The sequence below is a fragment of the Streptomyces sp. NPDC049837 genome, from assembly GCF_040674455.1.
GTDB lineage: Bacteria > Actinomycetota > Actinomycetes > Streptomycetales > Streptomycetaceae > Streptomyces.
Window position 1 is genome coordinate 506959 of the sequence record NZ_JBFAMP010000002.1, and the last position, 110180, is coordinate 617138.

Genomic DNA, 110180 nt, shown 5'->3' on the forward strand with positions numbered 1-110180 from the left:
GCTGATCCTCAGCGAGCTGATCACCAACGCCATCCGCTACGGCGCCGCCCCCGTCCGCGTACGCCTGATCCACGACCGCGGCCTGACCTGCGAGGTCGCCGACCACAACAGCACCTCGCCCCACCTGCGGTACGCCGCCACCACCGACGAGGGCGGCCGCGGCCTCTTCCTCGTCGCCCAGCTCGCCGAACGCTGGGGCACCCGGTACACCGCCCAGGGCAAGGTCATCTGGGCGGAACTCCCGCTCCCCGGCGCCGGCTCCACACCGGGGGACGGCAGCGGGACCCTGCCGTTCGACGTCCTCAACGCCGGCCTGATCTAAGAGGCGACCATGTTCACCCCGCACGGCCCGACGTTGCGCGAACTCGCCACCCAGGCGCTCTCCTCCACCCAACGCGGCTACGACCTGCTGGCCCCGAAGTTCGACCACACCCCGTACCGCACCTCCGACCGGGTGCTGGACGCGGTCGCCGGCGCCCTGCGGCCGCTCGGACCGTTCCGGGCGGGCCTCGACGTGTGCTGCGGCACCGGAGCGGGGGTCGGGGTGCTGCGCGAGCTGTGCCGGGAGCGCGTGACGGGCGTCGACTTCAGCGCCGGCATGCTCGACCGGGCCCGTGCCGCCCACGCACCCGGCGGCTCATCACCTGAGCTCCACTGGGTGCGCGCCGACGCCCGCGCCCTGCCGTTCGTCCCGTCCTTCGACCTGGCCGTGAGCTTCGGGGCGTTCGGGCACTTCCTGCCGGCAGAACGGCCCGCCCTGTTCGCCGGGGTGCACCGGGCGCTGCGGCCCGGCGGCCGGTTCGTCTTCCCCATCCCGGCCCCGCCCCCGGTCGGCTCGCCCCCCTACTGGGAGCTGTGGGCGTTCGACACCGCCATGCGGGTGCGCAACCTGCTGTGGCGGCCGCGCTTCATCATGTACTACCGCACCTTCCGCCTCACCGACGTGGTCGCGGAACTGACCCGCACCGGCTTCACGGTGGAGCTGTCCCCGCTGGAGGAGTTCGGCCGGCAGCCCGGCGGGGCTCCCCGGTGCCGCCTGGTGACCGCCCTTCGGCCGTGAGCCACATGGGCGGCGGCCGGTTGCGGAGGACCTGAACAGCTTGTCCAGTGGGAAACCGGTCCGCGACGCGCCGAATCCGCTGCGGCGCGCGGACAACGGCACCGGCCCGTTTCACCTCTTCGGTGTCGTACCAGTGGTTTCCCGAGAGGCAGTGAAGAAGACATGGCCGTCGGCGCATCGAGTGTCACCGTCCCACCGGAGCCGGGGGACGGCCCCGGACGCGGGCGTGAGCGGGGCGGCGGCGACCCGCGCGCGTCACGGGCCGTCCCGTGGGCGGCCCTCCTGGCCGCGCTGCCGCTCGGCCTGCTCGCCGCCGCGTCGTACCTCGGCCGGTACGTCCGTCCCAGCGCCGACGAGTGGTGCTTCCTGCCCGTCGTGCGCGACGGCGGCATCTCCCGCCTGGTCGGGAAGTTCTACGTCACCGACAACGGGCGCGTCGGCAATGGGCTGCTCGTCGGGCTGTACGCCAAGTTCCCGGTCGCCGGGCACCAGTGGTACGCCCTCGTCAGCGGCGTCCTCATGCTCGGGCTGCTGTGGGCGCTCACCACGCACGTGCTGCGCCGCGCCGGGCAGAGCGTGCCGCGCGGGGTGCCCCTGCTCGTCGCGTCCATGATCACGGCGGTGTTCCTCTTCGCCACCCAGAACACGTACAAGACGTTCTTCTGGCCCGCCGCCTCCGTCTCGCATACCCTCGCCCCGGTCCTCGCCTGCGCGGCCGCCATCCCGCTGCTGCGGGCCCGCGGCCGGGGCGGGCGGATCGCCGCGCTCGTCGTCGTGCTGCTCGCGGGCGTGTTCATGGGCACGCTCTCCGAAGAGGCGTCCGTGGTGGCCCTGGTGGTGCTCTCGGGCGTCGTCCTGTTCGCCGGGTGGATCTTCACCGAACGGGTCAGGGCCTTCGCCCGGGCCTGGTCCCTCCTCGGCATGGCCGGTGTCGCCATCGGCACGGTCGTGCTCGTGACGTCCCCCGGTTCGCGCAACCGGCGCGAGCGGTACGACGCCGAGACCGTCTCCATGATCGCCCCCGAATCGCTGCTCGCCTCGCTGCGGGCGTACGTCCGCATCCTGGAGACCATCCTGACGACATGGCAGTACGCGGGTGCCGTCGCCGCCGGTGTGCTGCTCGGCCTGCTGGCGCGCGGCACCGCCCGCCGGGAGCGGCGGGTCCTGCTGCCGTGCCGGCCGCTGCTGCTGGCCGGCCTCGGCGCGCTGGCGTTCCTCGTCTCCGGCTACCTGTGCACCGTCATCACGTACCCGGTCTTCGGCCCCCGCGTGGTGAGCGCGGAGCGCACCTGGAACGACTACCTGCTGCTGTACGTGCTGCTGCTGGTGGCCGCCGGTGCCTTCCTGGGGCGGGCGCTGCGGCTGCGCGGGGTCCGCACCGGAGCGGTCACCGGCCTCGCCGCGGCGGTCTGCGCGGTGACCGTCCTGGGGCTCGCCGCCCCGCTGTACGAGCTGGGCCACGACATGCGGGTACGGGCGCAGAAGTGGGACCGCCAGGACCGGTGGCTGCGGGAGCGGGCGGCCGAGGGCGCGAAGGTGCTGCCGTACAAGCCGGTGTCGGTGAGCGGGATGCTGGAGCCGTTCAGCGCCAACGGCACCAGGATCTGGCCCGCCCAGTGCGTCGCCGACTACTACCACCTGGACAAGGTCACTCGCGGGACGCGCCTTCCCTGACCCGCTCCTCCCCGGGCGGCTGCCGCGACGCGGAACGGCGGGTGGCGGCCGCCCCGGAGGTGATGGCCCAGCGGGCGAGGACGAAGGAGAGCGGGGTGACCAGGAGCCCGGCGGCGATGGCCGCCAGGTTCTCGTCCATCCCCAGCCGGCTCACCGCGAGGTGGAGCAGGATGCCGCTGCCCACCACGTTGGCCGCGCCCGACAGCGGATAGCGGGCGAAGGCCCGCCACGTGGGCCTGGTGCGGACGGTGACGTACGAGTTGAGCAGGAACGAGCCGACGACGCTCACCGCGTACCCGATGACGTGGGCGGCGAGGTACGGCAGCCAGACGTTGAGCGTGGCGTACACGCCGAAGTAGACGGCGGTGTTGGCCAGCCCGATGAGGCAGAAGGAGACGAACTGTCCGAGGACGGCGGGCTTCACGGCTTCGGCCGGGCCCGTCCCGCCGGCTCCAGGGGCGTCTCGCGCGTGTCCCGGCGGCGGGGGCGGGCCGCGGAGCTGTCCGTCTCCCGCACCACGTAGTGCGGGCGGCGCTTGGCCTCGTGGTAGATCCGGCCCACGTATTCGCCGATGACGCCGAGCGTGGCGAGCTGGATGCCGCTGAGGGCGACGATGGCGGTGATGAGCGTCGCGTAACCGGGCGTGTCGACGCCGTCGAGTATCACGTTGGCGACGATCCAGAGCGCGTAGACGAGCGCGGACAGGAACAGCCACAGGCCGGTGTGGATGGCCAGGCGCAGCGGCCGGCTGTTGAACGACAGCAGCCCGTCGATGCCGTAGTTGAGCAGCCGCCGGCCGCCCCACTTGGACCGGCCGGCGGCCCGCTCGACGTTCTCGTAGGTGAAGCTGACGGTGTCGAACCCGATCCAGGAGAACAGGCCCTTGGAGAACCGGTTGCTCTCCGGCAGGGAGAGCAGCGAGTCGACCGCGCGGCGCGACAGGAGCCGGAAGTCGCCCGCCCCGTCGATGACTTCGACGTCCATGAAGCGGCGCACGAGACGGTAGTAGGCGCGGCTCAGCGCGGTCCGGACGGTACCCTCGCCGGACCGGTCGCGCTGGGCGATCACCTGGTCGTAGCCGTGCCGGTGCAGCTCCAGCATGCGGGGGAGGAGCGCGGGAGGGTGCTGGAGGTCGGCGTCCATGAGCACGACCACCTCGCCCCGGGACATGCGCATACCGGCGAGCAGTGCGGACTCCTTGCCGAAGTTGCGGCTGAAGGAGGTGTAGCGCACGCGCCCGTCGGCCGCCGCCAGGTCCCGCAGCCGGTCCACGGTCCGGTCGCCGCTGCCGTCGTCGACGTAACACACCTCGAAGGTCACGCCGGTCGGTTCGAGAGCGGCTATGAGGGCGGTGTGGAAGGCGTCGATCACCTCGCTCTCGTCGAAGCACGGGACGACGACCGACATATGGACCATGGGCTGCTCACTCCATGCACTGGTGTGCGGGACGGCGGCCGGGAGTTCGGGGCCGCCGCATAGGGAGGATGGCCATGGGGCCACCGGGGTTGCCTGCACCGGGCGATGGACTTCGCCCGCTGCGGCACCCGTGCAGCCAGTGGAGCGCGGCGGCGGCGCCTCCACAGCCCCACGCCGTCCACTCGGGTGAGTGCGTGACGGTCCGTGTCCACGCACGCGTGCGTCCGCCCCGTCACCCGGGCTTGCGGGGACGGGGCGGATATGGGTGGGCGTGTGGCGCCGGGCGGGGCGGGTCCTGGATCAGGACTAGCCCTTCCCGACCTCCTTGTTGACGGCGGCCGGCGAGTCGTACTCCTTCTCGGGGAGGGACTTCAGGGCGTCCATGACCTTCTTGTCGGCCTTGTGCTTCTGTGCTTGGTCGACGATCTCCTTCTTGGAAGCCGGGTAGTTGACGCCGCCGAGGGCCTTCTGCATTTCGATGGGGTTCACAGCCATGGTCGAGGGGTACCCCCGCGCGCGAACCGGATACCGGGACCAAAGTCCATGTCACGACAATGGAGCACAAGCACCTTTTTCCCCACGCAGCGCGAATCCGTCACGGTTGCATCACAATGTCGTGTGAGAGCCGGAGAGTGCGGGCACATCCATGTGCGGGAGGGCGACCCGGTTCGGGGGCCGGCGCATCGCCCGGCCTCGGGGCGACCGGCCTGGAGCAGGCGCCGGCGTCCCTCTCTCCTTGCTTCGTGGCGTGGGAAAGGCAGGTACGTTCATGCTGTTGGCGCATCCCGCAGTGCTTCGTGAGCTCGTAGCCCGTTACGAATCCCTGTGCACCGCCTCCCAGGAGCTGGCCCTCGCGCCCGACCTGAAACGACGGCTCGACGATGTCACGTACACGCTGTGCGTGACCACCGGGACGCGGCACCTGGACCAAGCGCTGGCCGCCGCGCGGGCGAGGCTGGCGGCCACGGCCGCGGTCACCGCCACGGCCGCGGCCACGGTCACAGCCGCGGCCGGCGCGGCACCGGCGGCGGCGGGCACCGCCACCTGACGCGGGGAGAACTTTCGGCGGCCCCGGCCCAGGGGTTGACCGGGGCCGCCACGGGTGTCCGCGGGGAGTGCGGAGCGCCCGGTCGGAACACCAGGGGCGACGCGAGGAGGGAGCGTCGTCGCCGGTGTTCTGTCCCGTTCCCCGGGGCGTGTGTCACCGGGGTGTCCGAGCAGTAAATATATTTACCGTCCAGTAAGCAAGCGCATGAAAAATTTCATGCCTTGGTGACGCGTGAAAACGGCGGAAAACGCCCTTGCGGCAGGGCCCGTGAGCGGGATCGGCCGGTGCGGTTCAGTCGTCGAGGAAGAAGTTGTGCTGCTCGGCGGCCTGCTCGTACCCCTCCAGCCGCAACTGCGTCCGCTCCGGGTTCGCGTCCGCCATCGCCTGGAGCACGGAGGCCGCGAGGACGCCGGGCGCCGCGTACGAGTCGAATACCAGCCGTGACCCCGTCCCGGCCGTCAGCGTCACATCCGCCTCGTCCACCAGCGGCCCGAGCGTCAGGTCCGTGATCAGCGCGATGCGCAGGCCCGTCCGGCGCGCCGCCCGCATCGCGGCCAGGGTCTCGTGGGCGTGCCTCGGCATCGCGAAGGCCAGCACCCACGTCCCGCCCGCCTCCCGGGACTGCAACAGCGCGTCGTAGGCGACGCTGCCGCCACGGGTCACCAGCCGCACATCGGGGTGGATGCGGCGCGCCGCGTACGCGAAGTACTCCGCGAGCGACACCGAGATGCGCAGGCCCAGGATCGTCAAGGGCACCGAAGTGGCCAGCTCGCGACCGACGTCGAGGATCTGGCCCGGGTCGCCCAGCAGGCGGCGCAGATGCTCCAGGTTCTCGATCTCCGCGTCGATGGCGGCCTGGAGCTCGTTGCGGCGGATCTCCTCACGGGTGTCCGGCGCGCCGGCCACCGCGCTGAGCGCGATCGGCTGCAACGCCTCCCGGAGCGCGGGGAACCCGCTGTACCCCAGGGACGTCGCGAACCGCGTCACCGACGGCTGGCTGACGCCCACGCGCTCCGCGAGGTCGGTGATCGACAGGAACGCGGCCTCGGTGAGGTGGTCGATGATGTACTGGGCGATGCGGCGTTGGGCGGGCGACAGCCGGTGACCGCCGAAGAGCGCCATGACCCGGTCCATGGGAACGGCCGGGGCCGCCTCCGCCGCGGGGGACGGCTTGCCCGGCGTGATCGCGGCCGCCTGCGCGCGTGCCTGCTGCCCTGATGGCACCGGTGTGCCTCCTTCGTGTCCCGATCCCGCTCAACATAGCTCAACCGCCCCGGCCGCTCCCGGGCCCACCGATGTGCGTGACGCGGCCGCTCGGGAGCATGCTGGCTGTGTGCCCCGGCACCGCGCCGCCCCCGCCTGCGCGTCCCGCACACGCGCGTTCCGCACTCGTGCGCGTCCCGCCGCAGCGCGTACGGCGCCGCCGGGAACCGCCCGCTGAGTAAGGCTGCGACATGCCAGGGAAACCGCACAGCAACGGCAACGGCAACGGCAACGGCAACGGCAACGGGACCGGCACGGGCGCCGGCACCGGCACCCGGACCAAGGCCGCGACCGGCCTGCCGGGCGGGCCCGCGCTGGAGCTGGCGCGGGCCACGGTCGGCGCCGTCGAGGCCACCGGGGGGTTCGCGGGTGGGGTCTACCTCCGTACCGGCACCCCGGGGCTGCTGCGGCTGGCCGTACTCGCCGGGCTGCCCGCGACGCTGTTCCACCCCTGGTGGCGCATGCACATCAACCGGCCCTTCCCGGTGGCCGAGGCCTACCGCTCCGGCATGGCGGTCCACCTCGCCGACGCCGAGGACGCCATGCGCCGGTACCCCCAGCTCATGGCGGGCCTGCCGTTCCCCTTCGGATCGCTGTACGAACCGGTCGCGCACGGCCGCGAGACGTTCGGCGTACTCGTGGTGCTCCGCGCCGCCACCCCCGGCCGGCCCGTCGACCCCGGCGACCGGCGCCGGATGCGGCAGGCCGCCCAGGACCTCGGCACGCGCCTCGCCGGCCTCGCCGCCCGGGGCACCCCCGCGTCCTGGGACGGCCCGCCCGTCAACGTCCAGCTCCCCGCCCGTGCCACCCCGCCCGTACGGACCGGCCACCTGGACTGGGACACCGCGACCGGGGCCGTCACCACGGACGAGGACTTCCGTACGATGCTGGGCGCCGCCCCGGACACCCCCACGTCCACCATCGACGCCCTCGCCGCGCTGCTCGCCCCCGAGGACACGTACGGCCTGTGGACCGTCGCCCACCAGCTCGGCGACCCCGGCCGGCCCCGCATCCGCCGCATCTGGCTGCACGCCCTCGACGGCCGCCCCTGCCTCCTGGAGCTGACCGGGCACGACCGGCGGCTTCGCGGAACCCTCGTCGACCCCGGGACCGGGCCCGTCGTCGCCGCGGCGGCCGACCGGTTGCCGGGCGGGGTGTGCTCGCTGGACCGGCTCGGGCGGATCACGTTCGTCAGCCGCACCGCCGAGACCCTCCTCGGCCGCGGCCGGCCCGAACTGGTCGGGCGCCCGTTGTGGGAGGCGCTGCCCTGGCTCGGGAAGCCCGCCTACGAGGACAGCTTCCGCTCCGCCCTGCTCTCCGACGAGCCCGTCCACTTCCTGGCCCACCGCGACGGCGAGACCTGGCTTTCGGTCTCCCTCCACCCCGGCCACGAGGGCCTGACCATGACCCTCGCCACCGCCGAACAGCCCGCCTACACACCCGGATCGGTCGTCGCGCCCGGCGCCGGGCTCGGCTCCCCGGCCGACCGCGCGTCCATGCTGTACCGCCCCGTCGCCCTCGCCATCGCGCTCACCGAGGCCGTCACCGCCCGGCAGGTGTCCGCCGTCGTCACCGAGGAACTGCTCCCCGCGTTCGGCGGCCGCCAGCTCGCGATCTACCTCCTGGACGAGCGCCAGCTCCGCCTCGCCTGGGAGACCGGCTTCCCGCAGGGCTTCCTCGACCGCTTCGACGGCGTCGGGCTCGACGCCCGGCTGCCCGGCGTCGAAACCCTCACCACCGGCCGCCCCATCTTCTTCGAGTCCATGCAGCGGCTCGCCGCCGCCTACCCCGGCATCCCCCTGGACGCCAACGTCGGCGCCCGCGCCTTCCTGCCCCTCATCGCCTCCGGCCGCCCCGTCGGCTCCTGCATCCTCGGCTTCGACCAGCCCCGTGGCTTCAGCCCCGAGGAACGCACCGTCCTCACCGCCCTCGCCGGACTGATCGCCCAGGCCCTCGAACGCGCCCGGCGCTACGACTCCGAGGCCGCCCTCGCCCGTGGCCTCCAGGACGCCCTGCTGCCGCACCGGCTGCCCAGCCTCCGGGACGTCGACACCGCCGGCCGCTACCTCCCCGGCACCCAGGGCATGGAGGTCGGCGGCGACTGGTACGACGTCGTGGAAACCGGCCAGGGCATCGCCCTCGTCATCGGCGACGTCCAGGGACACGGTGTCTCCGCCGCCGCCACCATGGGCCAGTTGCGCAGCGCCGTACGCGCCTTCGCCCTCAGCGGCCACGACCCCGAGGAGGTGATGAGCGGGACGAACCGGCTGCTCATCGACCTCGACGCCGGACAGTTCGCCACCTGCTGCTACGTCGTCCTCGACGCGGCGACCGGCGCCATGCGGGCCGTGCGCGCCGGCCACCTCCAGCCCCTGCTGCGTCACCCGGACGGCACAACGGAGGTCCTCGACCTGCCCGGCGGCGTCGTCCTCGGCGTCGACCCCGAGGCGTCCTACCCGGTCACCGAAGCGCGGCTCGCGCCGGGCGGGGTCCTCGCCCTGTACACGGACGGACTCGTCGAACAGCCCGGGATCGACATCGACCTGGGCATCGAGCGGCTTCGCCGCGCCCTCGCCGGAGTCGGCGCGTCCCCGCTCGGCGACACCGCCGAGCGGCTCATCCGCGAGGCCACGTCCGCGGGCGACCGGCCCGACGACATCGCCCTGCTCCTCGCCGCCCGCCGCCCCGACGGCGACCCCGGCCGGAGCCGTCCGGCATGACCGCGGTTGTGCCCGGCGGAGCGCCGACCGACCATGGGGAGACGTAAGAAGGCAGGTGCCATGAGCGCGGTGTACGCGGCCGAGGGTGCCGACTTCCGCGGCCCCCTCGACGTCACGAAAGCGGCGACGGCCGTCCTGGACGCCGACGGCACGGTCGTCGGCTGGAACCCGGCGGCCCACGCCCTGCTGGGCTACCCCCCGCAGGAGGCGGTGGGCCGCCCCATCGGCACGTTCATCGTCGACCGCCCCGGCGAATACCACCTGGCCACACCCCTCCCCGGCGCGGCACAGGCCCGCCGCCAGGTGCTCCACATGCGCCACCGGGACGGCCACATCATCCGCGTGGCGACCGCGAGCCTCCCGCTCTCCCACGGCGGCACCGGGCCCGCCAAGCTGCTCGCGGTGGCCGACGCCGACGAGACGGAGCGCTGGGAGGCCCTCCAGTCGATGCTCCGGGGCCTGGCCACCCAGTCGCCCGTCGGCCTCGCCATCTACGACACCGATCTGCGGATCGTGTGGACCAACCACGCCCTCTACCAGGAGATGGGCACCTTCCAGTACGCCGGGCTCGGCCCCGACGAGATGGTCGCCCACGGCGAGATCCTCTCCGACGGCTACCCGGGCACGCTCGAGGAGGCCATGCGCCAGGTGATCGCCACCGGCGAGCCCGTCATCGAACTCCACTACAGCGGCCGCCCGCCCGCCGACCCCGAGCACGACCACGTCTGGTCCTGCTCGTACTACCGCCTCCAGGACGCCGACGGCCGTCCCCTGGGCGTCTGCGAGGAGACGGTGGACATCACCGACCGCTACCTCGCCCAGCAGCGCCTGGACCTCCTCGTACGGGCCGGCGCCCGGGTCGGCACGTCCCTGGACATGACCCGCACGGCGCAGGAGCTCTCGGCCGTCGCCGTCCCGCAGTTCGCCGACGGCATCACCGTCGACCTCATCGACGTCGTCCTGGAGGGCGAGCAGCCGACCCCCGGAACGGCGACCGCCCGGCGCGTCGTACGCGTGTGGGAAGGCCCCGCGTCCGCAGACCGCGACGCCCACCCCGCCCGGCGCCGGCCCGTCGACCACCCGGCCGACTCCCTCCAGGCGCGCTGCCTGGCCGCCGGGCGCCCCGTCCTCGACACCGGCACGGGCCCCGTCCACTCGCGGCTCGCCGTGCCGCTGCGCACCGAAGGCGCCTCCCTCGGCGTCGTGACGTTCTGCCGCGACCGCCACCCCGACCCGTTCGAGTCCGGCGACCTCCTGGTGGCCGACGAACTCGTCGCCCGCGCCGCCGTCAGCATCGACAACGCCCGCCGCTTCACCCGCGAGCACGCCGCCGCCCTCACCCTCCAGCGCAGCCTGCTGCCCCGGCGCCTGCCGAAGCTGACCGGCGTCGACGTCGCCCACCGCTACCTGCCGGCCGACAGCAGGGCCGGGGTGGGCGGCGACTGGTACGACGTGATCGCCCTGTCCGGCACCCGCGTCGGCCTCGTCGTCGGCGACGTGGTCGGCCACGGGGTGCGCGCCGCCGCCACCATGGGCCGCCTCCGCACCAGCGTGCGCGCGTTCGCCCGGCTCGACCTCCCGCCCGACGAACTCCTCACCCGCCTCGACGAACTCGTCACCCAGGACGCCCACGAACAGGCCGCCGTCCACGCCCCCGGCTCCGCGACCGAGGCCGACGACCCGGCGCTCGGCGTGACCTGCCTGTACGCCGTCTACGACCCGGTCGCCGGCCGGTGTAGCATGGCCCGCGCCGGAAGCCCCCTGCCATCCGTCGTCGACCCCGCCACCGGAGCCGTCAGCCACCCCGACGTCCCCGCCGGACCGCCGCTGGGGCTCGGCGGCCTGCCGTTCGAGAGCGCCGAGTTCGACCTCCCCGAAGGCAGCCTCATGGCGCTGTTCACCGACGGGCTCGTCCAGGGCCGCGACCGGGACCGCGACGCCGAACTCGACGCGCTGCACACCGTCCTCGCCGACCACGAGCGGCCCCTGGACGACCTGTGCGACCGGATCGTCGCCACGCTGCTGCCCGGCCCCGTCGACGACGACGCCGCGCTCCTCCTCGTACGCACCCGCACCCTCGACAGCCACGAGGTGGCCGCCTGGGACCTGGCCGACGACCCCGAAGTGGTCGGCCGGGCCCGCGCCCTGGCCACCGGTCAGGTCGACGCCTGGGGGCTCGACGGAGAGCTGTCCTTCACCACCGAACTGGTGGTCAGCGAACTCGTCACCAACGCCATCCGCTACGCCTCCGGCCCCATCCAGCTCCGGCTCATCCGCGACCGGAACCTGATCTGCGAGGTGTCCGACACCGGCCACACCTCACCGCACCTGCGGCGCGCCGGCAGCGAGGACGAAGGCGGCCGAGGCCTGTTCCTCATCGCGCAGATGACCCAGCAGTGGGGCACCCGCTACACCCCCACCGGCAAGACGATCTGGGCCGAGCAGCCGATCCCGCCGTGACGTCCCCCGTGTTTGCCGGGGCTCCGGCCCGGAAACCCGGGCATGGTCCGAACGCACAGGAGGCACGCCATGGCAGTGTCCGAACAGATCAGCGACGCCCTGTGGGACGAATTCCACACCGTCGTCAACATGACCTCGCGCGAACTCCAGGAATGGCTGAACGTCGAATCGGCCGGCGAGGAGACCGAAGAGGTCCCCGACCGCTCCGGGAAGCCCCTGGGCCGGCGCGTCCTCGGAATCCTCGGCAAGCGCCGCACCGACCTCACCGAGGACGACGTCGGCGTCATGCAGCGCGTCTGCGAGATCGTCCGCTCGCAGCGCGACCCGTCACTCGACCCCACAGCCGGGGGCACCGACTGGCGTCACGGCCTGATGGACATCGGCCACGACCCGCTCAAGCCGGCCTGACACCGGCCACACGGATTCTCCCCCGGCCATAGCGCCCCCACGAGGAGGATCCGTTGCGCCTGTACCACAGCCGCCCCACCGACCCCGGCTACCGCCGCAAGCGCCACGGGCGCGGCTTCAGCTACCTCGACCCCTCCGGGCGCCCGCTGCGCGACCCGGCGGAACTCGCCCGCATCAAGGCCCTGGTCATCCCGCCGGCCTGGCGGGACGTCTGGATCTGCACCCGCGCCAACGGGCACCTCCAGGCCGTCGGCACCGACGCCGCCGGGCGCCGCCAGTACCTCTACCACCCGCAGTTCCGCGCCGAGCAGGAGCAGGCCAAGCACGACCACGTCCTCGACGTCGCCGAGCGGCTGCCCGCCGTACGGGAGGCCGTCGAGGCGCACCTGGGCGACCGGGGACTCACCCGCCAGCGCGTCCTCGCCACCGCCGTACGCCTGCTCGACCTCGGCTTCTTCCGCATCGGCAGCGACCGCTACACCGACGAGAACAACAGCTACGGCCTGACCACCCTGCTGCGCGAACACTCCCGCTGCCAGGCCGGCGCGGTCGTCTTCACCTACCCCGCCAAGCACGGCAGGGAGCTCATCCAGACCGTCGCCGACCCCCCGACCTGCCGCACCCTCACCGCGCTGCTGCGCCGGCGCGGCGGCGGCGAGCGGCTCTTCGCCTACTGGGAGAGCCCCGCCTGGCACGACCTGAGCAGCGCCGACGTCAACGCGTACCTCAAGGACCTGGCCGGCCTCGACATCACCGCCAAGGACTTCCGCACCTGGCACGCCACCGTCATGGCCGCCGTCGCCCTCGCCGTCTCCCAGTCCGTCGCCCGCAGCGAGACCGCGCGCCGCCGAGCCATCGCCCGGGCGGCCCGCGAAGTCGCCGAATACCTCGGCAACACCCCGGCCGTCTGCCGCGCCTCCTACATCAACCCGCGCGTGATCGAACTGTACGAGGAGGGCATCACCGTCGCCGCGACCCTGCCCCGCCTCGGCACCGAGGGCGCCTACGGCATCCCCGCAACCCAGGGCCCCGCCGAACGGGCCGTCCTGCACATGCTGCGCACCGGACGCCCGCCCGCCCCCTGATCACGGCCAGGACGGCTCCTTGCGGGGCACCACCACCAGCTCCGACACCGCGCTGCCCGCCGGCACCGACAGCGCGTACAGCACCGTGTCGGCCACGATGTCCGGGCTCTGGAGCAGCGACACGTCGGCGTCCGGGAACCGCTCCAGGATGAACGGCGTCTCCATGCCGCCCGCGATGATCCCCGTCACCCCGATGCCCGGGCAGTCCCGCTGGGCCTCCTTGAACAGCGTGTGCGTGAAGGCCCGCAGCCCCGACTTGCCCGCCGAGTACGGACCGGCCTCCGTCCACGTCCGGTTCGACGCCGTCGACAGGATGTTCACGATGTGGCCGCCGCCCCGGGCGACCATGCGGCGGTAGGACTCCAGGCACAGGTACATCGGCCCCAGCAGGTTCGTGGTGACGACCCGGGTCACCTCCTCCGCCGTGAGGTGCTCGATCGGCTTGGAGACGTCCACGGCCGCGTTGTTGACCAGCACGTCCACCGCCTGGCCGTCCCCGTCCAGCTCCCGGAACACCTCCGCCACGGCCCGCGCGTCCCGCACGTCCAGCTCCACGAAACGCGCGTCCCGCCCGTCCTGGGCCAGCTCCTCGCACAGCTCCCGCGCCTGCTCCTTGCGCACGTCCGCCACCAGGACGGACGCGCCCGCGCCCGCCAGCCGCCGGGTGATCGAGGCGCCCAGTCCACGCGCCCCGCCGGTCACCAGCGCCTGCCTGCCCCGAAGATCGCCGCCCATGCCTGCCTCCTCCACTGCCGGTTGCTGACTCCCACTGTGGCCTGCGCCACTACGCACGGCACCCCGGACGATCACTGTGAGCAAGCACACCAGAAGTGCCGAAAGCCCAGGTCAGACCCGAAAACGCACCCCGGCGGGCCGCTGACCAGGCCACTTCTCCCGTTCGCGGCACCCGCCCTTCTGCCACCATGGTCGACGCTGCCGGACCGCCTCCGACGAGGCGCGCAGCAGCAGACAGATCCGGTGGACCGGCCGTGCGACGCAGCAGATGGCCCCACTTCCGCCGATTCCGCCATCCGAGTCCACCGGCTCGTCACCCCCGTAACTCACCGTGCCTTCTTCCTCCACGCCCTCCGCCCCCGCCCCTACGCGCGTCGACCACTCGCCGTGGCGCTCCCTCAAGTACCGCAGCATGCGCTGGTGGTCCCTCGCGAACCTGGTGTCCAACGCCGGTACGTGGATGCAGCTCACCGTGCAGAACCTGCTGGTGCTCCAGATCACCGGCTCCGCCGCCGCGACCGGCCTGTCCCTGTCCGTGCAGGCCGCGCCCGGGCTCCTGGTGAGCGTCGCGGGCGGTGCCGCCGTGGACCGCTGGCCCCGCAAGCTCACCGCCGCCGTCAGCCAGGCGCTGCTCGGCGCGGTCGCCTTCACCACGGCCCTGCTCGTCGCGTTCGACCAGCTCAACCTGGGCGTCCTGATGGCGCTCGCCGCGGTCACCGGCCTCATCGCCACCATCGACGGGCCCGCCTGCGCGCTGCTCGGCAACGACCTGGTCCGCGCCGAGGACGTCCCCTCCGCCATCGGCGTCGGGTCGCTCGTCAGCAACGCGGGGCGACTCGCGGGCGCCGGACTGGCGGGCCTCGCCGTCGGTGTCTTCGGCACGGCCGCCGCGTACGCCGCGAACGGCGTGTCGTTCCTCTTCGTCGCGGCCGTCATCCCCTTCCTCCGCCCGGTCGCGACCGCCGTCACCAAGGCCGCGCCGACGGCGCCGCGCGAGGACGACATGACCGTCCGGGAGGGCCTGGCCTTCTTCGCCCGCCGCCCCCGGCTCGTCGCCCTCGCCGGCATCAGCGGCATCAGCGCGATCTTCGGCCGGAACTACGGGCTCACCCTCGCCGTGCTGGTCACCGGACCGCTGGCCGGCGGCGCCGGCGCCTTCGGTACGGTCTCCACCGTCCTGGCCGTCGGCGGCATCGTCGGCGCCGTCCTCGGCGCACGGCTGCGCAAGCCGTCCGTACGCCTCGTGGGCACCCTCGCCGCCGCCGGGGCGCTGCTCCAGGTGGTGGCCGGGCTCTCCCCGTCCCTCGCCGTCCTGCTGGTCCTCGTCCTGCCGATGGCCGTCGTCGAGTCCGTCTCCGACACGGCCGGCACGACCGTCCTCCAGACCGACCCGCCCGCCCACATGCGCGGCCGTGTCCTCGGCGTCTGGAACAGCATCCGCACCATGTGGTCCCTGGCCGGCCCGCCGGCCCTCGGCCTCCTCATGGAACTTGCCGGCGCGCGCGGGGCCCTGGTCGCGGGCGGCCTCCTCATCGCCGGCGCGATCGGCGCGGGGCACCTGCTGCGGCGCCGCCGCGCGCTGCGGCCGGTCGTGAGCCCGGTGCCCACGAAGCGCCCGGCCCTCTCCACGGCGGCCTGACGCCCACGGTCCGCACCCGGCGTCCGGCCGGGGTGGGGCCGTGCAGGGTCGCCCCCGCAGAGGCCGGCGGCAAAGCAGGGGCTCCCTTGTGAGAGACCCAAGGCCGCCGGCCTCGAGGAGGTGAGCCCGGAGGGGCCCCGCCCCCCACCCACCGGGCAGGCACCGCCCACGGGGTCACCGGGAACGGGCACCGCCCCTGTCCCGTTGTGCCCACCCGTCCCGCCCCAGCGGGACGATTGCCCACAACGGGGGGACGGTTACCGGCCCGGGGGGCGGATGGGGGTCGCCGCTTGGGCGGCGCGGCGGGCCAGGAGGGTGGTGGAGCGGCCGTTGAGGTAGGGGAGGACCACCGCCTGGCCGCCCCAGGCGCGCAGGACCTCCGCCTCCGGGAGGTCCTCGGCGGAGTAGTCGCCGCCCTTCACCCACACGTCCGGCCGCAGCCGGCTCAGCAGCTCCGCGGGCGTGTCCCCGTCGAAGACGGCGACCGCGTCGACGCTGCCCAGGCCCGCGAGGACCCGTACCCGGTCGGGGAGCGGGTTCAGTGGCCGGCCCGGGCCCTTCAGGCGCCCGACCGACTCGTCGGAGTTCACGCACACGATGAGGCAGTCGCCGATCCGCCGGGCGCTCTCCAGCAGGCCCACGTGGCCCGCGTGCAGCAGGTCGAAGCAGCCGCCCGTCGCGACCACCGTCCCGCCCCGCGCCCGCACCTGCTCCGCGAGCACGAACGGATCGGTTTCCGGTGCCTCGCGGGGCCCGGCCGGGGGCGGCGTACGCCACAGCGAGGGGTTGCCCGCGCCGCCCGCCGCGACGAACGCGGCCGCCTCGGCAACCGCCCGCTGCACCGCCTCCTCCGGCAGGGCGCCGTCCGCCAGGGCGGCGGCCGTCGCGGCGGCGAAGCAGTCGCCCGCACCGCACGCGTCGCCCTCCGCCCGGTACGGCGCCGGCACCAGCATCGGCGTCGTGGCGCCCGGCCGGGTGAGCAGCACGCCGCGCTCGCCGAGCGTCACGGCCACCGCCGCCACCCGCCACCGCTCCGCCAGGTCGGCGCCGCGCTCCGCGAACGCGCGCAGCGAGTCGCCGTCACCGCGGCACAGCGCCATCGTCTCGGCGGCGTTCGGCGTGACGATCCGCGAGCCGGGCACCGGCGCGTCGCCCTTGAGGTGCGGGTCCCACACCACGGGGACCTTGGGCGCGACGGCCGCCAGGTGCTCCCGTACCGCGCTCGCGGTGTGCCGCCCGTAGTCGGCGACGAGCACGGCGTGGGCCTGCGCGAGCGTGTCCCGCACGGCCCCGTCCGGCTCGCCGGGGTCGCCGCCGCCGCGGTCGATCCGCACCAGCGGCCGGCCGGACGCCAGCACCCGGGTCTTCACCGGCAGGGTGCCCTTCAGCGGCAGTTCCACCAGCCGGACGCGGCCCCGAAGCGTGCGGCGCACGGCCTCGCTGGCCGGGTCGTCGCCCAGCGCGGTCACCAGGACGACGTCCCGCCCGCCACGGGTGGCGAGGGCGGCGGCCAGCCCGGCACCGCCGGGGCGGCGCTGGTCGCCGGTGACGTCGACGACCGGGGCGGGGGCGTCCGGGGCGAGCCGGGTGGAGACGCCCTCGATGTCCTCGTCCAGCAGGACGTCTCCCACGACCACCAGGGGCTTGTACGCACTCATGACATCCTCCGCCGGGCCGCGACGGGCGCCGCCGCGCCCGCCGCACGCGTGGGCGGCCCCGCCTCGACCGCCGCGTCGAAGTACTCGCACAGCAGGTGCACGGCCACCAGGTGGGTCTCCTGGACGGTCGCCGTCGAGCCGGCCTCGACGCAGCAGGACTCGTCGGCCGCCTCGGCCAGCGGGTTGGGGCGCGGGCCGGTGAGCGCCCAGACCCGCAGCCCGGCCTGGCGCGCCGTCACGGCCGCCGCGATCAGGTTGGCGCTGCGGCCCGAGGTGGACAGCAGCATGAGGACGTCACCCGGACGGCCGTGGGCGGCGACCTGCCGGGCGTACACCTGGTCGAACCCGTAGTCGTTGCCGATGGCCGTGACGCTGGACGTCTCGGCGTGCAGCGAGATGGCCGAGAAGGCGGGCCGTTCCCGCTGGTAGCGGCCCACCAGCTCGGCCGTCAGGTGCTGGGCCTGCGCGGCGCTGCCGCCGTTGCCGGCGGCCAGCAGCCGGCCGCCCACCGGGAGGACGGCCGCGAGATGGCCGCCCCACTGCGCGATCCGGTCCAGATTCCGGCGCCGGAACCGGCCGAGCGCGTCCTGGAGCGCCTGGCAGTGCTCGTGCGCCGCTTCAAGAGTGGAGGAAGCGAGGGGATCGGTCATGGCGTTCGGGCGTACCGCGTCCGCGTTCCGGCGGAACGGCGGCGGGCCCACACCTCCTTCGGACTTCGTCGTACCGGTGGACCGGGTCAGGCCACGCCCGTCACGGCGGGCCGGGCGGCGAGCACCGTGGCGTACTCCTTCTCGGTGGCCGCGGCGACCCTCGCCCAGCCGTACCGGCTCAGCACCCGGCGGCGGCCGGCCGCCCCGCACGCCGCCCGCTGCGCGGGGTCGGCGAGCAGTTCGCCCACCGCGCGCGCCAGCGCGTCGGGGTCCCGGGGCGGCACCAGCCGGCCGGTGGCCGGGTCGGCGACGGTGTCGAGCTGCCCGCCCACCGCGCTGGCGACGACCGGCCGCCCGCATGCCATGGCCTCCAGCGGCACGATGCCGAACGGCTCGTAGTCCGCCGGGCACAGCACCACGTCGGCGCTGCGCAGCAGCGGCGCCACGTCTTCGGGCGGTACGCCCCCGGTGAACCGGACCCGGTCCGCGACCCCGGCGAGCCGGGCGATCTCCCGCAGCCGGCGCACCTCCGGGTCGGCGTCGAGCCGGTCGGCCGGCGGGCCGCCGACGATGAGGAGTTCGGTGTCCGGCAGCCGGGTCAGCGCCGTGATGGACACGGCGGCGCCCTTGCGCGGGACCAGGCGGCCGAGTTGGAGCAGCCGGTGACGGTGGCCGCCGTCCCGCTCTGCGGCCGGGCCGTCCGGGCAGAACTGCTCGGTGTCCACGCCGCACGGCACGACGCCCACCTTGTCGGTCGGTATGCGCATCCGGCTCAGCTCGAAGACCTCGTCGTGGCAGGTGGCGATCACCCGGTCGCAGCCCAGGCCCACTTCCCGCTCGCGGTCGACGCGCTCCGGCGGGCTCGTGTCGGCCTGCTTCTGGTGGCGCCGCTTCACCGTTCCCAGCGCGTGGTACGTGTGCAGCATCGGCAGCCGCGCCTCCCGGGTGGCCCGCAGTGAGGCCACGCCGGACATCCAGAAGTGCGAGTGCACCAGGTCGGGCGGCCGGGTCCGCCACTCACGGGCCATCCAGCGGCCGAACGCCGCCATGTACGGAAGGAGTTCGTCCTTGGGGATGGGCTCCGGCGGCCCGGCGGGCACGTGGTGCACCTCGACACCGGGCCGCAGCATCACCCGGTCCGGCAGGTCGGGGGAGTCGCGGCGGGTGAAGACGGTGATGCGGTGGCCCCGGTCGGCGAGGGCGCTCGCGAGACGTGCGACGTGCACGTTCTGGCCGCCCGCGTCGACACCGCCCAGCACGGCGAGCGGGCTCGCGTGCTCCGAGACGAGCGCGATGGACAGCCCGTGGCCACGGCCGCGACCGGTGCGGTCGCCGCCACCGAGCGCCTCCACCTCCGCCTCCAGCGCGGCCGCGTCCAGCGTGTCGATGCTCAGGGCGTCGGCGTCCAGAGCCCTCGTGTCCGGCGCTCGGACGTCCGGCGCTCGGGCGTCCGATCCATCGATGCCCGGTGCGTCGACGCCCGGCGCGTCGATGTCGGGGAACGCGTCGGCGTTCGCGTCCACCTGGCGGCGGCCACGGCCGTTGTTCCGGGGACCGGTGTCCATGGGGTCGAGGGATGTCATGACCGCACCTCCGTCATCACGCGCTCCCAGTCGTTCAGGAAGCGTTTGAGCCCGTACCGTTCGAGCGCCGCCTGCCGGGCGCGCGCGCCGTCCTCGGCCGCCGCCTCCGGCTCGTTCAGGTAGGTCCGGGCGGCCCGTGCCAGCACCTCGGGCCGCGTCGACAGCGTCCCGGCGCCCGCCGGCACCGCCTCGATGGCCTCCGTCGTCGCCAGCGCCACGACCGGCATGCCCAGGTGCATGGCCTCCAGCAGGGACAGCCCCAGCGAGGTCCAGCGGATGGGGTGCAGGTAGAGCCGGCGCTCCGCCATCGCCGCGTGCAGCTCCCGCTGCGGCAGGTCGGTGCTCCGGCACCGCTCCTCGGGTACGCCCAGGTGTGCGGCGAGCCCCTCGGTACGCATGCCGAACACGTCCAGCGGCGCCGCCTCGCACAGCGCGGGCAACAGGTCCGTACCGGTGTGACGGCCGCGCCGGACCGGTTCGTTGACCACGACCGCCGCCCGTGCGAGCCGCCCGGTGTACAGGTGCCCCGGGTCGACGATGCCGTGCTCGATCACCTCGGTCCGTACCGCACCGTTGTCCCAGAACAGCCTGTTGAAGTGCGTGACGTGGACCAGCGTCAGGTCGTCGCGGTCCGCGCAGGGATGACGGGTGTCGGGGACGCTGCCCTCGGGCGCGTTGTGCTCCAGGTACACCGCCGGGACGTCCCGGCCCGGACGGCGCCCGCCCAGCCAGCGCTCGGCCAGTTCGAACTCGTGCGGCCGCTGGAGGACCACCAGGTCCACCTGCGCGTCCCGCAGCTCCTTGGGGGTCACCTCCCGTACCGAGTCCGGCCAGGTGAAGGTGCGCGCCCGGCCCAGCCCGTCGGGGCCCCGGTCCGGGGTGACGGGCACCAGGTAGGTGTGGGGTCCCTGGACGAACGCCGTCGTCCAGGACCCGTGCACATGCCACAGCAGGATGTTCATGAGCGCTCTCCTCCCGTCACCGCGACGCGTCGTCGGTGTCGTCGGAGCGGAAGAAGTCCCCGCGCCGGACCGCGTACGGGCCGATGGCCAGCAGGTCGACGGGCGACGAGCCGAAGCACTCCAGGGCGTCGCGCGGGTCGTCCACCATCGGCCGGCCGGCCGTGTTCAGGCTGGTGTTGACCACCACGGGCAGCCCGGTGCGCCGCTCGAACTCGGTCAGCATCCGCGCCACCAGCGGCTCCGCCTGCCGGTCCACGGTCTGGATGCGCGCCGTCCCGTCGACGTGCACCACGGCCGGGATGCGCTCCCGCCACTCGGGCGCCACGTCGTGCACGAACAGCATGTACGGGCTCGGCAGCACGCCGTCGAAGATCTCCGCCGCCCGGTCGGCGAGCACCATCGGCGCCACCGGCCGGAACTGCTCACGCCCCTTGACGTCGTTGAGCCGCTCCAGGTTGCCCGCGTGCCCCGGGTGGGCCAGCAGCGAGCGGTGCCCGAGCGCCCTCGGCCCGAACTCCGAACGCCCCTGGAACCAGGCCACGATCGCGTTGTCCGCCAGCGCCTCGGCCACGGTCTCCGCGATGTCCGCCGGCCGGTCGAAGGGCACGGCGGCCGTCTTCAGCCAGGCACCCAGCTCCGCGTCGGACCAGTCCCGGCCCAGATCGGCGCCCGGCATCGGCGTGGGGTCGTCCCCGCCGCCCGCCGCCAGCAGCAGCGCCCCGCCCAGCGCCGTACCGGCGTCACCGGCCGCGGGCTGCACCCACACCCGGTCGAACGGCCCCTCGCGCGCGATCCGCGAGTTGGCCACGCAGTTGAGGGCGACGCCCCCGGCGAGGGTGAGGACGCTGTCGTGGGTCTGGCCGTGCAGCCAGCGCACCAGGTCCAGCAGCGTCTCCTCCAGCACGGCCTGCGCGCTGGCGGCGATGTCGGCGTGGTCCTGGGTCCACGCCTCGTCGGGGCGGCGGCGCGGGGCGAGCTCCGCCCACGGCACCCCGGTCGCGTGGAACCCGCCGTCACCGGTGGGGTACACGTACCGGCGCAGCTCGGGCAGCATCCGGGGCCGGCCGTGCGAGGCGAGCGCCATCACCTTGAACTCGTCGGAGGAGCGCAGGAACCCGAGGTGGTCGGTGAGCTCCTCGTAGACCAGCCCCAGCGAGTGCGGCAGCTCCTGTGCGTACAGCGCCTCCAGCCGGTCGTGGACGCGGCGCGCCGCCAGGTGCGAGGCCCGCTCGCCGCGCCCGTCGAGGACCAGCACCGAGGAGGTGCCGGCGCCCTCGGCGGCGAAGGCACCGGAGGCGGCGTGCGCCATGTGGTGCGGGACGAAGCGGACGATGCCCGGGTCCAGGCCCGGCAGCGTCGCCTTGAGGAAGCCGGGCGCCTCACGCGCGTACGTCAGGCGCAGGTGGTCCCACGGGTCGTCCAGGCCCATCTCATCGGCGGGCCGGGCCAGTTCCGGGTCGAAGGAGTACGCCACCGCGTCCAGGTCCTGGGGGCGCAGCCCCGCCCGCTTCAGGCACCAGGCGGCGGCCTTCTCGGGCAGTTCCCAGGCGGAGAACGGCACCGGCCGCTTCCCGTGCTTGCGGCGGGAGAACCGCTCCTCCTCCGCGGCGGCGACGGTCCGGCCGTCGATGACCAGCGCGGCGGCGGGATCGTGGAAGAGTGCGTTGATTCCGAGAATGCGCATGGGGTCCCAGGCCTTTCGGCGAGTCGGGGGAGACGGACGGGCGTCAGGAGTCGGAGTCCGCGTGGGCGCGGAACCAGGCGATGGTGCGCCGCAGACCCTCTTCGGCACTGACGAGCGGCTCCCACTGGAGCTTGTCGCGGGCCAGGGTGATGTCGGGGCAGCGCACGGCCGGGTCGTCCGTCGGCCGTTCGATGAAGCGGATCTCCGAGTCGGAGCCGGTCAGTTCGATGACGAGCCGGGCCAGTTCCAGCATGGTGATCTCGGTGGGGTTGCCGATGTTCACCGGGCCGCGCAGCCCGTGGGCCGCCGCGGCGAGGATGCCGCGCACGGTGTCGTCGATGTAGCACAGGGACCGGGTCTGCAACCCGTCGCCGGTGACCGTGAGGGGCTCGCCGGCCAGCGCCTGGCGTACGAAGGTGGGGACGGCCCGGCCGTCGTGGCCGCGCATCCGCGGCCCGTAGGTGTTGAAGAGCCGGACGATGCCGGCGTCCGTGCCGTGCACCTCCGCCTCGGCGGTGGTGAGCGCCTCACCGAACCGCTTGGCCTCGTCGTACACGCTGCGCGGGCCGACCGGGTTCACGTTGCCCCAGTACCGCTCGTTCTGCGGGTGCTGCTGCGGGTCGCCGTACACCTCTGAGGTGGAGGCGAGCAGGAAGCGGGCCTCGCAGCGGTGGGCCAGGTCGAGTGCGTGGCGGGTGCCCAGGCTGCCGGCGTCCAGCGTGTGCAGCGGCAGGCGCAGATAGTCGGCGGGCGACGCGGGCGACGCGAAGTGCAGCACCAGGTCCGGTGGGCGCTCGACGGAGAACGGCTCGGAGACGTTCGCCTCCACGAGCGTGAAACCGGGGCGGCCGCGCAGCTCGGATATGTTCTCCGGCCGCCCGGTGCTGAAGTCGTCGACGCAGGTGACGGCCGTGCCCGCGTCCAGCAGCGCGTGGCACAGGTGCGAACCGACGAAGCCGGCGCCGCCGGTGACGACGGCGTGCTCCCAACTGCGTGAGAAGGCGGTGTTCATTCGGTCTCCATCCGTACGAGTGCGGAACGCGGACGACGATCCAGTGCCCCCCGCACCTGCGACCAGGCTCGGCCGGACGGGGGCGGGGGGCGCGGTGGTGTGCGCCATTGGAGTGGTCACGGATGGTGACGACGGCTCCGCCGAGGGCGTTCGGCGTGCGCTTCGGGTGCGGTTCGAGGGGTGTTCGGCTTCGCCCCCCGTTGTGGGCAGTCGTCCCGCCGGGGTCCCCCCTGGACGAAGTCCTCGGGGGAGGGACGGGTGGGCACAACGGGACTGGGGCGGTGCCTGTTCCCGGTGCCCACGCGGGGCGGTGCGGATACCGCCGGTGGGTGGGGGCGGGGCCCCTCCGGGCTCGCCTCCTCGAGGCCGGCGGCCTTGGGTGCCGGTGAAGGGAGCCCTGCACGGCCCGCACCCGGCCGGACGCCGGGTGCGGGCCGTGGTCACAAGGGGTTCAGGGCGCGACGGTCTCGCTGGTGATCAGCTCCGCCAGGGCCCGCAGCCCGCCCTCCGCGAGGGCCCGGCGCTGCTGGTCCGCCGAGGTGCCCTGCTGGAGCAGCCGGTGGACCAGCGAGGCCACCTCACGGCTGTCCCCGGCCTCGTCCAGCGCGGGAGTGACGTGGTCGAGCAGCATGCACAGCACGTCGCCGGCCCGGCGCGCCCTGCCCCCGGGGTCGACCAGCAGGCCGCTCAGACCGTGCCGGGCGGCGTGCCAGTTCGACGCCTGGAGCAGCTCCGGCGGGCACTCGGGCAGCGGCAGGCCGGCCTTCTCCTCCCGGATGGCCGTGGCGATCAGCCCCCGGATGAGCCCGGCGAACATCACCGCCGCGTCGGCGCGCAACTGCACGTCCGCGCAGCGCACCTCGACCGTCGGGTACTTGTCGGACAGCCGGGCCTGCCAGTAGAGCTGACCCGTGTCGGTGATGATCCCGGTGTCGAGCAGCGTCTGTACGCGTCTTTCGTGGTCCCCGAGCGAGGAGAAGCACGGCGGCGGCCCGCTGACCGGCCAGCGGCCGAAGATCACCGTGCGCCAGCTCGCGAAACCCGTGTCCTTGCCGTCCCACAGGGGCGAGTTGGCCGACATGGCGACCAGGACCGGCAGCCAGACCCGGATCCGGCTCAGGACGGCGACGCCCATCTCGCGGTCCGGCACGGCCGCGTGCACGTGCATCCCGTTGACGAGCTGTTCGGCCACGAGCTGCGGGGCCTGCGAGCGCATCGCCAGGTAGCGGGCCTTCTGGGTCACCGGCACCGGCGCGAGCTCCCGGTACGGGGCCGTCGCGCAGGCGGCGATCCGGCAGCCGTTCTTCTCCGCCGCCGTGCCGAGCGCGTGGCGCAGCCGCAGCAGGTGGCCGCCGACCTCCTCCAGGTCGGTGCACACCGGCGTGGCGACCTCCACCTGTGCCTGGAGCAGTTCCGACTGGACCTCGGCGTCCTCGACGATCGGCTCGAGACCGGCCGCCGCGCGCACGGTGTCCGCGAGGGGGACCGGCAGACACGAGTCCGGATCGAGCAGCAAGTACTCTTCCTCGACCCCAATGGTGATCATGTCGCCCCGGGTACCCTTCGAACGATCTGCTGAATCCGTCATCGCGGGGTCCCCCGATCAGCCCACGTAGCGGCGCGCCGTCGAGGTGCGCTGCGCCTCCGCCAGCGCCCCCAGCCGGGCCTCCACGGCCGGCGGCACCACGCGGCGCTCGCGCAGCACCCACGGCAGGCCCGCGAGCGCCAGCCCGAACGCCCGCAGCGACGCCCGGTCGCGCGGGACCGTGCGCGCCAGCTCCCACGTCCGCCGCAGCGCGGGCAGCACCGGCCGCCGCAGCCAGCAGAACCACAGCGTGTTGCGCAGTCCGTGCACGCGCCGCAGCGTCGGGTCCCGCGCCGGCGAGGGCGCGTGGTGGACGGTCATGTCCTCCACGTACGCCAGCCACCAGCCCTGGGTCGCCAGGTCCGTGGCCAGCAGCTCCTCCTCGCCGCCCAGCCACAGCCGCTCGCTGAACCCGCCCGCCGCCAGGAACGCGTCGGTCCGCAGTACGGTCGCCGCCGCCAGGAACGAGCCCAGCGCCGGACCCGGCAGCCAGTCCGGGCCCCGGACCGGCGAGTGCCGCAGCTCCGCCACGATCGGGTCCTCCCGCCCGTCCGGCTCGACGACGATCCGCGCAGTGACCGCCACCAGCCGCTCGTACCGGTCCAGCAGGTCCGCCCCGTAGGCCGGCGACCCCGGCTCCCACCAGGAGTCGTCGTCGCAGAAGGCCATGTACGGCGTACGGACCCGGCGCGCCGCGAGGTTGCGGCCCACCGCGCCCAGGTTCCGGCCCGGCGTCAGCAGCGTGACCTCCGGGTGGAGCCGGGCGACGGCCTCGGCGGTGCCGTCCGTCGAGCCGTTGTCGGTGACGATCACGGGCGGGCGTTCCGGCAGCGCGGCCAGCCGGCCGAGGGTGCGCAGGAGCTCGTCGCGCCGGTTGTGCGTGATCACGACGACGGTCGTACGGGGGTCCGTCACGGCACGGCTCCTTCCACGGCCCCCTGGACGTCCAGGCGCCGCGCCGCCGCCTCCACGGCCGCCGGGAGCGGCCGGCGCTCCCGCAGCGCGGCCGGCAGCCGGCCCAGCAGGTCGCGCAGCGCCTCCCGGGCCTCCGGGTCCCGCCGCGCCCGTACGGCGATGCCGCGCGTGTGCCGCAGCGCCACGGCCAGCGGGCGGCGCAGCCACGCGGTGAGCGCCGCGTTGCGGAGCTGGACGGCGGGCCGGCCGGGCCGCACCCCGCCGACCGGGCTGTGCACGGCCACCACGTCGGGGCAGTGGCACACGCCCCAGCCGTGCGCCGCCAGGTCGTACGCCAGCAGCGTCTCCTCGCCGCCCAGGAAGAGGATCGGGTGGTAGCCGCCCGCCTCCAGGTAGGCCTCCCGCCGGGCGACGGCGGCGCAGGCCAGGAACCCCAGCACCGGCGTCCCCGGCAGATCGGCCGCGCGGTCCAGCGGGGAGTCGGCGAGCCGGTCGTTCAGCGGGTCCGGCTCCCCGTCGGGGCCGACCCGGACGCGGGCGGCGAGCAGCCCCACCCTCGGGTGGCGGTCCAGCAGGTCCGCCGCGCGCGCCAGCGCCCCGGGCTCCCACCACGAGTCGTCGTCGCTGAACGCCACGTACGGCGTACGGGCGTGCCGTACGCCGATGGTGCGGCCGGGCGCCCCGAGGTTGCGGCCCGGGGTCAGCACCGTGGCCCCGGGGTGGCGCTCGGCGACGGCCTGCGGTGTGCCGTCGGTGGAGGCGTTGTCGACGACGATCACCGGTGGCCGCTCGGGCAGTGCGGCGAGGCGGTCCAGCGTCGCCAGGAGCTGGTCGCGCCGGTTGTGGGTGATCACGACGACGGTGGTGCGGGTGTCGGCGGTCACGGGCGCGGTACCTCCGGGTGGTCGAACAGGGCCTTGAGGACGTCCTCGGGCCGGATGCGCAGCAGCCGTGGGTCCGGCTCCCGCCCGTGCGGGTCACCGGGAGGCCCCGGGTGCCACAGCGCCACGTGCCGCGTACCCGGCGGCGGTCCCCACAATCGGGGCGGGACCGGGCCGAACAGGGTGACGGACGGGGTGCCGTACGCCACCGCCAGGTGAGCGATCCCGGTGTCCCCGCTCACCACGGCCGCGGCCCCCGCCAGCAGCGCGCCCAGCCGGTCGAACGGCAGCCCGCCGGGGAACACGGCCACGCCGGGGTCCGCCGCCCCGGTGTGGACCCGGTCCAGCAGCGCGTCCTCGCCCGGCCCGCCGGTCAGCGCCACCCGGTGCCCGCGCCGCCGCAGCCCGCCTACGACCGCCGCGTACCGCTCCGCCGGCCAGCGCCGGGACTCGGAGTCGGCGCCCGGGTGGACGACGACCGCGCCGGGCGCGGGGGAGGGCACGTCCGGCGCCGGGAGCCGCAGGTCGCCCGGGTCCGCCGGGATGCCGTACCACTCCAGCAGGCGGCACCAGCGGGCGCGCTCGTGCTCGTCGGCCGTCCACTCGGGCCCCGCGATCTCCGGCGTCCCGGGGTGCGCGAACGCCAGCAGCCGCCCGGGGCGCAGCCGTTGGAGCAGCCGGTGGCTGGAGGGTCCCTTGCCGTGCAGGTCGGCGGCCACCTCCGGCGGCGGCCCCTCCCAGTCGAGCCGCACAGGCACGGCCCGGCCGGGCGCCGACGCCGGGAGCAGCCGGTCCACCGCCCCGGACGCGGCCGCCGGCGCGGCGAGCTGCTCCGGTGCGGCGAGGACGATCTCGTACCCCGGAAAGGCCCGCCGCAGCGCCCGCAGCGCGGGGACCCCCGCGAGCAGGTCGCCGAGCCCGAGCGCCCGCAGGACGAGCACGCGCGGCCTCACGCGCCGTCCTCCAGGAGGTCGTCGCCCTCCAGCAGCTTCTCCACCGCCGCCAGCACGTCCTCGGCCGTCACCCCGTCCAGGCACGGATGACCGGGCACCGGGCACTCCCGGGCCCTGCTGTCCGCGCAGGGCGCGGACTGGTCGCCCAGCAGGACGTGCGGGACGCCGTAGGGGCCCCAGCGTTCGGCGGGGACCACCGGCGAGAACAGCGAGACGATCGGGGTGCCGACGGCCGCCGCCAGGTGCGCCGGGCCGGTGTTGCCGGTCACCACCGCACCGGCCGCGGCCAGCACCGCCGCGAGCTGCGGCGGCTGTGTCCGGCCGCCCAGGTCCAGCCCGTCCCGCCCGGCGACCAGCGCGGTCAGCTCCCGCTCGTCCGGCCCGCCGGTGACGACGACCCGGTGGCCCGCCCCGGCCAGCAGCCGTACCGCGTGCGCGCACCGCTCAGGGCTCCACCGCCGGGCCGCCACGCTCGCGCCCGGGTGGACCACCACGTACGGCCCGGGCCCGGTCAGCTCCGGCGCCCCCGGCGCGTGCCGCACCCGCAGCCGCCCGTCGTCGCCCGGCGGGCGCGGGAAGCCCGCCGCCTCGGCGAGGTCCAGCGCCGCCTCGGCCTCATGGGCGCGCGGCGCCCGCCGGTGGCGTACGTCCAGCAGCGAACCGGGGAAGTCCACGCTGTCGGCGGCGATGTGCCCCACCCCGGCCATGCGCAGCAACAGCGCGGCGGGCAGCGGGCTCTGGTGGAACGAGGTGAGCACCAGCGCGGTGTCCGCCCGCGCGGCGGCGATGCGGTTGATCACCCGGTCGACGTCGGCGCGCCGTACCGGCGGCGGGTCGAGGCCCACCCAGGGCGCGTCCCACACCAGCACCTCGTCCACGCCCGGCAGCAGCCGCGCGGCCGGCGCCCCGCGCGGCCCGCACAGCAGGGTGACCCGGTCCGCCCGGTGGGCCACCGCCCGCACGGCGGGCCCGGCCAGCAGGACGTCCCCGAAGCTGTCGAGCCGCACGACGAGCGCCCTCATGACCGCCTCCCGGACCCCGCCGGGCCGTCCGCCCCCGCCGCACCCTCGACCGGTCCGCCCGCCACCGGGCCGTCCGCCGGCGCCGGTCCGCCGCCCGCCCGGCGTGGGTCCTTCCGCAGCACATGCCGTACCGCGCTCAGCAGGTCACGGCACACGTGCGGCGCGGCCGCCACCTCCTCCGGCAACGTCCGGGCCGTCGGGACCAGCACCCCGCGCGCGCCCGCCGCCAGCGCCGCGCCCATGTCCGAGCCGATGTCGCCGATCACCACGCACTCCCCGGGCCGTACCCCCAGCAGCCGCGCCGCCTCCAGCACCAGGCCCGGCGCCGGCTTGCGGCAGCCGCACCCGTCCTGCGGTACGTGCGGACAGTGCACCCACGCGTCAAAAGGGCCCAACAACGCCTCCACGCGCGCGTTGACGGCCCGTACCTCCGCATCGGTCAGCAGGCCGCGCCCGATGCCCGACTGGTTGGACACCACCGCGAGCCGTATCCCGCTCTCCCGCAGCAGCCGCAGCGCCTCACGCGCCCCCGGCATGGGCCGGACCTTCTCCGGGTCGCCGTTGTACGGGACGTCCTCGACGAGCGTGTCGTCCCGGTCGAACAACACCGCCGCCGGGCGCCTCACAGGACGCCGTCCCAGCTCTCCGCCGACCGGTGACGCAGCTCGCCGGACAGCCGGTGCCAGGTCGCGACGGCGGGGATCAGCGCGCTCGTCACGGTCATCGTCACGATCTCGTCCACGGTCCGGGGCCCCGGCGCGATCCGGGCCCGGGCGAACTCCGCCGTCCCCAGCAGCCAGCCCGCAGCCGCGAGCACCGCCGCCCGGCGCCGCCCGGTGGCTGCCAGCAGCGCCGCGCCGAGGCCCGCCGCCGTGACCGCCGCGTGCCGCCGGATGCGCCCGCGCGGCGCCGCCGCCCGTTCCCACCAGTCGGGGCCGTGCAGCCGTTTCATCAGGGCGTCGTCGGCGTTGCCCTTCTGGAGCCGCACCGACACCCACCGGTCGGCGGGCCGCACCGGATGCTCGGTGCGCCGCTCGCCGCGCACGATCCGCCAGCCCGCGTCGATGACCCGCAGCGCCAGGTCGGCGTCCTCGCGGAAGGCGCGCGGGAACCGCTCGTCGAAACCGCCGACCACCTTGAGCACCTCGGTGCGGTACGCCATGTCGGCGGTCACCCACAGGGCGCCCTGGAGGCCCGCCGTGTTGCGTTCCCAGTCGGTGGGGCGGCGGTCGGCGGGCAGCGGCACCCGTACCACGCCCTGCACGCCGCCCGTGTCGGGCGAGGCCTCCGCCAGGTCCCGGGCGAGCTGCTCGCGCCAGTACGCGCTGACCCGTACGTCGTCGTCGAGGAGCACCGTCCACGGCTCCTCCACGGCGCGCACGCCCGCGTTACGGGCCGCCGCGGGGCCCAGCCCGCCGGTGCGCAGGACGAGGGCGCGGTCCGCGAGCGCGCCCAGCGCCTCCAGCGGCAGTGGGTCGCCCGGCGGGCCGGGCCGGTCGTCGACCAGCACGATCCGGCTCGGTTCGGGCCCCTCGCAGGAGGCGAGGGCGTCGAGGCAGTCGGCGAGGCAGGGCCGTCCGATCGTGGGGACGACCACGGCGTACGAGGCGAGCGAGGGGATCATGCGTCTGCGCCTCCACATCCTGGGTCGGTTTCCGGAGCGACGTACGGAATGCCCATGTTCGGTCACTTTATGCACATGTGGGATGTACCGCACGGGCTCGGCCGGTCAGATGGGACTCAGCCGGTCAGATGCCGTTCCATCCAGTCGGCGGCGGTACGGCGGAACAGCCGCCGGTTGTCCGCCCGCCGGAACTCGTGACCCTCCTCGTGGAGGGTCAGCAGCTCGGCCGGCAGGCCGCGTTCCCGGGCCGCCCGCACGACCTGCTCGGACTCGCCCGGCGGCACGTTCGTGTCGTGCTCGCCGTGCACCGCCAGCAGCGGTACGCGCAACTCGTCGATCCGGCTCATGGGGGACAGGGCGCGCAACAGCTCCCGGTCGCGCACCGGGTGGCCGTACTTGTGGGCCGCCGACTCCGCGATCCACGGCTCGGTCCCGGCGAAGAACGTCGCGAAGTCCGACATCCCGCACACCGCGACGCCCGTGCGGAACAGCTCCGGGTGCCACACCAGCGAGGCGAGGGTGAGGTAACCGCCGTACGAGCGGCCCATCACGGCCAGCCGCGTCGGGTCCGCCCGTCCGGTCAGGATCACGTGTGCCGCGCAGTCGGCGACGTCCTCGATCGCCGCGAACCTGCCCGTACCCAGGTCGGCGTCCACGAAGGACCGCCCGTAGCCGGAGGAGCCGCGCACGTCCGGCGCGAAGACGTCCAGTCCGCGCCCCGTCAGCTCGTGGTACAGCGGCTCGAACACCGGCCGTTCCTGCTCCTCGGGGCCGCCGTGCAGGTGGATCACACACGGCGCGGGACGACTCCCCGCGCGCCCCGGCGCCCGGTAGTACCAGCCGCCCAGCACCAGCCCGTCGCGCGCGGTGGGCCGCAGCGGTGCCGGACGCACCGGCGGCCGCCCCGCCGGCACGGCGTCCTCGTCCCGCGAGGACCAGGGCGTGCGCGCGGGCGACGCCGTCCCCGGCACCCACCACACGCCCGGCTTGCGCTGCGAACCCGACAGCGCCAGCACCATCCCGCCCGACCCGGCCCTGCTGATCCGGGTGACCACCTGGTGCGGCAGGGCGACGTCGTGCGGCGGCGCCGTGCCGGTGGCGCCGCCGCCGGGCGCGGGCGCGGCGGGCCCGGCCGCGGGCAGGCCCAGCGTCTGGAGCTCGCTGGCGCCCCGCACGTTCCAGGCGAGCGCGGCGGTCCGGCCGTCCTCGGCGAACGCCAGCAGTTCGAGGTCGCAGCCCTCCCGCTCGGCCGGCACCGACAGACCGGTCCGCCGGCCCTCGTCGTCCAGCCCGGCCGCCAGCAGCGCCGCGAACTCCCGCTCGTGGTCGCTGCGCAGCCACACCGTGCGGCCGTCCGGCGAGAACCGGCCGATCCAGGGGTCGCCGTCCGCGACCCGCAGCACGGACCCCGTGCCCAGGTCCTCGGTGCGCACCACCACGGCCTCCCGCCGCCCGCGCGGGCCCCGGCGCACCAGCGCGAGGCGCCCGTCCTCGCTGACGTCGCACACGCGCAGCGTCGCCGCCCCGCTCTCGGCGGCCACCAGCACGGGGGAGCGGACCCCGTCGGGGTCGACCAGATAGGCACCGAGCCGGTCCCGAACCTCCCCGTCCGGTGCGGCCCCCTCCGCCTCCGGCCCCACGTCCCCGTAGTGCGGGCCGCCCAGCAGGGCGGCGTGGCCGTCCCGTTCCGCCCAGCCCGCCGGCAGGTCGACCGGCACGGCGTCCTCCCCGGCGACGTCCGCCCGGACGGGCCGGGCCGGCGACGGCGGGGGTTCGGCGACCGTCACGCCCACGGCCGAGCCGTCACGCGTCCAGCACCCCAGGTACGCCGAGCTGCCGGAGTCGGCGCCCGCCACGATCCGGCGGCCGGTGCCGTCCGGGCGTACGCACAGCACCCGGGTGTGCTCGCCGCCGCCGGGGGCCACCGTGTAGGCGATCCAGCGCCCGTCGGGCGACCAGGCCACCTCCGTTACGGGGTCGGGGTCGGAGTCGAGCAGGTGGATGTCACCCCCGTCGACCGCGCCGGCCGGCCCGGTCCACAGTTGCGGCACGCCCGTCCGGTCGCAGATGAACGCCACGCGCTCGCCCGTGGGGTCGGCCGACGGGTACCAGCAGCCGTGCGAGACCAGCGGCTGGGGGACGTCCCGCAGACCGGCCGCGTCGGCGAGCGGCACCGGCAGCGGTGCCGCCGACGTGTTCCCGGTCAGTTCCTGGCTTCCGGTCAGATCCTGTGCGTCTGCAGCCATGTCTCCAGCAACGCGATCTGCCACAGGGCGTTCGCCCCGCGCTTCGTACGGTGGTCGTCGGGGGCGGCGAGGAGCTCGGCGACGTACTCGTCCCGGAAGACGCCCCGGGAGCGGGCCTCGGGCGCGGACAGCGCCTGGCGGACCCGTTCCAGCACGGGCCCGGCCATGTGGCGGATCGCCGGCACCGGGAAGTAGCCCTTGGGCCGGTCGACGACCTCGCGCGGCAGCAGCGTGCGCCCGGCGTCCTTGAGCACGCCCTTGCCGCCCTGCGCCAGCTTCAGCTCGGGCGGGCAGGCCGCCGCCAGCTCCACCAGCTCGTGGTCGAGGAACGGAACCCGCGCCTCCAGTCCCCAGTCCATCGTCATGTTGTCGACCCGCTTGACCGGGTCGTCGACCAGCATCACGTGCGTGTCCAGCCGCAGCGCCGCGTCCAGGGCCGTCTCGGCGCCGGGCGCGGCCATGTGCTCGCGCACGAACCGGCCCGAGGCGTCGTGGTCGGTGAGCATGTCCGGCTGGAGCACCCGGGCGAGGTCGGCGTGCGGCCGGTCGAAGTACACCTCCGCGTACTTCTCCGGCTCCCGCTCGCGCGGCACGGCGGCCATCTCCGGGTACCAGCGGTAGCCGGCGAACACCTCGTCGGCGCCCTGGCCGCACTGGACGACGCTCACCTCCTTGGACACCAGCTCCGAGAGCAGGTGGAAAGCGACCACGTCATGGCTGATCATCGGCTCGCTCATCGCCGCGATGGCGCCGTCGAGGGCGGTCGACACCCGGTCGGAGGGCACCATGAGCTGGTGGTGGTCGGTGCCGTACCGGCGTGCGATCAGATCCGAGTACGCGAACTCGTCGCCCTCCTCGCCGCCCTCCGCCTCGAACCCCACGCTGAACGTCGCCAGGTCCTCCTGGCCCTCCTCGGCGAGCAGCGCCACGATCAGGGACGAGTCGAGCCCGCCCGACAGCAGAACGCCGACCGGCACGTCGGCCACCATCCGGCGGCGCACCGCGGTGCGCAGCGTCTCCAGCACCGCGTCCCGCCAGTCACCGGCGTCGAGCCCTGCGAACTCGGGGCGGCGCGTGTACGACGGCTGCCAGTAGCGGTGGTCGGTGTACGAGCCGTCCGGCTCCACCACCCGTACCGTCGCGGGCGGCAGCTTGCGCACCCCGGCGAGCACCGTGCGCGGCGCCGCCACCGTGGCGTGCCAGCTCAGGTACTGGTGCAGCGCGACGGGGTCGAGCGACGTGTCGACGCCGCCACCCGCGAGCAGGGCCGGCAGTGTCGAGGCGAACCGGAGCCGGCCGGAGCCGTGCGCCAGGTACAGGGGCTTGATGCCCAACCGGTCCCTGGCCAGCACCACCCGGCCGGTGTCGTTCTCGACGATGACGAACACGAACATGCCGACGAAGTGGTCGACGCAGTCCGTGCCCCACTGTCTGTAGGCCTTCAGGATCACCTCGGTGTCCGAGGTGGAGAAGAACCGGTGCCCCAGGGCGCGCAGCTCGGCGCGCACCGCCTGGTAGTTGTACACGCAACCGTTGAACACCCCGGTGAGCCGGGCCTCGGTGTCCGTCATCGGCTGGGCGCCGCGCTCCGACAGATCGATGATCTTCAAGCGGCGGTGGCCCAGGGCCACCGGCCCCTGCGACCAGATGCCCCGGCCGTCGGGCCCCCGGGCCGCCAGCCGGTCGGTCATGCGTTCCACGGCGGCCACATCGGGCCGCCGGTCGTCGAAGCGGATCTCGCCGCTCAGGCCGCACATACGGCACCCCCCGGCACAGCCGGGACCTCAGAGTCCTCCTCAACCCCATATGAATCAGTCACCACAACTCCTCGAAGACGGGGAGCGGGCCCCTCACCCTGCCGCCATGTCAGCCGCGCAGCAGCCCGCTCCGTCCCGCCGAGTGCCCCGTTGATCGCCGGGCATTCCTGGCCACTGATCGCCGGGCATCCCCTGCCACTGATCGCGGAGCGTTCCCGGCCACGCGCCCGCGCTCCTCCGCCCACCGCACCGCCGGCCTCATGGCCACCCCCGCCACCAGGAACAACCCGCCCAGTACGAGCCAGCCCGCCACGCCTCCGCCGAGCACAAGCGCGGTCAGCAGCACCGGCCCGACCATCCGCGCCACCGGGACACCGGTCCCGAAGAATCCCTGGTACTGGCCCTGCCGCCCGGCCGGGGCCAGGTCGAACGCGATCTGCCAGGCGCCCGCCGACTGCCGCATCTCGCCCCACACCAGCAGCACCGACCCCACCAGCAGCGCCACGGCTCCCCACACCGCGCCCCGGACCGCCCCCGACAGGGCGAACACCGCACACGAGGCCAGCATCAGCGCGCCACCGGACCACACCGTGCGCACCGCGCTCACCAGACCGGTGACCGCCGCCGCCGTACGCACCTGGAACAGCATCACGGCGCCCGTGTTCAGCACCAGCAGCACCGAGACCGTCCAGCCGGGGGCCGCCGTGCGCTCCGCGATCCACAGCGGCAGGGCGAGGCTGATCAGCGGCATCCGCAGCAGCATCACCATGTTGAGGAAGGTGACCAGCGCGTACGGCCGGTCCCGCAGCACCGACAGGCCGCCGCCCCGGCCGGGGGCGGGCACGGCGTCACGCACGGGCGCCGGCAGCCGCCACAGCAGCAGCCCGCACCCGGCGAAGGCCGCCGCGTCCACGCCCAGCACGGTCAGGTAGGCGGCGGGCGTCCCGGCGGCGAGGGCCACCGCGCCCAGCGCCGCCCCCACCGCCAGCCCGGCGTTGGCCGCCGACTGGAGGTGCGCCAGCGCCCCCGTCCGCGCCTCGCGCTCCACCAGCCCCGCCAGCAGCGACTGACGCGCCGCCGCGAGCCCGCACTGAGCGGTGGCGTAGGCGCAGGCGACCGGCAGGAACCAGGCGTACGACCGCACCAGTAGCAGCGCCGCCACCGACAGCGCGGTCGCCCCCGCCAGCAGCACGGCCGCGCCCCGTGCCCCCCGGCGGTCGGCGAGATGACCGAGCGGTACGCCGGCGACCGCGCCGACCGCCCAGGCGAGGGTCAGCCCGAGCCCGATCTGCGCACCCGACAGACCCACGACCCGGGAGAAGTACAGCGCGGAACAGACGTAGAAGGCACCGTCGCCCACGGAGTTGACCAACTGGGCGAGCGCGAGTCCCCGGGCGGGACCGGGGGCGGGAAGCAGACTGCTGGCAAGGGACCGCAGAGACATGGGCATCCTCGGGCAGGGGCCGGCGGGCCGGGGAGGGGGGAAGATCCGCCCTCAACCTAGACCCGCCACTGGCCCATGACATGGGCCATTCACCGGCTGCCCGAGTGGGCCACTGACGTGGTGAGGGGCGGACGCATCCGCGTCCGCCCCTCACCCCTGACCGCTCACGGCCTCATCTCGTGCCGGGTTCCGTGCCCTGCTCCTTGCCGGGCTCGGCCTGCTCCTCCTCGTTGGCGAGGCGCTCGCCCTCCGCCTGTGACGGGGTCGAACGGGCCACGTCGGGGTGCTCGTCCACACCCGGCTCCCGCTCACCCTCCGCCTGGGAGGGGGTCGGGTAGTCCCACGCATCACTCATGGCTACGCCTCCGGCGACTCGTTCCGTGCCCGGGAAGCCGGGCCGGGGCGGGACGAGTACCCCGGCGCCCCGGCCGCTACCGGCTCCGGCAGCTTCAGGAACAGGGTCATGAACGCGCTGGCCAGGTACAGCAGCGCGAAGATCCACATCACGCCCTGGACGCCCAGCGGCCCGAGGAAGAGGCCCACCAGGGCCGGGCCGAGGAAGGTGCTGGCCCCGGCGCCCAGGTTCAGCGCCGACATCGCCTGGCCCTTGTGGGCCGGGTCCAGCGACGGCATGAGCGCCGAGAGCGGCACGTAACCGGCGAGCGTCGCGCCGAACAGGCTCACCAGCACCATCGCCAGGGCGTAGTGGTCACCGGCCGACACCGTGCCGTAGTACAGCAGCAGCGTGGTCACCGCGCAGCCGACGCCACCGAACCAGGCGACGGTGCGCTGCCAGCCGATGCGGTCGCCGACGACCCCGAAGATCAGGTTGAAGAAGATGTTCGTGGCGAACATCGCGGACAGGAGCTGGAGCCACTCGCTGAGGGTGAAACCGAGCGTGTCGGTGAAGAACACCGGCAGGAAGACCAGGAACCCGAACTGCGGCGCCGTGTTGATGGCCCGCACGACCGCTCCCGTACCGATCCTCGGGTTGCGCCAGATGATGGCGAGCGAACCGATCAGGGTGGCGACCGGCCGCTCCCCGGCCGGGGCGAGCCGGCTTCTGCCGGTCGGCTCACGCACCATCAGCAGGGCGATCAGGCCACCGGCCACCACCAGCCCGAGCGACAGCCACAGCGTGCTGTACGCGCCGATCCACGGCACGGCGAAGCTCGCGACCAGCGAGCCGAGCGTCGGCAGCCCGCCGGTGAAGGCGAACCAGAACCAGCCCACCGCCGAGCCCAGCCGGCGCTTCGGCGTCACCGCCGTGACCCAGATGAGGAAGCCGTACGCGAAGAGCGGATAGCCGAATCCCCGCAGCCCATAACTCAGCAGCAGCATCCAGAAGTTGACGGTCGGTACGGCGAAGACCAGGAAGACCACCTGGAACACGCCCCAGATGCCGAGGCCGAGCATCATCACCCGGCGCGGCCCCCACAGGTCGGACAGGGCCCCGGAGAACCAGGCGGCGACGCTCGCGGTGACGCCGTAGACGCTGAACAGCAGCGCCACCCGCTCCTTGGACATGCCCTCGTCCAAGAGGTAGGGGGACAGATAACCGGACTCGACCCCATCGCCGATCATGAAGATCAGCACACCCAGAAAGCCCCAGGCGAGCGCCTTGGGAATGCCGATCCTGTCCAGCCAATGCCTTTCGGGTGTCTCTTCGGCGGAAGACGACGGGTCCAGAACGACGGCCACGAGAACCACCTTTTTCGAAAAGTCGGGGAAAGCGCGGAGAGCGGTGCGCCGAGGCGTCACGATGAAACGGCCGTGTGAGAAGGGCGTCAATGAGCGGGAGAAAAGCCACCGCGACAGAGCCCGGCCGTGGCGTGAAAACGATGAAGGAGCGGTTTCCCCGGCTGCCGTACGGCGGCCATCACCGCAGCTCACAGGCGGGAGACCGGCATGGCGCCGAGCCGGCGGCCGGGTTAAGTCGGTGTTACCTTCACGTGGAGTGTGTGATCTGCGCCGCCCTCAGCGCGAGGTGTCGACCGTCCGGACGTCCACGCCTATGTCCCGCAGCCGCCGCACCTCGGCCGCCGGTGCCGCGTCGTCGACCAGCACCAGGTCGAAGTCGGTGAGCGGCGCCAGCGCGTACAGCCCCTGGTTGGCGAACTTGGTGTGGTCGATCAGCAGCACCCGGCGCGCGGCCGACGCCATCATCGCCCGCTTGACCTGCACCGTCTCGGGCGACATGTGGTAGCAGCGGCCCCCGGTCACCGCCGTCGTCGACATGAACAGCACGTCCGCGCGGAACGACTCGACGCTCTGCGCCGTGTGCAGCCCCATGAAGGCGTCGTACGCCGGGAAGTACGTGCCGCCGAGGGCGATCAGCGAGACCCCCGGCTCCTTGGACAGCGCGGTGACGGCCGGCAGCGAGTTGGTGATCACTGTGAGCGGCGTGTGGTCGGCCATCTGCCGGGCCAGGCTCAGGCAGGTCGTCGAGTCGTCCAGCATCACGATCTGCCCCGGCGCGAGCAGCTCCGCGGCGGCCCGCGCCAACCGGTGCTTGGTCTGCGCCATCGTCGTCATGCGTTCGCTCACGCTGCCGTGGAACTGCGTGGACGGCAGGCAGCTCGCCCCGCCCCGCACCTTGCGCAGCCAGCCCTGCGCCTGCAACGCGTCCAGGTCGCGGTGGATCGTCATCACACTCACGCCGAACTCGTCGGCCAGGTCGTTCGTCCGCGCGAAGCCCTGCGCGGTCACCAGGTCGCGCAGTCTGCGCCGCCGCTCCTCCTGGGCGTCCATACGGGTCATGGCGTGACGGCTCCTTGCGCGTGGTGCGAACCTCACGTGAACTTAACACGACAGCATCGCGCCGCCGCCCGGCGAAGCGGTGCCCGGCCGCGATCTCACACGGCGGCAGCGGCCGGTCACGGGATAATTCCGGGGCTGATTGACGCTCCGCCCGGCCGCACGTTTACCTGGCGTCCGCGAGTGAAGGGGCAGGTATTCCAGTCATGTCGGTTCTCACCATCGACGTCGGCACGTCCGTCATCAAATCCGTCGTCTTCGACGACCAGGGGCGGGAAATGGCGCTTTCCCGGATCGGCACCGAGGTACTGCGCCCGCACCCCGGCTGGGCGGAGCAGGACATGGACGCGGTGTGGAACGGCGTGGTCTTCACCGTGCGCAGCGCGCTCTCCCAGCTCGGCCCCGGCCACGACCCGGTGTGGCTGGTCAGCTTCACGGCCCAGGGTGACGGCTGCTGGCTGGTCGACGCCGAGGGCCGCCCCACCGGCCCCGCCGTCCTCTGGTCCGACGGGCGCGCCGGCGACCTGCTCACCCGCTGGTCCGCCGACGGCGTCCTGGAGGAGGCCTACCGCCGCAACGGCTCCCTGACGTGCAGCGGCATGCCGAACGCGGTGATCAGTTGGCTCGCCGAACACGACCCCGTACGCCTGGAGCGCTCCCGTACGGCCCTGACGGCGGCCGGCTGGCTGTTCCTGAAGCTCACCGGGGTCACCGCCATCGACCAGTCCGACGCGTCCGCCCCCTTCCTCGACCACACCACCGGCGGCTACGACCCGGCGATCATCGACCTGTTCGGGCTCGGCCCTCACACCGGGCTGCTGCCGCGCGTCCTCGGCGAGGGCGAGCGCATCGCCGAGATCACCCACCACACCGCTGGCGAACTGGGCCTCCCGGCCGGACTGCCCGTCGTGATGGCCCCCTACGACATCGCCGCCACCGCCCGTGGCGCCGGCGTCGTCGACCCCGGCCAGGCGTGCGCCATCCTCGGCACCACCCTGTGCACCGAGATCGTCACCCGCCAGGTGGACACGAGCGGCGAGCCGTGCGGCATCAACATCGCCTACGGGAGCCGGGACCGCATCCTCCGCGCCTTCCCCACCCTGTCCGGCACCGAGGTCCTCGACTGGGCGTCCCGCCTCCTCGGTGTCGACGGGCCCGCCGCCCTCGGCGAGCTGGCGTTCGGCACCGAACCCGCCTCCGGCGGGCCGGCGTTCCTGCCGTACCTCTCGCCCGCCGGGGAACGCGCGCCCTTCCTCGACCCGCACGCCCGCGGCACGTTCTGGGGCCTGTCCCTCGACCACTCGCGCGGCCACATCGCCCGCGCCGTCTTCGAGGGCCTGTCGCTCGTCGTCCGCGACTGCCTGCGGGCGTCCGGCACCGACGTCCACGAACTGCGCCTGTGCGGCGGCGGTTCCGCCAGCGACCGGTGGTGCCGGCTGATCGCCGACGTCACCGGTGTCCCCACGGCCCGCAGCGCGGACACCGAACTCGGCGCCAAGGGAGCGTTCCTGACCGGGCTCGTCCTCAGCGGAGCCGAGAGCAGCATGCGGGACGCCGCCGCCAAGTACGTCCGCATGCGCACCGGCTGGGAGCCCGACCCCGAGCGCGGCGCCCACTACGACGGGCTCTACGAGTCGTTCCTCACCTGGCGCGGCGCCGCCCGCTCCCTCGGCTGGTCGCCCGCCACCACCACCGACGTACAGAAGGCACCGCATGTCTGACGCCCTGACGGCCGACGCCGTCCACCTCGGCCTCGACCTCGGCACCCAGAGCGCCCGCGCGGTCGCCGTGGACGGCACCGGCCGGCTGCTCGCCGCCGCGTCCCGCCCGCTCACCGGCCACCGCGACGGCGTACGCCACGAACAGGACCCCGAGCAGTGGTGGTCCGCCCTCGCCGCCGCCTGCCGCGAGGCCCTCACCGGCATCGCCCCCGAGCGCGTCCGGGGCCTGGCCGTCGACGCCACCTCCGGCACCGTCCTCCTCGCCGACGAGCACGGCAGACCCCTGACACCCGGCCTGATGTACGACGACGGGCGCGCCCGCGCGTACACCGCCCGCGTCAACAAGGCGGGCGAGGCGGTGTGGCGGGACCTCGGCTACCGCACCATGCAGCCGTCCTGGGCGCTGCCCAAGCTGTTGTGGCTGCTGGACAACACCGACTTCCCGGACGCCCGGCTGCTGCACCAGGCCGACCTGGTCACCTGGCGGCTCGCCGGACAGCAGGTGGCGAGCGACGCCAGCCACGCCCTCAAGACCGGCTACCACCTGACCGACGAGCGCTGGCCGGACGACGAACTGGCACGGCTCGGCGTCCCGGCCGGGCTGCTGCCGGACGTCGTCCGGCCCGGCTCGGTCATCGGCACCGTGTGCGCCGACGCCGCCATGGCGACCGGGATTCCCGCCGGCACGCCGATCGTCGCGGGCATGACCGACGGGTGCGCGGCGCAGATCGGCGCCGGAGCGCTCACCCCCGGCGCCTGGAACTCCGTACTCGGCACCACCCTCGTCCTCAAGGGCGCGAGCGCCCACCTCGTACGCGACCCCGGGGGAGTGGTCTACTGCCACCGCGGCCCCGGCGGCACCTGGCTGCCCGGCGGCGCCTCCAGCAGCGGTGCCGGGGCGATCGCCCGCCGCTTCCCGGACGCCGACCCCGACGCGCTGACCCGGCGGGCCGCCGCCACCGGCTCCACCGCCGTCGCCTACCCGCTCACGGGCGCGGGCGGCGAACGCTTCCCGTTCCGCGCGCCCGACGCCACGCCGTTCGTCCTCGGTGACGTCGCCGGCGACGCCGAGGAGTTCCACGCCCTGCTCCTCGGCGTGGCCTGCGTCGAACGCCTCTGCTTCGACTACCTCGACCACATCGGCGCCCCCGTCGGCGGCCCGCTCACCCTCACCGGTGGTGGCGCCCGCAACACCTACTGGTCGCAGTTGCGCGCCGACGTCCTGGGCCGGACGGTCACCCTCCCCGAACACGCCGAGAGCGCCACCGGCATGGCGGTCCTCGCCGCGACCGCGAGGGGCGCCACGCTGGAGGAGGCGGCGGCCGCCATGGTGCGGGTACGGGAGGAACTTTCCCCCGACCCCGCGCGCACGGCCCGGCTGACTCCCCTGTACCTCGACTTCGTCGACGAACTCACCCGACGCGGCTGGCTGGACCGGGCCGTGGCGGCGCACGCCCGCAGAAAGGCCGAGCAGTGACCGACTTCATCCTCGTACGCCACGGTGAGACCGCATGGCACGCGGAGAACCGCTACGCGGGCCGCACCGACGTGCCGCTCACGGAGCTCGGCCACAAACAGGCCGCCACGCTCGCCGCCTGGGCCACCGGACAGCGACTCGACGCCGTGCTCTGCTCGCCCCTGTCCCGCGCCCGCCTCACCGCCGAACCCGCCGCGACCGCGCTCGGCCTGACCCCCCGGGTCGACGAGCGGCTGTACGAAGTGGACTTCGGGCGTGGCGACGGGCTGACCCGCGACGAGATGGCCGAGGAGTTCCCCGACGCGCTCGCCGCCTTCCTGGACGACCCGGTCACCCACTACCTGCCCGGCGGCGAGGACCCGGTGGCGGCGGCCGGCCGGGCGATCGACTGCCTGGAGGAGGTGGCGCGGGAACTCCCCGACGGCCGCGTCCTCATCGTCGCCCACTCCACCCTCGTACGCCTGGTCCTGTGCGAACTCCTCGGCATCCCGCTCGCCCGCTACCGCCAGGTCTTCCCCGCCCTGGAGAACGGCGCCCTGACCGAACTGCGGCTGCTGCCCGGCCGGCGGGCCTCCCTGCTGCGGCTCAACGCCCCCGCGACCACCCACTGACCCCTCTGGAGCATCACCGTGACCACCACCGTCCTCGCCGCCGGCGACCACTTCGTCCTGCCCGGGCTGCTCGAACGGGAACTGCGCGCCGCCGCACCGTCCGGCGCCGACCTGGACGTACGCGACATCCAACTGCCCTGGCCGCACACCCCGTTCGGCCCGGTCGCGGAGGTCGACGAGGCGTCCGGCGGCGAGGACGAGCTGATCGAGGCACTGCGCGGCGTACGGATCTGCCTCACCCAGATGGCCCCCCTCACCGAGCGGATCCTCAAGGCGTGCCCCGACCTGGAGCTGTTCTGCGTCAGCCGGGGCGGCCCCGTCAACGCCAACCTGGCGGCCGCCACCCGCCACGGCGTCGCCGTCTGCTACGCCCCCGGCCGCAACGCCGTCGCCACCGCCGAGCACACCCTCGCCCTGATCCTGGCCGCCGCCCGGGGGATCGGCGACGTCCACACCGACCTCAAGCACGCCGTCTGGCGCGGTGACTACTACGACTACGACAACTGCGGCATCGAGATCGACGGCTCGGTCGTCGGCCTGGTCGGCTTCGGCGCGATCGGCTCACGCGTGGCGCGCGTCCTGGCCGCCATGGGCGCCACGGTCCTCGTCCACGACCCGTACGTGAAGCCCGAGGCGGTGGCGGGCGTCGCCGAACTGGTCCCGCTGGACGAGCTGCTGAGCCGCTCCCGGATCGTCTCGCTGCACGCGCGCGTGACGGAGGAGACCAAGGGCATGATCGGGGCCGCGCAGATCGCGTCGATGCCGGTCGGTTCGGTGCTCGTCAACTGCGCGCGCGGCGCGCTGGTCGACTACGAGGCCGTGTGCGACGCCCTGGATTCGGGCCGGCTCGCGGGCGCCGGTTTCGACGTCTTCCCCGCCGAGCCGGTGCCGGCCGGGGCCCGGCTCCTGTCCACGCCGGGTGTCGTCCTCACCCCGCACATCGCGGGCGCCAGCCGGGAAGTGGCCCACAAGGCGGCCCGGATCGTGGCGGGCGAGGCCGCCCGTTTCCTGCGCGGCGAGCCACTCGCCCACTGCGCCAACCCCGAGGTCCTCGGCCGCTGAACGGCAGGGATTGCCCTAACGCCCGGGGTGCGGCCGGGACAGGTAGCGCTGGCCGGCGGCCTTGAGCCGGTCGGGCAGCACCTTGACGGCCGCGCCCAGGGCCTTCGACCGCACCGACCCGGCGACCACCTTGTCCCGGCCGCTCATCAAGGCGTCGAACGCGTCCTCGGCGACCTCGTCCGGAGCGTCCTTCGTCATGCGCCCGAGGCGGGTGTCCTGCATGCCCGCGCGGTGGAAGAACGCTGTCTCGGTGGCGCCCGGCATCAGCGACGTCACCGTGACCCCGGTACCCGCCAGCTCGCTGCGGAGCCCCTGGGCGAAGGACTGGAGGAACGACTTCGAGGCGCTGTACACGGTCTGGTACGGCCCCGGCGCCATCGACGCGACCGACGAGGTGATCAGCAGCCGGCCGTCGTCCTCGGCGACCATGCCGCGCAGCAGCCGGTGCGCGAGGTGCACCGTCGAGCTGATGTTGAGGTCGATGATCCTGGCGTGGTCCGCGAGGCCGACGTCGGTGAACGCCCCGCCCACGCCCACCCCCGCGTTCAGCGCGGCGGCCGCGACAGGGCGGCGCGTCGCGAGCACCGCGCCGTACAACTGCTCCACCCCGTCGTAGGTGGCCAGGTCGGCCCGCACGGCGGTGACGTCGGCGCCAAGGTCGCGAAGCCGGTCGGCGACGGCCCTGATCCCCCTGTCCTCGGCGCAGACCACCAGGTCGAACCCGTGGTCGGCGAACTGCCGGGCCAGCGCGAGACCGATCCCGCTGGAGGCACCGGTCACGACGGCCAGTGGTTTCACACCGTTCACCCTCGCCGGGTACCCACGGTGCGCCACCGTTTCACCGGATTGATCATGGGGTACCCGCCCGCCGTGTTTTCGCCTCGGAGGTGACCATGACTGAGCCGGAGCTCGGGCAAGCGTCGAACGGGACCGTGACCACCCAGGTGCCGGCACGGCTGGACAGACTGCCGTGGTCGCGCTGGCACTGGATGATCGTCGTGGGGCTGGGCACCGTCTGGATCCTGGACGGCCTCGAAGTCACCATCGTGGGCAGCATGGCCGGCCGGCTCTCCGAGGAGGGCAGCGGGCTCGCCATCAGCAGCGCCCAGGTCACCGGCGTCGCCGCCGCGCTGTACGTCGCCGGGGCGTGCTCCGGGGCGCTGTTCTTCGGCTGGCTCACGGACCGCTTCGGCCGCAAGAAGCTCTTCCTGATCACCCTGGCGGTCTACCTCGCGGCGACCGCGCTGACGGCGCTGTCCCACTCGGCCTGGTGGTTCTTCCTTTTCCGCTTCCTGACCGGCTTCGGCATCGGCGGCGAGTACGCGGCCATCAACTCCGCCATCGACGAGCTGATCCCCAGCAAGTACCGGGGCCGGGTCGACCTGATCATCAACGGCAGCTTCTGGCTGGGCGCCATGGGCGGCGCCCTGCTGTCGGTCCTCGCCCTCGACACGGACATCCTGCCCAAGGACCTCGGCTGGCGGATCTCCTTCGGCCTCGGCGTCGTCCTCGGGCTGGTCATCCTCCTCGTACGCCGCCATGTGCCCGAAAGCCCCCGCTGGATGTTCATCCACGGCCGCGAGGAGGGCGCCGAGCAGCTCGTGGCGGACGTCGAGCGGCAGGTGGAGGCGGAGACGGGCCGCCCGCTGCCCGCACCGGCCGGGGCGATCACCATCAAGCAGCGGCACAGCGTCGGATTCGTCCAGATCGCCCGTACGCTCTTCCGGGCGTACCCCCGGCGGGCGGTGCTGGGTCTGGCCCTGTTCATCGGGCAGGCCTTCCTCTACAACGCCATCACCTTCGGGTTCGGCTCGATCCTGGTGACGTTCTTCGACGTGGGCACCGGCTCGACCGGCTACTTCTTCGCGGTCATCGCGCTCGGCAACTTCCTCGGCCCCCTGCTGCTCGGCCGCCTGTTCGACACCTGGGGCCGGCGCCCGATGATCGCCGGTACGTACCTGCTGTCGGGCGCGCTGCTCTTCGTCACGGCGTGGCTGTTCTCCAACGGCTGGCTGACCGCCACGACCATGACCGTGAGCTGGTGCGTGGTCCTCTTCTTCGCGTCCGCCGGCGCCAGCTCCGCGTACCTCACGGTGAGCGAGATCTTCCCCATGGAGACCCGCGCGATGGCCATCGCGTTCTTCTACGCCGTCGGCACGGCCGCCGGCGGCATCTCCGGCCCGCTGATCTTCGCCGGGCTCACCGAGAGCGGCGTGGTCGCGGACACCGTGGTCGCCTTCTGCATCGGCGCCACGCTCATGGTGGCGGGCGGCCTGGTGGCGCTGTTCTTCGCGGTGGCGGCCGAACGCAAGTCGCTGGAGGACATCGCGACGCCGCTGTCCGCGCAGGCGGCGAGCGCCATGACGCCGGCCGGCCCGGCGAGCGCCACCGCCCGCACGGTGCCGTGAGGGGGCGGGGGAGGGGCCGACTGGATCGGACGCCACTCGATGGTTTATCGTTCATTCAGTCGGTTGTGAAGAAGTCTTCACCACCCCCACATGCTGCCCCGGCTGGTTCCCCCGTCCAGCCGGGGCTCTTCTCGTTCCCGCCCCGGCCCGCCCCGCGCTGCCCCGCTTCAGCTCCGGCAGGCCGGGCACCCGTCCCCCGGAAGACCCCGAGCCGAGCCAGGAACGAGGAACGGTGGAGCGATGACCGAGTACGAGCGTTCACGCACCATGCCGGCACTGCCCGAGCACGTCTTCGACCAGGCCGCCAACGTCGACCAGCTCGACAACTGGCTGCCCGAGGCCCTGCACGTGCACGCCGAGGAACTGCCCGCCGTCACCGTGCACGAGGACCGCACCGACGAGGACACCTCCGCGCTGCTGCGCGCCGAGAAGGACCAGATGCGCCTCGAATGGGGCACCAGGGAGCAGGGCAGCTACGCCGGCTGGCTCCAGGTCGCCGGCATCGGCAGCGGGGCCAGCGAGGTGACCGTGCACCTGTCCTTCTTCGACGAGAGCCACGACCCGGGCGAAAAGCCGGTCAACGACGCCCTCGACCGGAGCCTGGAGCGCCTGGAGGGCCAGGTGCGCATGCGCGTCGACAACGTCGCCGGCTGACCGCTCCACGCGGCCCTTGCGTGACCCGGCCCATGATCGTCACCGTTTTTGTCCCGGTTCGCGGGGCACTGGGATGGCATGGACCACTCACAAGCACCCGTGCTCGACGCGCTGGCCGCGTACCACTCCGAGAACCAGACGCCCTTCACCCCGCCCGGCCACAAACAGGGCCGCGGCGCCGACCCCCGGGTACGCGCCGTCCTCGGTGACGCCGTCTTCCGCAGCGACGTGCTCGCCACCAGCGGGCTGGACGACCGGACCTCCTCCCACGGCATCCTCGCCAAGGCACAGGAGCTGATGGCCGACGCCGTCGGGGCGGAGCACACGTTCTTCTCGACCTGCGGCAGCTCCCTGTCGGTCAAGGCCGCCATGCTCTCCGTCGCCGGACCCCACGAGAAGCTGCTGGTCGGACGCGACGCCCACAAGTCGGTGGTGTCCGGCCTCGTCCTCGCCGGGATCGTTCCCATCTGGGTCGACCCCCAGTGGGACGCCGAACGCCACCTGGCCCACCCGCCGTCCGCCGACGCCTTCCGCGCCGCCTTCGCCGAGCACCCCGACGCCCGGGGCGCCCTGGTGACCACCCCGACGCCGTACGGCACCTGCTCCGACCTGCCCGCCATCGCGGAGACGTGCCACCAGCACGGCGTCCCGCTCATCGTCGACGAGGCGTGGGGCGCCCACCTGCCGTTCCACCCCGACCTGCCGACCTGGGCGATGGACGCCGGAGCGGACGTCTGCGTCACCTCCGTGCACAAGATGGGCTCCGGGCTCGAACAGGGCTCGGTCTTCCACCTCCAGGGCGACCTGATCGAACCCGAGGTCCTGAAGAACCGCGAGGACCTGCTCGGCACCACCAGCCCGTCCGTGCTCGTGTACGCCGCCCTCGACGGCTGGCGCCGCCAGATGGTCCAGCACGGCCACGCCCTCTACGACGACGCGCTGGCCCTCGCCAAGTCGGTACGGGCACGGATCGCCGAGATCGACGGCCTGCACGTCCACGGGCGCGACGACTTCTGCGGGCCCGGCCGCGCGGCCGACCTCGACCCGCTCCAGGTCATCGTCGACATCACCGCCCTCGGCACCACCGGCTACCGGGCCGCCGACTGGATCCGCGAGCACCACCACATCAACCTGCACCTGTCCGACCACCGCCGCAGCAGCGCCCAGCTCACCCACGCCGACGACGAACGCAGCGCCCACGCCCTGCTCGACGCGCTGCGCGACGTCACCGAACACGCGGAAGAGCTGCGCCCCGCGGCGGAGGTGGAGGTCCCCGACCCGGCCGAGCTGCGGCTGGAACAGGTCATGCTGCCGCGCGACGCGTTCTTCGGGCGTGCGGAGCAGGTGCCGTGGGAGAAGGCCGTCGGCCGGATCAGCGCCGAGATGCTCACCCCGTACCCGCCCGGCATCCCGGCCGTGCTGCCCGGCGAGAAGCTCAACTCCGAGGTCCTGCACTACCTCCGCAGCGGCGTCGAGGCGGGCATGGTCGTCCCGGACGCCGCCGACACGGAGGTGAAGACGGTACGGGTGACGGTGGAGCACTGAGGCGGCGCCGCGCCGTCACAGACCGGCCGCCGCCTTCTGCCGCAGGCACGCCCAGGCGTCCTCGGAGACGCCCGCACGCAGCAGCACATCCGCCGCCGTGCAGGCCAGCGCCTCCGCCGCCGCCAGCATCACCCGCCGCCCGCGCGGGCCCGCCGCCGCCTCGGCGAACTCCGGCGTGTGGTCCGAGCCCTCCGACCCCATGATTGCCACGAAGGGGTGGATCGCCGGCACCCGCGTGCTCACGTTGCCGATGTCGGACGACCCCAGGTACACGCCCGGCACCGGCTCCGACAGCCGGATGCCCGCCCGGTCCAGGTGGTGGGCGAACAGCCCCGACAGCACGTCGTTGTCGCGGAAGTGCTCGTACCGCCCGCCCTCGACGGTCACCTCCACCCGCGTACGGGTGGCCGACGCCACGCCCCGGGCGCACGAGCGCACCTCCTCCACCAGGTCCTCCAGCGCCGCCGTCGTCGCCCCGCGCAGCCCGAACGCGCCCTCGGCGTACTCCGGGACGATGTTGGTGGCCCGCCCGCCGTCCGTGATGATGCCCTGCACGTGGGACCCGGCCGGCAGCCGCCGCTCCAGGACGCCCAGCGTGTTGAACAACTGGATCAGCGCGCCGAGCGCGTCGATGCCCTCCGTCGGGTTGCCCGTCGGATGTGCGGCCCGCCCGTGGAACGCCACCCGGACGCGCGCGCTCGCCGTCAACGGCGCCCACGCCCAGTCGTAGACGCCCGGGTGGAACATCAGCGCCGCGTCGACCCCGTCGAACAGCCCCGCCTCCACCTCCACGGCCTTGCCGCCGCCGCGTTCCTCCGCCGGAGTCCCCACCGCCAGCAGCGAACCGGGCACCTCGCCGAGCGCGCCCCGCACCGCGAGCGCCGCGCCCAGGCCGCCGGCGGCGATCAGGTTGTGGCCGCACGCGTGCCCCAGCAGCGGCAGCGCGTCGTACTCCATCAGCAGCGCCACGCACGGCCCCGCCCCGCTTCCGGCTCGGCCGGTGAACGCCGTCGGCAGGCCCGCCACCCCGCGCTCCACCTGGAACCCCTCCCGTTCGAGCTCGCCGGCCAGCAGCGCCGCCGCCTCCCGCTCCTCGAACGCCGTCTCCGGCGCGCGGTGCAGCGCGAGGCTCACGTCCCACAACCGGTCCGCGCGAGCGGCGACCTCCTCCCTGATCCGGTCGTACACGGGCTCCGGGTTCTCCGACACGTACGCCTCCTTCGTCGGCCGACGGGCACCCCGCACGTGTTCCACGCCTGCGGGGACTCAGGCCTCCACGCTCGGCCGCCGCTCGGCCCCGGCCTCGCCGGTCAGCCGGCGGCGCAGCGCCGCCAGCCGTGGGTAGCGCTCGCTGAGCTCCGCCGAGCGGCGGTCCAGCTCCTGCATGAGGCGCTCGCTCCGCTTGTCGAGGTCCAGTTCGTCGAGGATCCGGTCGATCTCCGCGAGCAGCGCGCCGTGCAGTTGCCACTGCCGGGGATGCTCCTGCACGTCCTCCAGCAGCATGTCGGCGACCCGGTCGCGAGTGGCCCGGCTGGCGGCCAGGGCGGCGGTCAGCCGCTCCTCCGCCGCCTCCGCGTTGGCGGCCACCTGAGTGGTGATCAGCCGGGCGAAGCTCTCGATGGCGTCGGCCATCTGCTCGAACAGCTCCTTGAGCCCGGCCGACACGTCCGGCGGGAACAGGGACTCCTCCGTACGGAACTTCGCCAGGTCGGTCAGGCTCCGGGTCAGCACCCGGAGCACCACCGCGCAGATCTCCAGGGTGTCCAGCCCGGTCCGCAGCACCACCCGGGACAGCAGCCCCTCCCGTACGCGCGGGTTCATCCGCAGGCTCTCCTCGGCCTGCCGCAGCGACGCGTCGACCTCCACGATGTCGTGGTCCAGCCGCCGTGCCTCGTGCAGCCGGGCGGCCGCGTGCGGGAAGGGGATGTGGCCCTCGGAGATCTCCGCGCCCATGGTGCGGAACATCCGGCCCATCCCGCGCGCCAGCCCGTCGATGGACGCCCCGGCCGACTGCGTCCACACCGGGGGCGCGAACAGCAGGTTGAACAGCAGGCCCACCCCGGCGCCGATCAGCGTCTCCAGCACCCGGTGCCAGGCCGCCGACGTGGCCTGGGAGACACCGAGGACCAGCATCGCGCTGATCGCCACCTCGGGCACGAACTCGTCCACCCGCACGAACCGGCCGATGATCAGCGAGGTGAAGATCGTCAGGCCGAGACTCCACCAGGTCAGCCCGACCAGGGCGGTGAAGCCGATGGCGATGAGGACGCCCACGACGACCGAGTTGACGCGCCGGATACCGGTGGTGAGCGTCGCGTACAGGGTCACCTGCACGACGAGCAGCGCGGTCAGCGGCGCCGTCAGCGGGGCGGGTTGCGCGGGCAGGACCATCAGGGCGACGACGAAGGAGATGACGGCTGCGGCCGTGGAACGCAGCGTCTGCGCCGCGACGGGCTCGGTGGTCCGCCGCACCAGTTTGATCACGGGTGCTGATACGTCCGGCATCCCATTCACGTGCCCGATCAGAAGCCACTCACCACACTTCAGCCCCAGGAACCCCTCGGACGCCGTTTTGCCTCACCCGTGACGTGGTACCGCCAAAGTCCGCGATCCCCTTGCCGAGGAGGCACGATGAACCCGCCCGTGAACCGGGGCACCCCGGTCGCCGTCGTCACCGGCTCCGACTCCGGCATCGGCCGCGCCACCGCCGTCCGGCTGGCCGCACAGGGCATGGACGTCGGCATCACCTGGCACACCGACGAGGACGGCGCGCACCGGACCGCCGAGGAGGTACGCGGCCACGGGCGCCGCGCCGCCGTCGCGCGGCTGGACCTGACGAAGCTGCCGGAAGCCGCCGGAGTCGTCGACGAACTGGCCCGCGAACTCGGCCGCATCGACGTCCTGGTGAACAACGCCGGCACGGGAACCGCCACGCCCTTCCTCGACATGGCGTACCAGACCGTGCGGGACGTGCTCGACGTCGACCTGATCGGACCGTTCCTGTGCTCCCAGACCGCCGCGCGCCGCATGATCGAGCAGGGCGAGGGCGGACGGATCGTCAACGTCACGTCCGTGCACGAGCACCAGCCGCGCGTCGGAGCGGCGCCCTACTGCGCGGCCAAGGGCGGACTCGGCCTGCTCACCCAGGTCATGGCGCTGGAGCTGGCCGAGTACGGCATCACCGTCAACGCCGTGGCGCCGGGCGAGATCGCCACCCCGATGACGGGCCAGGAGGACGAGGACGTACGCAAGCAGCCCCGGCCGGGCGTGCCGCTGGGGCGGCCCGGCGATGCGCGTGAGGTCGCCGCCGTCATCGCCTTCCTGGCCGGGGAGGACGCCTCGTACGTCACCGGCGCCTCGTGGGTGGTGGACGGCGGCATGCTGCGGATGGGGCCGCAGGCCGGCTCCCACCTGGAGAGCGATGCCTGGCGCCGCCCCTGAACGCGCATGCGGAGGGCCCCGCCCGGAGCTGCCGGAGCGGGGCCCTCGCCGGTCGCCGGCCGCGGCCCTAGTGGGCCCCCACCGTGTCGGCCTCCGTCTTCACGCCGCCGTCACCCACCGCGGCGCTCCCGGCGTGCACGGGCAGGTGGTAGACCGCGAAGGCACGGCCGATCACCGGCTGGGCGACATTGCGGACCCGTACCCCGTCACTGGTCATGCCGTGCTCCGTGCCATGGTGCGCGTGACCGTGTACGGCGAGGTCGGCGCCGCCCTCGTCGACCGCCTCGGCCAGCAGGTAGCTGCCCAGGAACGGATAGATCTCCAGCGGCTCGCCCGCGAGCGTGTCCGGCACGGGCGCGTAGTGCGTCAGCGCGATCCGCACCGGGCAGTTGGCCTCCCGCAGCATGTGCAGGGACTGCCGCAGCCCGTCCGCGCAGCGCCGGGTGTAGCGGATGAAGTCCTTCATCTCCGGCTCGCCGAACTCACCGCCACTGCGCCCGGCGAAACCACCGCCGAACCCCTTCGTCCCGGCGACCCCCACGTGCACGCCGTCGATGTTCAGCACCGTGCCCTCGCCCTCCAGGACGGTCACCCCCGCCCGGTCGAGCGCCGCGGTCACCTCCGCCTCCTGGTCGCTCTGGTAGTCGTGGTTGCCCAGGACGGCGACGACCGGCACCCCCAGCCCGGCCACCTCGGCGGCCACGACCTCGCCCTCCTCGGCGGTGCCGTGCCGCGTCAGGTCCCCGGCCAGCAGCAGCAGATCCGCCTGCTCGTGCAGTTGCTCGAAGGCCGGCCGCAGGGTGCCCGCGCTGCCCGGGCCCAGATGGATGTCACCGACCGCTGCTACTCGGATCACGACAGCTCCTCGGGGTGGTCGGGGGCGTCCGCGCAGACGACGACCAGGTCCTCGCGCAGCGGCAGCCCGGCCAGTTCCTCCTGAGCGATACGCAGGATCTCGGACCGGCACTCGGCGCTGGCGACGGTGCCGTACAGCATCACGCTCGTACCGCGCTGCTCGATCCTGATGCCGAGTTCGGCGATGTCCTCGCTCGCCAGCCGGTCCCGCAGATGGGCGATGCGGTACTCGGCGGTGTCGGCGGCGCTCATGGCGTTGCCTCCCGTGGTTCGCGTGGTTCGATCACGTTCAGACGCTCCAGCAGGTACAGGAACGCCTCGGGCATCGGAGAGCCTTCGTTCTCCCGGCGCAGCAGATCCCAGTCGATCTTCTCCCGCAGTGTGCGGGCGATCGGCAGCACGGCGCCGAAGTCGCAGTGGTGCTCCGAGAAGGCGGCCAGCAGACTGCCCACCAGATCGGTCGGCGACAGCACCGGCATCCGCACCGAGTCCACCGGCAGCGTGTGGGCCCGGTCCAGCAGCTCACGCGTCACCGGGTGCCGCGCCAGCTCGAAGATCAGGTCGATTTCCTCGCCGTGGGCCCTCGCCTTGATCAGCCAGTCCTCCGGCGGCACCCGGACCGGGATACCGGCGGCCTCCAGGTCCTGGGTGATCACCTCCGCGTCCTCGCGCAGGATGGCGAAGTCGGTGTCGTGCTGGAGGCTCTGCGGGACGCCGTGCGCGTACGCCGCCACACTGCCGGCCAGGGCGAACGGGTGCCCCTTGCTCTTGAGCAGCGCGGCCACCTGCTTGGTGGCCTCCAGGATGGCCTGCGTACGGTCCGGAGGAAGGCTGTTCTCGGGGCGGCCCGCGCCGCCGGCCGGTGCCCCGCCGCCCATGGGCACGCCGAGCAGCGCGCCGTCGGGCTCGCCCTCCACGGCTCTGCCCCCGGCCAGGCGCAGCCCGGACGGCCCGGACGGCCCGAACGGCTCGGCCGGCTCGGCGGGCCCGCTGGGCGCGCCCGGCTGGGAGGCGTCTTGCGAGTGGTTCCTCACGGGTGCTCCGCCCTCCTCATCGGCCTCTGGGAGGCGGTTCGGGTACCCGGGGCTGTGCCTTTTATGGCTCGGTTCGCCTCCGGATCACTCGCAGGGGTCCTTGTCCTTGCGGCGGGACGCCCTGGTCAGGACCGTGCCGGTGGCGACGAGCAGGGCGGCGCCGGTGCCCAGGAGCCACAGCTTCGGCCGGGTGCCCGTGTCCGCCATCTCGCCGGGCGGGGCGGGCTCGGGCTCGGGCTCGGTGGGCGGCCGGGCGTCCGTGACGGGTTCCGCTTCCGCCTCCGCGTCCGCGTCCGCCTCCGCGTCGGCGGGCTCCGGCTCCGCGAGCGGCTCCGTGTCCGCGTCTGTCTCCGCCTCCGTGTCCGGCACCGGCTCCCGTTCCGGCACCGGCTCCCGTTCCGGCAGCGGCTCCCGCTCCCGTTCCCCTTCCCGTTCCGGTCCTGGCGCGCCCTGCCGGAGTGCCGGGGCGTCGCACGCCGGTTCCGCCGCGAAGGGGGCGCTGTGGATGGCGCCCGCGAGGGGGCCCGCCTTGAGGGCGCGGACCACGAGGTCGCCCTCGATGCCGGCGGGGCTGCCGTCATTCAGCTCCGCGCGGGGTGCGTAGAGGGAGCCCCGCAAGGTGTCGCCGGCGGTGAGGGTGAGGTCCGTGGCGTCGGCGAAGGTCCACAGGACGTACGGCGCGTCCGCGCGGCCGATGCCCGTCATCGTCGGCGTGCGCCAGGACAGTTCGCCGCCCTCGGCGGTCGTGTCGACCACGATCACGAGCGGCCGCGCCGCCGCCGGCCGGTTCTCGAACGCCAGCACCCGGACGCGGGCCAACTGCGCACCGGTCAGCCGCAGCACGTTCGTACGGCGGTCGGTGAGCCGGACCCGCACCGTGCCGTCGGAGGAGACCGCGCCGGCGGGCGGCGTCACCGTGCCCCGGCAGCGGGCCAGGGCGTCGGCGCGCTGCCGGTGGCCCGCGAAGAGCGTGCCGAAGTCGACCAGGCCCCGCGCGGGCCCCACCGATGAGGGCGGCTGCGCGGTGGTCAGCTCGACGCGCGGCGTCGTGCCGTAGCCCGCGCCGGCCGGGACCAGCCGGGTCTTGACGGGCGTGCCGTCCATGCCGGTGGCCCGCGTGGCGCTGCGCGAGAGGTCGCCGACCTTGACGTACCGGTCGCCGGTCACCCGCAGGACCCCGTCCGCCGCGCTGCCGGAGAAGTCGACCGCGCCGTCGACCAGGAGCCCGGTGGGCCGCGCGTCCCCGGCGGCCCGGAAGCCGTCCGCCGCGCGGGGCGCGATGGTGTACCGCGACCCGAGGGCGAGGTCGCCGCCCACGGCGACGGCGCTCTCGCTGCTCGTACCGCCGAGCAGCGCGTCCCGCCGTGTCACGACGCCGAACCCCTTGTTCGCGGCCATGGGGTTGCCGCTCACGGCCGGTGCCTCGTGCGACCCGGGCACCGCGGACCCGGGCACCGGCGCCGGGGACCCGGGCACCGGCACCGCGGCCGGGGGACTCGCCGCGCACAGCCCGCACACCACCGCCGGAATCACGGCCAGCCCAGTCATTCGCATAGCGGAGAAAATAGGATCATCCGACCCGTGCCGGCCGCGACGCGCCCATCCCATAGGGTGACATTTCACCCGGCCGGCGGTGGGGGAGCGGTTGCTGCGACGGCAATGGTGCCGCGGCAGCCGGGGGTGGAACCGTGCGTGACAAGAAGCTGTTCCGACGCGCCTGGAGGGCCGAGCCCCCCGTCTCCGACAGCGAACGCGAGCTCTTCGGCGGCGCCCTGCGCTACGACTTCGGCTGGGTCAAGCACGAGTACGCCCTCCTCGACCTGAAGCCCCTGGCCGCCGTGCGCGCCCTGCCCCGCCTCCTCGGCAGCACCATCCGGCTCGCCTGGGAGTCCGACCGGCGCGCCCTGCTCACCGTCGGCCTCACCGAGATCGGCCAGGGCATCGCCCAGGCCATGGGCCTGCTCCTGACGAACCAGGTCCTCCAGGCCCTCTTCGCCACCGGCACCACCGCCGAACGCCTCCGCGCCGCCCTGCCCGCCCTCGTCGCCGCCGGCGTGCTCGCCGTGGTCAACGCGGTCCTCGCGGCCCTGTCCACGGCCGGCACCGGCCGCCTGGAACCCAAGGTCGAACGGCTCGCCACCGAGAAGTACCTCCACCGCGCAGCCGGGGTGGAGCTGGAGGCCATCGAGGACGGGGCCTTCCGCAAACTCCTGGACTCCGCCCAGTTCGGCGCCCTGGCCGCCCGCAACATGATCGGCGCCTGCGTGGGCGCCCTCAACGGCCTGTTCACCATCGTCGCCGCCGCCGGCGTCCTCACCGTGCTGCACCCCGCGCTGCTGCCGCTGCTGGTGCTGATCGCCCTGCCACGCGGCTGGGGCGCCATGCACGTGGCGCAGCGCCGCTACGCCTCCCGGATGAACTGGATCGAGCACGAACGGGCCGCCCGCCTCGTCAACAACCTCATCACCAGCCGCGAGTCGGCCCAGGAGGTCCGCGTCCACCAGGTCGGCCGCTACCTCCTGGACAAGTTCCACGACATGGCCGAGACCTCCGAGGCCGAGCAGACCCGGCTCGCCGACGGACGTGCCGTCACCGAGCTGATCGCCGCCGCCATGTCCGGCGCCGCCGCACTCCTCACGTACGCCGCCCTCGGCGTCCTGCTGCTCACCGGCCGCATGGACATCGCCATGGCCGGCACCGCCGCCCTCGCCGTACGCACCGGCTCGGCCAGCCTCAGCGCCCTGATCACCCAGATCAACACCCTGCACGAGGAGTCCCTGTACGTCCGGGACCTCGACCGCTTCACGGCGGCGGCCGACGTCCGGGCCATCCCCGCCGGCGGCACACCCGTACCGGACTTCCCCGAGAAGATCACCTTCGAGAACGTCACCTTCCGCTACCCCGACCGTGAGGAACCCGCCCTGTGCGGCGTGTCCCTGACCATCGCCGCCGGCTCGGTCGTCGCCCTGGTCGGAGCGAACGGATCGGGCAAGTCCACCCTCGTGAAGATCCTCGCCGGCCTCCACCGGCCCGGCGACGGCCGTGTCATGTGGGGCGACACCGACCTCGCCGAGGCGGACCGGCTCGACGTCTTCCGCCATGTCGCCGTCCTCGACCAGGACTTCCAGCGCTGGCCGTTCACCCTCGGCACCAACATCCGCATCGGGCAGCCCGACGCGGCCCCGCAGGAGGGCCGCGTCGAGCGTGCCGCCGCGTACTCGGGCGCCGACAGACTCGGTGCCACGCTGCCGCGCGGCTACGACACCCTGCTGGCCCGCCAGTTCCGGCACGGCTCCGAACTGTCCGGCGGCCAGTGGCAGACCGTCGGCCAGGCCCGCTTACGCTACCGCCGGGCGAACCTCGTCATCGCCGACGAGCCGACCTCCGCCCTGGACCCCGAGGCGGAGATCGAATCGTTCCGGCGCATCCGCGCACTGGCCGCCGAGGGCAGGACCGTCGTGCTCGTCAGCCACCGGATGGCCGGCATCCAGTCCGCCGACGTCATCCACGTCCTCCACGAGGGCAGACTCGTCGAGTCGGGCTCCCACCGGGAGCTGATGGACCGGCCCGGCTCCCGCTACCGGCGCATGTACCTGCTCCAGGCCGACCAGTACGGCACGGCGCCGTGAGTCACCCCAGCTCCAGGGTGGTGATGCCGAAGACCCGCTCCCGCGCGAACGGACGGACCGGCCCCGTGTACATGCGCGCCGTACGGAACGTCGGCACCAGGCCGCGGGCCTCGGCCATCCGCACGGCGGCGGTGTTCGACTCCGGTACGTCCACGGCGATCCTGCCCGGCCCGAAGCCGTCCGCGAGCGCGTCCAGCAGCACCTCCGCGTCGGCCGGCGTGTCCGCGAACAGCGGGCCGACCCGGGACTCCTCGCGCGCCGGGCGGATCACCCCGTACCCCCTCACCCTCCCGTCCACGACCCGGGCGAGCGCCCGGTGGCCGGGCGCGCCCAGCCACCGCTCCAGGAACCGGGGCCGGTCGGCCGGGTAGCAGCCGCTGTCGTACGCGGCGAGCGCGGCGAGCCCCACCTCGGCGGCCGGCACCACACCCGCGTCCGGGGTGCGTCCCGCCACCGCTCCCACGTACCGCGCCGTGCGGTGGGCCGGTTCGAAGCCCGAGCGGCGGTAGTTGTCCTGCTGCGCCGGGACCCCGTCGAGGCCGACCGTGCGGTCCCCGGCGTGGGCCAGCGCCGCCTTCCAGGTGGCCAGCCCGTGACCGTGGCCGCGCTGGTCGGGGCGTACCAGGTAGAAGCCCAGAAAGGCGTACGCGTCGCTGTAGTTGACGACCGAGATGGCCGACACCGGCTCGCTCTCGCCGTCGAGCCTGCCCAGGAAGAACCCTTCGGGGTCCTGCGCGAAGAAGCTCGGCCCGTCCGTGAGGCCGGGGTTCCAGCCCTCCGCCGCGGCCCACTCGCACACGAGCGACCATTCCTCGGGCGTCGCCCGCGACACATTCAGGGGTAACAAGGGGTCTCCTCCCAGCAGTTGTACGTGGCAGCCGTACGCTACGTCTACGCCCTGCCGTTCTCCGGTCCGGGCGGTTCGGCGGCGGCAGGGTCGAGGATGCGGGTCAGGAAGTGGCGGGTCCGTTCGTGCCGGGGGTCGCCCACGACCTGGGCGGCAGGGCCCTCCTCGACGATCCGGCCGTCGTCCATGAACACCACCCGGTCGGCCACCTCCCGGGCGAAGCTCATCTCGTGCGTGACGACCATCATCGTCATGCCCTCCGCCGCCAGCATCCGCATCACCGCCAGCACGTCGCCGACCAGCTCCGGGTCGAGCGCCGACGTCGGCTCGTCGAACAGCATCACCTCCGGGCCCATCGCCAGCGCCCGCGCGATCGCCACCCGCTGCTGCTGCCCGCCCGACAACTGCGCCGGATAGGCGTCCGCCTTGTCGGCCAGACCGACGCGCTCCAGGTTCTCCCGGGCCACCTTCGCCGCCTGCTCCTTGGCGCGCCCCAGCACCCGCCGCTGCGGCAGCGTGAGGTTCTCGGTCACGGTCACGTGCGGGAAGAGGTTGAACTGCTGGAACACCATGCCGATCCGGCGGCGTACGGCGTCGATGTCGACGTCCAGGTCCGTGACCTCCGTACCGCCCACGAAGACCTGCCCCTTGGTCGGCTCCTCCAGCAGGTTCACGCACCGCAGCAGCGTCGACTTGCCGGAGCCGGACGGCCCGATGACGCACACCACCTCGCCGGTGGCGACCTCCAGGTCGATGCCGCGCAGCACCTCGTTGTCACCGAAGGACTTGTACAGCCCCCGGATCTCGATCTCGTTCCGTGTCGTCGTCGTCGTCATCGTCATCGGGCGTCCTCACTTGGCCCTGGCGGCGCGGGACTCCAGGTGGCGCACCACGAAGCTCAGCGGAATCGTCACCAGCAGGTAGCACAGGCCGGCGACGAGGATGGGCGTGGAGTTGGCGGTCTGACTGGCCAGGTCCCGGCCGAACTTGGTCAGCTCCCGTTCCTCCAGTGTCACCCCGAGGAACAGCACCAGCGACGAGTCCTTGAACAGCAGCACCAGCTCGTTGGTGAGCGGCGGGATGATGATCCGGAACGCCTGCGGGATGATCACCGACACCATCGCCCGGGCGTGCGAGAAGCCCAGCGAACGCGCCGCCTCCATCTGGCCCTTCGGCACGGCCTGGATGCCCGCCCGGATCGTCTCCGCCATGTACGCGGCGGCCACCAGCCCGAGGCCGAGGGCGACCTTGCCGTACGTACCGCCGGGGATCTCCGTACCGGGGAACGCCAGCGGCACGGCGACCCCGACGAAGATGAAGATCAGCAGGGCGGGCAGGCCCCGGAAGATCTCGATGTAGACGCTCGCGGCCCACCGGTAGGGCGCCACCGACGACAGCCGCATCAGGGCGATGACCAGGCCCAGGACGAGGCCGAAGGCGAACCCGGAGACGGTGTACACCACCGTGTTGCGCAGCGCGGTGGTGATGATCTCGGGGAAGAGCCGCTCGGCCAGGTCCGCCTGCGCGAACTGGTTCTGGAGGCGGTCCCAGTCGGCCAGGACGGCGATCAGGACGACGACGGCGACGAAGACCGCGTACTGGACGCCCTGGGAGATCCGCCGCCGCTGCCGCCTGGTCAGCCGTGAGGTCACGACAGGCCCTTGGGCAGCGGGCCGATCCACTGCTCGTAGAGCTTGTTGTACGTGCCGTCGGCCTTGGCGTCCTTGATCGCCCTGTCGATCGCGGCACGGAGCTTGTCGTTGCCCTTCTTCACCGAGAAGCCGTACTGCTCACCGGTCTCGATGTTCTGCCCGAGCGCGAAGGCGTCGGCGTTGGCCTTGTCCTTGAGCCAGCCCTGCACGACCGGGTAGTCGATGACGACGGCGTCGACCTGGCCGGTGCGCAGGCCGTTGAGCACGGCGTCGGAGCTCTCGAAAGCCACCGGGTCGAAGCCCTGGGACTTGGCGTAGCTCTCCCCGGTGGTCTCGGCCTGCGCGCCGAGCTTCAGCTTCTTCGCCTTGACCTCGGCGAGGGTGGTGACACCGCTCTTCTTGCTCGCCAGCAGGGCCTGGGTGGCGTCGAAGTAGGGGACGGAGAAGTCGACGTTCTTCTTGCGGTCCTCGGTGATCGTCATCCCGGCGGCGGCCAGGTCGCACTCGCCGGAGTTGAGGAACGCACCGGTCTTGAAGTTCTCGAACGGCGTGTCGAGGATCTTCTGTTCGACCTTGAGGTCCTTCGCCACCAGGTCGATCAGCGCCACGTCGAAGCCGACGATCTTGCCGTCCTGCTCGAACTGGAAGGGCGGGTACGGCAGGTGGGTGCAGGTCGTCAGCTTGCCCTTCTCGACCACGGGCACCCCGCCCGCCGCCTCGCCGGGCCCCTCGTCGCCGTTCCCGCACCCGGTGGCGGTGAGCAGCAGCCCGGCCGCGGTCGCGCAGGCGGTGAAGACGGTTCGGGTGTGGTGGGCGTGTCGCTTGCCGCCGGCAGTCCTCGTCACGGTTGACCTCCATGAGCGCGGGGCGGCCTAGGGGTGACGCCGGGGGTGACGCCGGATGACGCAGCCGCCGGGCGTGATCGTATGACACGGAGCGCGCCCCGTCGCGGAGATCGCCGCAGCCGACCCGGGCACCGCCTGGGCGGTGGCCGGCGCGGGGCCGTCCTGCGGCGCCGGCCGGCCGCTCGTACGGTGGAGGAAGAGGAACCCCGCCGACCAACAGGGCGGAGCAGTGCCATGGCGGAGCGGGCGGCGGCACAGCGGGCGGCGGCGGAAGGCACCGCCACGGCCGGAGAGCCCCTGGGCGAGGGCCGGGACGCGTTCCGGCGACGTGCCTGGGCGGAGGCGTACGACCGCCTCGCGGCCGCCGACGCGCGGGAACCGCTCCAGGCGCCCGACCTGGACCTGCTCGCCCGCGCCGCCTACCTGACCGGCCGGGAGGACCGGGCCGTGGAGCTCTGGGAGCGGGCCCACCTCGCGCTGGGCGAGGCGGGCGCGACCGGCCCCGCCGCACGCTGCGCCTTCTGGCTCGGCCTCACCCTCGCCCGGTACGGGCACCACGAGCGCGCCGGAGGCTGGTTCGCCCGCGCCGCCCGCTTCCTGGACGACGCGGGCGGTGACCACGTGGAACGCGGCTATCTGCTCGTGCCCGCCGGTCTCCGTGCGATGGGAGCCGGCGACCACGAGGCGGCGCGCGCGACGTTCGCCGAGGCGGCCCGGATCGCCGACCGGTTCGGCGACCCCGACCTCCTCGCCCTCGGCCGCCTCGGCCAGGGGCAGGCGCTCATCGGCGGCGGGGACGTCGTGCGTGGCCGGGAACTGCTCGACGAGGCGATGGTCGCCGTCACCGCCGGAGAGGTCTCCCCGATCACCGCCGGCATCGTCTACTGCGCCGTGATCATCGCGTGCCGGGACACCTTCGACGTCCACCGCGCCGCCGAGTGGACCGCCGCGCTCAGCCGCTGGTGCGCCTCCCAGCCCGGCCTCAGGCCGTACCGCGGGCAGTGCCTGGTCCACCGCTCCGAGATCATGCAGCTCCACGGCGAGTGGGCCGACGCCCTGGCCGAGGCGCAGCAGGCCTGCGCCCGTATGGACACCCCGGCCGGCGACCCCGCCGCGGGCATGGCCCACTACCAGCGCGCCGAACTGCTGCGCCTGCGCGGCGCCTTCGGCCGCGCCGAGGAGGCGTACCGCGAGGCCGACCGGTGGGGACACCCGCCGCAGCCCGGGCTCGCCCTGCTGCGGCTGGCCCAGGGCCGTACCGACGAAGCCCTGGCCGCCGTCCGCAGGGTCGCGGCCGAGACCGAGCACGACCCCGTGCGGCGCTCCCGCGTCCTGGCCGCCTACGCCGAGATCGCCCTCGCGGCGGGCGACACCGACGCCGCCCGCGACGCCGCCCGCGCACTCTCCGGCGCGGCGGACGACCTGGCCGCGCCCTACCTGCGCGCGGTCGCGGCCGGTGCCCGAGGCGCCGTCCTGCTCGCCGGGGGAGACCCCGAGGGCGCCGGGGAGGCGCTGCGCGGCGCCTGGGCGGCCTGGCAGGAGCTGGAGGTCCCGTACGAGATGGCACGCGTGCGCGTGCTGATGGCCCAGGCCTACCGGGCGCTCGGCGACGACGACTCGGCCGAGATGGAACTGGACGCCGCCCGCGCCGTGTTCGAGCGGCTCGGGGCCGCCCCGCAGATCGCCCGCGTGGACCGGCTGTCCCGGCGCGCCGCGGCCCACCGGCTGCCCGGCGGGCTCACACCGCGCGAGGCGGAGGTGCTGAAGCTCGTCGCGGCGGGCGCCACCAACCGCGAGATCGCGGCCGCGCTCGTCATCAGCGAGAAGACCGTCGCCCGCCACCTGAACAACATGTTCCGCAAGCTGGACGTCGGCTCGCGCGCGGCGGCCACGGCGTACGCGTACGAACACGACCTGGCCTGACGCGGGTGTGGGTCGTTCCACCCACACCGGGCGCGGCGGCCGAGATGCGCATTTCCCCCGATGCGCCGGCGACCCCGCCGCCGCCACACTCCCCATAGGTCCGCGGAACAGCCCCGGAAGAAGACCGCGGACCCGAGGAGAGGAGGCGGCGATGAACCGCACATCCACCGTGGGCGCCGAGGCCCGGCGGCGACTCCTCGCGGAGATCCCGCTCACCGAGCACCACCGTGACCTGGCCGGCGTCCCCACCGCCGTACTGGAGGGCGGCAGCGGACCCCCGATGGTCCTCCTCCACGGCATCGGGCAGTCCGCCCTCGGGTGGATCGGGGTGATCCCGGACCTGGCGTCGTCCTGGACGCTGATCGTCCCCGACCTGCCCGGCCAGGGCGCCTCCGAGGTCCCCGGCGACGTCACCCTCACCGCGGGCCGCGTCGTGGAGTGGCTGGCCGAGCTCGTCGCGGCCACCTGCGCCGCCCCGCCCGTCCTGGTCGGCCACAACCTGGGCGGCGCCGTCGCCGCCCGCTTCGCCGCCGAGCACGGCGACCGGGTCGCCGCGCTGGTCCTGGTCGACGCCTTCGGCCTGGGCCCGTTCCGCCCGGCCCCGCGCTTCGCGGTCAGCATGGCCGCATTCCAGATGCGCACCACCGAGCGGACCCGGGACCGGATGCTCGGACGCTGCATGGTCGACTTCGACGGCGTACGCGGCGACTTCGGCGAGCGCTGGGACGGCATCGCCGACTACGCGCTCGACCGTGCCCGCACCCCCGGCGTCAGGGCCGCGGGACGCATGCTCATGAAGGAGTTCGCGCTCCGCGTGATCCCCCCGGCCGACCTCGCCGCCATCCCCGCCCCCACGGCCCTCGTCTGGGGCCGCCAGGACCCCGAGGCGAGGCTTCGGTACGGCGAGGGCGCCGCCGCCCGGCACGGCTGGCCACTGCACGTCATCGACGACTGCGGCGCCGACCCCCACCTCGAACGCCCCGACGCCCTGGTGGCGGCCCTGCGCACCGCCCTCCGCGCCCCGCACGGAAGGACCCGGTCATGACCACCCCCACCAGACCCCCCGGCACGGACCGGATCCGCACCGCCTGGGACACCCTGGCTCCCGGGTTCGACCGCTACACCACGCCGCACACCATGCGGTTCGGTGAACAGGTCCTGGCCGGGACCGCCATCGGCCCCGGCACCCGCTTCCTGGACGTGGCGGCGGGCAGCGGCGCCCTGGCGCTGCCCGCGGCGCGCCGGGGCGCCCGGGTCGTCGCCGTCGACATCGCGCCGGCGATGGTGGAGCGGCTCGCCGCCCGCGCCCGCGCCGAGGGCCTGGAAGACGTCCGCGCGCTCGTCATGGACGGCGAGCACCTGGACCTGGACGACGACACCTTCGACGTGTCCGCGTCGCTCAACGGCGTGTCGCTCTTCCCGGACCTGGGGCGCGGCATCGCCGAGATGGCCCGGGTCACCCGCCCGGGCGGCACCGTGCTGGTCGCGGCGTTCGGCCCGCCGCGGAAGGCCGAGTTCATCGCGTGGACGGTGGGCGCCCTGCGGGCCGCCGTCCCCGGCTTCGCCGGCCTGCCGGCGGACCCGCCGCCGCTGCCATTCCGGCTCACGGACCCGAAACGCCTCGCGGCCGTGCTGCGCGAGGCGGGGCTCGCCGACGTGACCGTCCGTCAGGCCGTCATGGACATGGCCTTCGCCTCCGCCACGGAACTGCTGGACACCATCCGCAGCAGCCACCCTCTCGGCGCGCAGTGGATCGCCGGCCTCACCGAGGCCCGGACCGCGGAGGTCCGCCAGATCCTGGAGGGCATGTTCCGCGAACGCTCGGGCGGTGCCCCGGGCGCCGTCCTGCACACCACGATGAACGTCGCCACGGGCACGCCCCAAGGGACGCCGCTCGGGCGCGATGACACGGCCCCGGGCCACACCGCCCGGGCCCGCCCGCGCTCCCCGTAGCTCACGCCCCGGTCCGCTTGCGGAAGCAGACCCGGTCCTGCCCCGGCCCGTCGTAGTCGCGGTGCACCGGCACGCCGTCGACCTCGTCGTCACCCGGCACCAGGGCGAAGCCCAGCGCCCGGTGGAACGCGATCGACCCGGCGTTGCCCGGGGACGTCACCGCCCGCACCTCCCGCCGCCCCGCCTCGGCGGCACGCTCGAAGAACGCCGTGTACAGGCCACGGCCCAGGCCCCGCCCGCGCAGCGCGGGATCGACCCCCACGAAGTGGATGTAGGCGTCCTCCTCGTTGTCGGCGGAGTGCAGACCGACCAGGAACGCCTTGACCCCCGTACTGTCCTCCGCGACCAGGCTCGTACCCGCGAAGAACTGGAGGAACAGCCTCGGCAGCAGCAGGGACAGCTCACGGGCCTCGGCGGGCGTACGCGAATCGCCCCACCACCTGTGCACGCACTCGACGAGCGTGCGATGGTCGGACACGCGCGCGCGGCGCATCATCGGCATGTCAATCCCCTTCGGACTCGGTGTGCTCGGTGTGCCACCAGCGAGGGTTCGGGTGGGTCCCTCCCATCCCCACCATGCCGCCCACCACGCGGCGCAGCGCGGCGACCTCCGGTGTGTCGCGGCGTGCGGATGACCAGGCGAGCACCGCCGTGCACACCGGCGCGTCCGGCACGTCGACGTAGCGGATGCCCGGCCGGGGGAACAGCTCGCGGCAACTGGCCGACACGAACCGGATGCCCAGCCCCCGGCTCACCGCCGATATGCCGGCCTCGAACGTCGTGGCCTCATGCGCGGTGTACGTGACCGGCGTCCCGTCCGGACGCGGGTCCGCCGCCCAGAAGTCCCGCCACACCCGGGCCACCCGCGGCGACGAGCCGACCACGGGCAGGCCGGCCAGCTCCGCGAGCGACACGGACGTCCGGCCGGCCAGCGGATGGCCCTCCCACAGGCAGACCACCTGCCGCTCGGTCGCCAGCGGAAGCGTCTGGACACCGGGCGGCATGGGAGCGTACGCCAGGACGGCGTCCACCCGGCCCTCCAGCAGCGCGGTGGTCTGCTCGACGAAATCCACCTCCCGAAGCACCACGTCCAGGCCGGGGTGACGCTCGCGCAGCCGCTCGGCCAGCGTGGTGATGACGGGGAGGGCGGTGATGTAGCAGCCGAGGACCAACCGCCCCGCGAGCGTCCCGGCCTGCGCCCGCACCGCCTCCCGCAGCCGGTCCGCGGCCTCCACCATGGCCCGGACGCGGGGCAGCAGCGCCTCCCCGGCGGCGGTGAGCCGCACGCGCCGGGTGGAGCGTTCCAGGAGGACGAGTCCCAGGTGGTCCTCCAGCCTGCGGATCTGGCGGCTGAACGCCGGCTGGCTGATGTAGAGGCGCGCGGCCGCCCGGCCGAAGTGCAGCTCCTCGGCCAGCACCAGCAACAGCCGCAGTTGGTGCACGCTCGGATCGGGCCCGCTCCCCGGCTCGCCGTTCATACCCTGAACGGTATCAATCAGCCCTGGAGCCGCATCATTGCGCGCTTCCCGGCGGGGCCTGCCGCGGCCGACCATGGAGACCGCCACACGGTGAGAAATGAGGAGCCGTCATGTCGTCACGTCGCGCCTTCCGGTCGGTGCTCGTCCTGCTCGCGCTGTTCGTCCTGGTCACCGGCGCGCTGGAGATCGTCGTCGGTCCCTCGCTGCTGCCCGGGAGCCCCGACGTCAGCACCACCGTCGACAGCAACTACCGCTTCTTCGCCGGGATCTGGTGCGCCCTCGGCATCGTCCTGACGATCGCCGCGCGGGATCCGGAGAGCCACGCCCCCGCCCTCCGGGCCGTCTTCGGCGCCGTGTTCCTCGGGGGAGTGGCGCGCGCCGTCTCGTACCTCGACGCCGGGGCGCCGCACGCGATGCACACGGCCTTCATCGGCGTCGAGCTGATCCTGCCGCCGCTGATGCTGCTCTGGTATTCCCGCGTCCGCGCGACGCTGTAGATTCACCGCCGAGCCGAGCGGGCCCCACGGGCACGCGCCCGGGTGGAACGGCAGTGGTGTTGGCGTGGAGGTACGGCTGTGTTGATGGTGGGCAAGATCCTTCGGTTCGACGAGGTCCGCGGTTACGGGTTCATCGTCCCCAGGGAAGGGGGCGAGGACGTCTTCATGCACGCGAACGACCTGGTGGACGACAAGTACCTCTACCAGGCGGGCCGCGAGGTCGAGTTCTACCTGGAGATGGGCGACAAGGGCCCCAAGGCGTCCGAGATCCGGCTCGTCCACCAGCCCACCCGCCGGCCGGCGCCCGCGGCCGCGCCGGTACCGCGGGACGACCCGGACGACGACACGCTCGACGTACTGTCCACCGCCGAGTTCCAGGCCGAGCTGACCGAGGCCCTCATCGACGCCGACGGCACCCTGACCACCGCCCAGCTCAAGCGCGTGCGCACCCGCGTCGCCGAACTGGCGCGCGCGCACGGCTGGGTGGAGGGCTGACCCCCGACGGAACGCCGCCACCCGCGGGCCGCGCCCAAGCCATGGCCGTGCCTATGCCCGGGCCGTGCCTAAGCCATGGCCGTGCCTCCCGGTGAGCGGAGCGCGGACACCAGCCGCAGCAGCCGCGCCTCGTTGCCGGTCAGGCCGGCCCGGCGCAGTGCCCGGTCCGCCTCCGCCATGGGCGACGACAGATACACCCCCGCCATCGGGGCGAGCGCCGGGTCGGTGAGCACCGCCCGGGCCGCCTCCATCAGCCGTATGTACGCCTGGGCGGCGGCGCGCTCGTGCTCGGTCACGTCGGTCGCGTGGGTCGGGGTGGTGGTCATCTGTCTCTCCCCGTCGGCCGGTTGGTGCCATCCATGTGGTCCACCTTTCCGTACGGCACTGACAATCAGCCCCCGTCGCGCCCGCGCACGTACTCCGCCAGCCGCTCCAGGAACACCCGCTGCGCCGAGACGAGCCGGGGCGCCGCCTCCTCGGGCGTCATCCACGCCACCCGGTCCACCTCCGGGAACTCCCGCAGCCGCCCCGAGCCGCGCGGCCACTCTGTCGTGAACGTCCCCGGCACCACCGCCGCCGGGTCCAGGTCGCCCTCCACCGCCCACACCGTGACGATCTTGCCGCTCGCCTGGCGCGTCTCACCGAGCGGCACCGGCTCCCCGTCCGGCACCGGCAGGCCCAGCTCCTCCACGAACTCGCGCCGTGCGGCCGCCTCGGGCGTCTCGTCCGCCTCGTACTCACCCTTCGGCACCGACCACGCCCCGGCGTCGCGGGAGGCCCACAGCGGCCCGCCCATATGGGCGATCAGCACCTCAAGGCGCCCGCCCGAGGTACGGAACAGCAGCAGACCCGCGCTTCGCTTCACCGTCATGCCGGAAAGTCTGCCCGCGCCCCGCGCGCGTTAGCGTCGAACACACACCCCGGAAGGAGGACCGATGCCCACGGCGCCCGAGCGGCCCGATTTTCCCGTACGGGAGGCGGCCCGCGCCCCTGACGTGCCCGCACTCGACGAGCGGGTCACGCACTGCCGCGCCTGCCCGCGCCTGGTGGCCTGGCGGGAGCAGGTGGCCCGCGAGGGACGCCGCGCCTACGCCGGGTGGGACTACTGGGCCCGGCCCGTACCCGGCTTCGGCCCCGACGACGCCAGGCTCCTCGTCGTCGGCCTCGCCCCGGCCGCCCACGGCGGCAACCGCACCGGCCGCATGTTCACCGGCGACCGCTCCGGCGACGTGCTGTACGCCGCACTGCACCGGATCGGCCTCGCGAACCAGCCGGACGCCACCGACCTCCACGACGGGCTGCGCCTGTACGGAGTACGCGTCACGGCCCCCGTCCACTGCGCCCCGCCCGCCAACAAGCCCACCCCCCTCGAACGCGACACCTGCCGCCCCTGGCTGGCCGGCGAACTGCGCCTGCTGCGCCCCACCGTGCGCGCCCTCGTCGTCCTCGGCGCCTTCGGCTGGCAGGCCGTCCTGCCCGCGCTGGCGGCGGCCGGCTGGTCGGTGCCCCGGCCCCGGCCCGCCTTCGCGCACGGGGCGCACACCACGCTGGCCGCCACCGACGGGGGACCGGACCTGGAACTGTTCGGCTGCTACCACGTCAGCCAGCGCAACACCTTCACCGGCCGCCTCACGCCCACCATGCTGACGGACGTGCTGGAGCGTGCGGCGGAAGCCGCCGGGCTCAGAGCACCCTGATCCGGACCGGCCCGCCGTCCGGAGCCACCCGCGCCGCCCAGGCGCCGGACAGCGGCATGGAGCGGTACGGGCCGACCGTGCGCCACACCCGCTGCCGGTGCAGCAGCACACCGTCCTGGCTCACCGCCACCACCACCGGCCCTACCAGGGGCCGGGCCGCCCGCACCAGGAACCGGCCGCCGGGCGCCGCGAGCCGGTCGGGCACCAGCCGGTCGGGCACCAGCCGGTCGGGCACCAGCCGGTTCGGCACCGTCCACCGCAGCGGCGCGGCCACCACCACCGGCACGGAGGACACCGGCCAGGACACGGCACCCGACAGGTACGCCAGCACCGGCCCCGCCACCGCCCGCCCCTCCCATACCGCCGTACCGGCCGGCTCACCGCCGTGGAGCACGTCGCCCACCGCGAACACGCCCGCCACCGACGTCCGGAACGCGCCGTCCACCGCCGGGCCGCGCGTCCCCGGGTCAATGACGATCCCGCCCAGCCGCGCGGTCTCGTGTTCCGGGACCCAGTCGCCGGTGAACACCACCGTGTCGCACGCCACGGTCGCCACCCGCCCGTCCCGGTGCCGCACCCGCACGCCCGACAGCCGCCCGCGCCCGAGCAGTTCGGCGACCGACGTCCCGCCGAGCACGGGCACCCGCCCCCTGAGGGCCCCCGGCCGGCGCCACGCCTGCTCCGTGACCACCGCGGCCACCTCCACGCGCGCGTGGCGCAGCGCCCGCACCGCCTCCCACGAGACCGGCTCCGCCCCGACGACCACCGCGCGGGTGCCGACGCCCTGCCCGTACGCGTACACCGACCGCAGCAGCTCGCCCGTCGTCAGCACCCCGGCCGACCGGGTGCCCGGCACCAGGCGGGCGCTGCGCGGACGTTCCCGGGCGCCCGTCGCCAGGACCACGGCCCGAGCGGTGACCCGCTCCCGGCCGGCCGGGCTCGTCGTGTCGAGCGTCAGCGGGCCGGACCAGCCGGTGACGGTGACGCCGGTACGGAGCACCGCCCCGGCCCGTACCGCCCCGGCCCGTACCGCCCGTACCACCGCGTCCGCCCAGGGCCGGGCGCCCTGGGGCTCCCGCTCCAGCACCTCCACCGTGCCCGCGCCCAGGGCGGCCAGCCGCCCGGCCGCCGCGAGCCCGGCCGGGCCCGCCCCGACGACGAGCACATCCACCGCGCGCGTGCCGGTCACCGCGCCTCCCACCGCGCCTCCTCGAACATCGCCCGTACCGCCGCCCCGCAGAAGGCGCCCTGGCAGCGGCCGGCGCCCGCCCGCGTCCGGCGCCGCAGCCCGGCCGCCGAGGCGGGCGGGATCACCGAGGCGAGCGCGTCGCGGATCTCGCCGCGCGTCACGCGCTCGCAGGCGCAGACGATCTCCCCGTACGCCGGGTCGGCGGCGATCGCCCCGGCGTCCGCGTAAGGGCGGGGAAACGCCTCGCCGAGGTTCGGCATCCGCACCGGCGGAAGCTCACGCGCGGGCCCCGGCTCCAGACCGGCGTCCCTCAGCAGCCCGAGCACATGGGTGGCGATCGCCATCGACGCCGTCAGCCCCGTGGAGCGGATGCCGCCGACCGTGACGTACCGCTGCTCCGGGTGGCAGGCGATCCGGTAGTCGTCCTCCTCGGTCGCCGCCCGCAGCCCCGCGTACACCGCCGTGACCTCCTCCTCCAGCAGCGCGGGCAGGATGCGCCGGCCCCGCTCCCGCAGGAAGACCAGCCCCTCGGCCGTCGAACCGGTCGCCGTCTTGTCACCGAGGTCCTCGGCGGTCGGCCCGAGCAGCACCTTGCCGTGCACGGTGGGGGAGACGAGCACGCCCTTGCCGAGCGCGGTCGGCACCGGCAGCAGGATGTGCCGGACCAGGTCGCGGGCGAAGGCGTCGAACACGATGAGCTGGCCCCGCCGGGGCGTCACCGTGAAGTCGCGGTGTCCGAGCCGCCGGTCGAGCTCGTCCGCGTACAGACCGGCCGCGTTGACCAGGTACCGGGTGCGCAGCACACCCCGGCTCGTGACCAGCTCGTGGCCCGGACGGACGTCCTCCACCCGGCAGTTCAGGTGCAGGTCCACACCGGCGCGGACGGCCTGGGTCGCGTACGCGAGCGTCGTCGTCCACGGGCAGATGATGCTCTCGCCGGGCACGTCCAGCGCGCCGAGGGCGCCCGGGCCGAGGTGCGGTTCGCGGGCGCGCAGCTCGTCGGGGCCGATGATCCGGGCCTCCTGGTAGCCGTTCGCCTCCGCCTTGCGCGCGAGGCCCGGCAGCGCGGCGAGCTGCTCGTCGTCCCAGGCGACCAGCAGCGCGCCCACCGGTTCCACCGGGACGCCCGCCTCGGCGGCGTACGCGGCGAGCCGCCGCTGTCCCTCCCGTACCAGCCGGGCCTCCAGCGACCCGGGCACGGCGTCGAAACCGGTGTGCAGGATCGCGGTGTTGGCCTTCGACGTGCCCTCGCCGACGTCGGCGGCGGCGTCCACCAGGGCGGTGCGCAGCGGGAACCGGGCCAGCTCCCGGGCGATCGCCGAGCCGACCACCCCGGCTCCGACGACCACCACGTCGTACGGCTCCTCGGGGAGGGGAGTCACCGCGGCTCCAGCAGCGCGGCGACCGCCGTACGGAAGGCGCCCAGGCGTTCGGCGGCCTCGGCGGCCGTGACGCGCGGCTCGTACACGGCGGACGGCCGCCACGGCGGGACCGCCTCCTTCAGCGGGAGCGACGGATCGAGGCCCAGGCGGGCGAGGGCGCCCACGCCCAGCGCGGTGGCGTCCGGCAACGCCGATACCTCGACGGGCAGTTGGAGGAGGTCGGCCTGGGTCTGCATCAGCAGCGCCGAGCGGGTCAGTCCGCCGTCGACCCGGAGGGACGCCAGCGGCGCGCCCAGGCCGGCCCCGGCCGCCGACGCCAGCTCCACCACCTGCGCGGCGATGCCCTCGCACAGCGCCCGCACCAGGTGCCCGGCCGTCGTGTCCAGCCCGAGCCCGGTCAGCGACCCGCGCACGTCCCCGCGCCACCACGGCGCCGCGAGCCCGGCCAGCGCCGGTACGAACGTGACGCCGCCCGCGTCCGGCACGGTGGACCCCACCCGGTCGAGGTCGGCGGCCCCTCCGATCACCCCGAGGTCGGTGAGCCAGCGCACGGCGGAGGCGGCCGTGTACACCTGGCCGTCCAGGCAGTAGCTGGTCCGCCCGCCGAGCCGCCACGCCACGCAAGCGACCAGCCCCGAGTCACCGCGCCGGGGCCGGTCGCCGGTCTGCGCGAGCAGGAACGCCCCCGTGCCGTAGGTGCACTTGGCGGCGCCCGGCTCGGTGGCGCCCTGCGCGAGAAGCGCGGCCTGCTGGTCGACCAGGAGCCCCGTCAGGGGAACCTCCGCGCCGAAGGCGCCCGTGACGCCCACCGGCCCGGCCGCGTCCACGATCCGCGGCAGCCGCTCGCCGGACAGCCCGAAGACCTCCAGCGCTTCCGGCGCCCAGTCGACCCGGTCCAGGTCGAGGAGCTGGGTGCGCCCGGCCGTCGCCGCGTCCGTGACGAACTCCCCGGTCAGTTGCCGCACCAGCCAGGCGTCGCTGGTCGTGACCACGCCCTCCCGGGTCAGGTGGCGGCGTATCCAGGCCATCTTCGGCGCGGCGAAGTACGGGTCGAGCGGGAGCCCGGTGGTCTTCCGCAACCGGTCGGCGTGCGGGGCGAGTCCGGCGCAGATCTCCTCGGCCCGCTTGTCCTGCCAGACGATCGCGTCCGTCAGCGGTGCGCCGCTCGCCGGGTCCCAGGCGAGGACGGTCTCGCCCTGGTTGGCCAGTCCCACGGCCACGACCGGCTCCCCGGCGGCGGCCAGGGCCGAGCGCCCGGCCTCGGTGACCGAGTCCAGCAGCTCGCGCGGGTCGGCCTCCACCCGGCCGCCCGGCAGGTGGCGGGGGCGCACCGGCGCCGTACCGGAGCCGATCACTCCGCGGTCCGGGCAGATCACCAGGGCCTTGGTCCCCGACGTGCCCTGATCGACGGCCAGCACGGGGCCCGTCATCGCCCACTCCCGTCCACTCATGTCCGTTCAACTCCCTTGAGTTTACGGATCATTTCGAATCCCGCACGAAAGTGGACCACGATCGTCCATCGCGGCCTATAGTGATCGCCGATCAACGGCCGGTAGTCAAGGAGTGTCCGACCGCTCTCCTCGGCGTGCCGTGCACCCCCCAACCCCCACCGCCCGCTCAGAGGACCCATGACCGTCACACCGGTGTACCACCCGGCGGGCCACGACAGCGCCTTGCGCGGAGTGCTGGAGGACCTGCGTACCGGACGCTGGCTGTCGATGGCCCAGCTCCTGGCCGACACCCCCGACTGGCCGGGGTGGACCCGGCGCACCCAGGTGCTGGCCGCCGTCGCGGCCGGTTCCGACGTCGTTCAGGTCTGGCGCGCCGAGCAGCCCCACAGCGTCGCCGCGGCCGTCATGCACGCCCGGGTCGCCGTGGAACGCGCCCTGCGCGCCCACCGCGAGGACCACCCCCGCACCGGGGAGCTGTGGCGGCTCGCCTGGGAGGCCTGCCAGGCCGCCGCCCATGTGGCCCCCGCCGACCCGGTGCCCTGGGTGTGCCTGCTGGCCCTCGCCGTCCTGGACGACGGACAGCGCCTCGACGCGCACCGGGTGCGGCCGCCCGGACCGATGCTGCCGCCCGGGCCGTGGAACCTGCTGGCGGAGGCCGACAAACGCGACCCGCACAACCGTGAGGCGTACCACCGGATGCTCCAGTTCCTGTACGCCCGCCACCGGGGCAGCGGCTCCCTCCCGGAGGCCGTCAACTTCGTCCAGTGGGCCGCCGGTTCGGCGCCTCCGGGCTCCGCCCTGCACGTCCTGCCGCTGTACGCCAGGGTCGAGCGGTACCGCCGCCGCCGGGGCCAGGAGAAGGCGCTGGACCTGCACTGGGTCGCCGAGGACGCGGCGCGGGACGCCGAACGGGCCCTGCTCGCCTGGTTCGACCACACCGACCCGGCCACCGCGTCGCTCCTCGACCTCAGCCACCTGGCGCACGCCCTGTGGGGAGCCCTCCGGTTCGACGACGCCGCCCGCGTCTTCACCGCGCTGGGCCCCTACTACACCCCGCAGCCCTGGGCGTACCGCACCCGCGACCCCGCCGACCGGGCCCTCGCCGAGGAGCTGTTCACCCGCGCCCGCGCCCGCTGCCTGACCGCCCCGGGCTGAGCACTGCCCCCGAGCCGACCCCCGCCCACCCCACCCACCACCCGGAGGTACCGTCATGTCCCGCACCATATGGGCCGGCCAGGAGCGGCCGGCACCGCCGCACACGGACGAGGAGGAACGGCTGAGGGAACTCGGCTACCAGCCGGTCCTGGCCCGCCGCATGGGAGGCTTCGGCAACTTCGCCATCAGCTTCTCCGTGATCTCCATCCTCTCCGGCTGCATGACCCTCTACGGCTTCGGCCTCGGCACCGGCGGCCCGGCCGTGATGATGTGGGGCTGGGCGGGCGTGGGCCTGTTCGTGCTCTGCGTCGGCATGGCGCTCGCCGAGGTGACCAGCGCCTACCCCACCTCCGGGGCCCTCTACTACATGGCCGACCGGCTCGGCGGGCGGCGCTGGGGCTGGTACACGGGCTGGCTGAATCTGCTCGGTCTGCTCGGGGCGATCGCCGGAATCGACTACGGCGCCGCCCTGTTCACCGGCGCGTTCCTCAACCTGCGCTTCGGCTTCGAGCCCACGCCCGGTTCCACCTTCGTCATCTTCCTGTGCATCCTGCTGCTGCACGCCGTGCTGAACCTCTTCGGCGTCCGCCTGGTCAGCGTCCTCAACTCCATCAGCGTCTGGTGGCACCTGACCGGCGTCGCCGTCATCGTCGGCGCGCTCGCGATCGTCCCCGACCACCACCAGTCGGCCGGATTCGTCTTCACCGAGTTCGTCAACGACACCGGCTGGGCCAACCCGTTCTACGTGGCGGCCATCGGCCTGCTCCTCGCCCAGTACACCTTCTCCGGGTACGACGCCTCCGCCCACCTCTCCGAGGAGACGTCCAACGCGTCCGTCTCGGCCGCCAAGGGCATCGTCCGGGCCATCTGGGTCTCGTGGATCGCCGGTTTCGCGCTGCTCGCCGGGCTGACCTTCGCCATCCAGGACTACGCCGGCACGCAGAACAGCGCCACCGGTGTGCCGCCCGCGCAGATCCTGCTCGACGCGCTCGGCTCCGGCGGCGCCACCGCCCTGCTGCTCGTCGTGATCGTGGCGCAGCTCTTCTGCGGCAACGCCGAGGTGGCCGCGGCCAGCCGCATGGTGTTCGCCTTCAGCCGCGACAACGCGCTGCCCGGCTCGGCGCTCTGGCGGAGGGTCAGCACCCGCACCCAGACCCCGGTGCCCGCCGTCTGGCTGTCGGTGGCCGTCGCCGGCGTGCTCGCGGTGCCGTCGCTGTACTCGGCCACCGCCTACGGCGCGGTCACCGCCATCAACGTCATCGGCATCACGCCCGCGTACGCGATCCCGATCTTCCTGCGGCTGCGCGCGGGCAACCGGTTCCAGCCCGGCCCCTGGTCCCTGGGCCGCTGGAGCAAGCCGATCGGCTGGACGGCCGTGGTGTGGGTGGCGGTGGTCACGGTGCTGTTCTGCCTGCCGCAGAAGTCGCCGGTGACCATCGACTCGATGAACTACGCCGTGATCGCGCTCGCGGTGGTGCTGATCCTCGCCAGCGTCTGGTGGTACGTCGCCCGCCGCTCCTACGGCACGCCGGCCCCGTACGGCAACGCCCGTGAGCAGGCGGAGCTCGCGGAGGGCATCGTCTGACGGCCCGCCCCGGACACGGTCATCCCGTGAACTCGTAGGTCCAGGAGGCCGCCTCGGGCGCGAACCGGATGTCGGTCAGCTCCAGCACATGGCCGTGCTGGTCGCTCACGACCCGGTGCACGGTCAGGCACGTGGTGGCCACCGGGCCGTGGCCGACGCCGATCGACTCGCGGCGCGTCAGCCGCAGCCCCGCGCGGTGCATCCAGTGGTACAGCAGCCGCAGGTCGGGCCGCGCGGGCCAGGACTCCCGCCGCCGGTAGCGGGCGAGTTCGGGCACCTCGGCCAGCGCGTGCCGGGAGAACCGGGACAGCGCCTCCTGTACGGGGCTCTCGCCGGTGCCGGGCACGTGGTGGCGGTGGACCAGTGACGGCTCGCCGGGCAGCAGCCCCAGCCGCTCGGCGAGCGCCGTCGGGGTGGGCTCCCAGACGAGCCGGGTCACGGCGGACGCGTCGGGGGAGCCCGTCCCGCACGGGAACCGCAGCAGGCCCGGCGCGAGGACCGGCCCGGCGGCCTCGGGTGCGGCGGCCGCGGCGAACGTGCCGCGCCGCTCGGTCACCACCAGCCGCTCGTCGCGCAGCAGTTGGAGCGCGTTGCGTACGGTGTGCCGGTTGACCCGGAAGCGGTGCACGAGGGAGCGCTCGGACGGAAGCCTGGTGCCGGGGGCGATGCGTCCCTGGGTGAGGTCGTCGCGCAGCGCGGCGGCGACCCGGAGGTAGAGCGGAAGTGCCGCGGGGACCTGGGACTCAGCCATGTTCAACCCTCAATTTCCTTCGCTCACAGTAGTCGAGCGTGCCGTGTGGGTGATCAATCCCTATCATTGGTCTAAACCTTTATGGAAGGGGTTGCCCGGCATTCCCTCGCACTCTGGCCGAATCGGATTCACCGCCACGGCGCCCGGGTACCCGGCCCGCGCCCCCACAGGAGCCGGTGAAGGGACACGCACGATGAGGGCCGTGACATGGCAGGGAAAGCGCGACGTACGGGTGGAGACCGTGCCCGACCCGAAGATCGAGGAGCCGACCGACGCGGTCATCAAGGTCACGTCCACCGGTCTGTGCGGCTCGGACCTTCACCTGTACGAGGTCCTGACCCCCTTCATGACCCCCGGTGACATCCTCGGCCACGAGCCGATGGGCATCGTGGAGGAGGCCGGCTCCGAGGTCCCGGACCTCAAGCCGGGGGACCGTGTGGTCGTCCCGTTCCAGATCGCCTGCGGCCACTGCTGGATGTGCTCCGCCGGCCTGCCGACCCAGTGCGAGACCACCCAGGTCACCGAGGAGGGCATGGGCGCCGCGCTCTTCGGCTACACCAGGCTGTACGGCGCCGTGCCCGGCGGCCAGGCCGAGTACCTCCGCGTCCCGCAGGCCCAGTTCGGCCCCATCAAGGTCCCCGAAGGCCCGCCGGACGACCGCTTCCTGTACCTCTCCGACGTCCTGCCCACGGCCTGGCAGGCGGTCCAGTACGCCGCCGTCCCCCCGGGCGGCTCCGTCGCCGTCCTCGGGCTCGGCCCCATCGGCGACATGAGCTGCCGCGTCGCCCTCCACCAGGGCGCCGCCCAGGTCATCGGCGTCGACCTCGTACCCGAACGCCTCCAGCGCGCCCGGGAGCGCGGCGTGGAGGTGTTCGACCTGAACCGGTACGACAAGCACGACGACCTCGTCGACGCCGTCAAGGAGCGCACCGCGGGCCGCGGCCCCGACGCCGTCATCGACGCGGTCGGCACCGAGGCCCACGGCAGCCCGGTCGCCCGCGTCCAGCAGAACGCGGCCGGGCTGCTGCCCAAGGCGTGGGCGGCCAAGCTGCACCAGAAGGTGGGCGCCGACCGGCTGGCCGCCCTGTACCTGGCGATCGACCTCGTACGGCGCGGCGGCACCATCTCGCTGAGCGGCGTCTACGGCGGAGCGGCCGACCCGCTGCCGATGATGACGCTGTTCGACAAGCAGATCCAGCTCCGCATGGGCCAGGCCAACGTCCGGCGCTGGACCGACGACATCCTGCCGCTCCTCACCGACGACGACCCGCTCGGCGTGGACGGCTTCGCCACCCATCACCTGCCGCTCGCGGACGCCCCGCACGCCTACAAGATGTTCCAGCAGAAGCGGGAGGGCGCCGTGAAGGTCGTGATGCGCCCCTGACCCCGCCCGGCCGGGTCAGCCTGCGTCCGCCTCCCGCCGCAGCGGCGGCTCCGTCGGCGCCGGGCGCACCGGGCCGAACAGCACCGCGCGCAGCACCGGCGGGGCGAACAGGGCGCTGAGCGGCTCCGCCAGCGACAGGGCGGAGCGGAAGGCGGCGCCCACCACCGGGTCGCCCGGCGCGCGTTCCTGCACCCGCTTCAGGTACCAGGCGGCCGGCCGGTCGGCGGCCCGGGTCCGCACGGCGTCCCCCTGGGCGCCCGGCATGTTCTTGTCCGCGCCCGCGGAGATGTCCCACGCCTGCTTCGAGGCGTCGGACAGTGCCCGCTGGACCCGGCGCGTGGTCGGCGTCCGGCGCGGGTCGGCCAGGGCATCGCGCAGTGCCACCGCGCCGATCGCGGCGACCGACATGCCCTGCCCGTAGATGGGGTTGAAGGTGCACAGGGCGTCACCCGTGACGAGGAACCCGGCCGGGCGGCGCCCGGGAAGGTCGTAACGGCGCCGTACGTTGGCCGTCTTGCGGAAGCCGTGCACCGCCGACTCCGGCTCCGCCTTGGCCAGCCAGTCCCGCAGAATCGGATGCGGCAGCTTTTCCGTGTACTTCTCGAACGCGTCCTCGTCCGTGGGCGGTTCGTCGCCGCGCAGCCCCGAGAGGGTGACCAGGTACCGCCCGCCCTCCATGGGCAGCGCCACACCGGCGTGCGTCTGCTCGGGGTTGGGCACGATGTACTGGCCGGCGAAGTCCCCGCCGTCCGCCGCCGGCCCCGGCCGGTAGACGCGCGTCGCGTACGCCAGGCCCGTGTCGATGACCTCCTCGCGCGGCGGCTCCGCCCCGATCGCCGCCAGCCACTCCGGGGCGCGCGAGCCACGGCCCGAGGCGTCCACGACCAGGTCGGCCTCCAGCGTGCGTGGCTCCTTGTTCCTGCCCGCGCCGCGCTCGCGCAGCAGAACTCCCCGTACGCGGGTGGCGTCACCGGCCAGGCCCACGGCCTCGGTCCCCTCCACCGTGGCGATCCTCGGGTCGGCCAGGACGCGGCGGCGCAGCACCTGTTCGACCAGCGGGCGGGAACCGGAGAAGAGGTACGCGGTGGCCGGAGTGCGGCGGTACCAGGAGCCGCCCTGCCACTGGACCACGTCCTCGGGCATGCCGACCCTGGGCGAGCCCTGCTCCCGCAGCTCGTCGAGGACGCCCGGGAGCAGCCGTTCCAGCGCGCGCTGGCCGCCGTCGATCAGGACGTGCAGGTGCCGTCCCTGCGGCACGCCCGCGCGCGGCTCGGGCTCCTCCGGGAAGCGGTCGCGCTCGACGATCGTCACGCGCTCGGCGTGCTCGGCGAGCACCCGGGCCGCGAGCAGTCCCGCGATGCTTCCGCCCACCACCACGGCGTGCCGTGTACCGCGATCCGTTCCCAACTGGTCGGTCATGCGCGCCCCTTCGCGTCGGACAGGCTACGACTCCCCAGTATCCACGGTCCCTTGGGGCAGCCGGGGCAGGTCCCGCGCGCCGAGGCGCAGGTGCTCGATGTGGTAGACGGCCTCGTCGAGGAGCTGGGCGACGTGGTTGTCGTACAGGCTGTACTCGATGCGCCGGCCGTGCCGCGTCCCGGTGACCAGCCCCAGGGCGCGCAGCAGCCGCAGTTGGTGCGAGACCGCCGACTGCTCCATGGCGACCGACTCGGCCAGCTCCGTCACTCCGCACGGCCCCTGGCGGAGCCGGGTGAGGATCATCAGCCGGGACGGCGTGGCGAGGGCCTGGAGCGTGGCGGCGATGGTGGCGGCGGACTCCGCGTCCAGGCGGGCCGCTGGGGTCGTCTCACCGTTCACTCCGTGTCCCATGCGGGTCATCGTAACCGTGTGCCCGACCGTACAGATGAAGATCTCTTCATGTGTTCCGCTATGGTGGTGCCGTTCCTGCCGCCCCGTGAAGAGGTGCCCGCCCATGGCTTCCCCGGTGCTCGACACCCGGACCCCGGTCCCGGCCGCCCGCGCCGTCCCGCCGCCCCGCCGGACCAGGCTGTTCTCCCTGCCCGAGGTCCGCTGGGCCGCGCTGTCCGCCGTCGCCTTCCTCGCCGCGCTCCCGCTCGACCTGGCCGGGGCCCCCGCGTGGGCGTGGGGCCCCCTCTACGCCGTCTGTTACGCCGCCGGCGGCTGGGAGCCCGGCTGGGCCGGCCTGACGGCGCTGCGCGAGAAGTCCCTCGACGTCGACCTGCTGATGGTCGTCGCCGCGATCGGCGCCGCCGCGATCGGGCAGTACCTGGACGGCGGGCTGCTCATCGTCATCTTCGCCACCTCGGGCGCCCTGGAGGCCCTCGCCACCAGGCGCACCGCCGACTCCGTACGCGGCCTGCTGGACCTGGCCCCCGCCCGGGCCGTCCGGCTGACCGGAACCGGTGAGGAGACCGTGGACGTGGCCGCCCTGCGGGTCGGCGACACCGTCCTCGTACGGCCGGGGGAGCGGCTGCCGGCGGACGGCACCGTCCTCGACGGCACGAGCGACGTCGACCAGGCCACCATCACGGGTGAGCCGCTGCCCGCCGCCAAGGCCCCCGGCGACGACGTCTTCGCGGGCACCCTCAACGGCACCGGCGCACTGCGCGTACGGGTCGGCAAGGACGCCTCCGACTCCGTCATCGCCCGGATCGTCGCCATGGTGGAGGAGGCCAGCGCCACCAAGGCCCCCACCCAGCTCTTCATCGAGAAGATCGAACAGCGCTACTCGGTGGGCGTCGTCGCCGCGACCCTCGCGCTGTTCGCCGTGCCGCTCGCCCTCGGCGCGGACTTCACCGGGACGCTGCTGCGCGCCATGACGTTCATGATCGTGGCGTCGCCGTGCGCGGTCGTCCTCGCCACCATGCCGCCGCTGCTCTCCGCGATCGCCAACGCCGGCCGGCACGGTGTCCTGATCAAGTCGGCCGTGGTGATGGAGCGCCTCGGCCAGGTGGACCGGGTCGCCCTCGACAAGACCGGCACGCTCACCGAGGGCGCGCCGCGCGTCGCCGAGGTACGGCTGACGGGCGGCAGCCTGACGGAGCCGGAGGTCCTCACCCTGGCGGCCGCCGCCGAGCTGCCCAGCGAACACCCGCTGGGCCGCGCGGTGGTGTCCGCCGCCCGGGAACGCGGCCTTCCGGTGCCCGGCGCCGCCGAGTTCTCGTCCACCCCGGGGCACGGCGTGCGTGCCCTCGTCGACGGCCGGGAGGTCACGGTGGGCCGCCCCGCCGAACCGTCGTCCGTCGTCGGCCAACTGGAGGCCGCCGGGCACACCACCGTCGTGGTGACCGTCGACGGCGAGGCCGTCGCCGTGCTCGGCATCGCCGACCGCCTCCGTGACGGGGCGGCGGCCGCCGTCGCCGCCCTCACCCGGCTCAGCGGCACCGCGCCGACGCTGCTGACCGGCGACAACGACCGCGCGGCCCGGCGCGTCGCGGCCGACGCCGGCATCACCGACGTACGGGCCGGGCTGCTGCCCCAGGACAAGGTCGCCGCCGTACGGGAGTGGGAACGCGCGGGCCGGCGCACCCTCGTCGTCGGCGACGGCGTCAACGACGCGCCCGCGCTCGCCGCCGCGCACAGCGGCATCGCCATGGGCCGCGCCGGCTCCGACCTCGCCCTGGAGACCGCCGACGCCGTCGTCGTACGTGACGAACTGGCCACCGTCCCGGCCGTCGTGGCCCTCTCCCGGCGCGCCCGCACGCTCGTCGTGCAGAACCTGGTGATCGCCGGCGTCTGCATCGGCGCCCTGGTGATCTGGGACCTGGCCGGCCACCTGCCCCTGCCCCTCGGCGTGGCCGGCCACGAGGGCTCCACGGTCCTCGTCGGCCTCAACGGGCTGCGGCTGCTGCGAGAATCGGCCTGGCGGAAGGCGCTGGGCTAGAGCGCGGCGCCCACGGGGGCGTGCTCGTGGTCGCACGCCTCGTCCACGCCGTGCACGTCCCAGGCCGGGAACGGGTCCGTCCACGGGCCCGTCTCGCCGTCCGTGACCAGGCAGGCGTCGAGCGCCCGGTGGAGGGCGTCGGCGCGGAGGCCGGTGCCGATGAAGACGAGTTCCTGGCCGCCACCGTCCGGGCCGCCGTCCTCCCGGGTGCCGGACGGCTCGAAGCGGGCCACCGACCCCGCCTGGGACCACAGGCCGGTCACCCGGTCGCGGCCGGCGAGCCGGAAGAACCCCTTCGAGCGGAGGACCTGGCCGAACTCCCCGCTGTCCAGGCCCTCGGTGACGAACCGCCACAGCCGCTCGGGATGGAAGGCCCGGCCGGGCGCCCGGAAGACGGTGGAGGAGATGCCGTACTCCTCCGTCTCCGGGACGTGGTCGCCGTTGAGCTCCATGACCCAGCCGGGCGCCTGCTGGGCCCGCTCCAGGTCGAACAGGCCGGTTCCGAGGACGTCCCCGGGGTCCACCCGGCCGCGTACGGCGGTCACGATGCGGGCGGCCGGGTTGAGGCGGGTGAGGGCGGCCGTGAGCCGGGCGGCGTCCGCCTCGCCGACCAGGTCCAGCTTGTTGACGACGATGACGTCCGCGAACTCGATCTGGTCCATCAGCAGATCGCTGACGGTCCGCTCGTCGTCCTCGTACTGGTCCAGGCCCCGCTCCACGAGACCGTCACCGCCCGCCAGCTCGGGCAGGAAGTTCGCCGCGTCGACGACCGTGACCATGGTGTCCAGCCGGGCCAGGTCGCCGAGCGTGGCCCCGTCGTCGCGCGGGAAGGCGAAGGTCGCGGCGACCGGCATGGGCTCGCTGATGCCGCTGGACTCGATGAGCAGGTAGTCGAAGCGGCCCTCGCGGGCCAGCCGGTCCACCTCCTCCAGCAGGTCGTCGCGCAGGGTGCAGCAGATGCACCCGTTGGTCATCTCGACCAGCCGCTCCTCGGTGCGGGAGAGCGCCGCCTCGCCGCCGCGCACCAGGGCGGCGTCGATGTTGATCTCGCTCATGTCGTTGACGATCACGGCGACCCGCAGGCCGTCCCGGTTGCTCAGGACGTGGTTGAGCAGGGTCGTCTTCCCGGCGCCGAGGAAGCCGGAGAGGACCGTGACCGGCAGGCGGGCGTCGGAGCCGGTCGCCGTGGCCGTCGTCATCGCGCTCAGCCCTCCGGGCGGATCAGGCCGCGCTCGTACGCCTTGACCAGGCGCTGGGGCACCTGGTGGACGGTGCCGTCGACCGTCACGGACACGAGCTGGGGCGTGGACGCCTTCCACTGGGCGCGGCGGTGGCGGGTGTTGGAGCGGGACATCTTCCGCTTGGGAACGGCCATGACTGCGAGACCTCCATCGTCGGTACGGTGGCGGCCACGCTACATGAAAATGATTACCGTTAACAATCGGTGTCCCGTGCGGGCCCGCCGAACTCCGCCAGCGCCTCCGTCAGCCACGCCGTCCAGAACCGCTCCAGCTCGATCCCCCCGCGCAGCACCAGGTGCCGCAGCCGGTCCGCCTCCGCGGTGCGGCGCTCCGGCGGGAACTGCCGCTCCTCCATGCCCAGATACTCATCCAACTGCGCCTGATGCAGGGCGAGATGGCGGCGCAGCTCGTCCGCGAAGCCCTCCGTCCCCACGACCGCCGCCGCGCGCAGCCGCAGCAGCAGCGCGGACCGGATGGGCTTGGGGTCCTCGCTGCGCCGCACCCACTCGGTCAGCTCCGCGCGGCCCGCCGGGAGCACCTCGTACTCCTTCTTCTGCCCCCGCGACGGAACCGGGGCGGGCAGGGCCCGGATGTGCCCCGCCTGCTCCAGCTTTCCCAGCTCGCGATAGATCTGCTGGTGCGTGGCCGACCAGAAGTAGCCGATCGAGCGGTCGAATCGGCGGGTCAGCTCCAGACCAGAGGACGGCTTTTCGAGCAGGGCGGTGAGGATCGCGTGCGGGAGTGACATGACCGCATCCTAGGGACGCGGGACCGTCACAGGGCCGCCGCCAGCCGCGTCCCCTGGTCGATGGCGCGCTTGGCGTCCAGCTCCGCCGCCACGTCCGCGCCGCCGATGAGGTGCGCGGACACCCCGGCCGCGAGGAGCTCCTCGTACAGCTCGCGCCGCGGCTCCTGGCCCGTGCACAGCACCACCGTGTCGACCGGGACGGTGCGCGCCTCGCCGTCCACGGTGATGTGCAGGCCCTCGTCGTCGATCCGCTCGTACGCCGCGCCCGCGACCATGGTCACGCCCCGGTGCTTGAGCTCCGTGCGGTGGATCCAGCCCGTCGTCTTGCCGAGGCCGGCGCCGACCTTGGACGTCTTGCGCTGGAGCAGGTGCACGGTGCGCGGCGGCTTCGGCCGCTCCGGGGCGCGCAGCCCGCCGCGCCCGGCGTAGGAGGTGTCGACGCCCCACTGCCGGAAGTACGTCTCGGCGTCCCGGCTCGCGCCCTCGCCGCCGTCGGTGAGGAACTCCGCCACGTCGAAGCCGATCCCGCCCGCCCCGATGATCGCGACCCGCTCACCGACCGGCGCGCCGTCGCGCAGCACGTCCAGGTAGCTGACCACGGACGGGTGGTCGACGCCCTCGATGGCGGGGGTGCGCGGGGTGACACCGGTGGCGACGACCACCTCGTCGTAGCCGGCGAGCAGCTCGGCCGTGGCGTACGTGCCCAGTTTCACGTCCACGCCGCGCAGTTCGAGCTGCGTACGGAAGTAGCGCAGCGTCTCGTCGAACTCCTCCTTGCCCGGCACCCGCTTGGCGATGTTGAGCTGCCCGCCGATCTCGTGCGCGGCGTCGAACAGCGTGACGTCATGGCCGCGTTCGGCGGCGCTCACCGAGCAGGCGAGCCCGGCCGGGCCCGCGCCGACCACCGCGACGCGCTTGCGAAGCCGGGTGGGGGAGAGGACCAGCTCGGTCTCGTGGCAGGCGCGCGGGTTGACCAGGCAGGAGGTGATCTTCCCGCTGAAGGTGTGGTCCAGGCAGGCCTGGTTGCAGCCGATGCAGGTGTTGATGGTCTCCGGCCGGCCCTCCGCGGCCTTGGCCACGAAGTCGGGATCGGCGAGGAAGGGGCGGGCCATCGAGACCATGTCCGCGCGCCCCTCGGCGAGGATGCTCTCGGCGACCTCGGGGGTGTTGACGCGGTTGCTGGTGATCAGCGGGATGGACACCGAGCCCATCAGTCTCTTGGTGACCCAGGTGTACGCGCCGCGCGGCACCGAGGTGGCGATGGTGGGGATACGGGCCTCGTGCCAGCCGATGCCCGTGTTGATCATCGTGGCGCCGGCCGCCTCGATCTCCTTGGCGAGCGCGACGACCTCCTCCAGCGACGAGCCGCCCGGCACCAGGTCCAGCATCGAGAGCCGGTAGATCAGGATGAAGTCCTCGCCGAGCCGCTCGCGCGTGCGGCGGACGATCTCCAGCGGGAAGCGGACGCGGTTCTCGTACGCGCCGCCCCAGCGGTCGGTCCGCTGATTGGTCGCCGCCGCGATGAACTCGTTGATCAGGTAGCCCTCGGAGCCCATGATCTCGACGCCGTCGTACCCGGCCGACTTCGCCAGCTCGGCCGCCCGCACATAGTCCTCGATCGTCTGCTCGACCTCGGCGTCGGTCAGCTCGTTCGGTACGAAGGGGCTGATGGGGGCCTGGATGGCGCTCGGGGCGACCAGGTCGCGGTGGTAGGCGTACCGCCCGAAATGCAGGATCTGCATCGCGATCCGCCCGCCCGCCTGGTGCACGGCGTCCGTCACGACGCGGTGCTTGGCGGCCTCCTCCTCGGTGGTGAGCCTGGCCCCGCCCTCGTACGGCCGGCCCGCGTCGTTCGGCGCGATACCGCCGGTCACGATCAGCCCGACGCCGCCGCGGGCCCGCTCGGCGTAGAAGGCGGCCATGCGCGCGAAGCCGTTCTCGGCCTCCTCCAGACCGACGTGCATCGACCCCATGAGCACCCGGTTGGGCAGGGTGGTGAACCCGAGGTCCAGGGGCTTGAGCAGGTGCGGGTACGGGGCCGGGGCCGGGGTCGCAGTCATGGGGGCGCCTCCTCGCGCGATGTCGTCGCCCCAGTTGTAGACGACGCCGGGCGCCTTGTGCAACAAGTTGCATAAGGATCGCGGAGTGACCTGCGCTACGTGGCCGGCGGCCGCTTCGCCAGGCTGCCGGGATGCGCGATGGGGGAGACGCGAGGGGAGCCCGGAGCTGGATCGGCCGGCTGAGGAAGCCCCGGGACATCGCCGACCGGCCGGTCACCGGCCCGCTGCGCGGCGACCCGATGGACGGGCGGTACCAACTGCTGACCGTTCTCGACCAGTGGGCGAAGGAGCGCGGCGTACCCGCACAACGCGCCACCGCGATGCGGCAGCGGATGGACGACGGGTACGTCCGCGCGCTGTGGCTGAGGGTGTGACGTCAGGAGAACCGCAGACCGGAGCAGCCGCGCCGGCGCACCTGGTCCTCGGCGAACCCCTTGAGCAGCCGCCGCCGCACGGCCTCGCCGATGCCCGGAGTGTCGTCCGCCCTGCCGAGAGTGAAGTTGGCGGCCTCCCCGTCGCAGCGCGCGGTGGCCGTCATGGAGCGCGGGACACCGTGCTCGGACGTGAGGCGGTTGCTCCAGTCGCCGTACCAGGCGACCAAGGACAGCTTTGATTCCCCGTCCCGGTCCGTCAGCTCGCAGCGGCCCGTGGGGGCGGCGTCGTTCACCCCCGCCGCCACCCGCAGCCCCTGATCCTGGGGCAGCCCGGCCTCGGTCATCCACCCGCACGCCGTGCCTCCCGCCTCCGACAGCGGCACGGTCTCCGCGTCGTCCTCGGGGTCGCGCGGTACGGCGCCGCCGGTCGGTGCCCTGAGCGGCTCGGCGCCGCAGCCCAGCCGGTCCGACGCGGAGTTGGCGAGTGCGACGGCCGTCCGGTACGCGGCGCCGGGCACCCCGTAGTTGGCCTCCCGTCCCAGCGCCGTCCGCACCAGGAGCTTGCGCTGCCTGCCCTCGGCGTCCTTGCCCAGAGAGGGGCACGGCAGGAGCAGATTGATCAGGCGGTGCCTGTCGATGAACCCGGGCAGCCCCTCGGGCAGCGTGGCCTGGGGAGAGAAGCCCTCCTCCGGGAAGATCTCCATGAACTGCTGGTCCAGGTCGTCCCGCCGGGTGTACGCCTCCGCCTCGACGACCAGCCGTCCGTCGCCCGTGGAGCCGCCCTCGGCGGTCAGGCGGCACCTGTACCTGCCCAGCTCGCCGTGGAGCCGGGACGTCTCGTCGAGGAGGTGCGCGTCCTCGGGCGTGAGCTGCTCCACCGCGTCCGGCGGGAGCACCCCGTCACAGGCGTCACGGGCGAGCATCCAGTCCTGGGCGTAGGGCTGGGCGACGTAACCGCCCACGCCCAGGACCACCGCGGCCGCCACCGAGACCTTGACCCAGCGCCGCATCCGTCCGCCCCCGTAACCGCTCGACCATTGATTCCGCCGAACGGACTCTACTGGCGGCCCTCGGGGCGTCCCTACGCCCCCCGTACCGCCGCCGCCCAGTCCTCCAGCTCCTCCGGGGTGCGCGGGCCCGCCTCCTCCGCGCCCAGCAGGCCCCGCTCCCGCAACACCCGCGCCACCGCCATGCCCCAGGGACGGCGCAGGCGGGCCGCGTCCAGGAGTGCCTGGTCGGCCAGGAGTTCGGCGACCGGCCCGGTGCGCAGGCCGTCGGGGGTGAGGACGGCCGCGTCGTCGGCCCAGCGCAGCGCCAGGTCCACGTCGTGCGTGGCCATGACGACCGTCGTGCCGGAGGCGCCCAGCCGGTCCAGGACGGTCAGCAGCCGTTCCTGGCCGTGCGGGTCGAGGCCGGCCGTCGGCTCGTCGAGCACGAGGACCCGGGGCCGCATGGCGACCGCGCCCGCGATGGCGGCCCGCTTGCGCTGCCCGTACGACAGCAGGTGCGTCGGGCGGTCCTCCAGCGCCGTGATGTCCAGCGCCTCCAGGGCCTCGCGCACCCGCTCGCGCACCTCCGGCTCCGAAAGACCCAGGTTCATCGGGCCGAACGACACGTCCTGGCCCACGGACGCCGCGAAGAGCTGGTCGTCCGGGTCCTGCACGACGAGCTGCACCGTCGTACGGAGGCGGGTCAGCCCCGCCCTGTCGTACGACACGTCCCGCCCCTCCAGGCGCAGCCGCCCGCTCGCGCACCGCAGGCCACCGCTCAGCAGCCGCAGCATCGTCGTCTTGCCGCTGCCGTTGCGGCCGAGCAGCGCGATGGACCGTCCCTCGGGCACGGCGAAGTCGACGCCCCGGAGGACGGCGGGGCCGTCCTCGTAGGCGTACCCCGCACCGACGAGCTCCACGACGGCGGAAGGAGTCACGGCAGCAGCCTTTCGAGTACGTAGGTGAGGGCGACGAGACCCGCCAGCAGCGCCCCGCTCGCGCCCAGGAACCGCCCGGAAACGACCGCCCGCGGCACCAGCACCCGCAGCGTGCCGTCGTAACCGCGCCCGGCCAGCCCCGTCTGGAGCCGCGCCGCCCGGTCGAAGGCGCGCACGAACGCCGTCGCGCCCAGGCCCGCGAGTGAACGCCAGGCGGCCGCCCGGCTGGTCAGCCCGAGCCGCGCCGTCTGCGCCTCCCGGACCCGCCGCACCGCGTCCAGCAGCAGGAAACTGATCCGGTACATCACCAGCGCCACGTCCACCACCGCGGCCGGCACCCCGGCCCGCACCAGCCGGGGCAGCACGTCGGACACCGGCGTGGTGAACGCGAACAGCAGCACGCCCAGCGAGGCCGCCGACGTGCGCAGCAGCAACTGTCCCGCGTGCACCGGCCCGTCCGGTGCCGGCGAGACCAGCCCGCCCGCCCCGCCCACCTGGAACAGCAGCGGCACCGCGCCCGTCACGCAGAAGCCGAGCGGGATGCGCCACGCCCGCCACAACTGCCGGGGCGCGACCCCGGCCGGGCCGAGCAGCACCGCCAGGGTGGCGGCCGCCACCAGGACGGCACCCGGCCACGGCGGCAGACAGATCGCCAGCACCGTCAGGCCGAAGCCGAGCACGGCCTTCTCGCACGGGTGACGGCGGCGCCAGCGACTGCTGTGCGCCGCCGCGTCGATCGGCAGCACCGGCGGCTACGCGGAGGGCTGCCGGTCGCCGGCGCCCGGGGCGTCGGCGCCGCCCGCGTCAGCGAGCGAGGCGCCCTCGGTTGCCACCGCCACGTCCGCGGCCTTGGCGTCCGAGGCACCGGCATCGGCCGTGCCGGCGCCCGCGCGCGCCTGCGCCTCGCCCTGCCGGCGACCGCGCCGCAGACCGAAGTAGTACGCCAGCACGCCCGCCCCGATGGCGGCCTGGAGCGCGAACAGCGCGGACTCCACCTCACCCGACGGCGGTTCGTACAGCGGGCTGAACCACGGCTCGTAATCCGGCTTCAGCTCGGTGATGGCCGTCTCGGCCTGGGCGTCGGCGCCCGTGAACGGCTCCTCCTTGTGGTCGCCCATGCCCAGCGCGAGCGGGAGGACGGCGAGCGCCACCACGACGAGCAGCAGCAGTGTGTTGATCCTGGCGTTACGGCTCATCGGACCACGGCCTCCTTCTTCACCGGCAGGACACCGAGGCGGGCCAGATCGCCCTTGCTGGACTGCATCAGCAGCCGCATCACCAGCACGGTGAGCAGGCCCTCGCTGACGGCCAGCGGAATCTGCGTGACGGCGAAGATCCCGCCGAACTTCGCCAGCGCACCGGCGACACCGCTGCCCGGGTCCGGGAACGCCAGCGCGAGCTGCACGCTGGTGACGCAGTACGTGGACAGGTCGGCGACGAACGCGCCGAAGAAGACGCTCACCATCAGCGGCACGTCGAAGCGGCGCAGCAGCCAGTAGGTGCCGAAGCCCGCCCACGGCCCGACGATCGCCATCGAGAAGGCGTTGGCGCCCAGGGTCGTCAGGCCGCCGTGCGCCAGCAGCAGCGCCTGGAAGAGCAGCGTGATGGTGCCCAGCACCGCCATGATCGGCGGCCGGAACAGGATCGCGCCCAGTCCCGTACCGGTCGGGTGCGAGCAACTGCCCGTCACCGAAGGGATCTTCAGGGCGGACAGGACAAAGGTGAAGGCACCGGACGCGCCGAGCAGGAGAGTCGATTCGGGATTGGCCTTGACCTCCCGGGTCAGGGCCCGGACGCCATGGGCGACGAAGGGAGCGGCGGCGACGGTCCAGGCGACCGCGTGCGCAGGGGGCAGATACCCCTCGGCGATATGCATGATGTGGGAGACCCTCTCCAGCACCTCGTGGATGGACAACGCGCCCTGGCCGGTCTCCTGGCTGACGGGATGGCATGGGGGCATGCCGCCGCGACTCCGCCTTCCCGGACCCCGCGGTCTCCCGCGGTGTTCCAGTGGCTTCCCGGGGTGGATTCCCAGGGAGTGGAGCCGGACTTCCCGATCACAGTGGCGAGGGCCGCACCGGTACCGCACCGGTTTCCCGTACACCAAGGCCCTGCGACAGTAGTGCTTTGACCAGGTACATCACAACCCGCACACCGGTGCGGGCACCGGCTGCACCCACCGGACGCCGTCACTCCTTGCGGTAGCCGTACGCCTCCGACGCGGCCGTCACCACCGCGTCCAGGTCACCGCCCGCCGACGCGGTGACCACCGCCGCCACCGCGCCCTCCACGAAAGGAGCGTCCACCAGCCGCGTACCGTCGGGCAGCTCGTCGCCCTCCGCGAGCAGGGCCTTCACCGTCAGGACCGCGCTGCCCAGGTCCACCAGGACGGCCACGCCCGCCCCGCCGTCGACCTCCGTCGCCGCCTGGGTGATCAGCTCCGCGCTGGTGCCGAGCCCCCCGTCCGGAGTGCCGCCCGCCGCCGCCACCGGCACCGTCCCGCCGCCGCCCGCGAGGCCACGGGCCAGCTCGGCGACGGACGACGCGACCGCCGCGCTGTGCGAGACGAGCACGATGCCCACCCGCGCGCTCACCGCGTGCCCTCCGCCTCGGCGAGGGCGGCGATCAGCAGGGCCGAGGACGTGGCGCCCGGGTCCTGGTGACCTACGCTGCGCTCACCGAGATAGCTGGCCCTGCCCTTGCGGGCGAGCATCGGTACGGTCGCGAGGGCGCCCTGGTTCGCGGCCTCGGCCGCCGCCGCGAACGACTCGCCGAGCGACTCGGCCAGCGACTCGACGGCCGGCTCCAGCGCGTCCAGCATCGTCTTGTCCCCGGCCGCCGCCCCGCCGAGCTGCGCCACCGCCGCCACACCCGCGCGCAGCGCCTCGGCGAGCTGCACCGGCGCCACCTCGGCGGCGTCGCCCAGCGCCTTGCCGGTGCGCCGCAGCAGCGTCCCGTACAAGGGACCCGACGCGCCGCCGACCGTCGAGATGAGCTGCCGCCCCGCGAGCGTGAGCACGGCCCCCGGCGTGCCGGGCGGCTCGTCCTCCAGGGCCTTGACCACCGCGGCGAAACCGCGTTGCAGATTGGCCCCGTGGTCGGCGTCACCGATCGCCGAGTCCAGCTCGGTGAGCCGGCCGGCCTCCCGGTCCACGGCGGCGGCCGCGGTCGTCATCCAGCGCCGGAAGAACTCCGCGTCGAGCATCACGGGCCTCACATTCCCCACCGCAGTGCGGCCGTCCGCACCGGCGCGTCCCACAGCCGCAGCATTTCCTCGTCCGCCTGGCACAGGGTCACCGAGCAGCCGGCCATGTCGAGCGAGGTCACGTAGTTGCCGACCAGCGTACGGGCCACGGCCACGCCCCGCTCGCCCAGCACCCGCTGGACCTCGGCGTTGAACCCGTACAGCTCCAGCAACGGCGTCGCCCCCATGCCGTTGACGAGCACCATCACCGGGCCGCTCGGCCTCAGGTCCTCCAGCACGGCGTCCACCGCGAAGTCGGCGATCTCCCGCGCGGTCATCATGGGCCGCCGCTCCCGGCCCGGCTCGCCGTGGATCCCGATGCCCAACTCCAGCTCACCGGGTGGCAGGTCGAACGTCGGGCTGCCCTTCGCGGGCGTGGAGCAGGCGCTCAGCGCCACGCCGAAACTGCGCGAACTCGCGTTCACCCGGCGGGCGATCGCCTCCACCCGCTCCAGCGGGGCACCCTCCTCGGCGGCCGCGCCCGCGATCTTCTCCACGAACAGCGTCGCTCCGGTCCCGCGCCGCCCCGCCGTGTACGTACTGTCCGACACGGCCACGTCGTCGTCCACCAGGACCTTGGCGACCTGCACGCCCTCGTCCTCGGCGAGCTCGGCCGCCATCTCGAAGTTCAGGACGTCGCCGGTGTAGTTCTTGACGACGAACAGCACGCCCTGCCCGCTGTCCACGGCCGCCGCCGCCCGCACCATCTGGTCCGGCACGGGGGAGGTGAACACCTCGCCGGGACAGGCGGCCGCCAGCATCCCCGGCCCGACGAACCCGGCGTGCAGCGGCTCGTGCCCGGACCCGCCCCCCGACACCAGGGCCACCTTCCCGGCGACCGGCGCGTCGCGCCGTACGACGACCCGGTTCTCCACGTCCACGGTGAGTTCGGGATGCGCGGCCGCGATCCCGCGCAGCGCGTCGGCGACGACGGTCTCGGGTACGTTGATGAGCATTCTCAACGGTGCCTCCCGGCAGGAGTGTCGGACACGCCCGAGGCTACCCGCGCGCCGGCCGGGGCGCAGTCGGTGTGCTCCGGCGGCCGGGCGGCCGGGAGCACACCGTGCCGCACCGCGGTCGGCTCACTGGAACCGGGTGGTGTAGATCCGCGCCTTGTAGATCTGGGCGCCCTGCCGGGTGCGGTTGCCCCCGGCGGAGAAGTGGACGGTCGAACCGCCCCAGACCGAGTCCTCGATGTCGGGGTCGGCCGTCCACATCGCCTGGCCGCCGGCGTGCCGGACGTAGGACTTCACATACGGCATCCTGGCGATGACGGTGGCGGCCCGGGTCGCTTTGTCGACCGAGTACACACGGTGGCTGTCGGTGACCAGCAGGGTGCCCGGCCGGGCGTAGTCGGGCTGGATGTCGTGGCCGTTCCCGGCGATGGTGATGTCGGGGCCGTGCTTCTCCAGCCGCGCGGCGCGCAGCGTGCCCTTGACGCGGTACGTGCGGATCAGCGTGCCGCCGGTGACCCACAGCAGCTCGTTCTGCTCGTCCCACAGCACCCCGTGGGCCTTGGTGAATGTGAGCGTCTGCACCTCCTTGAGCGTGGCCGGGTCGCTGCTGGAGGGGCCGAAGACGTGCAGCCGGTCCCGTGAGCCGGCCACGACGACCGTGCCGGCGTGGGGCACGCGCTCGATGCTGTGCGGGTAGCTGGTGATGCGGGCCGACCACATCAGGTCGGCGCGGGTCAGGTGGGTCTTGCCCGTCATGTTGACGATGCCGGCCCGGCCCTCGCCCGGTTTGCCGAACGTCATCAGGGCGATGGCCCCGTACCGCTGGGTCAGCCTGAAGCGGACCTCGAACGGGTGGTCCCAGCCGGGCGCGTTGCCCGTGCTGAAGCTCCACCGCACATTGGCGTCGGTGAACTGGGCCGTCCGGTCGAAGACGAGGACCTGGCCCTTCTTCTGCTCGGTGATGGCCACCTTGTAGGCGGCTGCGGCCTGGGCCGCCGCTGCGTCCATCTGCCGTCCTCCCTGGACTCTCGCGTGGGGTGGCCGGGACAGCGGGGCCGGGCGTCCCCTCGTGTGACGCCCGGCCCCCCGGTCTCCCGGTCGGTGCTGCTCGCGTCAGAAGGAGCCCGCGTTCAGGGCCTTCTGGAGCAGGCGGGTGGTGTCGGCGTCCCAGGTGCCGCTCAGCGCGGAACCGAGGTGACGCTGGAGGGCGGTGATGGTCTCCGGACCGACGATGCCGTCCGCCTTGGCCTTCACGTAACGCTGGAGGGCCGTGATGGTCAGCGGCCCGAAGGCGCCGTCCACCTCCAGCCCCGCCTTGGCCTTGTCGTTCAGCGCCCGCTGGAGCGCGGCGCAGGTGGCCGGCCCGAACTGGCCGTCGACCTCCAGGACGCCGCTCTTGGCCACCACGGCCATGGGCCGGATCGGCTTGTTGCGCCCGGCGAGGACCGCCTTCATCATCGCCGCCGTGCTCGGCCCGTACGCCCCGTCGACGGGCAGCTTGTGCTTGGCCTGGAAGGCCTTCAGCGCCTTCTCCGTGGCCGGTCCGAAGTCACCGTCCACGGCAAGCTTCGCCTTCTGCACCGTGTTCAGGTTCTTCTGGAGCGTCTTGACCGCCTGACCCTTCGAACCCCGGCGCAGGATGCCGTCGTTGCCCGGCATCGGGGCGCTGCCGCCCTTGTAGGCGGGCCGGCCGTACCCCACGATGCAGGCGGAGTTGCGGCGCCGGCGGAGGAAGGCGTTGGACGTGTTGCCCTCCAGGGTGGTGATGGTGCGGTTCTTGTGGACCGCCTCGACGATGCCGACGTGGTCGATCCGGCTGATGGAGCGCGAGCCGGACCAGTCGAAGAACACGATGTCGCCGGGCCGGATGCCGCCGATGCCGTAGTGGAAGCGGCCCTTCTTCTGGAAGGCCTTGGCGTGGGCGGTGGTCAGCGCGAACTTGCCCATGACGGCGGGCAGGTTGTCGGAGTGGGCGGCCGCGTAGCTGACCGCCATGTCGCACCACGGGCCGGTGAACCCGTACCAGCGCGTGATGTGGTTGCGGTTGGAGCCGGGCGGGTTCTCCCTGGTGCCCAGCAGCTTGCGGGCGGCGCGCAGCATGCCCTGAACGTTCCCCATGTCAGATCTCCACGTCTTCCGGAAGGGCCTCGATGTCTCCGGTCACCTCGTCGTCGGGGTTCTGGCTGACGCCGGTCTGGTCCGGGTCGACGTCGAAGATCCCCGCCCCGCCGACCGGGTACGGCACGTCCTCCGCGGGCTCGGTGGCCACCTCTACGGGCTCGGTCATGAGCCATTCCTCTCTCTCGTCCGCTGTGTGCGGAGCGTCGGTGCGGCACCCCGGCGGGGGCCGCTCGACACCGAGTCCACCGGCCGGCGCGTTGATAAGCAGGCCCTGTTCGCGCTGGTAATCAATCCGCCACCCCGGCGCGCGCCGCCTTGGCCGCCGCGAGGCGGCGTCCTAGCGTGGCGACGACCGCAAGGTGCTGCACCAACAAGGCCATGGGGGGGCTGGAGATGGGTCGTCGTGAGAATCCGCTCGATCCCGGCGCGGGACCGGTCGAGCGGTTCGCGGTGGAGTTACGCGCGCTGCGTGCCGGGGCGGGCGGCCCCACCTACCGGGCGATGGCGCGGCAGTCGTCGTACTCCGCGCCCGCGCTGTCGCAGGCGGCGTCGGGGGAGAGGCTGCCGACGCTCGCGGTGACCCTCGCCTACGTGGCGGCGTGCGGCGGGGACGCGGCGGAGTGGGAGAAGCGGTGGCACGCCGTCGCGGAGGAGATCGCCGCGGTCCCGCAGGAGGACGCGGAGGGCGGGGATCCGCCGTACCGGGGACTGGCGCGGTTCGAACCGGGCGACGCCGAGGTGTTCTTCGGACGCGCCCCGCTGGTGGACGGCCTGCTGGAGCTGACCCGCACGCACCGCTGCACGGCGGTGATCGGGCCGTCGGGCAGCGGGAAGTCCTCACTGCTGCGGGCCGGCCTGATACCCCGGCTGCGGCAGGCGACGGAGCCGGAATGGCGACCGGCGGCGATCCGCATCCTGACCCCCGGCGAACACCCCCTGCGCACGCACGCGGCGCAACTGGAGCCGGCCCCAGGCCCGGGTGACACCCACGTACTGGTGGACCAGTTCGAGGAGGTCTTCACCCTCTGCCCCGACCCCGCCGAACGCGCGGAGTTCATCGCCGCGCTCCTGGCCGCCCGGGAGCCCGGCAGCCGGCTGCGCGTGGTCCTCGGGATACGCGCGGACTTCTTCGGGCGGTGCCTCGAACACCCCGGCCTGGTGGACATGTTGCGCGACGCCGGCGTACCCGTCGGCCCGATGCGCCCCGAGGAACTGCGGGAGGCGATCGTCAAGCCCGCCGCCGCACGGGGCCTGATCGTGGAGCGCGCACTGACCGCGCAGCTCGTGGAGGAGGTCGCCGGAGAGCCGGGCGGCCTGCCGCTGCTCTCGCACGCCCTGCTGGAAACCTGGCGCAGACGCTCGGGCAGAACGCTCACCCTCCGGGCGTACGAGGCCGCCGGCGGCGTACGGGGCGCCATCGCCCAGACGGCCGAGGAACTGTACGCCGGGCTCGACGAGGAGCAGGCCACCCTCACCCGGCGCGTCCTGCTGCGGCTGATAGCCCCCGGCGACGGAACCGCCGACACCCGCCGCCCGGTGGACCGCGCCGAACTGGAGACGGGCGGCCCCGAACGCGCCGCGGAGGTCGACGCGGTACTCGACCGCCTCGCCCGCGCCCGGCTGATCACCCTGGACGGCGACACCGTCCACCTCGCCCACGAGGCACTGATCACCGGATGGCCGCGGCTCACCGCCTGGATCGAGGACGACCGCAACCGGCTGCGCGTCCTGCGCCGCCTGACCCAGGCCGCCGTCGCCTGGCGGGACCTCGGCCGGGACGGCGGAGCGCTGTACCGCGGAGTGCGGCTGGCCGAGGCCGAGGAGCACTTCGGCACCACCGCCCGCGGCGGGGACCTGACACCGCTGGAGCGGGAGTTCCTCGAAGCGGGCCGCACCACGCGCACCCGGGAACGCCGCCGCCACCGCGGCCTGGTCGGCTCCGCCGTCCTGCTCCTGGTCCTCGCCCTGATCGGCGGTACGGTCGCGTGGCAGCAGAGCCGGGCCGGCGAGCACGAGCGCGTCGCGGCCGCGGCACGCCGGGCCGCGACGGCCGCCGACGGACTGCGCCCCTCCGACCCGCGCACCGCGCTGCGCCTCAGCGTGGCCGCCTGGCAACTGAGCCGCACACCGGAGACCCGCTCGGCCCTGCTTGGCGCGCTGGCGCAGCCCGAGCAGCCCCCGTTCACCCCGCCGGGGAGCTCGGCGGAGATGTGGGCGCTCAGCTCCGACGGCCGGACGCTGATGGGCGGGAGCGGGAACAAGGTCACCCTGTGGGACCTTGCCACCCGCCGGGCGGCCACCCACCGGACACCGTCGGACGAGGCGTCCACGATGGGCCACCAGTTCTCCCCCGACGGACGGTTCCTGACCGTCATGAGCGATACGGGCGCGCGGCTGCGGCTGTGGGACATCCGGGCCGGGCGCTACCACGGCCCGCCCATCGGGCCGCGCGAACCCATGAAGCTCGACCCCGACCCCGGCTCGGGGCCCATCGGCGTCGAGTCGGCCACGTACGCCTATGGGTTCAGTTCCAGCGGGCGTTCCCTGATCTTCGACGTGGACGACCGCGTGGAGGTGTGGGACGTACGCAGCGGCGCGCGGCAATTCGTCCGGACGTTCCCGTGGGCCGACAACGGGACCATGAACGACGTCTCCCCGGACGGCCGGCTCATGGCCCTGTGCGCACCTGACGGTCTGCAACTGTGGGACCTGCGCACCGACCGCCGGGCGGACGCCGCCTGGACCGGCCGGCCGTCCTGCGAGACGGAGGGGGCTCCGTGGTTCACCCCGGACGGGCGGGCGCTGGCGATCCAGGACCGGTACGGTCTGCGGCGCGTCGACGTCTCCTCCGGCAAGGACCTCCCCAGGCTGGAGCAAGTCGCCCCCGAGAGCTTCGTCTTCAGCCCCGACGGCAGGTTCGTGGCCGGGGTCGGTTCCGCCGACATCCTCCTGTGGCGCCTGGACCGCCCCCACGGCCCGGTCTTCCGGCATCCCGTGGCGGAGGACCGGCCCCAGGACGTACGCATCGACATGCACGCGCGCGTGCTGCGCTACACGACGGAGAGCGCCGAGGGCAGACAGACCGTGCGAAGCCTCGACGTGAGCCGGGCCCTCGCCTCCACCTGGCGGGACGGCGCGGCCACCCAGGCGGTCCACAGCGCCGACGGCAGTGTCGTCGCTGTTTCCCGCGCCGGCCGCCTGGCCCTTCTCGACGGTCGTACGGGCCGGCACCGGGCCACCGTCCCGGTCGCGCCGGCGGGCGGTGACGACGCGGATTCCCGCGTACTGATGTCGCTGAGCGCCGATGGGCGCCGTCTCGCCTTCGGCCGCGATTCGGCCGAGGTACTGGACCAGCCCACCCGGATCACCGTGTGGGACACCGTCCGCAACCGGCGGCTTGCGGACGTCACCCCCGCGTCCGAGGAGATGGCGTTCACCGGGGTCCTGCTCAGCCCGGACGGAAGGACGCTGCTGACCACGGCCGACTCGGGAAACGAGATCACCGTCCGGGACGCCGGCAACGGCAAGAAGCTACGGGTCCTGCGCCAGAAGAAGGATGAGGGGATGTACGGAGAGGGCGGAGCACTGTCCGCCGTCCTGCCCGACGGCAGCACCGTCCTGACCGACACGGGCGACCTCGTCCGTACGACGGGAAAGGGCAGCGAGCGCACCGCGCTGGAGAACTGCGCGTGCCTCACGGTCTTCAGCCCCGCCGGTGACCGCGCCGTCGTGGTCGACTCGGCGGCCGGCATCACCCTGTGGGACGGGCGGCTTCGCACCTCACTGGGGCTGCTCTCCGGCGGCCTGTCCAAGGGCATGCCCGGCGCGGCCGAGGACACCACCGCCGTGGCCTTCTCGCCCGACGGCTCGATCCTGGCCGCGGCGGGGTCGTACGGCACCGTGCGCCTGTGGGACGTCGCCTCCCAGCAGCCGTTGGGCACCACCCTGCCCGGCGCGGGGGACGCCATCCTCTCGCTCGCGTTCAGCGAGGACGGCGGCACCCTGTACGCGGCGGGTGCGCGCGTCCCCGTCCAGACGTACGACATCGACTCGGCGCGGGCGGTCACGACGGTCTGCCGCCGCGCCGGGGGGACCCTCTCGCCCGCCGAATGGCGGACGTACCTTCCGGACATCCCCTACCGGACCGTGTGCTGAGTCGTCCCGGGCCGGGTTGACGGCGCCCGAGTCGGTGTTCCCGAAGATCACCCGCGGCTCGGAGCGGTGGAAGCAGGCGTGCGTCGGGTCCTCGGTCCCGACCGGAACGTGGACGGTCCGTCAGAAACGTCAATGACAGGCGCTCAGCCGGAGATCTCTGCCACCAGACCGGCCAGCGCGCCCGACAGCGCCTCCACGCCCCGGCCGAGGGGTTCTCCCCGCTCGTCGAGGTACAGGTCGCGCCGGATCTCGACCATCAGCGCGCCGACCCTCGGGTCCTTCCCGTAGTACCGCAGCGGCACGTACGTTCCCGCGAACGGGCTGTCCAGCCCCGTACCGCCGAACCCCGCGAACGCCCGCCGCGCCGCGTCCAGCAGCGGGGCCGACGTGTGGAAGGAGTCGGTGCCCAGGCAGATCGGCGGGCGCGGCCCGTCGCCGTGCAGCTCGTACGGCAGCGCCTTCGCCGGGTACGAGTGGACGTCGACGATCACGGCACGCCCGGCCGCTTCGAGCCGGTCCGCCACGGCGCTCGTCATGGCCTCCGCGTACGGGCGGAAGTAACGCCCGATCAGCGGCTCTGCGTCGGTGCCGGCCGGACGCAGCTCCTCGCGGTGCGTGGTCCGCGTGTAGACCGCGCCCATGCCGACCGCCAGCATCTCCTCGCGCTCGTCCGGGAACCGCTCCGGGTCGACCACCAGGCGGGAGAGCCGATTGACGAACCGCCAGGGCGTGAGGCGCGCGGCCCTCGCCGCCGCCGCGGCGATCTCCGCCGTGTACGCGTCGGTGATGTGGTCCAGCTCCGCCTCCAGCGCACGGTCGTCCAGCACGATGCCGGCCCGGACGTCCGCCGGTATGGCGCGCGCGGAGTGCGGGACGTGGAGGATCACGGGGGAGCCGGGCGCGCCCGGGTGGAGCATGAAGGAGGGCGTGGCGGGGGCGAAGGGGGCCGAGGCGTCGGTCATCTGGTTCCTCGCTGTGCGTCGTGACCGCCGTCCGCGCCGGGGTAGGCGGGCGGCATGGGTGAGATCCTGATCGGTACATGTTCCTGGACGGACAAGGCACTTGTGGCGAGCGGGTGGTATCCGCCGGGGCGGCGGGACCCGGAGGGACGGCTGCGGCACTACGCCGAACACTTCTCCGTGGTGGAGGTCGACGCCACCTACTACGCACTGCCCAGCGCCCGCAACAGCCTCCTGTGGGCCGAACGCACCCCACCGGGCTTCCGCTTCGACGTCAAGGCGTTCTCCCTCCTCACCGGCCACCCCACCCGTGAGACCGCCCTGCCCGCCGACCTGCGCGGCCGGGGCCGGGCCCACGCCACCGGCGACCCCGGGCTCCTGGACGAGGTCTGGCAGCGTTTCAGCGAAGCTCTGCGCCCGCTGCGGGAAGCCGGCCGCCTCGGCACCCTGCTGTTCCAGTTCCCGCCCTGGTTCGCCCCCGGCGCGCGGTCCGAGACCGCCCTCCGGCACACCCGGCGACGCACCGCCGACTGGCCCGTGGCCGTGGAGTTCCGGCACCCCGGCTGGTGGCGGGACGACCACCGGGACCGCACCACCGCCCTGCTGGGGGAGCTGGACACCGCCGCCGTGGCCGTGGACACGCCACAGGGCCTGCACGCCTCGATACCCCCGGTCACCCCGGTCGCCTCCCCCCGCCTCGCGGTCGTCCGCTTCCACGGGCGCAGCCCCCAGTGGGGCAGCGGCACCAAGGAGGACCGCTTCCGCCACACCTACGCCGAGGACGAGCTGCGGGAGTGGCGGCCCCGCCTGCGCGCCCTGGCCGGCCGCGTCGCACACCTGCACGTGCTGTTCAACAACTGCTGCGCCGACGCCGCCGTACGCGCCGCCGCGTCCATGAAGCGCCTGCTGTCGTCGGCGACACATCCGCCGGACTTCACCGGGTAGAAGGGCGGTATCACAAGGCCGGTACACAACGGACTCAAGGAGGGTGCCATGTCCGGACTGATGGCACGCATCAAGCGCTTCACCCGCAGCCCGCAGGGACAGCGGGCCATCGCCTCGGCGCGCCGCGCCGCCGCCGACCCGCGCAACCGTACCCGGGCCCGCGGGCTGCTCGCCCGGCTGCGCGGGCGACGGTGACGGGGAAGGGAGCGCCGGCGGATGGCGAGGGGAACCCTGACACGGTGGGAACGAGCCCTGGAGCGCTGGCAGAGCGCCCTCGTCTCCAAGGCCCTCCACCACGAACCGGTCGAGCTGCTCGACGCGCTGCGCCGCGAGTGCGACGACCACGCCGTGGTGTGCAGCGAGAGCAGAGTGGTCGTCCCCAACGCGTACGAGGTGGAACTGGACACCCGGGTCCACCAGGAGCTGCTGCGCCACGGCGGCGGTGACGTGGGCCAGGCGCTGACGGACGTCCTCGCCCGCCACGGCGAGGAGAAGGGGTACGAGTGGGCGGGCCCGCTGACCGTACGCATCACCCCGGCGCCCCGCCCGCCCGACGACCCCTACCGGGTCGGCAGCAGCCCCATGCCGCACGTACGCGCCGACGCCTTCCCGGCGGCGGACTGAAGCCCTGAGTGGCTCCGCGAGCCCGGGAAGGAGCAGCATGGGGTAAGAGCGATGGACAGCGGCGCACGCGGGTGACCACCCGCGTACGGAGGCGGTGCACGCGTTGACCGGGCAGATCTTCGCGACCTTCGGGGTGGAGCTGGCCGCTGTCTACGTACCGGCCGAGGGCGGCGGCGAACTCCGGCTGGCCGAGGTGGTCGGTGACTCCCACGGGCCCTACGAGATGCCCCCCGCCTACGCCCTGTCCGGCTCCTCGGCGGTGGCCGACGCCTGCCGCGCCGGACACCCCCGGTGGGTGACGTCGGAGGAGCTCGGCGCCTCCGGGACGGGCGGCCGGGTGTCGCTGGGCGCGCTGCCGCTCGGAGTGGCCCCGCAACTACTGGGGTGCCTCGTCGTCGTGCGCAAGGACGGCGACGGCTTCGACGCCGACCAGCGTGCGTTCCTGGAGCTGTACGCCGACCAGACGGCGGCCGGGCTGGAGGCGGCCGCGGCCCGCGTCACCGCGCCCGTGGAAGTCGGCGCGTCCACGGGCCCCACGCTGCTGCCGCTGCGCGGCGGCACCTTCGTCCTGACGCTGCGGACCGGGCGCATGGACGTGGACGCGCAGGTGCTGCACCTGCTGGGGGTCCCGGCCGAAGGGTTCGACGGGCATGTGTCCACCCTGCTGGAGTGCGCCGTCCCGGACGACGTCCCGGCACTGATGTCGGTCGTCGAGCCGGACCGGTCGGACACCCACCAGCAACTGGCGTTCCGGATTCGCAGGCCGGGCGGCGAACTGCGCTGGCTGGGCCTGCGCTGCCGCGTCCTGGCCGCCGACGACGGCCGGCCCGAGCGGGTCCTCGGCGTGGTGGGCGACGCCTCCTATCTGCGCCCCACCCCCGACGAGGTGTCCCTGGTGCAGCGGCTGTCCGCCGCGCTGGCCGGCGCCACGACGATCCGGGACGTCAGCAGGGTGGTCGTCGAGTCCCTGCGCGCCCCGCTGAACGCCACCCGCGTCGCGGTCGCCGAGCTGGAGGGCGACCGGCTCGTCGTCACCCTCCTGGACCCGCCGCAGCCCGACGCCTGGCCCGGCGTGTGGCGCTCGGAGTGGCGCTCGGAGTGGCCGGACGCGTCCTGCCACAGCCTGCCCACCCTGGAGAGCGCGCTGCGGGAGGGCCATGTGGCCCTGTGGCCGCCGGGCACCCCGCTCGAAGCCGGCCTCGCCGGCATCGGCCCGGGCGGCCTCGCCATCCTGCCGCTCCCGGCGGACGGCCGGATGGTCGGCGTCTGCCTCGTCGGATGGGACGGCGAACACCGCTTCGGACCGGAGGAGCGCTCCCTGCTGACCGCGACCGCCGGTCTGGTCGGCCAGGCCCTGATGCGCGCCCACGCCCTGAACGCCGGGCACGAACTCGCCACGATGCTCCAGCGCAGCCTGCTGCCCCGCAAGCTCCCGGCACTGCCGGGCGGGGTGGCCGTCGCCCGGTACCTGCCCGCGACGGTCGGCCTTGAGGTGGGCGGCGACTGGTACGACGTCATCCCCCTCTCCGACGGGCACGTGGCCCTGGTCATCGGCGACGTACAGGGCCACAGCGCCGGAGCCGCCACGATCATGGGACAGATGCGCACGGCGATCCGGGCCTACGCGGTGGAGGGCCACCCGCCCGACGTCGTCGTGGCGCACGCCAACCGGCTGCTCGTCGGCATGGAGACCGACCTGTTCGCCACCTGCTGCTACGTCGACCTCGACATGGAGGAGGGCCTCGCCTGGATCGTCCGGGCCGGGCACCTGCCACCGCTGCTGCGGCTGCCCGAGGGCACCACCGAGGCGACGCAGGTCGAGGGCGGCCCCCCGCTGGGCGTCATGGCCGACGCCGAGTTCCCGCTGACCGAGGTCGGCCTCGCGCCCGGAACCCTCATCGCCCTGCTCACGGACGGCCTGGTGGAATCGTCGAGCCTGCCCCTGGAGGACGGGATGCGCGCCGTGTGCGAGACGCTCGCGGGCGCCGACCCGGCCGACCCGGGGCGGGTCGCCGACGAGCTCGTCGCGGGCACCCGCCGGCGCGACGACGACGTGGCGGTGCTCCTGATGCGCTACGACGGGATGCGGGTCCGCCCCATCCGCGCCCGGTGGGCGGTGTGGCGGCTGCCCGACGCCGTCATGCACGCCCGCCGCTTCACCGCGCGCACGCTGCGCGGCTGGGGCGTGGCGGAGGAGGTCGACATGGCCCTGCTGGCGGTGTCCGAGCTGGTCACGAACGCCATCGCGCACACCCAGGGGGAGGTGCGGCTCGATCTGACCCTGGCGGCCGACCGGCTGCGCATCGCCGTGAACGACGCCTCGCCCCGCGCCCCCGTCAAGGCCGCCAGCGTGGACTGGGAGGCGACCGGTGGCCGGGGGCTCCTGCTGGTCGAGGCGGTGTCCACGTCCTGGGGGTCCGTGCCGCTCAGCGGCGGCAAGCAGGTGTGGTGCGAGGTCGCCCTGTCGCCGCGCGAGGGGACCGGCGACGGGACGGGGGACGGCGACGGCGCCGGTGCCGGCCCCGGGCACCCGGCTCCGCGCCGCGCCCACGGAGGGAGGCGATCGAGGTGACCCGGACGTACCCGCGCCGCCGCCGGGCCGGGCCCGCCGTCCTGGTGGCGGCCGCGCTGGCCCTCACCTCCGGCCTCGCGGCCTGCGGCAAGGCCGCCGAGGTGCGCGAGCCCGGCACCCAGGTCGCCCGCGACGGCAGGGGGATCGGCCTGCTGCTGCCGGACAACACCAATCGCTTCGACGCGTTCGACCGGCCGCTGATCGAGAAGCGGATCGCCGAGCTGTGTCCCGAGTGCGACGTGGAGTTCGCCAGCGCGCAGCACGATGTGGCGACCCAGCAGCAGCAGGTCGACGCGATGATCACCAAGGGCGTCCGGGCGATGATCCTGGACGCCGTCGACTCCAGGTCGCTGCGCTCCTCGGTCGAGCGGGCCAGGGAGGCGGGCATCGAGATCGTCGCCTACGACCGGCTCGTGGAGGGCCCGATCTCCGCGTACGTCTCCTTCGACGGCGAGCGGGTGGGGCGGCTCCAGGGTCAGGCGCTGCTCCGGGCCCTCGGCGACAAGGCGCGCGGCGGCCAGATCGTGATGATGAACGGCGCCGCCACGGACCCCAATTCGGCCTGGTTCAAGAAGGGCGCGCTGTCCGCCCTGGAAGGCAAGGTCAGGATCGGGAAGGCGTACGACACCGCCGAATGGCGGCCGGTGAACGCCCACATCAACATGTCCGGGGCCATCGCCGCCCTCGGCGCCGACAGCATCGACGGCGTGTACTCCGCCAACGACGGCCTGGCCGCCGGCATCATCTCCGCGCTGAAGTCCGCCAAGATCCGGCCGCTGCCCCCGGTGACCGGGCAGGACGCGGAGCTCGCCGGCATCCAGCGGATCGTCGCGGGGGAGCAGTACATGAGCGTCTACAAGCCCTTCAAGCTGGAGGCGTACGCCGCCGCGGAGATGGCCGTCGCGCTGGTACGGGGAGAGCGGCCGGACGGCATCGCGACGGGCACGGTGGACAGCCCCACCACCCGGGACATCCCCTCCGTACTGCTCACGCCCATCTCCGTGACCGTCGGCAACATCAAGGAGACCGTAATCAAGGACGGTATGTACACAATTGATCAGATCTGCACCCCGAAGTTCGCGGCCGACTGCCGGCGGGCGGGACTGACTCCATAGGAGGCTCACATGTCCGCACCACCCCTGCTGGCGCTGAAGGGAATCTCCAAACGGTTCGGCGCGGTGCAGGCGCTCGCGGACATCGACCTGGAGATCCGCGCCGGTGAGGTCGTCGCGCTGGTGGGGGACAACGGCGCCGGCAAATCCACCCTCGTCAAGATCATCGCGGGCGTGGACCCCGCCGACCACGGAGTGATCGAGTGGCGCGGCCGGCCCGTCCACATCGCCCGGCCGCACGACGCCCAGGCCCTGGGCATCGCGACGGTGTATCAGGACCTGGCCCTGTGCGACAACCTCGATGTCGTCGGCAACCTCTTCCTCGGCCGGGAGATCCACCGGGTCGGCGTACTGGACGAGGTGGAGATGGAACGGCGCACCCTCGGCCTGCTCGACACCTTCTCCATCCGGATGCCCAGCGTGCGTGTCCCGGTCGCCTCCCTGTCCGGCGGGCAACGGCAGACCGTCGCGATCTCCCGCTCGCTGCTGGGCGAGCCACGGCTCGTCCTGCTCGACGAGCCCACCGCCGCGCTGGGCATCGAACAGACCGCCCAGGTCCTCGACCTCGTCGACCGGCTTCGCGAACGAGGGCTCGGCGTCCTGCTCATCAGCCACAACATGGGGGACGTCAAGGCCGTCGCGGACTGGATCGCCGTCCTCCGCCTCGGCCGGAACAACGGCTTCTTCGATGTGACGACGACCTCCCACGAGCAGATCATCTCCTCCATCACCGGGGCCACGGACAACGCCGTCACCCGGCGGGCGTCCCGCGAGTGGGAGGCGGACTGATGAGCGGCCCCAAAGGCAGGACCGGCAAGAGCGCCACCGCCGGCAAAGGCGTCACCGCCGGCAGGAGCGGCACCGCCGGGACGAAGGCACGCCGGGCGGAAGCCTTCAAGGACAGCCTCCGCAGCGGTGAACTCGGCTCCCTCCCCGTCCTGCTCAGCCTGGCGTCGATCTGGCTCATCTTCGTGATCCTCGACGAGAAGTTCCTCTCGCCGCGCAACCTGTCCAACCTGAGCGTGGACATCGTCGGCACCGGGCTGATCGCCGTCGGTGTCGTCTTCGTGCTGCTCGTGGGCGAGATCGACCTGTCGGTCGGGTCCGTGAGCGGCCTCGCGGCGGCCGCCTTCGCCGTCCTGAACGTCCATCACGGCATGGCGGAGGGCGCGGCCGTGCTGATCGCCGTGGTCATGGGCGCGGCGATCGGAGCCGTCCACGGATTCTTCTTCGCCAAGGCCGGGGTGCCCGCGTTCGTGGTGACCCTGGCCGGGCTGCTGGGCTGGAACGGCCTGATGCTGTACATCCTCGGGTCGAGCGGCACCATCAACCTCGACGACGAGGGCCTGGTCGCCATGCTCACCGGCTTCTACTTCCACGACGTGGCCGTCGCGTACGGCGTGGCGGCGCTCGGCACCGCCGGCTACTTCCTCGTCTCCTTCCGGGACGCCCGGCGGCGCGTCGCCGCCGGAGTGCCGTCCCGGACCCTGAGCCGGATCGCCGTACGCACCGGAGCCCTGGCCGTGGTCGTCTTCGCGGCCGCGTTCGTGCTCAACCGGTTCCAGGGGCTGCCGCTCGCGCTGCTGATCTTCATCGTCGTCCTCGTCGGCCTGGACCACGTCCTGCGCCGCACCACCTACGGGCGCATGATCTTCGCGATCGGCGGCGGCGTCGAGGCCGCCCGGCGCGCCGGGCTCGCGGTGCCGTGGGTGCGGATCTCGGTGTTCATGGTGTCGGGCACGATGGCCGCGGCCGGCGGGCTCTTCCTGGCCTCCCGGGTCACCTCGGCCAGCCAGGCCTCGGGCGGCGGCAACCTGCTGATGAACGCCATCGCCGCGGCGGTCATCGGCGGGACCAGCCTGTTCGGCGGGCGCGGCAGCGTCTGGTCCGCGCTGCTCGGCGTCCTGGTCATCCAGTCGATCGCCTCGGGCGTCGCCCTGCTGGGCATCCAGGCCGCCGTCCAGTTCATGATCACGGGCGGGGTGCTGCTCGTCGCCGTGGTCATCGACTCCCTGTCGCGGCGCGCCCAGAAGGCCCATGGCCGGATCTGAGACGCCGGCGGGGGGCCTGGGCATACCCGGTCGTCTTCGTGGGACTCGTAGCGTCTCGTCGTTCCGGAACCAGACGGAGGGAAAAGCCGTGAGCAGCGCCAAGCAAGAACGAGCGGAAGCCGCGAAGCTTCCCGACGACGACGTCATCGGAGTCCTGCTCCGCCAGCACGCGCTCATCCGGGACCTCTTCTCGGAGGTGAAGAGCGCCGAGGGCGGCCGGCCCAGGCAGGAGGCCTTCGACGCGCTGAGGGCACTGCTGGCGGTGCACGAGACCGCGGAGGAGATGATCCTGCGTCCTGTCGCCACCGGCACCGCCGGCGAGGCGGAGGCCGATGCCCGCAACCGGGAGGAGAAGGCGGCGAACCAGGTCCTCGCCGAACTGGAGCGGATGGACGTCTCCAGCTCCGAGTTCGACGACCTCCTCAGCCGGTTCGAGAAGGACGTCATCGAGCACGCGGAACACGAGGAGAAGGAAGAGTTCCCCTCCGTGCTCCGGGAGTGCCCCGAGGCGCAGCGCAAGCGGCTGGGCGGTCAGCTCCAGCTCGTCGAGAAGCTCGCCCCCACGCACCCCCACCCGCGCACGGCGGGTTCCCCCACCGCCCAGTGGGTGGTCGGGCCGTTCGCGTCCATGCTCGACCGCACCAGGGACGCGCTCAAGCACGTCACCAACCGTTGACCACACCAACCGTTGACCACTGTGAACGCTCTTGAATACCGTCCCGATGGCGTGAAGCGAGCTGCTTCACGCCATCGGCGACACGGGACGTCCACGGGACGCCGGGACGTCATCGGATCAGGCGCCGGCCGCCCAGCAGGAGCCCCAGGGCGACCATGCCGGCGCCCAGGGCGAGGTGCAGCCAGTTGTCGGCCGTGTTGACCGGTACGAAGTTGGCGGCGCTGTCGTGGTCGATGAACAGCCCGTACAGCCACAGCGCCAGGTAGATCAGGCCACCGACGAGCAGGAAGGTCCGGGCGGTGGAGGCGGCGCGTGCCATCGACAGGCCGGCCAGGCCGAACAGCAGGTGCACGAGGTTGTGCAGGATGGACACCTGGAACACGCCGAACAGCTTCGCCTCGGAGTCGTGCTCGGCGAACTCCATCGCGCCGTAGTCGGTGGTGATCCCGGGGATGAAGCCCAGGACGCCCACCAGCAGGAAGACGGCACCTACGAGCAGCGCTGCCTGCTGAACGGGGGTCCGGGGGGCCACAGGCGTACTACGCAGACCGTTCATGATCGGGCTTCCTTCGCATCGGGACGGCCTTCCGGGTCGCCCGAATCTGCATCTGAGTCGCGATTACCCCGGTTGGTGATGTTTATCCCACTTTTACATCCGGTGGCCGGAAAGCACCGGCCCTCGTTTGCCCGCGCCGCCGAAGGGCAGTCGGCACCCATGACGGACCTGTTGGGACGCACCCGCCGCGCCTACGCCGGAGCCCGCGGCCGCCCGCTGGCCGGATACCTCGCGGTCCTGGCCGGCTACGGCGCCTATGTGTCGGCATGGGCGGCAGCCGTCCGGCGTAGCGGAGCCGCGCTGCCGGACCGGGCGGAACCCTGGGACGTGGCGCTCACGGCGGTGGCGACGTTCCGCCTGAGCCGGCTGCTCACGAAGAGCACGGTCACCAGCCCGCTGCGGGCGCCGTTCACCACCTACGACGGTCACCAGGGGCCCGCCGAACTGAGCGAGAGGCCCAGGGGCGGGGACAGGAAGACGGTCGGGGAGCTCGTGACCTGCCCCTTCTGCATGAGCGTCTGGGTGGGCACGACGCTCACCGCGAGCCGGGTGCTGTGGCCGCGCGCGACCCGGACGGCGGTGGCCACCATGGCGACGGTGGCCGGGGCGGACGCGCTGCAACTCGCGTACACGCGCCTGACGGACAAGGTCACGAAGGACTGACCGGCCGGGTCACCCCCAGCCGTACGGGCCCGACGCCCCGTGAGAAGTGCGCCACCGGCTCGCCGGCCGGGGGAGTGAGGCCGGCGTGCGCGGTCAGGGTCTCGTGGAGGTCGAGGACCGCCGCCCGCGCCAGCGGCCAGGGCTCGTGCTCGACCGGCGTCTCCCACAGCACCCCCGCCTGCCGCGTGACGGACCGCCACCGCGAGGTCAGCCAGACGTCCTGCTCCGTCGCCTCCGCCACGGGATCGCCGACACGGACCGTCAGCCGGTACGACGGTGACGGCCCGACGCCGCGGCGCAGCCCCTTGTACCGGACCACGGCGCCCTCCGTCACCGCCTGAAGGTCCCCCAGGTGATACGGCGCGCCGATCACCCGCGCCGCGAGCATCAGGGGACTGCCCACCTCGATGGACAGGAACCACAGGCCGTCCCGGCCGCTCGGCAGGCGCACGTAGGTGCGCAAGTTGGTCTCCAGGAAGCGCGGGCCCGGCAGGGGAACGGCTCCGAACGCCTTCAGGGAGTCCATGACGAACGGCGTGAGCCCGACCCAGGCCCTGCCCTGAAAGAGGTCCGCCTCCAGACCGTCCGGCAGGAGCGCCTCGACCTCCTCCGGGGGATAGGCCCAGTGCACGAACGACTGGCTGAGCCACCTCGCGGTCAGCATGGGGACCGTGACCGGCTGCTCCGCCGAAACGGATGCCATGGTCAGTGCGTTCCCCCGCCCGGGCCGGGCATTCCCCTCCCCTGGCGCGCGAGCCGGCCGGCGGCGGCCGACAGCAGCAGGTCCAGGGCCGTGGGGTACGCGCTGTGCGGCATCCGGGCCACCAGGTGGCGGGCCGTGGCGGCGATGTGCGGATGGGACGCGGCGGGCAGGTCCGCGTACGTGGTCCGCCACACCTCCGCCTCCGCCTCCCGCGCCGCCCGGGGGAGCGCCGCGTTCGCCGCGTCCAGAGCGGCGAAGGCCAGGGTCTGGTCGACGAAGGCGTGGTAGAGCAGCACCGCCTCCCGGTCGGGGAACCCCGCCCCCCGCAGGATGCCGAGGATGGTCTCCACCGCCCGGATCTCGTGGACCCGCCCCGTCACCCGGCACGCGGCCAGCACCGCCGCCTGCGGATGGGAGAGGGCCCCGGCGTGCATGCGCAGCCCCAGGCTCCGGAGGTCCTCGAGCCACTCGCCGGTGGGGCGCCAGGCGGCCAGCGCCCGCCCGATGAGCTCGTCGGCGACGGCGAGCAGCAGGTTGTCGGTGCCGCGGAAGTACCGGTACAGGGCGCTGGGGTCGGCGCCCAGCGCCAGACCGAGACGGCGCACGGTGAGCGCGTCCGCGCCGTGCTCGCCGATGAGGCGCAGGGCGGTCTCCACGATCAGCTTCTCGGACAGGACGACGCCCTGCTTGGTCGGGCGGCGCCGACGCCGGGCCGGGCCCGGTACGACACGGTCGGTCATCGGCGTCCTTCCTCGCTCGTCGGTCGAGGGTCGCCGTACACCCGCGCTTATGTCAACGCCATTGACCTGTTCGCCGTGGCCCCGCTTCCATGGGCGCTCATGCGCACTCATCGCCACGCCGACCTGGTGTTCACCGGCGGCCCCGTCCTCACGCCCGCCGGCGACCGTCCCGCGACCGGCCTCGCCGTCGCCGTCACCGGCGACCGGATCAGCGCCGTCGGCGCCGCCCACGACGTGCACGGCCTCATCGGCCCGCGCACCGAGGTCGTCGACCTCGCCGGCCGCCTGCTGCTGCCCGGGTTCCAGGACGCCCACGTCCACCCCGTCCCCGCCGGCCTGGAGGCCGCCCAGTGCGACCTCACCGGTGCGACGACGGCTGACGACACCCTCGCGGCCGTGGCGGCCTACGCGACCGCCCACCCCGACCGGGAGTGGATCACCGGCGGCGGCTGGTCCATGGAGGCCTTCGACGGCGGCACGCCCACCAAGGACCTCCTCGACGCGATCGTCCCCGACCGCCCGGTCCACCTGCCCAACCGGGACCACCACGGCGCCTGGGTCAACAGCCGCGCCCTGGCCCTCGCCGGCGTCACCCGCGACACCCCCGACCCCGCCGACGGCCGGATCGAGCGCGACGCCTCCGGCGAACCCACCGGCATGCTCCAGGAAGGGGCCATGCGGCTCGTCGGGCGCCTCACCCCGCCGTCCACCGACGCCGACCGGCTGGCCGCCCTGCTGCACGCCCAGCGGACGCTGCACGCGCTGGGCGTCACCGCCTGGCAGGACGCCCTCGTCGGCACGTTCCTCGGCATGGACGACCCCTCCGGCGCCTACCTGGCGGCCGCCCGCGACGGCTCCCTCACCGCCCGCGTCTCCGGCGCCCTGTGGTGGGACCGCGAACGCGGCGCTGAGCAGATCCCCGGCCT

General features: G+C 73.9%; 104 protein-coding genes and 1 riboswitch (2 of these 105 only partly in view). Of the genes, 40 read left to right on the forward strand and 64 right to left on the reverse strand.

The features are described 5' to 3' along the window. From AB0J57_RS06790 to AB0J57_RS06800, 3 genes are all read left to right on the forward strand, one after another. Positions 1-322 carry the 3' end of a SpoIIE family protein phosphatase gene (locus AB0J57_RS06790; protein WP_366127166.1) on the forward strand. It extends 2378 nt beyond the left edge of the window, so only the last 322 of its 2700 coding nucleotides appear in the window; its start codon lies beyond the left edge, outside the window; the stop codon is at positions 320-322. A 9-nt stretch (positions 323-331) separates the two neighbouring features. After that, entirely contained in the window at positions 332-1060 is a 729-nt protein-coding gene (locus AB0J57_RS06795; RefSeq protein ID WP_366126922.1) for a class I SAM-dependent methyltransferase, read from the forward strand. Positions 1061-1222: 162 nt separating this feature from the next. Next, complete coding sequence (locus tag AB0J57_RS06800) at positions 1223-2734, forward strand: DUF6056 family protein (RefSeq protein ID WP_366126924.1); 1512 nt, start codon at positions 1223-1225, stop codon at positions 2732-2734. Here AB0J57_RS06800 and AB0J57_RS06805 read toward each other — a convergent pair. The 3 genes from AB0J57_RS06805 to AB0J57_RS06815 all read right to left on the reverse strand — a co-directional run bounded on the left by AB0J57_RS06805 (position 2709) and on the right by AB0J57_RS06815 (position 4645). Beyond that, complete coding sequence (locus AB0J57_RS06805) at positions 2709-3158, reverse strand: GtrA family protein (RefSeq protein ID WP_366126925.1); 450 nt, start codon at positions 3156-3158, stop codon at positions 2709-2711. The two genes, AB0J57_RS06800 and AB0J57_RS06805, sit on opposite strands and share 26 nt — an antisense overlap. Next, positions 3155-4150: a glycosyltransferase family 2 protein gene (locus tag AB0J57_RS06810; RefSeq protein ID WP_366126926.1), complete on the reverse strand. Its 996-nt coding sequence runs from the start codon at positions 4148-4150 to the stop codon at positions 3155-3157. The genes AB0J57_RS06805 and AB0J57_RS06810 overlap by 4 nt, the downstream gene beginning before the upstream one ends. A gap of 306 nt (positions 4151-4456) precedes the next feature. Then, positions 4457-4645 carry a DUF2795 domain-containing protein gene (locus AB0J57_RS06815; RefSeq protein WP_366126927.1) on the reverse strand — a complete coding sequence of 63 codons (189 nt, stop codon included), beginning with the start codon at positions 4643-4645 and terminating at the stop codon, positions 4457-4459. A gap of 274 nt (positions 4646-4919) precedes the next feature. Here AB0J57_RS06815 and AB0J57_RS06820 point away from each other — a divergent pair, with 274 nt between their 5' ends. Next, positions 4920-5198 (forward strand): DUF5133 domain-containing protein, encoded by a 279-nt coding sequence (locus AB0J57_RS06820; protein WP_366126928.1) that lies wholly within the window; start codon positions 4920-4922, stop codon positions 5196-5198. Between the two features lie 291 nt (positions 5199-5489). Here AB0J57_RS06820 and AB0J57_RS06825 read toward each other — a convergent pair whose 3' ends face one another. Beyond that, the gene (locus AB0J57_RS06825) at positions 5490-6422 is read right to left on the reverse strand and encodes a MurR/RpiR family transcriptional regulator (RefSeq protein ID WP_366126929.1); all 933 of its coding nucleotides are present in this window, start codon (positions 6420-6422) and stop codon (positions 5490-5492) included. A gap of 335 nt (positions 6423-6757) precedes the next feature. On the opposite strand from AB0J57_RS06825, the gene AB0J57_RS06830 reads away from it, so the two are divergent. From AB0J57_RS06830 to AB0J57_RS06845, 4 genes are all read left to right on the forward strand, one after another. Continuing rightward, a complete protein-coding gene (locus AB0J57_RS06830) occupies positions 6758-9181 on the forward strand; it encodes a SpoIIE family protein phosphatase (protein WP_366127167.1) in 2424 nt (807 codons plus the stop codon). Positions 9182-9241: 60 nt separating this feature from the next. Beyond that, positions 9242-11641, forward strand: coding sequence for a SpoIIE family protein phosphatase (locus tag AB0J57_RS06835; RefSeq protein WP_366126930.1), 2400 nt, complete (start codon positions 9242-9244; stop codon positions 11639-11641). A 69-nt stretch (positions 11642-11710) separates the two neighbouring features. Continuing rightward, the gene (locus tag AB0J57_RS06840; RefSeq protein WP_366126931.1) at positions 11711-12049 is read left to right on the forward strand and encodes a DUF3140 domain-containing protein; all 339 of its coding nucleotides are present in this window, start codon (positions 11711-11713) and stop codon (positions 12047-12049) included. Positions 12050-12102: 53 nt separating this feature from the next. Then, the gene (locus tag AB0J57_RS06845) at positions 12103-13134 is read left to right on the forward strand and encodes a DNA topoisomerase IB (RefSeq protein ID WP_366126933.1); all 1032 of its coding nucleotides are present in this window, start codon (positions 12103-12105) and stop codon (positions 13132-13134) included. On the opposite strand, the gene AB0J57_RS06850 is transcribed toward AB0J57_RS06845, so the two are convergent. Next, positions 13135-13869: an SDR family oxidoreductase gene (locus AB0J57_RS06850; protein WP_366126934.1), complete on the reverse strand. Its 735-nt coding sequence runs from the start codon at positions 13867-13869 to the stop codon at positions 13135-13137. Positions 13870-14200: 331 nt separating this feature from the next. On the opposite strand from AB0J57_RS06850, the gene AB0J57_RS06855 reads away from it, so the two are divergent. After that, a complete protein-coding gene (locus AB0J57_RS06855; protein ID WP_366126935.1) occupies positions 14201-15508 on the forward strand; it encodes an MFS transporter in 1308 nt (435 codons plus the stop codon). A 257-nt stretch (positions 15509-15765) separates the two neighbouring features. On the opposite strand, the gene rfaE2 is transcribed toward AB0J57_RS06855, so the two are convergent. The 19 genes from rfaE2 to AB0J57_RS06950 form a co-directional block, all read right to left on the reverse strand. After that, positions 15766-17166 carry a D-glycero-beta-D-manno-heptose 1-phosphate adenylyltransferase gene (rfaE2, locus tag AB0J57_RS06860; RefSeq protein ID WP_366126936.1) on the reverse strand — a complete coding sequence of 467 codons (1401 nt, stop codon included), beginning with the start codon at positions 17164-17166 and terminating at the stop codon, positions 15766-15768. Beyond that, positions 17163-17816 (reverse strand): SIS domain-containing protein, encoded by a 654-nt coding sequence (locus AB0J57_RS06865; protein WP_366126937.1) that lies wholly within the window; start codon positions 17814-17816, stop codon positions 17163-17165. The genes rfaE2 and AB0J57_RS06865 overlap by 4 nt, the downstream gene beginning before the upstream one ends. Positions 17817-17902: 86 nt before the next feature. Continuing rightward, positions 17903-19399 (reverse strand): glycosyltransferase, encoded by a 1497-nt coding sequence (locus AB0J57_RS06870; protein ID WP_366126939.1) that lies wholly within the window; start codon positions 19397-19399, stop codon positions 17903-17905. Continuing rightward, the gene (locus AB0J57_RS06875) at positions 19396-20361 is read right to left on the reverse strand and encodes a glycosyltransferase (RefSeq protein WP_366126940.1); all 966 of its coding nucleotides are present in this window, start codon (positions 20359-20361) and stop codon (positions 19396-19398) included. Before AB0J57_RS06875 ends, AB0J57_RS06870 begins: the two co-directional genes overlap by 4 nt. A 16-nt stretch (positions 20362-20377) precedes the next feature. Continuing rightward, positions 20378-22045, reverse strand: a complete 1668-nt coding sequence (locus AB0J57_RS06880; RefSeq protein ID WP_366126941.1) for a carbamoyltransferase C-terminal domain-containing protein — start codon at positions 22043-22045, stop codon at positions 20378-20380. 43 nt (positions 22046-22088) lie between these two features. Further along, positions 22089-23057, reverse strand: coding sequence for a UDP-glucuronic acid decarboxylase family protein (locus AB0J57_RS06885; protein WP_366126942.1), 969 nt, complete (start codon positions 23055-23057; stop codon positions 22089-22091). A 451-nt stretch (positions 23058-23508) separates the two neighbouring features. Next, a complete protein-coding gene (locus AB0J57_RS06890) occupies positions 23509-24603 on the reverse strand; it encodes a glutamate--cysteine ligase (protein ID WP_366126943.1) in 1095 nt (364 codons plus the stop codon). Positions 24604-24660: 57 nt separating this feature from the next. Beyond that, complete coding sequence (locus tag AB0J57_RS06895; protein ID WP_366126944.1) at positions 24661-25557, reverse strand: glycosyltransferase; 897 nt, start codon at positions 25555-25557, stop codon at positions 24661-24663. Next, positions 25554-26441, reverse strand: coding sequence for a glycosyltransferase (locus AB0J57_RS06900; protein ID WP_366126945.1), 888 nt, complete (start codon positions 26439-26441; stop codon positions 25554-25556). Before AB0J57_RS06900 ends, AB0J57_RS06895 begins: the two co-directional genes overlap by 4 nt. After that, positions 26438-27391 (reverse strand): glycosyltransferase family 9 protein, encoded by a 954-nt coding sequence (locus AB0J57_RS06905; RefSeq protein WP_366126946.1) that lies wholly within the window; start codon positions 27389-27391, stop codon positions 26438-26440. The genes AB0J57_RS06900 and AB0J57_RS06905 overlap by 4 nt, the downstream gene beginning before the upstream one ends. Next, positions 27388-28413, reverse strand: coding sequence for a glycosyltransferase family 9 protein (locus AB0J57_RS06910; RefSeq protein WP_366126947.1), 1026 nt, complete (start codon positions 28411-28413; stop codon positions 27388-27390). The genes AB0J57_RS06905 and AB0J57_RS06910 overlap by 4 nt, the downstream gene beginning before the upstream one ends. Continuing rightward, positions 28410-29054 (reverse strand): HAD family hydrolase, encoded by a 645-nt coding sequence (locus tag AB0J57_RS06915; protein ID WP_366127168.1) that lies wholly within the window; start codon positions 29052-29054, stop codon positions 28410-28412. Before AB0J57_RS06915 ends, AB0J57_RS06910 begins: the two co-directional genes overlap by 4 nt. Then, complete coding sequence (locus AB0J57_RS06920) at positions 29036-30037, reverse strand: glycosyltransferase (protein ID WP_366126948.1); 1002 nt, start codon at positions 30035-30037, stop codon at positions 29036-29038. Before AB0J57_RS06920 ends, AB0J57_RS06915 begins: the two co-directional genes overlap by 19 nt. A gap of 116 nt (positions 30038-30153) precedes the next feature. Next, on the reverse strand, positions 30154-32283 hold the full coding sequence (locus AB0J57_RS06925; RefSeq protein WP_366126949.1) for a prolyl oligopeptidase family serine peptidase: 2130 nt from the start codon (positions 32281-32283) through the stop codon (positions 30154-30156). Next, positions 32259-34040: an N-acetylglutaminylglutamine amidotransferase gene (locus AB0J57_RS06930; RefSeq protein ID WP_366126950.1), complete on the reverse strand. Its 1782-nt coding sequence runs from the start codon at positions 34038-34040 to the stop codon at positions 32259-32261. The genes AB0J57_RS06925 and AB0J57_RS06930 overlap by 25 nt, the downstream gene beginning before the upstream one ends. Positions 34041-34149: 109 nt before the next feature. Beyond that, complete coding sequence (locus AB0J57_RS06935; RefSeq protein ID WP_366126951.1) at positions 34150-35484, reverse strand: MFS transporter; 1335 nt, start codon at positions 35482-35484, stop codon at positions 34150-34152. Positions 35485-35656: 172 nt separating this feature from the next. Further along, positions 35657-35839 (reverse strand): hypothetical protein, encoded by a 183-nt coding sequence (locus tag AB0J57_RS06940; RefSeq protein ID WP_366126952.1) that lies wholly within the window; start codon positions 35837-35839, stop codon positions 35657-35659. A 2-nt stretch (positions 35840-35841) separates the two neighbouring features. After that, positions 35842-37185: an MFS transporter gene (locus AB0J57_RS06945; RefSeq protein ID WP_366126953.1), complete on the reverse strand. Its 1344-nt coding sequence runs from the start codon at positions 37183-37185 to the stop codon at positions 35842-35844. 276 nt (positions 37186-37461) lie between these two features. Further along, positions 37462-38244, reverse strand: coding sequence for a DeoR/GlpR family DNA-binding transcription regulator (locus tag AB0J57_RS06950; protein ID WP_366126954.1), 783 nt, complete (start codon positions 38242-38244; stop codon positions 37462-37464). A 203-nt stretch (positions 38245-38447) separates the two neighbouring features. Here AB0J57_RS06950 and AB0J57_RS06955 point away from each other — a divergent pair, with 203 nt between their 5' ends. The 4 genes from AB0J57_RS06955 to AB0J57_RS06970 are packed head-to-tail and all read left to right on the forward strand — an operon-like array spanning position 38448 to position 43112. After that, positions 38448-39962 (forward strand): FGGY-family carbohydrate kinase, encoded by a 1515-nt coding sequence (locus AB0J57_RS06955; RefSeq protein ID WP_366126955.1) that lies wholly within the window; start codon positions 38448-38450, stop codon positions 39960-39962. Then, entirely contained in the window at positions 39955-41439 is a 1485-nt protein-coding gene (locus tag AB0J57_RS06960; RefSeq protein ID WP_366126956.1) for an FGGY family carbohydrate kinase, read from the forward strand. The genes AB0J57_RS06955 and AB0J57_RS06960 overlap by 8 nt, the downstream gene beginning before the upstream one ends. Then, a complete protein-coding gene (locus tag AB0J57_RS06965; protein WP_366126957.1) occupies positions 41436-42050 on the forward strand; it encodes a histidine phosphatase family protein in 615 nt (204 codons plus the stop codon). Before AB0J57_RS06960 ends, AB0J57_RS06965 begins: the two co-directional genes overlap by 4 nt. A gap of 18 nt (positions 42051-42068) precedes the next feature. Then, entirely contained in the window at positions 42069-43112 is a 1044-nt protein-coding gene (locus AB0J57_RS06970) for a 2-hydroxyacid dehydrogenase (RefSeq protein ID WP_366126958.1), read from the forward strand. 15 nt (positions 43113-43127) lie between these two features. Here AB0J57_RS06970 and AB0J57_RS06975 read toward each other — a convergent pair whose 3' ends face one another. Further along, positions 43128-43910, reverse strand: coding sequence for an SDR family NAD(P)-dependent oxidoreductase (locus AB0J57_RS06975; RefSeq protein WP_366126959.1), 783 nt, complete (start codon positions 43908-43910; stop codon positions 43128-43130). 95 nt (positions 43911-44005) lie between these two features. On the opposite strand from AB0J57_RS06975, the gene AB0J57_RS06980 reads away from it, so the two are divergent. The 3 genes from AB0J57_RS06980 to AB0J57_RS06990 all read left to right on the forward strand — a co-directional run bounded on the left by AB0J57_RS06980 (position 44006) and on the right by AB0J57_RS06990 (position 47719). Beyond that, positions 44006-45520 carry an MFS transporter gene (locus AB0J57_RS06980; RefSeq protein WP_366126960.1) on the forward strand — a complete coding sequence of 505 codons (1515 nt, stop codon included), beginning with the start codon at positions 44006-44008 and terminating at the stop codon, positions 45518-45520. A gap of 240 nt (positions 45521-45760) precedes the next feature. Continuing rightward, on the forward strand, positions 45761-46174 hold the full coding sequence (locus AB0J57_RS06985) for an SRPBCC family protein (protein ID WP_366126961.1): 414 nt from the start codon (positions 45761-45763) through the stop codon (positions 46172-46174). A 78-nt stretch (positions 46175-46252) separates the two neighbouring features. Next, positions 46253-47719, forward strand: coding sequence for an ornithine decarboxylase (locus tag AB0J57_RS06990; protein WP_366126962.1), 1467 nt, complete (start codon positions 46253-46255; stop codon positions 47717-47719). A 15-nt stretch (positions 47720-47734) separates the two neighbouring features. Here AB0J57_RS06990 and AB0J57_RS06995 read toward each other — a convergent pair whose 3' ends face one another. Continuing rightward, complete coding sequence (locus AB0J57_RS06995) at positions 47735-48928, reverse strand: amidohydrolase (RefSeq protein WP_366126963.1); 1194 nt, start codon at positions 48926-48928, stop codon at positions 47735-47737. A gap of 57 nt (positions 48929-48985) precedes the next feature. Further along, on the reverse strand, positions 48986-50224 hold the full coding sequence (locus AB0J57_RS07000; protein WP_366126965.1) for an aromatic acid exporter family protein: 1239 nt from the start codon (positions 50222-50224) through the stop codon (positions 48986-48988). Between the two features lie 126 nt (positions 50225-50350). Between AB0J57_RS07000 and AB0J57_RS07005 the strand changes: the two genes are divergently transcribed. After that, positions 50351-51160 (forward strand): SDR family oxidoreductase, encoded by an 810-nt coding sequence (locus AB0J57_RS07005; protein ID WP_366126966.1) that lies wholly within the window; start codon positions 50351-50353, stop codon positions 51158-51160. 67 nt (positions 51161-51227) lie between these two features. Here AB0J57_RS07005 and AB0J57_RS07010 read toward each other — a convergent pair whose 3' ends face one another. From AB0J57_RS07010 to AB0J57_RS07025, 4 genes are all read right to left on the reverse strand, one after another. Beyond that, positions 51228-52016 (reverse strand): metallophosphoesterase, encoded by a 789-nt coding sequence (locus tag AB0J57_RS07010; RefSeq protein ID WP_366126967.1) that lies wholly within the window; start codon positions 52014-52016, stop codon positions 51228-51230. After that, complete coding sequence (locus AB0J57_RS07015) at positions 52013-52267, reverse strand: hypothetical protein (RefSeq protein ID WP_366126968.1); 255 nt, start codon at positions 52265-52267, stop codon at positions 52013-52015. The genes AB0J57_RS07010 and AB0J57_RS07015 overlap by 4 nt, the downstream gene beginning before the upstream one ends. Beyond that, positions 52264-52893: a nucleotidyltransferase family protein gene (locus tag AB0J57_RS07020; RefSeq protein WP_366127169.1), complete on the reverse strand. Its 630-nt coding sequence runs from the start codon at positions 52891-52893 to the stop codon at positions 52264-52266. The genes AB0J57_RS07015 and AB0J57_RS07020 overlap by 4 nt, the downstream gene beginning before the upstream one ends. Before the next feature lie 240 nt (positions 52894-53133). Beyond that, the gene (locus AB0J57_RS07025) at positions 53134-54603 is read right to left on the reverse strand and encodes a collagen-binding domain-containing protein (protein ID WP_366126969.1); all 1470 of its coding nucleotides are present in this window, start codon (positions 54601-54603) and stop codon (positions 53134-53136) included. A 134-nt stretch (positions 54604-54737) separates the two neighbouring features. On the opposite strand from AB0J57_RS07025, the gene AB0J57_RS07030 reads away from it, so the two are divergent. Continuing rightward, entirely contained in the window at positions 54738-56678 is a 1941-nt protein-coding gene (locus AB0J57_RS07030) for an ABC transporter ATP-binding protein (protein ID WP_366126970.1), read from the forward strand. A 1-nt stretch (position 56679) separates the two neighbouring features. Here the strand turns inward: AB0J57_RS07030 and AB0J57_RS07035 are convergent, their stop codons facing one another. From AB0J57_RS07035 to AB0J57_RS07050, 4 genes are read right to left on the reverse strand one after another with little or no spacing between them, the layout of a single operon-like run. Continuing rightward, positions 56680-57525: a GNAT family N-acetyltransferase gene (locus AB0J57_RS07035; protein ID WP_366126972.1), complete on the reverse strand. Its 846-nt coding sequence runs from the start codon at positions 57523-57525 to the stop codon at positions 56680-56682. A gap of 44 nt (positions 57526-57569) precedes the next feature. Continuing rightward, positions 57570-58361 (reverse strand): amino acid ABC transporter ATP-binding protein, encoded by a 792-nt coding sequence (locus AB0J57_RS07040; protein WP_366127170.1) that lies wholly within the window; start codon positions 58359-58361, stop codon positions 57570-57572. 15 nt (positions 58362-58376) lie between these two features. Beyond that, complete coding sequence (locus AB0J57_RS07045) at positions 58377-59177, reverse strand: amino acid ABC transporter permease (protein ID WP_366126973.1); 801 nt, start codon at positions 59175-59177, stop codon at positions 58377-58379. Further along, entirely contained in the window at positions 59174-59944 is a 771-nt protein-coding gene (locus AB0J57_RS07050) for an ABC transporter substrate-binding protein (protein WP_366127171.1), read from the reverse strand. Before AB0J57_RS07050 ends, AB0J57_RS07045 begins: the two co-directional genes overlap by 4 nt. 312 nt (positions 59945-60256) lie before the next feature. Here AB0J57_RS07050 and AB0J57_RS07055 point away from each other — a divergent pair, with 312 nt between their 5' ends. From AB0J57_RS07055 to AB0J57_RS07065, 3 genes are all read left to right on the forward strand, one after another. After that, complete coding sequence (locus AB0J57_RS07055; RefSeq protein WP_366126974.1) at positions 60257-61945, forward strand: helix-turn-helix transcriptional regulator; 1689 nt, start codon at positions 60257-60259, stop codon at positions 61943-61945. 151 nt (positions 61946-62096) lie between these two features. Then, on the forward strand, positions 62097-62990 hold the full coding sequence (locus AB0J57_RS07060) for an alpha/beta fold hydrolase (protein WP_366126975.1): 894 nt from the start codon (positions 62097-62099) through the stop codon (positions 62988-62990). Continuing rightward, positions 62987-63898: a methyltransferase domain-containing protein gene (locus AB0J57_RS07065; RefSeq protein WP_366126976.1), complete on the forward strand. Its 912-nt coding sequence runs from the start codon at positions 62987-62989 to the stop codon at positions 63896-63898. The genes AB0J57_RS07060 and AB0J57_RS07065 overlap by 4 nt, the downstream gene beginning before the upstream one ends. Position 63899: 1 nt before the next feature. Here AB0J57_RS07065 and AB0J57_RS07070 read toward each other — a convergent pair whose 3' ends face one another. Both AB0J57_RS07070 and AB0J57_RS07075 read right to left on the reverse strand, forming a co-directional pair. Then, on the reverse strand, positions 63900-64400 hold the full coding sequence (locus tag AB0J57_RS07070) for a GNAT family N-acetyltransferase (RefSeq protein WP_366126977.1): 501 nt from the start codon (positions 64398-64400) through the stop codon (positions 63900-63902). A 1-nt stretch (position 64401) separates the two neighbouring features. Beyond that, the gene (locus tag AB0J57_RS07075; RefSeq protein ID WP_366126978.1) at positions 64402-65376 is read right to left on the reverse strand and encodes a LysR substrate-binding domain-containing protein; all 975 of its coding nucleotides are present in this window, start codon (positions 65374-65376) and stop codon (positions 64402-64404) included. A 110-nt stretch (positions 65377-65486) separates the two neighbouring features. Here AB0J57_RS07075 and AB0J57_RS07080 point away from each other — a divergent pair, with 110 nt between their 5' ends. Together AB0J57_RS07080 and AB0J57_RS07085 are read left to right on the forward strand one after the other, a co-directional pair. Further along, a complete protein-coding gene (locus AB0J57_RS07080; RefSeq protein ID WP_366126979.1) occupies positions 65487-65873 on the forward strand; it encodes a DUF4345 domain-containing protein in 387 nt (128 codons plus the stop codon). Positions 65874-65951: 78 nt separating this feature from the next. Continuing rightward, positions 65952-66368: a cold shock domain-containing protein gene (locus AB0J57_RS07085; RefSeq protein WP_366126980.1), complete on the forward strand. Its 417-nt coding sequence runs from the start codon at positions 65952-65954 to the stop codon at positions 66366-66368. Between the two features lie 68 nt (positions 66369-66436). On the opposite strand, the gene AB0J57_RS07090 is transcribed toward AB0J57_RS07085, so the two are convergent. Together AB0J57_RS07090 and AB0J57_RS07095 are read right to left on the reverse strand one after the other, a co-directional pair. Then, the gene (locus AB0J57_RS07090) at positions 66437-66694 is read right to left on the reverse strand and encodes a hypothetical protein (RefSeq protein ID WP_366126981.1); all 258 of its coding nucleotides are present in this window, start codon (positions 66692-66694) and stop codon (positions 66437-66439) included. 65 nt (positions 66695-66759) lie between these two features. Beyond that, positions 66760-67239, reverse strand: a complete 480-nt coding sequence (locus tag AB0J57_RS07095) for an NUDIX domain-containing protein (protein WP_366126982.1) — start codon at positions 67237-67239, stop codon at positions 66760-66762. A gap of 64 nt (positions 67240-67303) precedes the next feature. On the opposite strand from AB0J57_RS07095, the gene AB0J57_RS07100 reads away from it, so the two are divergent. After that, positions 67304-68065 carry a uracil-DNA glycosylase gene (locus tag AB0J57_RS07100; RefSeq protein WP_366126983.1) on the forward strand — a complete coding sequence of 254 codons (762 nt, stop codon included), beginning with the start codon at positions 67304-67306 and terminating at the stop codon, positions 68063-68065. Here AB0J57_RS07100 and AB0J57_RS07105 read toward each other — a convergent pair. The 3 genes from AB0J57_RS07105 to AB0J57_RS07115 are packed head-to-tail and all read right to left on the reverse strand — an operon-like array spanning position 68052 to position 72066. Continuing rightward, the gene (locus tag AB0J57_RS07105) at positions 68052-69254 is read right to left on the reverse strand and encodes an FAD-dependent oxidoreductase (RefSeq protein ID WP_366126984.1); all 1203 of its coding nucleotides are present in this window, start codon (positions 69252-69254) and stop codon (positions 68052-68054) included. The two genes, AB0J57_RS07100 and AB0J57_RS07105, sit on opposite strands and share 14 nt — an antisense overlap. Continuing rightward, a complete protein-coding gene (locus tag AB0J57_RS07110) occupies positions 69251-70636 on the reverse strand; it encodes an FAD-dependent oxidoreductase (protein ID WP_366126986.1) in 1386 nt (461 codons plus the stop codon). The genes AB0J57_RS07105 and AB0J57_RS07110 overlap by 4 nt, the downstream gene beginning before the upstream one ends. Next, positions 70633-72066, reverse strand: coding sequence for an FGGY family carbohydrate kinase (locus AB0J57_RS07115; RefSeq protein WP_366127172.1), 1434 nt, complete (start codon positions 72064-72066; stop codon positions 70633-70635). Before AB0J57_RS07115 ends, AB0J57_RS07110 begins: the two co-directional genes overlap by 4 nt. 198 nt (positions 72067-72264) lie before the next feature. On the opposite strand from AB0J57_RS07115, the gene AB0J57_RS07120 reads away from it, so the two are divergent. Both AB0J57_RS07120 and AB0J57_RS07125 read left to right on the forward strand, forming a co-directional pair. Then, complete coding sequence (locus tag AB0J57_RS07120) at positions 72265-73242, forward strand: hypothetical protein (protein ID WP_366126987.1); 978 nt, start codon at positions 72265-72267, stop codon at positions 73240-73242. A gap of 55 nt (positions 73243-73297) precedes the next feature. After that, positions 73298-74827 (forward strand): amino acid permease, encoded by a 1530-nt coding sequence (locus AB0J57_RS07125; protein WP_366126988.1) that lies wholly within the window; start codon positions 73298-73300, stop codon positions 74825-74827. 19 nt (positions 74828-74846) lie between these two features. Here the strand turns inward: AB0J57_RS07125 and AB0J57_RS07130 are convergent, their stop codons facing one another. Beyond that, positions 74847-75578, reverse strand: a complete 732-nt coding sequence (locus AB0J57_RS07130) for a GntR family transcriptional regulator (RefSeq protein ID WP_366126989.1) — start codon at positions 75576-75578, stop codon at positions 74847-74849. Positions 75579-75771: 193 nt separating this feature from the next. On the opposite strand from AB0J57_RS07130, the gene AB0J57_RS07135 reads away from it, so the two are divergent. After that, a complete protein-coding gene (locus AB0J57_RS07135) occupies positions 75772-76962 on the forward strand; it encodes a zinc-dependent alcohol dehydrogenase (protein ID WP_366126990.1) in 1191 nt (396 codons plus the stop codon). A 15-nt stretch (positions 76963-76977) separates the two neighbouring features. Here the strand turns inward: AB0J57_RS07135 and AB0J57_RS07140 are convergent, their stop codons facing one another. Both AB0J57_RS07140 and AB0J57_RS07145 read right to left on the reverse strand, forming a co-directional pair. Next, the gene (locus AB0J57_RS07140) at positions 76978-78381 is read right to left on the reverse strand and encodes an FAD-dependent monooxygenase (protein ID WP_366126991.1); all 1404 of its coding nucleotides are present in this window, start codon (positions 78379-78381) and stop codon (positions 76978-76980) included. A 24-nt stretch (positions 78382-78405) separates the two neighbouring features. Then, on the reverse strand, positions 78406-78792 hold the full coding sequence (locus AB0J57_RS07145) for a metalloregulator ArsR/SmtB family transcription factor (protein WP_366126992.1): 387 nt from the start codon (positions 78790-78792) through the stop codon (positions 78406-78408). Between the two features lie 103 nt (positions 78793-78895). Here AB0J57_RS07145 and AB0J57_RS07150 point away from each other — a divergent pair, with 103 nt between their 5' ends. Further along, positions 78896-80827: a heavy metal translocating P-type ATPase gene (locus tag AB0J57_RS07150; protein ID WP_366126993.1), complete on the forward strand. Its 1932-nt coding sequence runs from the start codon at positions 78896-78898 to the stop codon at positions 80825-80827. On the opposite strand, the gene AB0J57_RS07155 is transcribed toward AB0J57_RS07150, so the two are convergent. The 4 genes from AB0J57_RS07155 to AB0J57_RS07170 are packed head-to-tail and all read right to left on the reverse strand — an operon-like array spanning position 80824 to position 84876. Then, a complete protein-coding gene (locus AB0J57_RS07155) occupies positions 80824-82026 on the reverse strand; it encodes a GTP-binding protein (RefSeq protein ID WP_366126994.1) in 1203 nt (400 codons plus the stop codon). The two genes, AB0J57_RS07150 and AB0J57_RS07155, sit on opposite strands and share 4 nt — an antisense overlap. Positions 82027-82031: 5 nt before the next feature. Next, positions 82032-82202 carry a 50S ribosomal protein L32 gene (rpmF, locus tag AB0J57_RS07160; protein WP_366126995.1) on the reverse strand — a complete coding sequence of 57 codons (171 nt, stop codon included), beginning with the start codon at positions 82200-82202 and terminating at the stop codon, positions 82032-82034. 59 nt (positions 82203-82261) lie between these two features. Next, positions 82262-82816 carry a PadR family transcriptional regulator gene (locus tag AB0J57_RS07165; RefSeq protein WP_366126996.1) on the reverse strand — a complete coding sequence of 185 codons (555 nt, stop codon included), beginning with the start codon at positions 82814-82816 and terminating at the stop codon, positions 82262-82264. A 26-nt stretch (positions 82817-82842) separates the two neighbouring features. Then, positions 82843-84876, reverse strand: coding sequence for an NADPH-dependent 2,4-dienoyl-CoA reductase (locus AB0J57_RS07170; RefSeq protein ID WP_366126997.1), 2034 nt, complete (start codon positions 84874-84876; stop codon positions 82843-82845). A 131-nt stretch (positions 84877-85007) separates the two neighbouring features. Between AB0J57_RS07170 and AB0J57_RS07175 the strand changes: the two genes are divergently transcribed. Next, entirely contained in the window at positions 85008-85250 is a 243-nt protein-coding gene (locus AB0J57_RS07175; protein WP_366126998.1) for a hypothetical protein, read from the forward strand. 2 nt (positions 85251-85252) lie between these two features. On the opposite strand, the gene AB0J57_RS07180 is transcribed toward AB0J57_RS07175, so the two are convergent. The 11 genes from AB0J57_RS07180 to AB0J57_RS07230 form a co-directional block, all read right to left on the reverse strand. Continuing rightward, positions 85253-86260, reverse strand: coding sequence for a hypothetical protein (locus tag AB0J57_RS07180; protein WP_366126999.1), 1008 nt, complete (start codon positions 86258-86260; stop codon positions 85253-85255). 71 nt (positions 86261-86331) lie between these two features. After that, a complete protein-coding gene (locus tag AB0J57_RS07185; RefSeq protein WP_366127000.1) occupies positions 86332-87177 on the reverse strand; it encodes an ATP-binding cassette domain-containing protein in 846 nt (281 codons plus the stop codon). Then, positions 87174-87923, reverse strand: coding sequence for a cobalt ECF transporter T component CbiQ (gene cbiQ, locus AB0J57_RS07190; protein WP_366127001.1), 750 nt, complete (start codon positions 87921-87923; stop codon positions 87174-87176). Before cbiQ ends, AB0J57_RS07185 begins: the two co-directional genes overlap by 4 nt. 6 nt (positions 87924-87929) lie before the next feature. Beyond that, complete coding sequence (locus tag AB0J57_RS07195) at positions 87930-88373, reverse strand: energy-coupling factor ABC transporter substrate-binding protein (RefSeq protein WP_366127002.1); 444 nt, start codon at positions 88371-88373, stop codon at positions 87930-87932. Further along, a complete protein-coding gene (locus AB0J57_RS07200) occupies positions 88370-89053 on the reverse strand; it encodes an energy-coupling factor ABC transporter permease (protein WP_366127003.1) in 684 nt (227 codons plus the stop codon). The genes AB0J57_RS07195 and AB0J57_RS07200 overlap by 4 nt, the downstream gene beginning before the upstream one ends. Positions 89054-89082: 29 nt before the next feature. Further along, positions 89083-89328, reverse strand: a riboswitch (cobalamin riboswitch). Positions 89329-89366: 38 nt separating this feature from the next. Next, a complete protein-coding gene (dhaM, locus tag AB0J57_RS07205; protein ID WP_366127004.1) occupies positions 89367-89771 on the reverse strand; it encodes a dihydroxyacetone kinase phosphoryl donor subunit DhaM in 405 nt (134 codons plus the stop codon). After that, positions 89768-90382 (reverse strand): dihydroxyacetone kinase subunit DhaL, encoded by a 615-nt coding sequence (gene dhaL / locus AB0J57_RS07210; protein WP_366127173.1) that lies wholly within the window; start codon positions 90380-90382, stop codon positions 89768-89770. Before dhaL ends, dhaM begins: the two co-directional genes overlap by 4 nt. Positions 90383-90390: 8 nt before the next feature. Next, positions 90391-91383, reverse strand: coding sequence for a dihydroxyacetone kinase subunit DhaK (gene dhaK, locus AB0J57_RS07215; RefSeq protein WP_366127005.1), 993 nt, complete (start codon positions 91381-91383; stop codon positions 90391-90393). Positions 91384-91503: 120 nt separating this feature from the next. Then, positions 91504-92385 (reverse strand): DUF6528 family protein, encoded by an 882-nt coding sequence (locus tag AB0J57_RS07220; RefSeq protein WP_366127006.1) that lies wholly within the window; start codon positions 92383-92385, stop codon positions 91504-91506. A gap of 105 nt (positions 92386-92490) precedes the next feature. Then, positions 92491-93495: a peptidoglycan-binding protein gene (locus AB0J57_RS07225; RefSeq protein WP_366127007.1), complete on the reverse strand. Its 1005-nt coding sequence runs from the start codon at positions 93493-93495 to the stop codon at positions 92491-92493. A gap of 1 nt (position 93496) precedes the next feature. Then, on the reverse strand, positions 93497-93664 hold the full coding sequence (locus AB0J57_RS07230; protein WP_366127008.1) for a hypothetical protein: 168 nt from the start codon (positions 93662-93664) through the stop codon (positions 93497-93499). Positions 93665-93891: 227 nt separating this feature from the next. On the opposite strand from AB0J57_RS07230, the gene AB0J57_RS07235 reads away from it, so the two are divergent. After that, the gene (locus AB0J57_RS07235; protein WP_366127009.1) at positions 93892-97653 is read left to right on the forward strand and encodes a hypothetical protein; all 3762 of its coding nucleotides are present in this window, start codon (positions 93892-93894) and stop codon (positions 97651-97653) included. A gap of 143 nt (positions 97654-97796) precedes the next feature. Here AB0J57_RS07235 and AB0J57_RS07240 read toward each other — a convergent pair whose 3' ends face one another. Further along, on the reverse strand, positions 97797-98615 hold the full coding sequence (locus AB0J57_RS07240; protein WP_366127010.1) for an N-formylglutamate amidohydrolase: 819 nt from the start codon (positions 98613-98615) through the stop codon (positions 97797-97799). 54 nt (positions 98616-98669) lie between these two features. Here AB0J57_RS07240 and AB0J57_RS07245 point away from each other — a divergent pair, with 54 nt between their 5' ends. From AB0J57_RS07245 to AB0J57_RS07280, 8 genes are all read left to right on the forward strand, one after another. Next, a complete protein-coding gene (locus AB0J57_RS07245) occupies positions 98670-99557 on the forward strand; it encodes a DUF72 domain-containing protein (protein ID WP_366127011.1) in 888 nt (295 codons plus the stop codon). Between the two features lie 48 nt (positions 99558-99605). After that, entirely contained in the window at positions 99606-99752 is a 147-nt protein-coding gene (locus AB0J57_RS07250; protein ID WP_366127012.1) for a hypothetical protein, read from the forward strand. A gap of 21 nt (positions 99753-99773) precedes the next feature. Continuing rightward, the gene (locus tag AB0J57_RS07255) at positions 99774-100181 is read left to right on the forward strand and encodes a DUF3662 domain-containing protein (RefSeq protein ID WP_366127013.1); all 408 of its coding nucleotides are present in this window, start codon (positions 99774-99776) and stop codon (positions 100179-100181) included. 94 nt (positions 100182-100275) lie between these two features. Continuing rightward, entirely contained in the window at positions 100276-102753 is a 2478-nt protein-coding gene (locus tag AB0J57_RS07260) for a SpoIIE family protein phosphatase (protein WP_366127014.1), read from the forward strand. After that, positions 102750-103868, forward strand: a complete 1119-nt coding sequence (locus AB0J57_RS07265) for a substrate-binding domain-containing protein (RefSeq protein WP_366127015.1) — start codon at positions 102750-102752, stop codon at positions 103866-103868. The genes AB0J57_RS07260 and AB0J57_RS07265 overlap by 4 nt, the downstream gene beginning before the upstream one ends. Before the next feature lie 9 nt (positions 103869-103877). Beyond that, the gene (locus AB0J57_RS07270) at positions 103878-104654 is read left to right on the forward strand and encodes an ATP-binding cassette domain-containing protein (RefSeq protein ID WP_366127016.1); all 777 of its coding nucleotides are present in this window, start codon (positions 103878-103880) and stop codon (positions 104652-104654) included. Further along, positions 104654-105916: a sugar ABC transporter permease gene (locus AB0J57_RS07275; RefSeq protein ID WP_366127017.1), complete on the forward strand. Its 1263-nt coding sequence runs from the start codon at positions 104654-104656 to the stop codon at positions 105914-105916. The genes AB0J57_RS07270 and AB0J57_RS07275 overlap by 1 nt, the downstream gene beginning before the upstream one ends. Positions 105917-106004: 88 nt before the next feature. Then, positions 106005-106592 (forward strand): hemerythrin domain-containing protein, encoded by a 588-nt coding sequence (locus AB0J57_RS07280; protein ID WP_366127018.1) that lies wholly within the window; start codon positions 106005-106007, stop codon positions 106590-106592. 109 nt (positions 106593-106701) lie between these two features. On the opposite strand, the gene AB0J57_RS07285 is transcribed toward AB0J57_RS07280, so the two are convergent. After that, entirely contained in the window at positions 106702-107148 is a 447-nt protein-coding gene (locus AB0J57_RS07285) for a DUF4383 domain-containing protein (RefSeq protein WP_366127019.1), read from the reverse strand. Between the two features lie 159 nt (positions 107149-107307). Here AB0J57_RS07285 and AB0J57_RS07290 point away from each other — a divergent pair, with 159 nt between their 5' ends. After that, complete coding sequence (locus AB0J57_RS07290; protein WP_366127020.1) at positions 107308-107811, forward strand: DUF1360 domain-containing protein; 504 nt, start codon at positions 107308-107310, stop codon at positions 107809-107811. Here the strand turns inward: AB0J57_RS07290 and AB0J57_RS07295 are convergent. Together AB0J57_RS07295 and AB0J57_RS07300 are read right to left on the reverse strand one after the other, a co-directional pair. Then, a complete protein-coding gene (locus AB0J57_RS07295; RefSeq protein ID WP_366127021.1) occupies positions 107798-108514 on the reverse strand; it encodes a DUF2071 domain-containing protein in 717 nt (238 codons plus the stop codon). The two genes, AB0J57_RS07290 and AB0J57_RS07295, sit on opposite strands and share 14 nt — an antisense overlap. Before the next feature lie 2 nt (positions 108515-108516). After that, positions 108517-109254 carry a helix-turn-helix domain-containing protein gene (locus tag AB0J57_RS07300; RefSeq protein WP_366127022.1) on the reverse strand — a complete coding sequence of 246 codons (738 nt, stop codon included), beginning with the start codon at positions 109252-109254 and terminating at the stop codon, positions 108517-108519. A 99-nt stretch (positions 109255-109353) separates the two neighbouring features. On the opposite strand from AB0J57_RS07300, the gene AB0J57_RS07305 reads away from it, so the two are divergent. Beyond that, positions 109354-110180, forward strand: the 5' end (the start) of a protein-coding gene (locus AB0J57_RS07305) for an amidohydrolase (protein WP_366127023.1). Its footprint extends 829 nt past the window's final position; 827 of the gene's 1656 nt are visible here — the first part of the coding sequence; its start codon is at positions 109354-109356; the stop codon falls past the right edge of the window.

What these genes read in the sequence shown, in the direction of transcription:
- AB0J57_RS06795 (WP_366126922.1), top strand. Translation starts at nt 332, where the DNA reads ATGTTCACCCCGCACGGCCCGACGTTGCGCGAACTCGCCACCCAGGCG.
- AB0J57_RS06800 (WP_366126924.1), top strand. Translation starts at nt 1,223, where the DNA reads ATGGCCGTCGGCGCATCGAGTGTCACCGTCCCACCGGAGCCGGGGGAC.
- AB0J57_RS06810 (WP_366126926.1), bottom strand. Translation starts at nt 4,150, where the DNA reads ATGGTCCATATGTCGGTCGTCGTCCCGTGCTTCGACGAGAGCGAGGTG.
- AB0J57_RS06815 (WP_366126927.1), bottom strand. Translation starts at nt 4,645, where the DNA reads ATGGCTGTGAACCCCATCGAAATGCAGAAGGCCCTCGGCGGCGTCAAC.
- AB0J57_RS06820 (WP_366126928.1), top strand. Translation starts at nt 4,920, where the DNA reads ATGCTGTTGGCGCATCCCGCAGTGCTTCGTGAGCTCGTAGCCCGTTAC.
- AB0J57_RS06835 (WP_366126930.1), top strand. Translation starts at nt 9,242, where the DNA reads ATGAGCGCGGTGTACGCGGCCGAGGGTGCCGACTTCCGCGGCCCCCTC.
- AB0J57_RS06840 (WP_366126931.1), top strand. Translation starts at nt 11,711, where the DNA reads ATGGCAGTGTCCGAACAGATCAGCGACGCCCTGTGGGACGAATTCCAC.
- AB0J57_RS06850 (WP_366126934.1), bottom strand. Translation starts at nt 13,869, where the DNA reads ATGGGCGGCGATCTTCGGGGCAGGCAGGCGCTGGTGACCGGCGGGGCG.
- rfaE2 (WP_366126936.1), bottom strand. Translation starts at nt 17,166, where the DNA reads ATGAGTGCGTACAAGCCCCTGGTGGTCGTGGGAGACGTCCTGCTGGAC.
- AB0J57_RS06865 (WP_366126937.1), bottom strand. Translation starts at nt 17,816, where the DNA reads ATGACCGATCCCCTCGCTTCCTCCACTCTTGAAGCGGCGCACGAGCAC.
- AB0J57_RS06870 (WP_366126939.1), bottom strand. Translation starts at nt 19,399, where the DNA reads ATGACATCCCTCGACCCCATGGACACCGGTCCCCGGAACAACGGCCGT.
- AB0J57_RS06875 (WP_366126940.1), bottom strand. Translation starts at nt 20,361, where the DNA reads ATGAACATCCTGCTGTGGCATGTGCACGGGTCCTGGACGACGGCGTTC.
- AB0J57_RS06880 (WP_366126941.1), bottom strand. Translation starts at nt 22,045, where the DNA reads ATGCGCATTCTCGGAATCAACGCACTCTTCCACGATCCCGCCGCCGCG.
- AB0J57_RS06885 (WP_366126942.1), bottom strand. Translation starts at nt 23,057, where the DNA reads ATGAACACCGCCTTCTCACGCAGTTGGGAGCACGCCGTCGTCACCGGC.
- AB0J57_RS06890 (WP_366126943.1), bottom strand. Translation starts at nt 24,603, where the DNA reads ATGATCACCATTGGGGTCGAGGAAGAGTACTTGCTGCTCGATCCGGAC.
- AB0J57_RS06910 (WP_366126947.1), bottom strand. Translation starts at nt 28,413, where the DNA reads ATGAGGGCGCTCGTCGTGCGGCTCGACAGCTTCGGGGACGTCCTGCTG.
- AB0J57_RS06920 (WP_366126948.1), bottom strand. Translation starts at nt 30,037, where the DNA reads ATGATCCCCTCGCTCGCCTCGTACGCCGTGGTCGTCCCCACGATCGGA.
- AB0J57_RS06925 (WP_366126949.1), bottom strand. Translation starts at nt 32,283, where the DNA reads ATGGCTGCAGACGCACAGGATCTGACCGGAAGCCAGGAACTGACCGGG.
- AB0J57_RS06930 (WP_366126950.1), bottom strand. Translation starts at nt 34,040, where the DNA reads ATGTGCGGCCTGAGCGGCGAGATCCGCTTCGACGACCGGCGGCCCGAT.
- AB0J57_RS06935 (WP_366126951.1), bottom strand. Translation starts at nt 35,484, where the DNA reads ATGTCTCTGCGGTCCCTTGCCAGCAGTCTGCTTCCCGCCCCCGGTCCC.
- AB0J57_RS06940 (WP_366126952.1), bottom strand. Translation starts at nt 35,839, where the DNA reads ATGAGTGATGCGTGGGACTACCCGACCCCCTCCCAGGCGGAGGGTGAG.
- AB0J57_RS06950 (WP_366126954.1), bottom strand. Translation starts at nt 38,244, where the DNA reads ATGACCCGTATGGACGCCCAGGAGGAGCGGCGGCGCAGACTGCGCGAC.
- AB0J57_RS06955 (WP_366126955.1), top strand. Translation starts at nt 38,448, where the DNA reads ATGTCGGTTCTCACCATCGACGTCGGCACGTCCGTCATCAAATCCGTC.
- AB0J57_RS06960 (WP_366126956.1), top strand. Translation starts at nt 39,955, where the DNA reads ATGTCTGACGCCCTGACGGCCGACGCCGTCCACCTCGGCCTCGACCTC.
- AB0J57_RS06980 (WP_366126960.1), top strand. Translation starts at nt 44,006, where the DNA reads ATGACTGAGCCGGAGCTCGGGCAAGCGTCGAACGGGACCGTGACCACC.
- AB0J57_RS06985 (WP_366126961.1), top strand. Translation starts at nt 45,761, where the DNA reads ATGACCGAGTACGAGCGTTCACGCACCATGCCGGCACTGCCCGAGCAC.
- AB0J57_RS06990 (WP_366126962.1), top strand. Translation starts at nt 46,253, where the DNA reads ATGGACCACTCACAAGCACCCGTGCTCGACGCGCTGGCCGCGTACCAC.
- AB0J57_RS07000 (WP_366126965.1), bottom strand. Translation starts at nt 50,224, where the DNA reads ATGCCGGACGTATCAGCACCCGTGATCAAACTGGTGCGGCGGACCACC.
- AB0J57_RS07005 (WP_366126966.1), top strand. Translation starts at nt 50,351, where the DNA reads ATGAACCCGCCCGTGAACCGGGGCACCCCGGTCGCCGTCGTCACCGGC.
- AB0J57_RS07015 (WP_366126968.1), bottom strand. Translation starts at nt 52,267, where the DNA reads ATGAGCGCCGCCGACACCGCCGAGTACCGCATCGCCCATCTGCGGGAC.
- AB0J57_RS07020 (WP_366127169.1), bottom strand. Translation starts at nt 52,893, where the DNA reads ATGGGCGGCGGGGCACCGGCCGGCGGCGCGGGCCGCCCCGAGAACAGC.
- AB0J57_RS07025 (WP_366126969.1), bottom strand. Translation starts at nt 54,603, where the DNA reads ATGCGAATGACTGGGCTGGCCGTGATTCCGGCGGTGGTGTGCGGGCTG.
- AB0J57_RS07040 (WP_366127170.1), bottom strand. Translation starts at nt 58,361, where the DNA reads ATGACGACGACGACGACACGGAACGAGATCGAGATCCGGGGGCTGTAC.
- AB0J57_RS07055 (WP_366126974.1), top strand. Translation starts at nt 60,257, where the DNA reads ATGGCGGAGCGGGCGGCGGCACAGCGGGCGGCGGCGGAAGGCACCGCC.
- AB0J57_RS07060 (WP_366126975.1), top strand. Translation starts at nt 62,097, where the DNA reads ATGAACCGCACATCCACCGTGGGCGCCGAGGCCCGGCGGCGACTCCTC.
- AB0J57_RS07065 (WP_366126976.1), top strand. Translation starts at nt 62,987, where the DNA reads ATGACCACCCCCACCAGACCCCCCGGCACGGACCGGATCCGCACCGCC.
- AB0J57_RS07070 (WP_366126977.1), bottom strand. Translation starts at nt 64,400, where the DNA reads ATGCCGATGATGCGCCGCGCGCGCGTGTCCGACCATCGCACGCTCGTC.
- AB0J57_RS07075 (WP_366126978.1), bottom strand. Translation starts at nt 65,376, where the DNA reads ATGAACGGCGAGCCGGGGAGCGGGCCCGATCCGAGCGTGCACCAACTG.
- AB0J57_RS07080 (WP_366126979.1), top strand. Translation starts at nt 65,487, where the DNA reads ATGTCGTCACGTCGCGCCTTCCGGTCGGTGCTCGTCCTGCTCGCGCTG.
- AB0J57_RS07090 (WP_366126981.1), bottom strand. Translation starts at nt 66,694, where the DNA reads ATGACCACCACCCCGACCCACGCGACCGACGTGACCGAGCACGAGCGC.
- AB0J57_RS07095 (WP_366126982.1), bottom strand. Translation starts at nt 67,239, where the DNA reads ATGACGGTGAAGCGAAGCGCGGGTCTGCTGCTGTTCCGTACCTCGGGC.
- AB0J57_RS07100 (WP_366126983.1), top strand. Translation starts at nt 67,304, where the DNA reads ATGCCCACGGCGCCCGAGCGGCCCGATTTTCCCGTACGGGAGGCGGCC.
- AB0J57_RS07115 (WP_366127172.1), bottom strand. Translation starts at nt 72,066, where the DNA reads ATGACGGGCCCCGTGCTGGCCGTCGATCAGGGCACGTCGGGGACCAAG.
- AB0J57_RS07120 (WP_366126987.1), top strand. Translation starts at nt 72,265, where the DNA reads ATGACCGTCACACCGGTGTACCACCCGGCGGGCCACGACAGCGCCTTG.
- AB0J57_RS07125 (WP_366126988.1), top strand. Translation starts at nt 73,298, where the DNA reads ATGTCCCGCACCATATGGGCCGGCCAGGAGCGGCCGGCACCGCCGCAC.
- AB0J57_RS07130 (WP_366126989.1), bottom strand. Translation starts at nt 75,578, where the DNA reads ATGGCTGAGTCCCAGGTCCCCGCGGCACTTCCGCTCTACCTCCGGGTC.
- AB0J57_RS07135 (WP_366126990.1), top strand. Translation starts at nt 75,772, where the DNA reads ATGAGGGCCGTGACATGGCAGGGAAAGCGCGACGTACGGGTGGAGACC.
- AB0J57_RS07140 (WP_366126991.1), bottom strand. Translation starts at nt 78,381, where the DNA reads ATGACCGACCAGTTGGGAACGGATCGCGGTACACGGCACGCCGTGGTG.
- AB0J57_RS07145 (WP_366126992.1), bottom strand. Translation starts at nt 78,792, where the DNA reads ATGGGACACGGAGTGAACGGTGAGACGACCCCAGCGGCCCGCCTGGAC.
- AB0J57_RS07150 (WP_366126993.1), top strand. Translation starts at nt 78,896, where the DNA reads ATGGCTTCCCCGGTGCTCGACACCCGGACCCCGGTCCCGGCCGCCCGC.
- AB0J57_RS07155 (WP_366126994.1), bottom strand. Translation starts at nt 82,026, where the DNA reads ATGACGACGGCCACGGCGACCGGCTCCGACGCCCGCCTGCCGGTCACG.
- rpmF (WP_366126995.1), bottom strand. Translation starts at nt 82,202, where the DNA reads ATGGCCGTTCCCAAGCGGAAGATGTCCCGCTCCAACACCCGCCACCGC.
- AB0J57_RS07165 (WP_366126996.1), bottom strand. Translation starts at nt 82,816, where the DNA reads ATGTCACTCCCGCACGCGATCCTCACCGCCCTGCTCGAAAAGCCGTCC.
- AB0J57_RS07170 (WP_366126997.1), bottom strand. Translation starts at nt 84,876, where the DNA reads ATGACTGCGACCCCGGCCCCGGCCCCGTACCCGCACCTGCTCAAGCCC.
- AB0J57_RS07175 (WP_366126998.1), top strand. Translation starts at nt 85,008, where the DNA reads ATGCGCGATGGGGGAGACGCGAGGGGAGCCCGGAGCTGGATCGGCCGG.
- AB0J57_RS07180 (WP_366126999.1), bottom strand. Translation starts at nt 86,260, where the DNA reads ATGCGGCGCTGGGTCAAGGTCTCGGTGGCGGCCGCGGTGGTCCTGGGC.
- AB0J57_RS07195 (WP_366127002.1), bottom strand. Translation starts at nt 88,373, where the DNA reads ATGAGCCGTAACGCCAGGATCAACACACTGCTGCTGCTCGTCGTGGTG.
- AB0J57_RS07200 (WP_366127003.1), bottom strand. Translation starts at nt 89,053, where the DNA reads ATGCATATCGCCGAGGGGTATCTGCCCCCTGCGCACGCGGTCGCCTGG.
- dhaL (WP_366127173.1), bottom strand. Translation starts at nt 90,382, where the DNA reads ATGCTCGACGCGGAGTTCTTCCGGCGCTGGATGACGACCGCGGCCGCC.
- AB0J57_RS07220 (WP_366127006.1), bottom strand. Translation starts at nt 92,385, where the DNA reads ATGGACGCAGCGGCGGCCCAGGCCGCAGCCGCCTACAAGGTGGCCATC.
- AB0J57_RS07225 (WP_366127007.1), bottom strand. Translation starts at nt 93,495, where the DNA reads ATGGGGAACGTTCAGGGCATGCTGCGCGCCGCCCGCAAGCTGCTGGGC.
- AB0J57_RS07230 (WP_366127008.1), bottom strand. Translation starts at nt 93,664, where the DNA reads ATGACCGAGCCCGTAGAGGTGGCCACCGAGCCCGCGGAGGACGTGCCG.
- AB0J57_RS07235 (WP_366127009.1), top strand. Translation starts at nt 93,892, where the DNA reads ATGGGTCGTCGTGAGAATCCGCTCGATCCCGGCGCGGGACCGGTCGAG.
- AB0J57_RS07240 (WP_366127010.1), bottom strand. Translation starts at nt 98,615, where the DNA reads ATGACCGACGCCTCGGCCCCCTTCGCCCCCGCCACGCCCTCCTTCATG.
- AB0J57_RS07245 (WP_366127011.1), top strand. Translation starts at nt 98,670, where the DNA reads ATGGGTGAGATCCTGATCGGTACATGTTCCTGGACGGACAAGGCACTT.
- AB0J57_RS07250 (WP_366127012.1), top strand. Translation starts at nt 99,606, where the DNA reads ATGTCCGGACTGATGGCACGCATCAAGCGCTTCACCCGCAGCCCGCAG.
- AB0J57_RS07255 (WP_366127013.1), top strand. Translation starts at nt 99,774, where the DNA reads ATGGCGAGGGGAACCCTGACACGGTGGGAACGAGCCCTGGAGCGCTGG.
- AB0J57_RS07270 (WP_366127016.1), top strand. Translation starts at nt 103,878, where the DNA reads ATGTCCGCACCACCCCTGCTGGCGCTGAAGGGAATCTCCAAACGGTTC.
- AB0J57_RS07275 (WP_366127017.1), top strand. Translation starts at nt 104,654, where the DNA reads ATGAGCGGCCCCAAAGGCAGGACCGGCAAGAGCGCCACCGCCGGCAAA.
- AB0J57_RS07285 (WP_366127019.1), bottom strand. Translation starts at nt 107,148, where the DNA reads ATGAACGGTCTGCGTAGTACGCCTGTGGCCCCCCGGACCCCCGTTCAG.
- AB0J57_RS07290 (WP_366127020.1), top strand. Translation starts at nt 107,308, where the DNA reads ATGACGGACCTGTTGGGACGCACCCGCCGCGCCTACGCCGGAGCCCGC.
- AB0J57_RS07295 (WP_366127021.1), bottom strand. Translation starts at nt 108,514, where the DNA reads ATGGCATCCGTTTCGGCGGAGCAGCCGGTCACGGTCCCCATGCTGACC.
- AB0J57_RS07300 (WP_366127022.1), bottom strand. Translation starts at nt 109,254, where the DNA reads ATGACCGACCGTGTCGTACCGGGCCCGGCCCGGCGTCGGCGCCGCCCG.